Origin of the sequence: Staphylococcus hsinchuensis (genome assembly GCF_038789205.1) — a bacterium.
GTDB classification, from domain to species: Bacteria; Bacillota; Bacilli; order Staphylococcales; family Staphylococcaceae; genus Staphylococcus; species Staphylococcus hsinchuensis.
The window spans coordinates 2,017,093-2,132,435 of sequence record NZ_CP128355.1 but is presented as its reverse complement, the minus strand read 5'-3'; the positions used below and the strand labels follow the sequence as shown (position 1 = coordinate 2,132,435).

The following is a 115,343-nucleotide window of genomic DNA, read 5'->3' as shown; positions in this document are numbered from 1 at the left end:
AGTTTATGTCTGTACCAAAAGATTATGAAGAAAACACACCGTTAGAAGAACAATCATTAATCAATTTCTTAACTGATTTATCACTTGTAGCAGATATCGATGAAGTTGAAATTGAAGATGGCATTACATTAATGACGATGCATTCTGCGAAAGGTCTAGAATTTCCAGTCGTCTTTATTATGGGTATGGAAGAATCCCTCTTCCCTCATATTCGTGCTATTAAAAGTGATGATGATCATGAAATGGAAGAGGAAAGACGTATTTGTTATGTGGCCATTACACGAGCGGAAGAAACGTTATATATTACACATGCAACTTCACGTATGCTATTCGGTAAACCACAATCCAATATGCCTTCACGATTTTTACGAGAAATACCTGAAGGCTTACTTGATAATGTGAATCAAAGTAATCGTACAAGTCGAAAAATTAATTCTGCAACAAAGCAACCACCAAAACGAGGATATAGTAAGCGTATGACCTCTAATAAAGCATCAACTTCATCACAACAATGGAATGTAGGTGACAAGGTTGTTCATAAATCATGGGGTGAGGGTATGGTAAGTAATGTTACAGACAAAAACGGTTCAGTAGAACTAGATATTATTTTTAAATCCGAAGGCCCTAAACGATTACTAGCACAATTTGCTCCAATTGATAAGAAGGAGGACTAAAGTGTGGCAGATTTACAAGCACGTGTTGATGAATTACATCAATTGTTAAACCAATATAGTTATGAATATTACGTTAAAGATAATCCATCCGTTCCTGATAGTGAATATGACAAGTTATTGCATGAACTAATTGAGATAGAACAGGAACATCCAGAATATCAAACAGCAGATTCTCCAACTGTCCGAGTAGGAGGATCTGCACAATCAACATTTGAAAAGGTTGCACATGATACACCGATGTTAAGTCTAGGCAATGCGTTTAATGAAGAGGATTTACGTAAATTCGATCAACGCATCCGTGAACGTGTCGGTGATGTGGAGTATATGTGCGAGTTGAAGATTGATGGTTTAGCCGTTTCGTTAAAATATGAAAATGGACAATTCGTTCAAGGTTTAACTCGAGGAGATGGGACAGTCGGCGAAGATATTACGGAGAATTTAAAGACGATCCATGCAATTCCTTTAAAAATCAATGATTCTCGTACATTCGAAGTTCGTGGGGAAGCATATATGCCACGTCAATCATTTATTAAACTAAATGAAGCTAAAGAACAAAATGATGAACAACCATTTGCTAACCCACGAAATGCTGCAGCAGGATCACTAAGACAATTAGATTCTAAATTGGCAGCTAAGAGAAAGCTAAGTGTATTTTTATATAGCGTGAATGATTTGACTCAGTTTAATGCAAATACGCAAAGTGAAGCATTAGATGAGTTAGACCAACTCGGCTTTAAAACAAACCAACAAAGACAACGCGTTCAGTCGATTGATGATGTATTGAAATATATAGAAAAATGGACTGAACAACGTGAAGATCTGCCGTACGATATTGATGGTATCGTTATAAAGGTAAATGCATTAGAACAACAAGATGATTTAGGTTTTACTCAGAAATCTCCACGTTGGGCTATCGCTTATAAATTTCCAGCAGAAGAAGTCATTACTGAGTTATTAGATATTGAGTTAAGTATTGGTCGTACAGGTGTAGTAACGCCAACAGCAGTATTATCGCCGGTTAAAGTAGCAGGTACCACTGTTTCGCGTGCCTCTCTACATAATGAGGATTTGATCCATGAACGAGATATACGTATTGGTGATAGTGTTGTAATTAAAAAAGCAGGGGACATTATCCCTGAAGTCATCAAAGCAGTCATTGATCGCAGACCTAATGATGCTCAAGTTTATCATATGCCAACACATTGTCCGAGTTGTAAACATGAATTAGTTAGAATAGAAGGTGAAGTGGCTTTACGCTGCATCAATCCAAAATGCCAGGCTCAACTTGTAGAAGGCATGATTCATTTCGTTTCACGACAAGCTATGAATATCGATGGCTTAGGTACCAAAATAATTCAACAGCTCTATGAAAATGAAAAGATCAAAGATATTGCGGACATTTTCTATTTAACGGAAGAAGACCTACTACCTTTAGAACGGATGGGTACAAAGAAAGTTGAAAATTTATTAAATGCAATTGAAACTTCTAAATCTAATTCATTAGAACAATTATTATTCGGTCTTGGTATTAGACATTTGGGTGTCAAAGCGAGCCGTGTATTAGCAGAAAAATATGGTTCAATGGATACATTGTTTGAAGTATCAGAGGAAGAATTAATGGGTATACACGATATAGGTCATAAATTAGCTCAATCTGTAGTGACTTATCTTGAAAATGAAGATATTCGTGCTTTAATCCAAAAATTAGAAGCGAAAAATGTTAACATGACATATAAAGGCGTTAAGACAACAGAAGTAGAAGGGCATCCAGAGCTTCAAGATAAAACCATTGTGTTAACAGGTAAACTACAACAAATGACTAGAAATGAAGCGGGCGAGTGGTTAGAATTACAAGGGGCAAAAGTTACAAATAGTGTTACGAAAAAAACAGACATCGTCATCGCCGGTGAAGACGCAGGATCTAAGTTAACGAAAGCAGAGAAATATGGTACAACGGTTTGGTCTGAAGACGACTTTATAGAGCTAAAAAACAATATTGAGTAATAGAGGAGATATTGAATGAAAAGAACGATAATGTTAGCCATCGCAGCAATGTTTGTATTATCAGCATGTGGCAATAATAATGATCAAAACCAAGAATCAGAGGCCAATTCGCAAGGTGAGAACGCTAGTAAATCCAAGAATATCGCAACTGATGATAGCGTCAATGGTAACAACTATAGAACGATTTTACCATTTAAAGAAAGCCAAGCACGTGGTTTGCTACAAGAAAAAATGGCGAATAGCTATAATGGTGAAGATTTCGAAGATGGCTTGTTAGAATCAAGTAAGCAAGTATTTCCAACAGATGATTATCTCTATCAAGATGGTCAATTTTTAGATAAAGATACGATCGAAGCATACTTACAACCTAAGTTTACGAAAAAAGAAATAGATAAGATGGATAAGGATGAGCGTAAAGAGAAAAAAGCAAATGAAAATTTAGGGCTCAATCCGTCACATAAAGGTGAAAAAGATGAAGAAAAAATTGCTGAACAATCACCAGCCTATCTATCTAATATCTTAGAACAAGATTTCTATGGTAAAGATGATAGTAAAGGTAAGAACATTAAAGGTATGACGATTGGTTTAGCTATGAATGGTACATATTATTATCAAAAGAAAAAAGATGGAGAAACGTTTGATAAAAAATTAAATGATAAAGAGATTAAAAAGCAAGGCCAACAAATGGCTGAAGAAATTTTATCTAGATTACGTGAAAACAAGAAGCTTAAAGATATACCTATTCACTTTGCAATCTATAAACAATCAGGTGAAAACTCTATTACTCCAGGTGAATTTATAAGTGAATCTACAGCCAAAGAAAGTAAGACTCGAATTAATCATTGGTCAGATACACATCAAAGAACAGCGATGCTACCATCAAAAGAAGCAGCTAATGTTGATAAAGATTTAAATTCAAATTTCAAACAGTTCAATGATAATTTACAAAAATACTTCAATAACTTTACACAAGCTATCGGAACTGTAAAATTCGATAAAAAACATGTTCATCAACTTACAGTAGATGTTCCAATTGACTATTACGGTAAAGCTGAAACGATTGGTATTACACAATACGTTACGGAACAAGCTAAAGAAAACTTTGATGGTGTTGATGAATATGAAATTCATATCAAAGATGGTAACAAACCAAAAGCATTAATCAGCAAAACTAAAGATGACAAAGAACCAGACGTTCATATTTATAAAAATAATAACTAAAGTTTTTAAAGCCTTTCTAATAATTCTACTGTTGTAGATGTTAGAGAGGTTTTTTATAAATTTTAGTAGATTTTTAATTTATCAGTAATATTATTGATTTTTAATCCTTTTAAAAAGAATAATTACGTACAATTATGATGTTGAGTTACATTAATGCACAGAAACACGTCATAATAGTAAAAAACTTAGATTTTTAGTTGGAATTTTGATACAATTTTATAATGAATGAGTAAACAAGGAGGCTTTTATTTCATGGCTAAAGTTACACGTGAAGAAGTAGAACACATTGCTAATTTATCACGACTTCAAATTAGTGATGATGAAACAGAAAAAATGCAGGGAACGTTAGAAAGCATTTTAAATTTTGCCAATCAAATTGAAGAAGCAGATACTGAAGATATTGAACCAACATATCACGTATTAGATTTACAAAATGTATTGCGCGAAGATAAAGCAAGCGAGGGAATTCCTCAAGAAGAAGCATTAAAAAATGCTAAAGAAACAGAAGATGGCCAATTCAAAGTACCATCTATTATGAATGAGGAGGACGCGTAAGATGACGATCCGTTACGAATCTGTAGAAAATTTAACTAAATTAATTAAAAATAAAGAAATTAAACCATCACAGATTGTTAGTGATATTTATGATGCAATTGAAGAAACAGATCCGACTATTAAATCATTTCTTGCTTTAGATAAAGAAAATGCCATTAAAAAAGCACAAGAGTTAGATGAATTACAAGAAAAAGACCAAATGGAAGGTAAATTGTTCGGTATTCCTATGGGTATCAAAGATAATATCATCACAAAAGGTCTAGAAACTACTTGTGCAAGTAAGATGTTAGAAGACTTTGTTCCAATTTATGAATCAACAGTAATGCAAAAACTTCATGATGCTCAAGCAGTATTAATCGGAAAGTTAAACTTAGATGAATTTGCTATGGGTGGTTCAACTGAAACATCTTATTTCAAGAAGACAGTTAACCCATTCGATCATAAAGCTGTACCAGGTGGTTCTTCAGGTGGTTCTGCAGCAGCCGTTGCGGCAGGATTAGTTCCTTTCAGTTTAGGTACAGATACAGGTGGTTCAATACGTCAACCTGCTGCATATTGTGGGATTGTAGGTATGAAACCAACTTACGGACGAGTTTCACGTTTTGGTTTAGTAGCATTCGCATCTTCATTAGACCAAATTGGTCCATTAACACGTAATGTTAAAGATAACGCACTCGTACTTGAAACAATTACTGGTGTTGACGAAAATGATATGACAAGTGCACCAGTTGAAGAAAATGACTTTACCGCTGATATTGGCAAAGACATTGACGGCTTAAAAGTTGCACTTCCAAAAGAATATTTAGGTGAAGGTGTTTCTGAAGAAGTCAAAGCTTCAGTGAAAGAAGCCGTTGAAACATTAAAATCTTTAGGTGCTACCGTTGAAGAAGTATCATTACCAAATACTAAATTTGGTATTCCATCTTATTACGTAATCGCATCATCAGAAGCGTCATCAAACCTTTCACGTTTTGATGGTATTAGATATGGTTACCATTCACCACAAGCTAAGACACTAGAAGAACTTTACAAAATGTCTCGTAGTGAAGGCTTCGGTGAAGAGGTTAAACGTCGTATCTTCTTAGGTACTTTCGCATTAAGTTCAGGTTACTACGATGCCTTTTATAAAAAATCACAAAAAGTAAGAACACTTATTAAAAACGATTTTGATCGCGTATTTGAAAATTACGATGTCGTTGTCGGACCTACAACACCAACAACAGCATTTAACCTTGGTGAAGAAATCGATGATCCATTGACGATGTATGCGAACGATCTATTAACAACACCGGTTAATTTAGCTGGTTTACCAGGTATTTCTGTTCCTTGTGGCCAATCAAACGGTCGCCCAATCGGTCTACAATTTATTGGAAAACCATTTGATGAGAAAACTTTATATCGTGTTGCTTACCAATATGAAACTAAATTTAATTTTCATGATAAATACGAAAACTTATAAGGAGTGGAAACCATGCATTTTGAAACAGTAATTGGACTTGAAGTCCATGTTGAGTTAAAAACAGATTCTAAAATATTCTCTCCATCACCTGCACATTTCGGAGCAGAGCCTAACTCAAACACAAACGTAATCGACTTAGGTTATCCTGGTGTGTTACCAGTATTAAATAGACGTGCTGTGGACTGGTCTATGAGAGCTGCGATGGCTTTAAATATGGATATTGCAACAGAATCTAAATTTGATCGTAAAAACTATTTCTATCCAGATAATCCAAAGGCATATCAAATCTCACAATTTGATCAACCTATCGGAGAAAACGGATATATTGATATCGAAGTTGATGGAGAAACGAAACGTATCGGTATTACGCGTTTACACATGGAAGAAGATGCCGGTAAATCAACACATAAAGAAGGTTATTCTTTAGTTGATTTGAATAGACAAGGCACGCCTTTAATTGAGATTGTATCAGAGCCAGACATCCGCTCACCACAAGAAGCTTACGCCTATTTAGAGAAATTACGTTCAATCATCCAATATACAGGTGTTTCTGACTGTAAAATGGAAGAAGGTTCATTACGTTGTGATGCGAATATTTCTTTACGTCCATATGGTCAAGAAGAGTTTGGTACAAAAGCAGAACTTAAAAACTTAAACTCATTTACATTTGTGCGTAAAGGGTTAGAATACGAAGAGAAACGCCAAGAAGAAGAATTGCTTAATGGTGGAGAAATCTTACAAGAAACACGTCGTTTTGATGAGTCTACAGGTAAAACCACACTAATGCGTGTTAAGGAAGGCTCAGACGATTATAGATACTTCCCAGAACCTGATATCGTTCCACTTCATGTAGACGAAGATTGGAAAGCGCGCGTGCGTGAAACGATTCCTGAATTACCAGACCAAAGAAAAGAAAAATATGTTAATGATTACGGATTACCAGCATATGATGCACACGTTCTTACGTTAACTAAAGAAATGTCTGATTTCTTTGAAGGTGCAGTAGCTGAAGGTGCTGACATTAAATTAACATCTAACTGGTTAATGGGCGGAGTAAATGAATATCTTAATAAACATCAAGTAGAATTATTAGATACTCAGTTAACACCTGAAAACCTTGCTGGTATGATTAAATTAATCGAAGACGGTACAATGAGTAGTAAGATCGCTAAAAAAGTCTTCCCTGAATTAGCAGAAAATGGCGGAGATGCAAAACAAATTATGGAAGATAAAGGTTTAGTCCAAATTTCGGATGAAGATACTTTATTAAAATTCGTAAACGAAGCTTTAGATAATAACCCACAATCTGTAGAAGATTATCAAAATGGTAAAGATAAAGCGATGGGTTATTTAGTAGGACAAATTATGAAAGCTTCTAAAGGGCAAGCGAATCCTCAATTAGTTAATAAACTATTGAAACAAGAGTTAGATAAACGCTAATTATTTCATTGATATAAATAGGCCATGCATAGAATAGTCATTAATAAATATGACTTTGTCTTATGTATAAACGTCAATTTCTATTTTAACTTACATAGAAATTGACGTTTTTTTGTTATCAATGAATAATACTGTTATAAATGGTAAGCTGAATTGAAAATAAAACTTATCCTGATTAACATCGTTTCTATTTACAAAAATTGTATCCATTAAGATCAATACACATCTGTGAAGAAATCATGTAGAATAAATGAGCAGACAAAGTTTAACCGAAATGCTTTTAACAATACGCTAAATCATTTAATATAGATAATGAGTAAATAAAGTCGAGGGATAAAATATGAGAAAACGTGTTAGAATCATTTATAACCCGACATCAGGTAAAGAGTTATTTAAAAGGACGTTACCAGATGTGTTAATAAGGTTAGAAAAAGCTGGGTTTGAAACGAGTGCATATGCAACTGAAAGAGAAGGCGATGCGACCATCGAAGCGCAACGTTGTTTAGAACATAATTATGACGTTTTAATTGCAGCTGGTGGCGATGGAACTTTAAATGAGGTTATTAATGGTATAGCCGAACATCCAGAGCGACCATCTATAGGTATCATCCCTATGGGTACAGTGAATGACTTTGGTCGTGCCCTACATTTACCTACAGATATCATGAGTGCAATAGATGTGATTATTGAAGGACATACAACGCGTGTAGATATCGGGAAGATGAATAGTAGATATTTCATAAATCTTGCAGCTGGTGGACAACTTACACAAGTATCTTATGAGACACCAAGTAAATTAAAGTCAATCGTCGGACCATTAGCATATTACATCAAAGGTTTTGAAATGCTACCACAAATGAAAGCAATCGATATTCGCATCGAATTCGATGATGATGTATTCCAAGGAGAAGCTTTATTATTCCTACTTGGTTTAACGAATTCAATGGGAGGCTTTGAGAAGTTAGTACCGGATGCCAAATTGGATGATGGTTACTTCACTTTAATTATAGTAGAAAAAGCCAATCTAGCAGAGTTAGGACATATTATGTCTCTTGCTTCCCGTGGAGAACATACGAAGCATCCTAAAGTACATTACCATAAAGCACAATCTATTAATATTTCTTCATTTGACGATATGCAATTGAATGTCGATGGTGAATATGGAGGAAAATTACCTGGTAATTTCTTAAATTTAAAGCAACATATCGAAATTTTTACGCCGGATGATATTAACAATGAAGAACTCATTGAACAGTAAATCAAAGTTAATAGATAGTAAAAATGGCTATGGATACATTTAAACGACGTACATTTTATAAAGTAGAGGTTAGGTAAAGCATGATTTGAAACCTAACCTCTTTTAATGTGGAGGGATAAAGATGAGTACACTACAAAAAAATGATATACACCGAGGTCGTGTCATCGACCTTACTCACGAAGGACATGGAGTAATAAAAATTGACCGTTATCCTATTTTCATCCCACAAGCTTTAATAGGTGAAGAGATAGAGTACAAAGTGATTAAAGTTAAGAAAAATTTTGCCATAGGTAAACTATTAAATGTCCTTAAAGAAAGTGAGGACCGAGTTGAACCACCTTGTGTTTATTATTATAAATGCGGTGGATGTCAGCTGCAGCATATGACATACGAAGCACAATTAGCTATGAAAAAAGAACAAGTGGTAAATTTATTTCATAGAAAGGGTGGTTTCGAAGATGTCATTATTCACGATACAATTGGCATGGAAAATCCTTGGCGATACAGAAACAAATCTCAAATTCCAGTAGGTACAAATAAAGACCAACAAGCCATCATGGGTTTTTATCGTCAACGTAGTCATCAGATTATTGATATGGATGAATGTTTAATACAAGCGCCAATACATCAAGAAATTATGAATAAAGTCAAACAATGGTTCAATGAATTAAATGTCAGTATTTATGATGAACAAAAGAAACAGGGGCTTATGAGACATGTTGTAATTCGTACAGGACATTACTCTGGCGAGGTCATGGTAATTTTTGTTACTAATGGTAAGAAATTCAAAGAAAGTAATATTTTTGTAGAGAGATTACAAGAGGCGTTTCCACAAATTGTTAGCATCAAACAGAATATTAACACGTCCCATTCAAATGTGATTATGGGCCCACAATCAGTAACGTTGATTGGAAAGGATACGCTACAAGATACGTTATCTGAAGTCGAATTTAAAATGAGTGATCAGTCATTTTATCAAATTAATACAGAACAAACTGAACATCTATACCAACGTGCTTTAGACTATGCGAATTTACAAGGTGAAGAGATTGTACTAGATACTTATTGTGGAATTGGTACGATTGGTCTTTATATGGCACAACAAGCGAAACACGTTTACGGTGTTGAAGTAGTGCAAGATGCAATCGATAACGCACAAGATAATGCGACTAAAAATCGATTCAACAATACGACTTTTGTCTGTGGTAAAGCAGAAGAAGTTATTTTAAAATGGAAAGCTCAAGGAATCAAGCCTGATGTAGTGATGATTGATCCGCCACGTAAGGGATGCGATGAAACATTCTTAAACACAGTTTTAGAACTCAACCCTAAAAGAATCGTTTATATTTCATGTAATCCATCCACTCAACAAAGAGATGCAAAAATTTTAGATCAACAATACAAACTTAAACAGATTACACCCGTCGACATGTTTCCACAAACGACACATGTTGAAACCGTAGCTCAATTTGATAGAAAATAATTTTAATACAACTACATGTTATTAACATTGTATAGTAATAAATTGAGTTTTAAAGTTGTGGGTTTATATTATTTTATATTGCAAAAAGCGTTGGTTTATTAAATTTCAATTACAAAACAATTAATTTAGATAAAGTCACTTTAAACGTGGTTCTAATCGCAGTATACTGAAGTTAACTTAGTGATGTAAGGAGCTGGCTGTATGTTCAAAGTTAATTTACTTTCAAATAAAAAGGCATTTGAAAGATTTGTTCTTTTACAATTTACAATTGTTATGATGTGCATTCTAATTTTTTATAAAGTTGCTTATACATATACACATATTATAGAACAAAATATTTTGTTAAATGTAGTTTATGGTATTGTAGGATTTAGCATTTTATATTTCATACATGAATTTATTCATAACATGATGTTCCGTTTATTATCAAAAGGACAAAAGCCAGCCTATCAATTACAATACGGTCTCCTTACTACGCACATGCCAAATGTTTATTTTAAAAAATGGCAATACCTCACGATTATGTTAGCACCACTTGTAATTATCACTTTAATTTTATTTATTGTGTTTTCTAACTTTGCTTTTTCATCTATTATTTTTATGATGAGCTTTCACGTAGGATACTGCGTATTCGATCTTTACTTCTTAAAAGGCGTATTCAATAGTGAAGTTAAATATATTGAAGATACGACTGAGGGAATTGTGTATTATACGCAGGCTCCGATGCAAGTACAAACCGATTTTAAATAAAAAAATGATAACTTTGTAGTAAGTTAGCTATCAACTTCTATAATTGTTGACTTGATGATTCAACAATTTATTTATTGAAGCGGTAGCTAACTTTTTCATTTCTAATATACAATGAAATATGAGCAATTTTTACGAAATATCACTTTAAATTCGTTAAGATTTATTAATAAATAAACTTTGTTGCGAGATGATGGGGGTGAATAATATGTCTGAACGTAGAATTATACATATAGATATGGATTATTTTTTTGCTCAAGTAGAAATGAGAGATAATCCAGAATTAAAAGGGAAACCAGTCATCGTGGGAGGTAAAGCAAGTAACCGTGGCGTAGTGTCTACGGCCTCATATGAAGCAAGAAAATATGGTGTGCACTCTGCTATGCCTATGGTACAAGCACATAAATTATGTCCAGACGGTTATTATGTCACGCCTCATTTTGAAAGATATCGTGAAGCATCTCAACAAATAATGGATATCTTTAAAAGTTATACAGATATCGTTGAACCATTATCTTTAGATGAAGCTTACTTAGATATCACGCATCTAGTTAGACCAGATTTACCAGCATCTCACATCGCTCAATTTATCAGACGAGATATATTAGAAGCTACACAATTAACTGCCTCAGCAGGTGTCTCATATAATAAGTTTCTTGCAAAGTTAGCCAGTGGAATGAATAAACCCAATGGTCTTACAGTTATAGATTATAACAATGTACACGAAATATTAATGGGACTTGATATAGGTGGGTTTCCAGGGGTGGGGAAAGCATCTAAAGCAAAGATGCATGAAAATAACATCTATACAGGTCAAGATTTATATGATACGAGCGAACGTGAGTTAATAAGATTATTCGGTAAGAGAGGTCATGGTTTATACAATAAAGCGAGAGGGATAGATTATAATCCTGTTAAATCGACTAGAATTAGAAAATCTGTAGGGACAGAACGTACATTTGCTACAGATATGAACGATGACGATACAATTTTACAAAAAATATGGGAATTAAGTTGTAAAACGTCAGAGAGGTTAGCCAAAATTCAAAAATCAGGTAAGACTGTCACGGTTAAAATTAAAACATTTCAATATGAAACACTATCCAAACAACGGAGTCTCAGAGACCCGGTAAAAAGTGAAACTGATATCTATAATATTGCATATGAATTGTATACTGATTTAAAAAATCCTGATGTACCTATTAGATTAGTTGGGGTTACAGTAGGCAATCTAGAAGAAGTTTCTTTTGTGAATATGACTATTTATGATTATTTGTAACATCATAAGAGATAATATAAAATCAAGTGTGGTTATGGTTATATTATATATGAAAGCCATGTAATATTTTTGTAAGTTTATCTATTTGGCAAAAAATAATACGAGTCACTAAAATGATTCGTATTATTCTAAAGTTTTTAACAAAAATGTTATACATTTTGTTATACTGATGTTGAATTCATTTTTGAATTGTATATGATAATACATAAAAATAAATGTTGTGTTAGTTAAATTCACACCTCTATTGCATTTATTTCAATGCATCTTTGTCCTGTAGATTTTTACCGTAAATATTGAGCATAGTAGATAAATCGTTATAGTGCTTTAATAAACGGTATGTAATCATTGCACATGCTTTTGCATCATTGAGTGCATCATGATGTCCTTTGAAGTCTAAATTGTAATATTCCATCATGTAATTTAACCCATAACGATGATTTGTAATTGTTTTTCTAGAAAGTTGAAGAGAACAAAAATAAACTAGATTGGGCGTTTTATGACCGATAGCTCTAATACTTTCATGCAATACATTCATATCAAATGCAGCATTATGTGCTACAACAGGCAAACCGTCGATAAAGTTCATCATATGTGGAAACACGATATCAAACGTCGGAGCATGTATCACATCATCGGGATGAATGCCGTGGACGTTGATATTTTGTTGTGAAAAATAATCTTTTGGGTTAACTAACGTATAAAATGTTTCGGTAATTTGATGATTAATGACTTTAACCATACCGACTGAACAAATACTTGTGCGTTTGCCATTCGCTGTTTCAAAATCTAGGGCAATGTAGGCATTATCACTCATCGAATGTAGTTCCTTTCTCATTGAGTTTGAATGGTAGGGTGTTGATGGTTGCTAAAATGAATTAATGACCATGTTATTTTTTATAAAATGTGACAACACGTTATCTGAGTCACTATAAAGGCAATAAGGGAGTGGGACAGAAATCGAATACTTTTAATAGAGATTTCGTAGTCCCACCCCGGCAAGGATGACTAGTATTAAAAAAGCTTGATATAAGCACATTTTCAATTCAGACATTTATTGCTTAGTTGACAAAAAGTCTGAGACATTTATTTTTGTCTCAGACTCTAATGCATTGTATATATTATTGGATGGCTTTATTATTCTTCATCGAAAGAACGACTAGCAAGCTCTTTTTCATAAAGATAAAGCGTGTTACTATCGTCACCGATACGTTTTAAATAATCGATGTGTGTTTCAAACATTGATTCTTCTTCTACTTGTTCATCTAAGAACCAATTTAAGAATGAAATTGTAGCGTAGTCTTTTGCGTTATTAGCTAACTCTGATAAGTTATAAAAACGTTTAGTTACATCTTGTTCCTGGGCTAAACCATCTTCAAATGTTTCTAAGATGCTATTGAAGTCAGATTTAGGAGTTGAAATAGATGAAAAGATTGCGTGTTCGCCACGATCATTAATATAGTCATATATTTTTTGACCATGGAATCTTTCTTCTTTAGCTTGTTCAATGTAGAAGTTTGCAAATCCATCATATGATTCTTTGTCGCAATATGCCGCCATCGCCATATAAGCGTGTGCAGCGTAAAATTCATGGTTCATTTGTTCATTTAAAGCATTTAATAAATCTTTGTTTAACATAATCAAGCCAACCTCCATTCGTTATTGACTACATTATAGCAAATTTATAAAGTTCAGTAAATTATAATTATTATAATCTGGATGTCGCTTTTTCAACCAACTTATTTAGTGTAATTCATAAATTAAAAATGATATAATTTTCCAGTGGAAAAGGGAGGAAACTGATGAAACGTTGGAGCGCAATTCAATTAGCAAAATTGACCAGGAGAACGAGTAAAGCTTTAGGGAAAAATGGTACAAATTTACCAGGAAAAGTTGCTAGAACTATAGATAAAAATATATTAAAAAAATTAGCTACACAAGTTGATGAAATTGTATTTATTAGTGGAACCAATGGTAAAACAACAACTTCAAATTTAATCGGCCACACATTAAAAAAGAATGGAATTAAAATTATACATAATAACGAAGGCGCAAATATGGCGCCGGGCATTACCTCTTCATTTATTCTACAAGGTACACAAGAAACAAAAGTCGCGATTATTGAAATTGATGAAGGGTCTATTCCGCGCGTATTAAATGAAATTACACCAACGATGATGGTTGTTACTAACTTCTTTAGAGATCAAATGGATCGATTTGGTGAAATAGATATCATGGTAGATAATATCGCGAAAGCAATTCAAAACAAGGGCATTAAATTACTCTTAAATGCTGATGACCCCTTTGTTAGTAGATTAAAGATTGCGAGTAAACACGTTATTTATTATGGCTTAAAAGCACACGCACATGAGTTTGAACAAAGTACAATGAATGAAAGTAAATACTGTCCAAATTGTGGGAAGCTCTTATATTATGATTATATTCATTATAACCAATTAGGACATTATTATTGTTCATGTGGCTTTAAACGTGAAGCTACCAAGTATGAAATATCGAAATTTACAGTAAATCCATTTATACAGTTTTCTCTCGAAAATCAAATTTATAATATGAAATTAGCAGGAGATTTCAATGCGTTTAACGCAATTGCGGCTTATTCAGTGTTGAGAGAGCTCGGTTTAAATGATGATTCTATTAAAAAAGGATTTGAAACATATACCTCTGATAATGGTCGCATGCAATACTTCAGTAATGAATCGAAAGAGGCAATGATTAATCTAGCTAAAAATCCAGCAGGTATGAATGCTAGTTTATCTGTGGGAGAACAAATACGTGATAATAAAGTTTATGTTATTAGCTTAAATGACTATCCTGCTGATGGTAGAGATACTTCATGGATTTATGATGCAGATTTTGAAAAGTTAAATGACCAACAACTCGAGGCTATCATCGTAACAGGAACAAGAGCAGAAGAATTACAGTTACGCTTGAAACTTGCAGAAATTAAAGCGCCGGTCATTTTGGAAAGAGATATTCATAAAGCTACGGCTAAAACGATGGATTTTAAGGATTGTTATACCGTTGCTATACCTAATTACACATCTTTAGAACCAATGTTAGAGCAACTAAACTACTCTTTTAGGGGGAAACATAAGTAATGCGCCAACTAACCGTCTATCATTTTTTGCCGGATAAGTTAAATTTATATAGTGATATTGGCAATATCCTAGCCTTGAAACAACGAGCTAAATTACGCAATATTGAGTTGAAGGTGAAAGATATCAACGTAACAGATGGTATTACCTTTGACGCTTGTGATATATTCTTTATCGGCGGAGGTAGTGACAGAGAGCAATCATTAGCCACGAAAGAATTAAGTAAAATCAAAGTGAAATTGAAAGATGCTATAGAAGATGGCATGCCAGGCTTAACCGTTTGTGGTGGCTATCAATTTCTCGGTAGCAAATATATAACTTTAGATGGGACAGAGTTAGAAGGTTTAAATATTTTAGATTTCTATACAGAATCTCAACAAGATCGATTGATTGGTGATGTCGTCATTAACAGTGAAACATTCGGAACAATTGTAGGTTTTGAAAATCATGGCGGCCGTACGTATCATCAATTTGGTTCATTAGGTAAAGTTGTAAACGGCCATGGTAATAATGGACAAGATGCGAAAGAGGGCATCCATTATAAAAATTTACTCGGGACATATTTACATGGGCCTATTTTACCTAAGAATCATGAAATCACTGATTACTTGTTAGAGAAAGCATGTGAACGAAAAGGGATTTCGTTTGAGCCACAACAGGTTAATAACGATGAGGAAGAAGCGGCGAAAAAAGTAATTATCGATCGTGTGAAAAATAAATAAATGAATAAACTAAAGGTCAGGGCATAGTACAGTGGTTGCGGTAATTTCCGTAAGTGCAACCTAAATGTAAACATGATGTCCTGACCTTTCTTTATGCAAATCGATGATCGAGAATGCGATATATTAATAAAATTTCATAAATAACGTGACTCTTAAGTTGATGTTTATCAAATTCATCAAGTTGTTTAACAGAACTCTTTAATACTGAGACAGAATTTTTTTGACGTTCGAAGTGGCCTGTAGCCTGGATATCACTAATACTTTCAGCAATATAGAGAATAGCTAAACGTTCTTCTTGCGTAAATTTAATATTCGTATCTTTGGGTAAATAAACAATATTTGATAAATGTGTAATAAATAAGCGATTTGTATGCGCTCGGGTTGTTAACGATTTGATTTGGATCCATTCATCATCACGATGCTTATGGTAACCTAATTCATCTTTTTGATAAGTGAGTAATGTTTCTATTTTTTGCGTAAGGCGCATTAATGCAGAAAGTCTTTTATAAGCATTATTTGCTGAATACTTACCCATTAAAAGTTGTTTCACACGTTCGTTGAATAACTGATACATTTCTGTTTCCGTCTTATTAATACTGTCGTTTACTTGGTCGTAGTATTTAGGTGGTAAAATGATAAAATTCACTAAAGCTGCTGTAACAAGACCAATCATCGCTGTGAGCAATCTTGAAAAGAAATTGTAGAGGTATGCTTCATGTATACCAGGAATCATAGCCATAGCTGTTAACGTAGCAACAGTAGTTCCAACGTGTAAATTGAGCTTTGTACACAACACAATTGTGAAAGTGGCACTTAAAGCATAAGTTAATGCATTTCCATCACCGAGTAAAAAAGTAAATAACACAGAAAATAGTGCTCCAATTATCGTCGCTGGTAATCTTTTATAACCTTTTTTAATTGAAGCTTTAGCTGTAGGTTCAATCGTTACGATAGCTGTTAAAATGGCGAATATAGGATTTAGATTTAGCAACAAGCAAAATAAAGCCGTTAGAAAGGTAGCTAAACCTGTCTTCAAAGTTCTGGCGCCTATAATATTTTTATACCAATGTTCATTCATATAAAAACTCCTAGTAATATGATTCAAACACTTCTTGATTATGAAGTTATGTAATTCATCTAAGTAAAGTGTTAAACTGGTTATGTTCGTATAATATAATTTATTATATCAAATGAAGTTTGCTATAATAAGGAAGAAATTAATTTTTAAAAAGGAACGGGATAATATGATAGTAAAAACTCAAGAAGAATTAGATGCATTAAAAGATATTGGCTATATTTGTGCACTAGTTAGAGACAAAATGCAGGCCGCAACAAAGCCTGGAGTGACAACAAAAGAATTAGATAATATCGCTAAAGATTTATTTGAAGAACATGGCGCTATTTCAGCTCCTATTCATGATGAAAACTTTCCGGGACAAACATGTATCAGTGTTAATGAAGAGGTTGCGCATGGCATCCCAAGCATTCGTAAGATTAAAGAAGGCGACTTAGTAAATATTGATGTATCTGCCTTAAAGAATGGTTATTATGCTGATACAGGTATTTCTTTTGTTGTAGGTGAAACTGATGAGCCTATTAAACAAAAGGTTTGCGATGTTGCATTAGAAGCATTTGATGCAGCAATGCTCAAAGTCAAACCAGGCTCTAAATTAAGTCAGATTGGTAAGGCAGTTCATGCAACAGCACGTAAAAATGACTTAACAGTTATAAAGAATTTAACAGGTCACGGCGTAGGACAGTCACTTCACGAAGCACCAAGTCATGTAATGAACTATTATGAACCGAAAGATAAAACGTTACTAAAAGAAGGTACTGTTATCGCAGTCGAACCATTTATCTCATCAAATGCAACATTTGTTTCTGAAGGTAAGAATGAATGGGCTTTTGAGACGAAAGATAAAAGCTATGTAGCGCAAATTGAACATACTGTTATTGTTACGAAAGAAGGACCTTTATTAACTACTAAAATTGATTAGAAAGTGTTTCGGTCTAAAGTACTAATTCAAGATGGTTCCGGAGCCTATATGCATGGTTCCGGATATTTTTTATAATAGAATCTAATCGATTAAGAGGTGATTCTATGAATTATATAACAACATATTTAGAAAAAATGACTAAAAATTCAATAAACACAAGCTTAGTAGAATATCAAAAATATTTGGATAAAAAGCTAAGAAGTGTGGAGATGTATATCAAATACTTAATCGAACGTAAAGATTATTTAGGTGAATTAATCCATCAATTAACAGTGACATTAGAAAATAGATATATGGATGTTTTAGATGAAATTCATGTGAGCCGTGCACAAGCAATCAATGATGAAGAAATAGAACAAATTAAGCAGGAATTAAATGAAATGGAAGCGGACTATGCACGAATCGAATCCGATTTATCGTATAATGCAGAAGAGAAAGTAAATATTGAAACAGAGTGTGATTTAATCGAACGATTAAGTTTAGTCGCTTAAGAAGAAAGGTGGCGAAACATGACAAATAAATATTTATCAACAGAAATGTTGATTATTTTTACGACATTAATGATTATTGCCAATTTTTATTATATATTTTTTGAAAAAATTGGATTCTTGCTCGTTTTACTACTTGGGCTCATACTAGTTTATGTAGGGTATCTTTATTTTCATAAAATTAGAGGGTTATTATCATTTTGGATTGGTGTATTATTAATAGCTTTCACGCTCTTATCTAATAAATACACGATTATTATACTATTTTTATTCTTAATCGTATTTATTATTCGTTATGTCATCTATCGTTTTAAACCGTTGAAAGTAATAGCGACAGATGAACCTGTTGAGTCACCTGAATTTATTAAACAAAAATGGTTCGGTGAACAAAGGACACCTACATATGTCTATAAATGGGAAGACCTCCAAATTCAACATGGTATAGGGCATGTGCATATTGATATGACGAAAGCAGCGAATATTAAAGAAGATAATACTGTAGTATTGAGACACATGTTAGGTAAAATTCAAATTATTGTACCATTGAATTATAATATTAAATTACATTTTTCCACGATATATGGGACGGCATATGTGAATGAAAAAGCCTATAAAGTAGAAAATAATAATATTAAAGTTGAAGAAGAAAATAAAGCTGAAAACTATGCAGTTAACATATATGTTTCATCATTACTCGGTGATGTTGAGGTGATTTATAAATGAATCACTATATAAGAGCAATTGGATCAATGCTAATATTAGTTTATAGCACGTTTTTTGCTATCTTTTTTATCGATAAAGTTTTTGTTAACATAATGTACTTCCAAGGTATGTTTTATACTCAAATTTTTGGAATACCCGTATTATTATTTGTTAACTTATTAGTTATATTATTATGTATTATTGTAGGGTCAGTATTAGCTTACAAAATTAATCAACAAAATCATTGGTTACAAACGCAAATAGAACGTTCCATTGAAGGACAGACAGTCGGTATAAACGATAAAAACATCGAACTGTACAATGAAACGATTGAGTTATATCAGACATTAGTACCGTTAAATCAAGAAGTCCACAAACTGAGAATGAAGACCCAAAATTTAACAAACGAATCTTATAATATTAATGACGTTAAAGTAAAGAAAATTATAGAAGATGAACGACAAAGACTTGCACGTGAATTACATGATTCAGTGAGTCAACAATTATTTGCAGCAAGCATGATGTTATCAGCTATTAAAGAGACGAAACTTGAGCCACCATTAAGCCAACAAATCCCTACACTTGAAAAGATGATTCAAGATTCGCAACTAGAAATGAGAGCATTACTATTGCATTTAAGACCAATTGGCTTAAAAGATAAGTCACTTGGAGAAGGAATAAAGGATTTAGTAATTGATTTAAAGAAAAAAGTGCCAATGAAAGTGGTACACGATATAGAAGAATTTGAAGTTCCTAAAGGGATAGAGGATCACTTATTCAGAATTACGCAAGAGGCGATATCTAATACTTTGAGACACTCTCAAGGTACAAAAGTGACCGTTGAACTATTTAATAAAGATAAGTATTTATTGCTACGTATTCAAGATGATGGGAAAGGCTTTAATGTTGATGACAAAGTTGAACAAAGTTACGGTCTTAAAAACATGAGAGAAAGAGCGATAGAAATTGGTGCAAACTTTCATATCGTATCGTTACCTGATTCAGGTACGAGAGTTGAAGTTAAAGCACCTTTAAATAAGGAGGATTCAGATGCCGATTAAAGTATTATTTGTTGATGATCATGAGATGGTTCGCATTGGTATTTCAAGTTATTTATCTACGCAACCAGATATTGAAGTAGTTGGGGAAGGGAAATCTGGTAAAGAAGCAATTGAAAAAGCCCATGAACTTCATCCGGATTTAATTTTAATGGATTTGCTCATGGATGACATGGATGGGGTAGAAGCGACAGAACAAGTTAAAAAAGATTTACCTCATACGAAAGTATTGATGTTAACAAGTTATATCGAGGATAACGAAGTGTACCGTGCTCTAGATTCTGGCGTTGATAGTTATATCTTAAAGACAACGAGTGCGAGTGATATTGCAGAAGCGATTCGTAAAACTCATGAAGGTGAATCAGTCTTTGAAGCAGAAGTGCTCGTGAAAATGCGTAATAGAATGAAAAAACGTGCTGAGTTATATGAAATGTTAACTGAACGTGAAATGGAGATACTACTATTAATTGCTAAAGGTTATTCTAATCAAGAAATTGCAAGCGCCTCACATATTACGATCAAAACGGTTAAAACCCATGTAAGTAATATCTTAAGTAAACTAGAAGTCCAAGATCGAACACAAGCTGTTATTTATGCTTTCCAACACAACTTAATACAGTAATATGAAAAGAGATAGACTATATTTTGGGGATTTTCATATTATGAAAAAAGAGTGATTTCTAAATCGATAAATGATAGAAATCACTCTTTATTTATTAACTTAAATATTATTTAGTTGGGTTTAGTCACGGTGTTGTGTTGTTGATTTATCTTCATGGCTGTGATCATGATGTACATAGTCGTTTACGTCATGGTCATCAGTCATGTAAGTACTATTTTTACCTTGTTGATTTTGTTTTTTTAATCGTTGAAATTCTTCAAGCTTTGCAAAAGATTGTTCTTCAGGTGTCTTACCAGATACAATCTTGCGTTGGTGCATAATAGCATTTATTTCTGCACCGATAATAATGATAAAGCCTGTGATATATAACCAGAACATTAAAATAATTACACCGGCAAGGCTACCGTACGTTTTTGAATAATTTGAGAAGTTCGAAATATAAAAACTAAATAATAACGTTCCTACTAAAAACGCTATCGTAGAGAAAATCGCACCCGGTATTACTGACTTAAGTTTAATCTTTACATTTGGTGCCAATGTATATAATACGGTAAAGGCAACAAATATAACGATAAGTGGTAACACAGTTTGGATGATGCTAAATACTGGTTTTATCGCTCCATCTAAACCAAGTGGCCCAAATAATAGGTCACTAATTTGTTTACCAAATGCTGGTAAAATTAATGCGATAGGTAATATCAGCACCATTGCTAAAGTAAATAATACACTTAATAGTTTAGAAACAACGAAGTTTCTATTATCTTCAACATCGTAAGCTACATTAAATGAATTCATTAGTGCTGTCATTCCGTTTGAGGCAGACCACAATGCTAAGATTAAACCGATTACTAAGCCGAGACCACTACCTTGGTTTAATATATCATGTAACACACTACCGATATTTTGTTTATAATCTGCTGGTGCGTGTGCCTGAGCTTGTTTGATAAGTTTGTCTACTTGAGATTTACTAATTGTAATTGATACGACAGATAGTAAGAAGATTAACATCGGGAATAGTGACAACATAAAGTAGTATGATAATTGTGCTGCAAGGCCCGAAGCATCATCTTTACCTATCTTATAAATTAATTGTGAGAAAAAGTTTGAGTTTTTCGTATATTTCGCTGGTTTATTGATACGAGAAACGAAAAATGTTTGATTATCTTTCTTAGGTATCTGTGATTTAAATTTAGCAGGTAATATGTACGTACGATCACGTTTAGAACTTGATTTTTCTTTTTCTTGCGCGTTTGTATCTTCTTTATCTTTAATACTATTCAGATAATCAGAAGTAGATTGCTTTCTTTTCGACATATTAGATCTCCTTATGTATTAATAATGTATCTTTTAATATACTGTATAAAGTTATAAAGGTAAACAAGATAATTGATAATATTTCCATAAATTTTATACAGTACATTTAAATATAGAGTAAATGTTAGTTTAAATTAATTGTTTTTAAGAAGTTTTCTACTAATCGTAAAATGAAATTTATAAAGTAATGATCGTAATAAAGTTTTAATCATAAAATTAAACAGAACATATATTAAATAAAGACTCCTAGAACTATTTGTATAAATTCTAGGAGCCTTCATTTTATTTATGAACAAATCATATTATTGAATCTTAAGCTGGAATTAACCGTTTAAACGTTGGTTTTTACGTTGTTGGAAAGTTTCCTTAGCGTCTTTCAATGAACGTTCAAGTTCAGGATTGTTACGTCTGATTTCTTGTACAACGTCTTTCCAATACATAACTTCTTCTTTAAGGTCGCTGATTTTAGAAGAACCTTGAGATTTGTTACCTTCTTTAGCATCTTTAATTGAACGTTGCAATGATTGGCGTGTAGATTTGTCAGCTAACGTTAATGAGCCTCCAATTACAGCACCTAGTAAAATTCCTGGAATTAATTTATTTCTCATATTAATTTACCCCTCTCTTAAATTAGCATCTTTTATTATAAAATCAATGAGATTATCACAAGATGATTGTACCATTTTATACACACCTGTGAAATTATTTGTATAATATGGATCAGGTACATCTGTTTCTTTCATATCGCTGAATTCCAATAGCTTAAAGAGTTTACCTTTAATATTGGGATTGATTGACTTGATATTATCCACATTACTCTGATCCATCGCAATAATATAATCAAAATCATCATCCGATTGGAACAGTTCACTTATCATACCATCATATGGGATGCCATGTGAATCTAGAATTTCTTTTGTACCTTCATGTGGTGTTTCTCCTAAGTTCCATTGACCAGTTCCTCGAGAAACAACTTGAATATCAGTTATATTTTTGTCTTTGAGTCTTTGTCTCATAATCGCTTCAGCCATTGGCGAACGACAAATATTTCCTAGACAAACAAATGCTACTGTTTTCATTATTATGTACCTCCCAATTATATTCTTTTAATTCCCAGTTTAAAGCATTTTTAATCATGTTACATCATAAAAATTATGGCTCATATCTTATGTAACAGATTTTTAAAATTTAACATTGATTAATAACAATTATACCAATGTTTTTTGACGGAAGCACAATTATAATCCAATCAAATATTAATCATTTAATAAAGCAAAGTTATTCCTATAATGAGAACAAAATCAATGAAATCAAGCTTTTGTTGGTCTGCAAGTAAGACATTATTAACAATATAATTGTCTCGTGTTTTTGCATAGGATTTCAATTTTTTGCTGACAAAAATATATACATATTTAAACATCGAGTAGATTACGCAAGTAACAATAAATATTAAAATAAGGTGTAACATCATTAAACTCCTTTTATAAAAATAGGGGACAAGACAATTTATATAACGAATTATTTAATAACGTATATTCATCTATTCAATCATTATTTTATACCTTTGCCTGTTTAATTTAAAGAGCATTTGTTGTTACAGTTTTACAACGATAGCATATTTGATAGAATACATAAAAAAGAGGTGAAAATCGTGTCAAATCAAAATGAACAAATGATAGAAGAAATTAGAGAAAGATTAAACATCGTAAATCAAGGTTTGATTGATCCAGAAAACTTTAAATCAGCAGATGAAAAAGAAGTGCGTGAAATACATGATTACGTAACTAACAAAGCATCGCTTACACCAAGCGAAGTATCTGCTATAGCAGATGCCTTAGGGCAAATTCGTAAATAAAGGAGCATGCAGTATGAGCCAATTACAAGATAAATTACAACAATATGCTCAATTGTTAGTAAATGTTGGTATGAATGTACAAAAAGATCAACCAGTATTTATCAGATCCACAGTGGATGCGGTTGAGTTAACACATTATATAGTAGAAGCGGCTTATGAACGAGGTGCTTCAGATGTGAAAGTTGAATATAGTGACGATCGACTGGCACGTTTAAAGTTTGAAAACGAACCATTATCACATTTTGAAAATAATGAAGTGAAATCATATGAAGTTGAAAAACGCATGGATTATGTTAAACGTGGTGCTGCTAATTTAGCTATTATTACGCAAGATCCTGACCTATTAAGTGGGATTGATGCAGATAAATTAGCCACATTCCAAAGAGAATACTCACTTGCTTATAAAGATTACATGGAAGCAAGTCAAAAAAATCAATTCCCTTGGTGTGTAGCAGCATTCCCATCAAAAGCATGGGCTGCAAGAGTGTATCCTGACTTACCTGAAGATGAAGCTTATTCACAATTCATCGAAGAAGTCTTAGATATTGTACGTGTAGACGGCAATGATCCAACAGAAAACTGGAAAAAACATGTGGATAATTTAAGTCAACATGCACAAAAATTACAACAAAAAAATTATAAATCACTTGAATATATTTCAGAAGGTACACACCTGGAAATAGGTTTACCTGAAGGACATATTTGGGAAGACGCGACGAGCTATACGAGTGAAGGACAAGCTTTCGTTGCAAATATTCCTACTGAAGAAGTGTTTACAGCACCACATCGCCTTCAAGTGAATGGTTATGTTACAAATAAACTACCATTAAGTCATAATGGTACCATCATTGACGGATTTACTTTAACTTTTGAAGAAGGTAAAGTCGTAGATTTCAAAGCTGACAAAGGTGAAAATGTATTACGTGATTTACTTAATACAGATGAAGGTGCGAAACATCTAGGAGAAGTTGCATTAGTACCTGATGATTCACCAATTTCTAATCGTAACACTATATTTTATAATACATTATTCGATGAGAATGCAGCATGCCATATTGCCTTAGGTTCCGCTTATGGATTTAACATCGAAGGTGGAACAGAAATGACTACCGAACAAAAGGTGGAACATGGCTTAAATGATTCGTTAGTTCATGTAGACTTTATGATTGGTAGCTCAGATTTAACAATCTATGGTATAACTCAAGATGGTAATAAAGAACTTGTATTTGAAAATGGTAATTGGGCTAAATAATAGATAAGATGATATAAAAAAGGGAGTTTATAAAATGACCGTACAAGAAAAAGCCATGTCAGAGTCTAAGAGTATCAAGACACGCCAAGTATTCCCACAAGATACAAATCATCACCACACAATGTTTGGTGGCACACTAATGTCAAATGTTGATGAAATTTCAGCTATTACAGCGATGAAACATAGTAATTCTCAAGTTGTGACAGCTTCAACAGACTCTATTGATTTCTTAATGCCAATAAAGACAGGAGATATCGTAGCCTTTGAAGCAATTATCTCTTATGCAGGTTCATCTTCAATGGAAGTATGTGTTCAAATATTTATTGAAGATGTATTTAAAAATGAAAGACATCTGGCAGCTTTAAGTTTCTTGACGTTTGTAGCGTTAGACGACGAAGGTAAACCGCATAAAGTACCTAAAGTTTATCCTGAAACTGAAACGGAAAAGTGGTTCCATGAAACAGCAGTCGCACGCGTAAAAAGAAGAAAAGAACGAAGAGAAGAAAGTAAGAAAACGATAGAATTCTTGTCTGAAGTCCAAAAGGAAAATGAAAATTTAAAATAAAATACTAGTATGCTTATTTAAAAAGACCGACCACTTCAAAATTAGAAGCGTCGGTCTTTATATTATTTCATATTATATATTTGATGCATCATTCGCTCTTTTTCTCTGAAATCTGTTTGCGGATAATACATATTTTTCACAAGGACGTTAGGCCCTAAGCAATGAAACTCCGAACAGTGACAATTTAAAGATTGAGCAAGTGGGGTATTTAGCCATTGATCAAATACATCAGGTAGTTTGTCGTTTTTAATATTTGATATTGTGCCCGTCTCATCACCGAAATCTGTCACAATTACATTACCTGTGAAGACATTTACATTGAGTCGATTTCTGCCATCTGGATCGTTACGCATCGTTACATTCGTTGAATTTCTTAATTGGTTTAACAAGGCTTGATCATTTTCATCGTTGATACATGGATAAATAGGTAAAGTACCAAATAACATCCATGTGTCAGGATCGCGTATTTCAAGTAAGTATCTAATTGCATCTTTCATTTCTTTCAGAGGTAATACTTCTAGTTGACTTGCAAAGTCTGCTGGGTACATAGGATGAATTTCATGACGCTGGCATTTCATATCATGAACAATTTCATTATGAATCTTTTTAAGGTATGGTCTTGTGCTTTGGTTTAACATCGTTTCGGCGGAAATAAACATACCTTGTTCAGAAAGTGTACGCGAATTATTTATCATTTGATCATATAATTTTAATTTCGCTTTTAAAGATGGTTGTTTCTCCATTGCGCCAAAACCAACATCTGTAAATTCTTCTATCGTGCCCCAATTATGTGAAATATGCATGACGTCAATATATTCTGCGATATCTAAATAACGATCGAGCGGTAATGTTAAGTTTGAGTTCATCTGCACATAAATACCGCGTTCGTGAGCGTATTTAATTAGTGGCTTAACAACGTTTTTAATGGATTTTTTAGAAAACATTGGTTCTCCACCAGTAATCGACATTGTTTTTAAATGGGGGATTTCGTCTAAACGACGATAAATTAAATCCATAGGTAATGGATCAGGGTCTTTCGTTTGTAGCGTATATCCAACCGCACAATGGCTACAACGCATATTACATAAATTCGTCGTTGTAAATTCTACGTTACTCAATGTCAGTTGATTATGTTCTCGAATATCATTGTAGGCTTCCCATGGGTCATTGTTGATTGAGATAGGTGCTTTGATATTTGTAGTATATGTATTTATCATTTATTAAACTTCCTTTAAATTCAATTCATATTTAAAAAGTATGTATATATCGTACTTAATTATAATATCTTCTCTTATGAGTATTGTATTAATGACTATTCTTTATTATTGAGACTATATCAATTTTTGTCAAATTCATGTTAATATAATATTATCTTATTTCAAAGGAGTTACTTTTATAATGGATGAAAATCAAACAATTGATCAGATTAAATCTAGATTAGAAAAATTTATCGACGATATTGATCACGTTAATCCAGATCAAGTGAAAGTAGAAGACATTGATGAATGGATTGGGTTACTAGATCAACTCGAAGAAAAGGTTAAAACAGTTTCAAAAACGTCAGAGTAATAGTGGTTAAGCCTTTTCATGAGCACATTTATGTTTAAGCATCCCTTTTAACGTTTATAATAAATATATAACTTACAATGGAAAGGTGATTTATAATGGCTAAAAAAGTAGCAATTATCGTAACAGACGAATTCGAAGATGTAGAATTAACAAGCCCTAAAGAAGCAATTGAAGAGGCAGGCCATGAAACTGTTATAATTGGTAACGAAGCAAATAGTGAAGTTACTGGTAAACACGGAGAAAAAGCAACTGTAGACGTAAGTATTGCAGATGCTAAAGCAGAAGATTATGACGGTTTATTAATCCCTGGCGGATTTTCACCAGACCATTTACGTGGCGATTCAGAAGGTAGATTCGGTGCATTTGCGAAATACTTCACAGCAAATGATGTACCAACATTTGCAATTTGCCACGGACCTCAAATCTTAATCGATACAGATGACTTAAATGGTCGTACATTAACAGCAGTATTAAATGTACGTAAAGATTTATCAAATGCAGGTGCACAAGTTGTAGATGAATCAGTAGTAGTTGATAAAAACATCGTTACAAGTCGTACACCAGACGATTTAGATGACTTTAATAGAGAAATTGTTAACCAATTAAATGAAAAATAAGTAACGATTTTTAAAAGCTTAATGCAAACGCATGATGTTTGAGCTCATATAAATAGAATCCCGTCAATTAAGAATCACGTATTCTTAATTGACGGGATATTTTTATATAGAAAGAACTGAAACTTACTGAGGACTTGATTATACACCCTTGGACTGATTTTTACTTTTTACTATAGCTTAATTTTTAAGCACCTGTTAAACTCACTTATAACGATATGTGAGCAATATAAAGGAGCTATCGAATGAAGAGAAGCGATCGAATAAAAAAAGAAGAGCAACAGTACATGGAACAGCGTTACAACCAACCACAACATAATACTTACTATCAACCTTTGAACAAACCACCTAAGAAGAAAAAAGGCAAAGGGTGTCTACTATTATTACTTATACCTATTGTAATTGTTATCGCAGCCTTTTTAATTTTGATGTATGTATTGTCGTTACAATCAAATGTAGATGATTTGAAAAAAATTGAGAATAAATCGTCATTTGTTCCAGCCTCAAATATGCCTAAATATACTAAAGGGGCATTTATTGCAATGGAAGATGAGCGATTTTATAAACATCACGGACTTGATTTTAAAGGTACTTCACGAGCATTATTCTCTACTTTGAGTGACAAAGATGTTCAAGGTGGTAGTACCATTACGCAACAAGTAGTAAAAAATTACTATTATGATAATGAACGCTCATTTTTGAGAAAAGTAAAGGAATTATTTGTTGCAAGACGTGTTGAAAAGAAATATGATAAAGACGAAATTTTAAGTTTCTATGTTAACAATATATACTTTGGAGATAACCAATATACTGTTGAATCGGCCGCAAACCATTATTTCGGTGCCACAACGAACGAAAATAATAGTAGCCTACCAAAAATTACCGTATTACAAAGTGCAATGTTAGCTAGTAAAGTGAATGCACCAAGTGTTTATAATGTAAATGAACGCTCTGAAAGATTCGTAAATCGAGTAAAGGTTAACTTAGAAAAAATGAAACAACAAAATTACATTACAGAATCACAATATAAAGAAGCGATACAACAATTAGGCGTATAGCCTACCGAAACAGAAGGTCTTTCCGTATTTTAGGAAGGCCTTTTTTTGGGTGTGGGACAGAAATCGAATTTTCTAAGAGATATTTCGTGGTCCCACCCCTGTAAGGATGACTAGGATTGGAGAAAGCTTGATATAAGCGCTTTTAAAATTCTGTCATCTACTGCCTTATTGAAAAAAAGCTGAGACAAAATAGTTGTCTCAGCTTCTATAATTAATTATATAGTGTAAGGTTTAACATGAGTGAACTCAAATTAAAAATATTTGTGAAATGAATTTATAAATAATGTGTTTACATTTTGTAGTCACTATAATTCCATTCACTTAAAATATGAGTTATTCTATAAATTGGAGTGAATATGATGCCGAAGATAACTAAAATTGAAGTACAAAAAAAGAATAAAGAACGCTTTAATCTATATTTAGATGACGAGTTTGAAATGGGTATTGATGTAAATACCTTTGTTCATTTTAATTTAAAAAAAGGACAAATTGTTGATGCTAAAGATATGCAGCAAATTCAAGATTTCGAACAATATAGACAGGCGATTAATGATGCAATACAGTACATATCATATCGAAAGAGAACGGATTATGAAGTGCAACAACATTTAGCACAAAAAGACTTTTCAGATACAGTTATCGCACAAGTGATTGATTACTGTTATGAGCAAAGATTACTTGATAATAGAGATTATGCAAATAGCTTAAAAAATACGATGTTACTAACTACTGATAAAGGGCCTACTGTTTTTAAGCAAAAGTTAGTGAAAGCAGGCGTTTCGCCTTCAATTATAGAAGATTATGTAAGACGCTATGAAGAAGAACAGCCATTGGATGATATTGTTAAAGTAGCTGCTAAGATTTCCAAACAGAAGAAGGGCCCCGAAATAAAAGTAAAAGAGAAAGTCACGCAATCATTAATGCAAAAAGGCTATACATTTGAACGCATCAATGATGTTTTTGAAGAATTAGATATTTCTCAATCCGAAGATGAATTAAATCATTTATTGCAACGAGATTTGGAAAAATCTTATAATAAATATGCACGAAAATATGAAGGCCAAAAACGTGTAAATAAAACGATAGAAGCCCTTATGAGGAAAGGCTATAAATATGATAAAATTAAAGACAAATTAGAAGAGAGTGGAATTATAGATGGAACAGAAGAAATTGAGTGAAATGAGCGAAATTGAATTAAGACATGAGATACAAGGGTATAAGGAAAAGATGCGTAAAGCAGAGATGAATGGAATATATAATGAATATGACGTTTATCAAAGTAAATTAATAGTAGCAGAAAGTTATTTGATAGACCGTAACAAAGTTGAAATAGGTAAAATTTATAAACTTAATGATGGTTCAGACAATTATTTTAAAGTGGAACGTCTGAAAGGTATTTTTGCTTGGGGTTTTAGAATTAATAGCTCCAAACCTGAAGAAGGTTTACCGCTCGCATTATTAAAAATTTAGAAGGATGAAGATAGGATGGGAAGTTCAATTATATTAAAGTTACTTAATGTAACTACTTATTATAGAGATAAAAAAGCACCTAAATGGTATTTACCCTATGGATATGGTGCCAACGATATAGAATTGAATAATATCAGCCTACATATTTACAAAGGTGAAGCGTTAGCAATTATAGGTGAAGCAGAATCATCTAAAGCACTCATTGGTAGATTGTTGAGTGGTGAAATTAAACCTGACAAAGGTAAAGTTGTGCGTAAAAGAGATGTCTTTTTTGCAGATATTTCTGATAAGAAACAACAAGATGACACGGTTCATAATTACGTGTCTGAAGCTGTTTCACTTTTCTCTGATAATGGAAAAACTAACAAAACTGAAGAACTAATTAAAGAAGCACAACTGAATGAACAGACGTCTCAACAAATTAATCAACTTTCTGATATTTCTTATGCTAATTTATTATTTGTACTAGCAAAGCATTCAAAAGCAAGTGTGATTATTTTTAATCATATAATTGAACATTTAGATGATACATTTGTTGAACAAGCAATAGCTTTAAGCGAATCATACATAGAAGACAATTTAACGATTATTTCAATTGATGATAATCTTGAACGCGTTGAACAAACTTCAAATTACGCGACATGGATATCACATGGTCAATTGAGGATGACAGGTTCTGTGAGCGAAGTATTTTCACAATATAGAGAACATGAATCTGATTGGCAATCATTAGAAACGGAAGATGAAAGATCCAACTTTGATTTGGATTGGAAGAAAAAAAGAACGCGTGTACCTGAATTATCATATAATTTCAGACGTACAGAGAGATATGAGCATATTAATACGCCTCACGCGATTACAAGATTTTGGACTATATTATTATCTTGTTTAGCTGCACTTCTTTTTGTCGCAGTGTTGTTATTTAATAATGTAGGCGTAATGAATATGGGGAATGATGTTAACCATGCTTCAATTCAAACAAAACATAAAGATACTTATGAAGAGAAACTCGCATATGGAATTAATTTAAAGAATAAGGTAAAACTTAAAGGCTTGAATCACAATAAAAATATATCTGCAAAACGTTATGCATTTTTAACGATCACTGGTGAGAACAGTAAAAACTATCGAATTATCCTTGATAATAAACAATATACAATTCCTAAAAATCAAATACGTTACTTTGACCCAGCAGGTTTATTTGAAAAACACAGTTTAAAAGCTTTATCACCATATATTCATTCAAAATATAGTAAATTCAATGAATTCTACAACGGCAATTTGCATAAATCACATAAAAAAGTGACTGATTCATTAAAACCAAAAGATGATAAAGATAATCGCTTAGTAACACCAATTTTACAACAACCAATGTCTATGATCTTTAACGATCGAAATGACTTAACAGGATTTGTAGTTCCAATTAAAGATAAAGCAAAATTAAAGAAAAAGTTTAATATAGATAGTGATTTTTGGATAGTAAAATCAGGAGATGGTTATTTCATGGCAGATGTGAAAAATAATAAATGGATATATATTGAATTGTAGGTGTAATGAATGTCAGAGATAAAAAATAATGTTTTCAAAAGAATGCCATCTTTCTTTAAAATTGCGATAAATCAATTCAAAGCACAATGGCTTTGGTTCATTATCCCATTCGCTGTAAGTTTAATTATGCTTGGAATAATGATGTTAGTATTTAACCTTAATCAAACTGACGAAGTTAAACAAGCCAATGGTTATTTTAGGTTAGCTGGTATATTCAGTTTTGCAATGATCATCATCACAATTTATAAAAATTATACGTCATTTAAAAAGCACTATTATGTCAACAAATTATTTAACATAAATCCTATTTATTATTTCGTTGTTGTTTCTGCTATTACAAGCATATTAATGTTGATTGCTGTAACGGCAATTGCTTTAGTCATGCCAGTAAATTTAGAACATTCATTTTTATCATTATTATATTATGTAATTATGTCATTTATATTTATGGTAGTGGCATCAACCATTTTCGGATTGTTAACCGTTATTAGAAAAAATGTAAAGTTTCTGTTTATTATAATTACTGTTATTTCTTTTTTAATGGTACCTATCATTTTTATACCAAATAATAGTAATTCTATATTGATACATTTGTTTATGTTAAATCCATTTTTCTATTTAATACAAGGTATTGCGCAATCAGTAGTACTAGGTAGAGAAAGTTTGAAAAACTTACCTTATCATTTATATTTCTATATATGGATTGGATTTGGCATATTTATTATTTTCACTTTAAATAGAATAGTGGCACATAAAAAACATCATCAAAAACTATTAGATCAAGAAAAGATGGCAACTACTAATAAAGATTATCAAGAAAAAAATGATACAGAAGACAATGATACAAGTGAAACTACTTCATCAGAAAATATAACTACAAAGTAAACTCATAAATCAAAAAGGGAGCAAGACGGAAATCTAAAAGTTGTAATTAGATTTCAACGTCTTGCTCCTTTTGTTTTAATTAGCAAACAATTTCTTTTGTAATTTATCTTCACTAAATACCCAACCGATATAAGAATGATCAATTTGATTGTGTTGGTTTAAATGGACAATAGCTACGAAAGAGTAGTGATCTTTCCTTAAATAACGCAAATCAATCAAACGAACTTCTGTCGTATTATCATCTAATGTTGTAGTTTGCCAACGATAAATGGAAGAGAAATTAAGAAATGTCTTAACGTTTTTATCATCTTTAACGTAGTTTAATAGTTCTTCACTGAGTGATGGTTGGCGTTTTGTTTTGTCGCTAAAGACAACATTTTTGCCAAAGCTTCTTCCAACATAATCATGAGCTTCAGTTTGAATTGCAACACGCCACTCCATAAAACGGATTGTAGGTGCCACAAAGATTTTGACTGGTTTATGCTCATTTTGAATTTGTCTTAAAGCTTGTTCTTTGATAAGGGCTTGCATTCTAAATCTAATAATGTAATATACAACAAGTAATGCTACTATTGGAAAGAAAACTGCATAGGGATGTACACCCATAACCCAAATCATAATTCCAATACATCAAATGGCAAAGATTATTGGATCAAAGGTATTGATTACACTGAGTTGTATCCATTTTGTAGAAATTGGTCTGAGCGCTTGCGTCCCATATGAGTTAAAAATATCTACAAAAACATGTAAGAATACAGCCAATTGTGCCCATAACCATATATGTGTAACATCTATGTTTTTGAAAAATATATAAACCAATAGTGCGATTAATAATGGCCAAAATAGTGTAAAAGGAATTGAATGTGTAATGCCTCTATGATGTGTAATATAAGTGGCGTTATTTTTTAACTTTAAAACGGTGTCACTATCAGGTATTAAAGAACCACCAACTAAAGTGGTTGCGGTGGCAGCAAAGGGGCCAGCCATAGCTGGATCTTGGGTAGCTAAAGCAGATAGGGCGACACCCATTGCAATGTGAGTAGCTGTGTCCATATATTTTCACTCATTTCATGTCGAATTTATATTTATTATAAGCGATGTGCTTTTATATTAAAAATAACAGAGTTATATACACAACCAATAATTTTAAATAATAAGAGAAAGAGATGTTTTTTATGTATTCCGAAGCTAATTTTAAATCAAAATTAATACATTGGTTTGATGAAAACCAACGTCAAATGCCTTGGAGAGAAACGACGAATCCGTATTATATCTGGCTCAGTGAAGTCATGTTACAACAAACACAAGTAAATACTGTAAGAGAATATTACTTAAAATTCATTAATCGTTTTCCTACAATAAGTGATTTAAGCAAAGCTGAAGAAGATGAAGTTTTAAAATATTGGGAAGGGTTAGGCTATTATAGTCGTGCTCGAAATTTCCATACAGCAGTTAAAGATGTAGATGAAAATCATGCCGCTACTGTTCCAAGAGATCCAGAAATATTTAAGAAACTAAAAGGTGTGGGACCTTATACGCAAGCTGCTGTCATGAGTATTGCATTCGATCAACCTTTGGCTACTGTTGATGGTAATGTATTTAGAGTTTGGTCTAGATTAAATAACGACAACAGAGATACGAAATTGCAATCAACACGTAAGGCATATGAGATAGAATTATCGCCTTATGTACAAAGTCAATCTGGCACGTTTAATCAAGCGATGATGGAACTAGGTGCATTGGTTTGCACACCAAAAAATCCTCTTTGTCTATTTTGTCCGGTACAACAACATTGCGAAGCATTTGAACAAGGAACGGTATCAGAATTACCTGTGAAATCAAAAAAGATTAAAAAGAAAAACGTAAAACAACATGTGTATATTATTAAAAATCTTAATGACGAAGTGCTCATTGAAAAGCGTAAGGCAAAATTACTGAACAATATGTGGGAGTTCCCAATGTATGAAGCCACTGCATCTGAGGGTATAAATCAAGCTTTAAATATTGATATTCCAATTTCAACAACACCGATAAAACATTTGAAACATCAATTTACTCATTTAACGTGGGATATAGATGTGTTCGAAGCCAAGACAGCCGTGGATCATACAAAAACAGAACTACCTGAAGAAATGACATGGATGAAAATGACAGATAAAGAAATGTATAATTTTCCAGTAAGTATGACGAAAATTTATGAATTTATTAAGAAACAATTTTAGATTCGTGGTTAAACTCAGACTTATGTTATAATGCTCTATGTAAAAAATAAAAGGTGGTGTGGAGCATGGTAAAAGAGTCCATACCTAAAGAAGGTCAGACAATTAAAATACAAAGTTATAAACATGATGGTAATATCCACCGTGTTTGGTCTGAAACTACAATTTTAAAAGGTACGGATCATGTTGTTATAGGTGGTAATGACCACACACTCGTTACTGAGAGTGATAGTCGCACTTGGATTACCAGGGAACCTGCAATCGTATATTTCCATTCAGAATACTGGTTTAATGTGATATGCATGTTCAGAGAAGATGGTGTTTACTATTATTGTAATTTATCTTCTCCATTCGTATGTGATGAGGAAGCGTTAAAATACATCGATTACGATTTAGATATCAAGGTTTATCCAAATGGAAAATACCATCTATTAGACGAGGATGAATATGAACAGCATATGAAACAAATGAATTATTCATCAGATATTGATAAGATTTTAAGAAGAAATGTAGATATCCTTCAACAATGGATAGAACAGAAGAAAGGTCCCTTTGCTCCAGATTTTATTAAAGTGTGGCGCGAAAGATATAAAAAAGTAAGAAATTATTAAGCACATTTGATGTATAAAAGTTAATTATCGTTTATAGTGAAGTGCGTGAGACAGAAATTGTAAGGTTGAGACAAATGATTTAGTATACTGAAGGCCATATACAGCGTACTAATTTGTCCCATCCTCTATAAATGTAATCGCTATATAAACATAATTAACTCTCAGTCATTGTGCGTTTACAACAGCCTAGTTGAATGATCAACATAGGCTGTTTCATTTGTTTAATAATAAGGAGGTAAATCAGATTATGATTCGCAGATATTTGCAATTTGTTAAGCCTTATAAATGGCGAATCATTGCCACGATAATAATCGGTATAATTAAATTTGGTATACCTATGTTGATACCTCTTTTAATAAAGTTTGTAATTGATGACGTCATTAATAACAGCGGAATTACAACAAACGAGAAGTTTATGAGACTTGGTATTGCATTAGGTATTGCCTTGTTTATTTTTGTCATTGTGCGTCCACCAATTGAGTTCTTACGTCAATATTTAGCGCAATGGACAAGTAACAAAATATTATATGATATTCGTAAGAAATTATATACGCATTTACAAGCACTAAGTGCACGATTTTATGCAAATAATCAAACTGGGCAAGTCATTTCACGTGTTATCAATGATGTGGAACAAACGAAAGACTTTATTTTAACTGGTTTGATGAACATCTGGTTAGATTGTGTGACTATCGTCATCGCATTATCTATTATGATCTTTTTAGATTTCAAATTGACACTGGCAGCAGTACTTATTTTCCCAGTTTATATATTAACCGTTTATTTCTTCTTTGGACGTTTAAGAAAATTAACACGTAAAAGATCACAAGCTTTAGCGGAAGTACAAGGCTTTTTACATGAACGTGTTCAAGGTATGTCTATTATTAAAAGTTTTGCCATCGAAGATAACGAGGCAAGAAACTTTGATAAACATAATAAACATTTCTTAGAGAGAGCATTTAACCATACACGATGGAATGCCTATTCATTCTCTGCAATCAATACAGTGACAGATATTGGTCCGCTCATTGTCATTGGTGTTGGTGCATACTTTGCTATTACCGGATCAATTACTGTAGGTACGTTAGCAGCATTCGTCGGTTATTTAGAGCAACTCTTTGGTCCGTTGAGACGTCTTGTTTCTTCATTTACGACATTGACGCAAAGCTTTGCATCAATGGATCGTGTATTCCAATTAATGGATGAAGATTACGATATAAAAAATAAAAAAGGTGCCCAACCGATTGAAATTAAAAAAGGGAATATTGAATTAAATGATGTAAGCTTTAAATATAACTATAACGAAGCAAAAGTATTAAAAAATATCAATCTAAATGTTAACCAAGGTGAAACTGTTGCCTTTGTAGGTATGAGTGGTGGCGGTAAATCAACTTTAATTAATTTAATCCCTCGTTTTTATGACGTATCAGAAGGTGAAATTAAGATTGATGATACAAATATTAAGTCATACTTAACAGGAAGCTTGAGAAACCAAATCGGTTTAGTTCAACAAGACAATATTCTGTTCTCAGATACGATTAAAGAGAATATATTATTAGGTCGACCTGATGCTACAGAGGACGAAGTGATTGAAGCGGCTAAGATGGCTAACGCACATGATTTTATTATGAACTTACCTGAAGGTTACGATACAGAAGTAGGGGAAAGAGGCGTAAAACTATCAGGTGGTCAAAAGCAACGTGTTTCAATTGCTCGAATCTTCCTAAATAATCCACCAATTATTATTCTTGATGAAGCGACAAGTGCACTTGATTTAGAAAGTGAATCAATTATTCAAGAAACACTTAACATATTGAGTGAGAACCGTACGACGTTGATCGTAGCTCACAGACTTTCTACAATTACACATGCAGATAAGATTGTAGTATTAGAAAATGGTCAAATTGTAGAAACAGGTACGCATCAAGAACTCATAGATAAAAAAGGTGCTTACGAACATCTTTATAGCATTCAAAACTTATAGAAGAATATTTATTGATATATTAAAAGTAAGATATATATCTTTGAAAGAGCCCATCCAAAAGATTATTAATTTAACCTTTTGGATGGGTTATTTTTATAAAAAATGCTATTAATCGCTTACGTAAAAATCTCAGTACCTAAAACATTCCGTATCTATATCATTGATACATTATATTTTATAATGAGTACATTTAGATAGGTGCCTTGCAATTAATAAAAAAGGCAATTTCTATATTGTTTTAATAGAAATCGCCTTTTCCACGTGTGAAAATATTTCATGTAATAGTTATTTTTAGATTATAAATCAAAATCTTCTTCGTAAATATCAATTTCATTATCATTTCTATGATAGGAGAAAAAGCTCATACGCAAACGATCAAGATGTTCTAAGATATGGTGATATTCCTCGATAGCAGAAATAATTTGCATCACATTTGAATAAGTATAGCCATCTTGATATGGGTCTTTAATGATTTCTTTAATATATGCATCAATTAAATCTTTCTTTTGAGGGTTTTGTATTTGTGTATCAAGTTGACACACATCATAACGTGCTTTTTTAGATAGACTTATGAAAATCTGTTCATGATACGCAATCAAATCATCGATTTCTAGTTTGATTTGCAATAATAATTCTTGATTTAAGTTATGCAAATCGTTTTGATAACGGTTCATTTTCTTTAAGACTTCATAAGCTTGACGTGTACTACGCACGACCTCTTTGAAAAGTATCTTTTTTCTATTTTGTGAATAAGTTTTCTTTTTCGACCATGGCTTTTCTTCTGCATAATAAGCATAAGTTTGTTCAAGTTTGTTAATCCTTTTGCTAATAAGCCCTCTGTCTTCTTTAATATTATGGTAATCGGAAGTATCATTGAGTACTAATTTAAACCACACGAAAATATCAGAGCATATATTTAATGCATTATAGTAAATCTTAGATTCAAATTTTGGTGGTAAAAATAAAAGATTGACGAGGGAAGAACTGGTTACACCTATCATTACAAGTATAAAACGGTAAAATGCAGAAACATAGAAATTTCCGGTGTGCTGTCCCATTATAATTAAAGCTGTCACACTTGCTAACGTAGCAACATGAGCTAAATTAAATTGGAATAAAAGTGCAATGAGTAAAATAACAGTTACACCCATAATTACAACATTATCGCCAAATATTGTAACCATTGCAACAGCGAGTAAGGCACCAACAAAGTTACCAAGTGCTTGTTCGGATACGGTCTTAAGTGAACGATAGACACTTGGTTGCATTGCTACCACAGCACTGACCCCAGCTATTGCTTTTAAACCAGCTTCATTCGGTAATAGAGAAGCGATAAACAAAGCAAGTATAATGGCTATACCTGTCTTAAGAATACGAGCTCCTAATTTCAAACGTACCGCTCCTTCATTATATTTATTTGTAGTTAATACTTGTTATACAATGATAATGAATAAAATTCAAGTTTATTTCATTTGACTGAATGCGTAATCTGCTGCATCTAATGTTTCGTCTATATCTTTTTCTGTATGTTCTGTTGTTAAGAACCATGCTTCAAACTTAGACGGTGCAAGGTTAATACCTTGATGTAACATGAGTTTAAAGAATTGAGCAAAGGCTTCACCGTCTGTATTTTCTGCTTGATCATAATTGCTTACTTTTTCATCAGTAAAATAGAGTGTTAAAGCACCATAAACTCTGTTGACAGTTGCTTTAATTTGATGTTTTTGAATAAGTTTGTTTAAACCTTCTTCTAAACGTTGGCCAAGTTGGTCTAGCTTGTCGTAAACGCCATCTTGTTCTAACACTTCAAGTAAGGCAATTCCTGCTTTCATTGAAAGTGGATTACCAGCCATTGTACCAGCTTGATAAGCAGGACCTAATGGGGCTACTTGTTCCATAATGTCTTGATTACCACCATATCCACCAATCGGTAGTCCGCCGCCAACGATTTTACCAAATGCAGTTAAATGTGGGTACACTTTATATAAATCTTGTGCAGCCCCATAATGGAAACGAAACGCAGAAATAACTTCATCATAAATCACTAAACTCCCATTATCGTGTGTGAGCTGATTTACTTCTTCTAAAAAGCCAGGCTTCGGTTCTACCATACCGAAATTTCCAACTATAGGTTCTACTAATACGGCAGCAATTTCATCTCCCCAATGTTCTAAAGCTTCCTTATAAGCTTCAATATCGTTATAAGGGACGGTAATAACTTCTTTGGCAACGCTTTGTGGCACACCAGCTGAATCTGGAGAGCCTAATTGAGAAGGGCCACTGCCGGCTGAGACTAACACTAAATCAAAATGTCCATGATATTGACCTGCAAATTTAATAATCTTATTTCGATTCGTATAAGCACGGGCGATACGAATTGTTGTCATTACTGCTTCAGTTCCAGAATTTACAAAACGAATCTTTTCCAATGAGGGAACGGCTTCTCTTAATTTTTTAGCAAAGTCAATTTCAATTTCAGTAGGTGTACCATACAACACGCCTTGTGCAGCTTGTTCTTGAATTGCTTTTGTAATGTGTGGGTGAGCATGGCCAGTAATAATTGGTCCATAAGCTTGTAAATAATCGATGTATTTATTTCCATCAACATCATATAAATATGCACCTTCACCAGAGCGCATCATTACAGGAGCGCCTCCACCTACAGCTTTGTATGAGCGAGAAGGAGAATTTACGCCACCTAATATATATTCGTCAGAGAATTTTTGAAGTCTTTCACTTTCGTTAAAATTCATGTGTATCAACCTCTTGTAATTTAATATTTTCGACTATTATCGTATCATAAAATAAAGTATAAACAGAAATAGGTGAGACATATGTTACAAAAAGGAGATCAGTTTCCACAATTTAATTTAGAAAATCAAAATGGTGAAATCATTTCAAAAGACGCATTAAAAGGAAGTAAAGTGATTCTATACTTTTATCCAAGAGATAATACGCCTACATGTACGACAGAAGCTTGTGATTTTCGTGATAATATTGCCTTATTTAATGAAGCAAATGTGAAAGTTTATGGTATAAGTGGAGATTCAAAGCGAAAACATCAAAATTTTATTAATAAACTAGATTTGAATTTTGATTTACTCGTAGATGAAGATTATAAATTATCTGAAGAACTTGGCGTTTATCGAGAGAAGAAAGCATTCGGTAAAACTTCGATGGGAATTGTAAGAACAACTTTTGTTCTTGATGAAGATGGAACAGTTCTTGACCTTATAGAAAACGTTAAAGTTAAAACACAAATGCAACAATTAAAAGATATATTGGGGTGATAGAATGAAAGTGGTTGGATTAAGAAGATTAGGAGATATGGAAGATAAGCTACAACAACAATTTAAAGATGTTGATTTCATTTTTACCGATGGCGTATCCGAAGTAAAAAAGGAAGATCAAGATGATTTAGATATTATATTTGGTTATGATGGCAACATATCTCAATCCTTTCTAGAACAATGCCCTCAATTAAAATGGATTGCTTGGTACTCAACTGGTGTAAATAATTTACCACTTAAATATATAGATGAAAATAACATTTTATTAACGAATGGTAGAGGGATCCATGCGAAACAAATGGCAGAATTTATAATCGGCTTTATTTTAGACGACTATAAAATGATGAGAACGTCTTATGATAATCAAAATAATAGAAAGTACGATTCAAAGATTACTGCACCTATGGTTAAAGGAGAACGTATACTATTTTTAGGAACTGGCAATATCGCTCAACGTACCACTACTATTGCAAAAGCACTCGGTCTTCATATTACTGGTGTAAACACATCTGGTAGATCAGTTAAAGATTTTGAAAAAACGTATGCAATTGATGACCTAAATGAAGCGCTAGAACAAGCGGATATTGTAGTAAATACTTTGCCTGAAACTGAGAAAACAGTTCACCTACTTAACAAAGCACATTTTGAACGTATGAAAGATACTGCTCTGTTTATTAATGTAGGTAGAGGTACAATTGTTAAAGAAGAGATAATTATCAATGCATTAAAAGAACGACTAATAAGATATGCATATTTAGATGTATTTGAAAATGAACCCCTGAAATCCAATAATCCATTATATGACCTTGAAAACGTAACGATAACTGCACATATAACAGGAAATGGAGCAGATCACAGTAAAGAAGCGACACTATTATTCATGGATAATTTATCCCATTTTCTCAATTACGGTAAGTTAATTGAGAATGAAGTCGAACCACAAAATGGTTATTAAGTTGATTCTGACATTGTTTATTGACATTCCACACTTTTAACAGTTATATTAATATTAAGTAATAATCATTATTAAATAGAAAGATGGTGAGGGAAATGAGTGCAGAAATGGATACAATTGAACACGAATTAGAAGATTCGATTGCTACATTAAGACAAGCCGGGATTAGAATTACTCCCCAGAGACAAGCAATTTTAAAATTTATGATTGCTTCGCATACACATCCAACTGCAGATGAAATTTATCAAGCACTTTCACCAGATTTTCCTAATATAAGTGTTGCTACAATATACAATAATTTACGTGTTTTTAAAGAAACAGGTATAGTCAAAGAATTACCATATGGTGATTCTTCTAGTCGTTTCGATTTTAATACACATAACCATTATCATGTTATATGTGAACAGTGTGGTAAGATTGTTGATTTCCATTATCCACAATTGGATGAAGTTGAGCAATTAGCCCAACACGTAACTGACTTTAATGTAACGCATCACCGTATGGAAATTTATGGTCTGTGTAAAGAATGCCAAGATAAAAAATCTAACAGTTAATTGAAATCTTAAGCTGTGGTTTCTAAAGTGATTGCTAAGATATAACAGCTTTATGAAACCATGATTGTTATGTTAAGGATAAGACATTGAATTGTCTTATCTTTTTTTATTTTCACAAAGTTTATATACGCTGAGAAACAAGTGCTTAGTAGTGGTTGTATGCAAATAAGGCTTTTTTAATAGAAGAAATGAGAAATGGCTAGTTATTTATATCTAATCTCGTCAATGTAAAGTAATAAAAGAGGCGTTATTAATATAAAGATTTACATAGTCATTTACACTATATTTACATTTAATACAATTAAACAATAATAAAACGTTTGAAAGGTAAAATTAAACTAAAAATATCCTTGAATATGATTGACTATGCTATTTAAAGTTGATATTATAAAAAAGTCGTCAAAACAAGAGCGACAAAAACAGTATTAGCCTTTCCTTATCAATTCAAAAAAGTGTAAAATTGATACTTGTTAATTGGTTGAGAAGGTAATACAATAGAAAACGTTGAGTTCAAAAAAACACAACAAACTTAATAAATAAAAAAGAATTTTATTATTGACTTAATATTTACTTAATGTTAGAATAAATTCTTGTAACGTGAAAAAATGAACATTGAAAACTGAATGACAATATGTCAACGTTAATTCCAAACACAACAACTTAAAGTTGTTAAAAAGTGTTGAAGAAACACATTTAGTATTATGAGCTAATCAAACATCATAAATTTTTATGGAGAGTTTGATCCTGGCTCAGGATGAACGCTGGCGGCGTGCCTAATACATGCAAGTCGAGCGAACAGATAAGGAGCTTGCTCCTTTGACGTTAGCGGCGGACGGGTGAGTATCACGTGGGTAACCTACCCATAAGACTGGAATAACTCCGGGAAACCGGGGCTAATGCCGGATAATATTTAGAACCGCATGGTTCTAAAGTGAAAGATGGCCTTGCTATCACTTATGGATGGACCCGCGCCGTATTAGCTAGTTGGTAAGGTAACGGCTTACCAAGGCAACGATACGTAGCCGACCTGAGAGGGTGATCGGCCACACTGGAACTGAGACACGGTCCAGACTCCTACGGGAGGCAGCAGTAGGGAATCTTCCGCAATGGGCGAAAGCCTGACGGAGCAACGCCGCGTGAGTGATGAAGGTCTTCGGATCGTAAAGCTCTGTTATTAGGGAAGAACAAATGCGTAAGTAACTGTGCGCGTCTTGACGGTACCTAATCAGAAAGCCACGGCTAACTACGTGCCAGCAGCCGCGGTAATACGTAGGTGGCAAGCGTTATCCGGAATTATTGGGCGTAAAGCGCGCGTAGGCGGTTTTTTAAGTCTGATGTGAAAGCCCACGGCTCAACCGTGGATGGTCATTGGAAACTGGAAAACTTGAGTGCAGAAGAAGAAAGTGGAATTCCATGTGTAGCGGTGAAATGCGCAGAGATATGGAGGAACACCAGTGGCGAAGGCGACTTTCTGGTCTGCAACTGACGCTGATGTGCGAAAGCGTGGGGATCAAACAGGATTAGATACCCTGGTAGTCCACGCTGTAAACGATGAGTGCTAAGTGTTAGGGGGTTTCCGCCCCTTAGTGCTGCAGCTAACGCATTAAGCACTCCGCCTGGGGAGTACGACCGCAAGGTTGAAACTCAAAGGAATTGACGGGGACCCGCACAAGCGGTGGAGCATGTGGTTTAATTCGAAGCAACGCGAAGAACCTTACCAAATCTTGACATCCTTTGATCGCTCTAGAGATAGAGTTTTCCCCTTCGGGGGACAAAGTGACAGGTGGTGCATGGTTGTCGTCAGCTCGTGTCGTGAGATGTTGGGTTAAGTCCCGCAACGAGCGCAACCCTTAAGCTTAGTTGCCATCATTAAGTTGGGCACTCTAGGCTGACTGCCGGTGACAAACCGGAGGAAGGTGGGGATGACGTCAAATCATCATGCCCCTTATGATTTGGGCTACACACGTGCTACAATGGACAATACAAAGGGCAGCTAAACCGCGAGGTCAAGCAAATCCCATAAAGTTGTTCTCAGTTCGGATTGTAGTCTGCAACTCGACTACATGAAGCTGGAATCGCTAGTAATCGTAGATCAGCATGCTACGGTGAATACGTTCCCGGGTCTTGTACACACCGCCCGTCACACCACGAGAGTTTGTAACACCCGAAGCCGGTGGAGTAACCTTTGGAGCTAGCCGTCGAAGGTGGGACAAATGATTGGGGTGAAGTCGTAACAAGGTAGCCGTATCGGAAGGTGCGGCTGGATCACCTCCTTTCTAAGGATATATTCGGAACATCTTCTACGAAGATGAAACGGAATAACAACGACATATTGTATTCAGTTTTGAATGCTCATTTTGAGCGTTTAAATACGAAATGGGCCTATAGCTCAGCTGGTTAGAGCGCACGCCTGATAAGCGTGAGGTCGGTGGTTCGAGTCCACTTAGGCCCACCATTTCATATAAACTTTATATAACGGGGGCTTAGCTCAGCTGGGAGAGCGCCTGCTTTGCACGCAGGAGGTCAGCGGTTCGATCCCGCTAGTCTCCACCATTATAATTATTGTACATTGAAAACTAGATAAATAAGTAAAATAATGATTTTACCAAGCAAAACCGAGTGAATAGCGTGTATACGCTTGAATTCAAAAAATAATCGCTAGTGTTCGAAAGAACACTCACAGATTAATAACGTTTGCTTTTTAGTCTTTTGACTAAAAACATAGATTAAGTTATTAAGGGCGCACGGTGAATGCCTTGGCACTAGAAGCCGATGAAGGACGTTACTAACGACGATATGCTTTGGGGAGCTGTAAGTAAGCTGTGATCCAGAGATTTCCGAATGGGGAAACCCAACACGAGTTATGTCGTGTTATCGATATGTGAATACATAGCATATCCGAAGGTAGACGCGGAGAACTGAAACATCTTAGTACCCGCAGGAAGAGAAAGAAAAATCGATTCCCTGAGTAGCGGCGAGCGAAACGGGAAGAGCCCAAACCAATGAGCTTGCTTATTGGGGTTGTAGGACACTCTCTACGGAGTTAGAAAAGAATAGATTAGACGAAGTAACTGGAAAGTTACATCAGAGAAGGTAATAATCCTGTAGTCGAAAATCTGTTCACTCTTGAGTGGATCCTGAGTACGACGGAGCACGTGTAATTCCGTCGGAATCCGGGAGGACCATCTCCTAAGGCTAAATACTCTCTAGTGACCGATAGTGAACCAGTACCGTGAGGGAAAGGTGAAAAGTACCCCGGAAGGGGAGTGAAATAGAACTTGAAACCGTGTGCTTACAAGTAGTCAGAGCCCGTTAATGGGTGATGGCGTGCCTTTTGTAGAATGAACCGGCGAGTTACGATCTGATGCAAGGTTAAGCAGCAAATGTGGAGCCGTAGCGAAAGCGAGTCTGAATAGGGCGTTGAGTATTTGGTCGTAGACCCGAAACCAGGTGATCTACCCATGACCAGGCTGAAGTTCAGGTAACACTGAATGGAGGGCCGAACCGACTTACGTTGAAAAGTGAGCGGATGAGTTGTGGGTAGCGGAGAAATTCCAATCGAACCTGGAGATAGCTGGTTCTCTCCGAAATAGCTTTAGGGCTAGCCTCAAGTGATGATTATTGGAGGTAGAGCACTGTTTGGACGAGGGGCCCTTCTCGGGTTACCGAATTCAGACAAACTCCGAATGCCAATCAATTTAACTTGGGAGTCAGAACGCGAGTGATAAGATCCGTGTTCGAAAGGGAAACAGCCCAGACCACCAGCTAAGGTCCCAAAATATATGTTAAGTGGAAAAGGATGTGGCGTTGCCCAGACAACTAGGATGTTGGCTTAGAAGCAGCCATCATTTAAAGAGTGCGTAATAGCTCACTAGTCGAGTGACACTGCGCCGAAAATGTACCGGGGCTAAACATATTACCGAAGCTGTGGATTGTCCGTAGGACAATGGTAGGAGAGCGTTCTAAGGGCGTTGAAGCATGATCGCAAGGACATGTGGAGCGCTTAGAAGTGAGAATGCCGGTGTGAGTAGCGAAAGACGGGTGAGAATCCCGTCCACCGATTGACTAAGGTTTCCAGAGGAAGGCTCGTCCGCTCTGGGTTAGTCGGGTCCTAAGCTGAGGCCGACAGGCGTAGGCGATGGATAACAGGTTGATATTCCTGTACCACCATGATTCGTTTTAAGCGATGGGAGGACGCAGTAGGATAGGCGAAGCGTGCTGTTGGAGTGCACGTCCAAGCAATAAGACTGAGTGTTAGGCAAATCCGACACTCATAAGGTCAAGTTGTGATGGGGAGAGGAAATTGTTTCCTCGAGTCGCTGATTTCACACTGCCAAGAAAAGTCTCTAGCTAGAATACTGGTGCCCGTACCGCAAACCGACACAGGTAGTCAAGATGAGAATTCTAAGGTGAGCGAGCGAACTCTCGTTAAGGAACTCGGCAAAATGACCCCGTAACTTCGGGAGAAGGGGTGCTCTTTAGGGTGCAAGCCCAGGAGAGCCGCAGTGAATAGGCCCAAGCGACTGTTTATCAAAAACACAGGTCTCTGCTAAACCGTAAGGTGATGTATAGGGGCTGACGCCTGCCCGGTGCTGGAAGGTTAAGAGGAGTGGTTAGCTTCTGCGAAGCCACGAATCGAAGCCCCAGTAAACGGCGGCCGTAACTATAACGGTCCTAAGGTAGCGAAATTCCTTGTCGGGTAAGTTCCGACCCGCACGAAAGGCGTAACGATTTGGGCACTGTCTCAACGAGAGACTCGGTGAAATCATAGTACCTGTGAAGATGCAGGTTACCCGCGACAGGACGGAAAGACCCCGTGGAGCTTTACTGTAGTCTGATATTGAAATTCGGCACAGCTTGTACAGGATAGGTAGGAGCCTTAGAAACGTGAGCGCTAGCTTACGTGGAGGCGTTGGTGGGATACTACCCTTGCTGTGTTGGATTTCTAACCCGCACCATTAATCATGGTGGGAGACAGTGTCAGATGGGCAGTTTGACTGGGGCGGTCGCCTCCTAAAGAGTAACGGAGGCGCTCAAAGGTTTCCTCAGAATGGTTGGAAATCATTCATAGAGTGTAAAGGCATAAGGAAGCTTGACTGCGAGACCTACAAGTCGAGCAGGGTCGAAAGACGGACTTAGTGATCCGGTGGTTCCGCATGGAAGGGCCATCGCTCAACGGATAAAAGCTACCCCGGGGATAACAGGCTTATCTCCCCCAAGAGTTCACATCGACGGGGAGGTTTGGCACCTCGATGTCGGCTCATCGCATCCTGGGGCTGTAGTCGGTCCCAAGGGTTGGGCTGTTCGCCCATTAAAGCGGTACGCGAGCTGGGTTCAGAACGTCGTGAGACAGTTCGGTCCCTATCCGTCGTGGGCGTAGGAAATTTGAGAGGAGCTGTCCTTAGTACGAGAGGACCGGGATGGACATACCTCTGGTGTACCAGTTGTCGTGCCAACGGCATCGCTGGGTAGCTATGTATGGACGGGATAAGTGCTGAAAGCATCTAAGCATGAAGCCCCCCTCAAGATGAGATTTCCCAACTTCGGTTATAAGATCCCTCAAAGATGATGAGGTTAATAGGTTCGAGGTGGAAGCGTAGCGATACGTGGAGCTGACGAATACTAATCGATCGAAGACTTAATCAATTTTTAAACGTTTTGTTTGGTTTCATTCATTTTACTTATTATCTAGTTTTGATTGTATAATTTCATACATTGCATTGTCTGGTGACAATGGCAAGGAGGTCACACCTGTTCCCATGCCGAACACAGAAGTTAAGCTCCTTAGCGCCGATGGTAGTCGGACTTACGTTCCGCAAGAGTAGGACGTTGCCAGGCAATTATTCGGAGGATTAGCTCAGCTGGGAGAGCATCTGCCTTACAAGCAGGGGGTCGGCGGTTCGAACCCGTCATCCTCCACCATTTAAATACATTAGCCGGCCTAGCTCAACTGGTAGAGCAACTGACTTGTAATCAGTAGGTTGGGGGTTCAAGTCCTCTGGCCGGCACCATGTTTTGAGCCATTAGCTCAGTTGGTAGAGCATCTGACTTTTAATCAGAGGGTCAGAGGTTCGAATCCTCTATGGCTCACCATTTGAATTTACATGCGGGTGTGGCGGAATTGGCAGACGCACTAGACTTAGGATCTAGCGCCTTACGGCGTGGGGGTTCGACTCCCTTCACCCGCATATGCAGAAGTAGTTCAGCGGTAGAATACGACCTTGCCAAGGTCGGGGTCGCGGGTTCGAATCCCGTCTTCTGCTCCATTATAGTGCCGGGGTGGCGGAACTGGCAGACGCACAGGACTTAAAATCCTGCGGTGAGAGATCACCGTACCGGTTCGATTCCGGTCCTCGGCACCATTTAAATTTTTGCGCCCGTAGCTCAACTGGATAGAGCGCTTGACTACGGATCAAGAGGTTATGGGTTCGACTCCTATCGGGCGCGTTAGTTTACGGGAAGTAGCTCAGCTTGGTAGAGCACTTGGTTTGGGACCAAGGGGTCGTAGGTTCGAATCCTGTCTTCCCGATAACCAAATAAAATATTGGGGGCTTAGCTCAGCTGGGAGAGCGCCTGCTTTGCACGCAGGAGGTCAGCGGTTCGATCCCGCTAGTCTCCACCATGTTTTTAATATAAATTAAATACTGATAAATTCAATATCGGCGGTGTAGCTCAGCTGGCTAGAGCGTACGGTTCATACCCGTGAGGTCGGGGGTTCGATCCCCTCCACCGCCATCATATTTTATTTATAAATTATATTTTAGGACCTTTAGCTCAGTTGGTCAGAGCTAACGGCTCATAACCGTTCGGTCGCAGGTTCGAATCCTGCAAGGTCCATATAATTTTTTGGAGGAATACCCAAGTCCGGCTGAAGGGATCGGTCTTGAAAACCGACAGGGGCTTAACGGCCCGCGGGGGTTCGAATCCCTCTTCCTCCGCCATTTTTACAATTTAATACTTTTTATTTTAATGGAGGAATACCCAAGTCTGGCTGAAGGGATCGGTCTTGAAAACCGACAGGGGCTTAACGGCCCGCGGGGGTTCGAATCCCTCTTCCTCCGCCATTAAATAACATTATCGCGGGATGGAGCAGTTCGGTAGCTCGTCGGGCTCATAACCCGAAGGTCGGTGGTTCAAATCCGCCTCCCGCAATTATATTTAGGTCCCGTAGTGTAGCGGTTAACACGCCTGCCTGTCACGCAGGAGATCGCGGGTTCGATTCCCGTCGGGACCGCCATTATGGTTCAGTAGCTCAGTTGGTAGAGCAATGGATTGAAGCTCCATGTGTCGGCAGTTCGACTCTGTCCTGAACCATTCATATGCCGGCCTAGCTCAACTGGTAGAGCAACTGACTTGTAATCAGTAGGTTGGGGGTTCAAGTCCTCTGGCCGGCACCATCTCATGGAGGGGTAGCGAAGTGGCTAAACGCGGCGGACTGTAAATCCGCTCCTTCGGGTTCGGCAGTTCGAATCTGCCCCCCTCCACCATTAGTTAAAATAGGGGCATATTTCAACGGTAGAATAGAGGTCTCCAAAACCTTTGATGTGGGTTCGATTCCTACTGCCCCTGCCATGGCGGTTGTGGCGAAGTGGTTAACGCATCGGATTGTGGTTCCGACACTCGTGGGTTCGATTCCCATCAACCGCCCTTAATAACATTAATGGGCTATAGCCAAGCGGTAAGGCAACGGACTTTGACTCCGTCACGCGCTGGTTCGAATCCAGCTAGCCCAGTTATTGGCGGCATAGCCAAGTGGTAAGGCAGAGGTCTGCAAAACCTTTATCACCGGTTCAAATCCGGTTGCCGCCTCCATGAAATATGCGGGAGTAGTTCAACTTTTAGAACACGTTCCTTCCCGGAACGAGGTATAGGTGCAAGTCCTATCTTCCGCTCCATTTTAATATGCGGGAGTAGTTTAACTCTTAGAACACGTTCCTTCCCGGAACGAGGTATAGGTGCAAGTCCTATCTTCCGCTCCATTTTAATATGCGGGAGTAGTTTAACTTTTAGAACACATTCCTTCCCGGAATGAAGTATAGGTGTAAGTCCTATCTTCCGCTCCATTTGATTGCTTCCGTTATGGAAGTTTTTTGTTTATCTAAAGCCGGTGTGGCGGAATTGGCAGACGCGCGGGACTCAAAATCCCGTTCCATTTATGGAGTGTCGGTTCGAACCCGACCACCGGTATTCATTTAACATCATAAAGCATCATTTTATTTTAGGAATCCCACAACCACGGGGTTCCGTTTTTTTATATAATCCATTAAGTATCAATATTTTGGACAACGAGTGGACAACAAGGCTATTTTTAAGTGGCCATTGTCCAAAAACACTTGAGACCGGTGGGACTCTAAGGATTGAGAGGTACAAAAAAATATTTTTATAGACATTGCCATAATTCAACTGTTTTTATTGTGGACGTTGTTCAGAATAGCTATTTTCTGTAAGATACAAAAGGTTAAAAGTCATAAAAGTAAAACCCCACCTTAAAAGGTGGGGTTTTTTATTTAAATTTATTTGGATATTTTTCTAATATTTCTTTTGGTATTTTATCTTTAGAAACTTTTTTGTATCTACGATAACTCCTTTACCATCTGTCGTATGTACACGTATGATGTCACCATGTTGATACTTTTGGTTTGAGGTTAAATCATATACTTTCATAGTATTGTCTTTAGCTACTAAGTTATAAGCTGTTTTATTATCAGAGGATATAACACCATAATAATATTCATCTTCGTTTAAGTATTGAAAACCACCTATAATCAAACCAATAAATAAGGCCGGGATAAGCAAAAGTATTATTATAAATAGTTTTTTCATGTTGTTCTCCTTTTCCTAGATTGAAAACTTATTATATATTTAATTGATAAAACAAACATCATACTTAAGCCTTATTTTGATTAATCCAATTTAAATGTCATATTTATATAAATTGGATTTATTTTTAATTTTTTTAAGCCTACACCTAATTCTAAAATTAAACAATTATTCTACTGATTTACGATAGCAATACGATTATTTTCAAGTTGTGAAGATTATCTCAAATTTATTTGAGAATGATAAGTCGTACGATGTTTATTTTTCTGAAACTATTTCTATATTTAATCAAAATTTATATTGTAGTTTTTGTTAATTTATAATATTATTAGTCTAATGTTTTAATACGGAGGTCAAAAGCATGTCGACAAGTAAAAATGCCTCAATGACAGGCAAACAATTTTTCAGTAATATTTTACAAGCGGTTGGAGCAGGGGTAGTTATTGCTTTGTTACCTAATGCGCTACTTGGGGAATTATTAAAGTTCTTTAAAACTGGTAACCTTTTATTGGAAAATATTTATCAATTTGTAGTACTCATTCAATCATTTATGGCTTTTATTATTGGAGTTTTAGCGGCACATCAATTTAAATTTAATGGCCCAGGTGCTGCTATGACTGGAGTTTCTGCCATGTTAGGCAGTGGTGCTGTTGTTATTTCTGAAGGTGGCTTTATGTTGAAAGGTATAGGAGATATAATTAATACGATTATTGTTGTTATTATTGCTTGTTTCTTCTATATGTTATTACAAAATAAGCTCAGTTCATTAGAAATGATTATTTTACCTGTTTTAATACCAGTACTAAGTGGAATCATAGGTATTTTTACTTTGAAATATGTTTCTCACATAACAAAAGCTTTAGGTAATATGGTAAATACATTCACAGAGCTCAATCCGTTGTTAATGTCTGTATTAATATGCGTAACCTATGCATTATTGATGGTTACACCTATATCAGTAGTGGCTATTGCAACTGCAATTAGTTTGTCTGGTTTAGGAAGTGGCGCGGCAAATATGGGTATTGTAGCTGCTTGTGTAACGTTCTTATTTGGTTCACTTCGCATTAATGGTGCTGGCGTGAATATCGTGTTATTGATAGGTGCAGCTAAAATGATGATTCCAGTTTACTTTAAGCATTTGATTATCGCTGTACCGCTAGCTATTAATGGTATTATATGTGGACTCGTTGCTTACTTTATCGATATTAAAGGCACGCCAATGTCTGCAGGATTTGGTTATACAGGTCTCGTTGGTCCTATTAATGCATTTAACCGTATGGATGGAGACCCAACAATGAATATTATACTTTTAGTTATAGGCTACTTAGTTATTCCATTTACTTCAGGATATCTTGTGCATCAATTATGTAAAAAGATATTACCTCGATATTCAGATGAAATATACAAATTTGAAATTACAAATCAATAAATTTATTTAATTAAGATCCAGTTTGCAAGTAATCTTGTAAACTGGTTTTTTAATAATATAAGCAACTTTTACGTTTACGAGTTTTCACATTTCCTTTAAAAATCATTAACAATATAGGAGTAATTTTAGAATAGAAATAGATAGTGAGAGTGAGGTACAAGTTTAAAATAGTAAATTCTCAATGCTTTTATTTAAAATAATGTGTTAAAATGTCACGTGTATGTTTTTTAATATGGGGTGTAAATTAGTGAATATTAAACAATTAAAGCAAGATGTAATTAACTATGCTCACTCAATTGGTATAGATAGTATTGGTTTTACAACGGCAGACCCTTTTGATGAGATGAAACAAAAGCTCGTTGATTATCATGAAAAAGGTTATGCTTCTGGTTTTGAAGAGTCAGACATAAATTTGCGTACAGAGCCTAAATTATCATTGCCAACTGCTCGGTCGATTATTGCAATTGCAGTCGGTTATCCAAATAAATTAAAGGGTGCCCCACGAAGTAAACGAGGAGACCGTAGAGGTATGTTTGCACGTGCTTCATGGGGTCAAGATTATCATACGATTATGCGAAAAAGATTGGATAAATTAGCAGAGTATCTCCAATCACGAGTGCCTGATGTAGAGATACAGTCGATGGTAGATACTGGCGTACTGTCAGATAGAGCAGTTGCAGAAAGAGCTGGGCTCGGATATGTAGGTAGAAATGGATTTGTCATAAATCCAGATTTAGGTACATGGACCTACCTCGGAGAACTGTTAGTTAGCATCCCGTTCGAGCCAGATGACCCACTACTTGATAGTTGTGGTGATTGTACGATTTGTGTTGATCGTTGTCCAACAGGCGCACTTGTAGGTGATGGTCAATTAAATAGTCAAAAGTGTATCAGTTTCTTAACCCAGACAAAAGGCTATTTGCAAGATGAATACCGTTATAAAATTGGTAATAGACTTTACGGCTGCGACACGTGCCAACAAGTTTGTCCTAGAAATAAAGGCATCAATACACAACATGATGATATCGTATTAGAACCTGAGATCTTGAAACCAAGACTTGTCCCATTATTGAAAATGAGTAACAAAGAGTTTAAAAATACGTATGGACATCTAGCAGGTGCATGGCGTGGAAAGAAACCTATACAGCGTAATGCTATAATCGCATTAGCACACTTTAATGAAGAATCAGCAATCCCGGATTTACAAGATGTGGCAATCAATGACCCACGCCCGATGATTAGAGGCACAGCATATTGGGCGATTGGGCAAATACAAGGAGAAACAGCCAGACCTTTTATTAATCAACATTATGATAAAGAGTTAGAAGAAGTCCAACAAGAAATGATTAAAGGGCTTGAAATGAGGAGCGAATAACAAAAATGACAAATCATATTGTATTATTTCAACCAGAAATCCCTGGTAACACCGGAACAATTGCGCGTACTTGTGCAGGTACTGATACAAACCTACATCTAATTAAACCATTAGGCTTTAGCACAGATGATAAGATGTTAAAACGTGCAGGATTAGACTATTGGGATACTGTAAATATCACTTATCATGAAAGTATAGAAGCGTTCTTTGAAGATACTGAAGGAGCTTATTATTTGATCACAAAATTTGGCGATCATATTTATTCAGATTTTGACTTTTCTGATGTGGAACAAGATCATTATTTTATTTTTGGAAGAGAAACGACAGGGTTACCTGATTGGGTTAAAGACGCATATAATAATACTGCGTTACGTATTCCAATGAATGATAATATTAGATCTCTGAACTTATCAAATACTGCATCTTTAATTATATATGAAGTTTTAAGACAGCAAGATTTTCCAAGTTTGAAATAAAAGTTAATAAATAAATGAAATATTTAGTTTAAATTTGTATAATGAAAGTAAGTAGTTTAAATGGCTAATTCGTAGACTTGAGTAATTGACTCTAATTAGTTTACTTATACAATGATACGGGTATGTATAAAAATAATACTATAACGTGTCTTAAAAGAATAAGAGGAGTGTAAATCGATATGGCAATGAATTTTAAAGTTTTAGAAAATGAACATGACGTAGCTGTATATACTGCAGACATTTTAAGAAAACAATTTAATAACAATCCAACAACAATCGCAGGTTTCCACCTTGCAAAAGAAAGTGCACCTGTATTAGATAAATTAAAGAAAAATGTTGATAGACATGCAGTTGATTTCAGTCAAGTAAACATTTTAGATTATGATGATAAAAAATCATATTTTTCTGCATTAGGCGTACCTGAAAGCCAAGTTTATAACGTTTCATTCGGTGAAGATACTGAATCATTTATCAAAGACAAAATGAAAACAAAAGAAAATAAAGGTAAATTAATTACACAAGTACTTTCAATGGATTCACATGGTAAATTAGATATTAGTGTTAAGCAAGGTTTATTCTCAGCTCGTGAAGTAATCTTAGTCGTTACTGGTCATGACAAAAAAGAAGTTGTGCATAAATTATATGAAGAAAACGGTCAATCAAGCTTTGAACCATCAGATTTAAAAGCACACCGTATGGTTAACGTAGTGCTTGATAAAGCAGCTGCAGAAGGCTTACCTGAAGACGTTAAACAATATTTCACAGCACGCTTTGCATAAGTAAAAATTGTGAGGTGTTAATATGACTACTGACAAGCACAATGAACATCAACATACTGATACTGAAAATGAAATGGTAGACGGTTACGATGATGTTGTAGAACTTGGCAAAGAAATGGAACAAATTTCTGAAGAAAATGATGAAGACAAATTAAATAAAACGCATGATTCAGAAGTACGTTCGGATTTATGATTTCTTAAATGAGGCTTCATGATGAGTTAGTAATTCATCATGAGGTCTTTTTTATGCTTGTAACAATAAAACATATCATCAAGAAATTTGAATATGTTATGATGATAATATTATTTATATTAAGGAGATTTATTATAAATGCTTAAAAATTATTGGAAGTATACGATGATAGCAGCATTTATTGTTAATTTAATTTCTATAAAAGGATTTCCAATGGCAATAGGTGCAATCTATCTCCCGATACTATTTAAAGTCATACAAATGCAGATTAATTTATCACAAGGTCTCGTTGATCAAGTGAACGCCTCTACATTTGTAAAAAGTAATCGCACAGGTGTCATTATAAGTGTATTATGTTGTATGTTTGTGACAGTGTTACTATTTAAACCATTAAATGGTTTCTATGAAAGTTTAACGGGTATATTAGGTTTCTTAATTACGATTAGTCCCGTTCTAATGGTGATTGGTGCAATCTTATTAATTTTAACCGCTATTGGCATCATTCAAGCTGCAAAAGCCCAATTTGATGGGGTGACGATAACAAAAGATAGAAAATAATTAGGAGAAATTGAACGTTCTAATAGGGCTTTCGAATTCCTACCTAATTGATAAAGAGTCTGAGACATCTATTTTTGCCTCAGACTCAATTTTTTTATAGTAAAAATTAAATTACGATGATTATGAAAACGCTACATATTACAATTGCCCCTTTAAAATAGTTAATGATATACTAAGTGTAAACTTAAGTTAATGAAGGGGAGAATTATATATGTCAGTAAGAATTGAACATGATACTTTTGGTGAAATTGAAGTACCTGCAGATAAATATTGGGGTGCTCAAACTGAAAGAAGTAAAAGAAATTTCCCAGTAGGTAAAGAACAAATGCCATTAGAAGTAGTATATGGCTTTGCTCAATTAAAAAGAGGTGCAGCTTTAGCTAACCATGAGCTCGGTAAATTATCAGATGCTAAAAAAGATGCAATTGTTTATGCATGTGATAAAGTTTTAAATGGTGAATTAGATGAACATTTCCCATTAGTTGTTTGGCAAACTGGTAGTGGTACACAAAGTAATATGAATGTTAACGAAGTTGTAAGTTACGTTGCAAATGAATATTTAGAGAGTAAAGGTAGCGACGAATCTATTCACCCGAATGATGACGTGAATAAATCACAAAGCTCTAATGATACTTTCCCAACAGCGATGCACGTAGCTTTATATAACGAAGTGGAATCTAAATTAGAACCAGCATTAAAGTCATTACGTGACACTTTTGAAGAAAAAGAAAAGAAATTCCACGAAATCATTAAAATTGGACGTACGCACTTACAAGATGCAACACCAATCCGTTTAGGACAAGAAATCAGTGGTTGGCGTTATATGTTAGATAAATGTGAAACATTATTAAAAGAATCTAAAGCGCATATCTTAAACTTAGCTATTGGTGGTACTGCAGTAGGTACTGGAATCAATGCACATCCTGAGTTTGGTGACAAAGTTGCTAAATTTATTGCTGAGAATACAGGATATCCTTTCGTATCATCTGAAAATAAATTCCACGCACTTACTGCGCATGACGAAGTTGTTCAATTACATGGTACATTAAAGGCATTAGCTGGAGACTTAATGAAGATTGCTAACGATGTAAGATGGTTAGCTTCAGGACCAAGAGCGGGTCTTGCGGAAATTTCAATCCCTGAAAATGAACCAGGTTCATCTATCATGCCTGGTAAAGTTAATCCAACGCAATGTGAAATGCTTACAATGGTAGCTGTTCAAGTTATGGGTAACGATTCAGCAGTTGGTATCGCAAGTTCACAAGGTAACTTTGAATTAAACGTTTATAAACCAGTTATTTTGCACAATACGTTACAGTCTATCTACTTATTAGCTGACGGTATGCAAACATTTAACGATAATTGTGCTGTTGGTATTGAACCAATTGATGAAAATATTGATAACTACTTAAATCAATCATTAATGTTAGTAACTGCTTTAAACCCTCACATCGGTTACGAAAAAGCAGCAAGTATTGCGAAAAAAGCACATCGCGAAGGTTTAACATTAAAAGAATCAGCTATTCAATCAGGTTATTTAACTGAAGAACAATTCGATGAGTGGATTAAACCTGAAAATATGGTAGAACCAAAATAATAGTTTCTTTATTTTATTCGTTATATAAATTAAAAAACACTTTCGACTACTACATCGTATTTGATGTGTAGTTCGAAAGTGTTTTGTTATTTTTCATCATCTAAACTGACGGAAATTTCTTGTTTTGTTAAAGGATGAATAAATTCTATTTTATAACTATTTAGTTGTAGCTTTCTTAAAGTTGAATCACCATAAAGTGGGTCACCGATGACCGGATGTCCAATTTCAGCTAAATGTACACGGATTTGATGCGTTCTACCTGTATCAAGTTTTAAATCTAATTCGCATACGCCTTCTTTAATCATCTTGGAATCTAGAATATGCGTGATGGCTGTTTGGCCAGTTTCAGAAACTCTTCGACGGTTGGAATGAAATTTATCTTTACCAATTGGTTTATCAATAGTTTGAGCCTTGATAGGTAAAAGGCTATGTACATGCGCTTTATAGATACGGGCGATTTGATTATTTTCTAACATTCTATCTAATATTTTCTTCATTAATGGATTTTTTGCAACGATCAGTAATCCAACAGTTTCTTGGTCTAATCGATGAATCGGTTCTACATATTTACTATCCATTGTATAGATGAGATGATTCATTAAAGTATTGCTTTCTTTTAAATCATTTGGATGTGTTTTTACACCTTTAGGTTTTAAGACAATCGCTAAATGCTCATCTTCATAATATATCTTTGCATAACGATAACTTGGCACGTAATTACTTTCTTCCTCAGGTGTTGGTATATAAACTGAATCACCAGTGTTTACTGAAGACATTAGCTTTGCTGGCGCATCGTTAATTGTAATTTCTTTAGACATATTCAACTGATGTAAATCTTTTTTAGGTAATTGAAGTTGTTGGAAAATTTTTCTCAACGTAAGTTGATTATATTGTTCTGGGATTTCAAATTTCATAGTATCCTCCTTGAATTTTACATTCATATCATACCATATATACGATTTTAAAAATATCTTCAATTCCAATTCAAATATTAATGAATATAGAATTAGAGTGTTTTTAAAATAAAGGATTAGATTGTATAATTATAATGAATTTACTAGACAGATTGGACTGGTTAAATGCAAAAACCAACACGCTTAGCATTATTAAAAGATATTGCTGAATTTTTAAATGAAGAAACCGAAACGTATAGCATGTTACAAGGTGCCTTGGAGTCATTAATAAAGGGGAGTGATTTTACCACAGGTTGGATCTTTTTTATCGATGAAGCGGGCGAACATGAAGTCGTTTCAGACGTTTCCTTACCAGGTGCCTTAACAAAGCAAAATAGCAAATACATGTGTGAAGGTTCATGTTGGTGTGTACAAGCATATCAAAATAAAAAGTTAACGAAAGCCTCTAATATTATAAACTGTTCGCGCATCAATCTGGCTAATCAAGCATATCATGAAGAAACAGATGGCGTAACACATCATGCGACAGTGCCTTTAAAATCCGGAGACGAACAATATGGTTTACTGAATGTCGCGGCGCCACATACTACACATTATAGTGAGGAAAATCTAGAATTATTAGAATCGGTAGCATTTCAAATCGGTTCAGCGATTAAACGTATCTTGCTCACAGATCAGGAAAAAGAAGCTGCACGTATTAGTGAGCGTAATCGATTAGCGAGAGATTTACATGATTCTGTTAACCAAATGTTATTTTCAGTTAAATTGACAGCACATGCAGCATTAGGAATGACACAAGAAGATGTTTCTAAAAAAGCATTTCATGTTATAGAAGAAACAAGTCAACAAGCTGTCAGTGAAATGCGTGCTTTAATTTGGCAATTGAAACCAGTTGGTTTAGAACATGGTTTAGTGCAAGCTGTAAACAAATATAGTGCGTTACTCAATTTAGAAATAAATGTTCAAGTGGAAGGGCTTATAGATTTACCTAACATTATCGAAGAAAACATTTATCGCATTATTCAAGAAGCGATGAATAATACAAAAAAACATAGTCACACATCGACTATACTGCTAAAACTTAATCAACAACAACATCGTTTACTCGTGGATATTGAAGATGAGGGGACAGGTTTTAAAGAAGATCAAGTTGACTTACAATCGCACGGCTTAAATAATATGAAACAACGTGTGAAAGTCATTCATGGGAAAATAACTATTGATACAGCGCCTGATCAAGGTACCCACATTCATCTAGATATACCATTAAAGTAATAGGAAGGAAGTTAAACATGTATCGGATTTTATTAGTAGATGATCACCATATCGTAAGACAAGGTTTAGAATTTTTGCTTTCTACTGTGGATGATTTAGAAGTGATTGATGGATTTTCAGATGGTGAATCATTTTTAAAATATTTAGAAACGCAGCCACATCCTGATATCGTACTTTTAGATTTAGTTATGCCTGGAATGAATGGTATTGAGGTCACTGAAATTTTGAAAAAAAAGTACCCCGACATAAAAATTCTCGTACTGACGAGTTATGTCGATGATGAACATGTGATTTCAGCGATTGATAAAGGAGCAGATGGCTACGAAATGAAAGATGTGCAACCTGAACAGTTAATACAGACCATCAAAGAAGTGGTGTCAGGCAACAAAATCATACATCCACAAGCACAAAGTGTAATTGATTCAGTAAGTAAGAAACCACATGTTACAAATAAATTATCTAAACGTGAAACGGAAGTACTTGCAGAAATGGTTAAAGGGAAAACTAACAAAGAAATCGCTTCAGCTTTATTTGTTTCAGAAAAAACGGTAAAAACGCATGTCAGCCATATATTTGCAAAACTTCAAGTAACAGATCGTACACAAGCAGCGATTTACGCAATGGAAAATAAATTAATATAATTCACAGCTATGTATCTAATAAATACATAGCTGTTTTTTAAATTTTCTGAAAATTATAGTGTAAAATAACAAATTGTGTTATATAATTATATTTAATAAAACATAGGGGGGTGTTGTTATGAAAACAAAGCATCTTTCGTTAAGAATAGTTATCGCACTTATATTAGGGATAGTTGTGGGATCTATTTGTAACTTGTTTATCCAAAATGGTTTTATTGGGGGCTTGGATAAATATGTGTTTAATGTGATAGGTCAAATATTTTTGAATTTGATCTTTATGTTAGTGGTGCCTATTGTTTTTGTATCAATTGTATTAGGTGTAATAGGAGTTGGTGATCCTAAATTATTGGGAGGTATAGGATTAAAAACAATTACATTCTTTTTAACTACAACAGCGCTTGCGATTACTATCGGTTTACTATTAGCGATGTTATTTCAACCTGGACAAGGGAAATCAGATTTATTTAAGAGTAAAGATGTCGATAAGTATGAACAAACATTGAAAAAAGATAGTGGAGGAGAAGCTACAAACCAAACTTTTGACCAAACATTAATAGATTTATTCCCTAAAAACCCTGTAAAAGCTATGACGGATGAAAATATGCTGCAAATTATTACTTTCGCTATTTTCATAGGGATTGGAATTATTATGGTTGGGTCTAAAGCACAAATCGTTCATAAATTTTTCGAACAAACAAATGAGGTCCTGATGTACATCATTACAATGATTATGAATGTGTTTGCACCAATAGGAACATTTGGTTTAGTCGCACATGCTTTTACAGGTGCCGGATTCGGAGCTATACAGCAATTAGGAATGTATTTCTTTGTTGTGTTACTTGCGTTATTTGTACATTTCTTTGTGGTATATGGTACAGCAGTCAAATTGTTAGGCCATTATAGTCCAATGAAGTTCTTTAAAGCATTTATACCTGCTATTACAGTAGGGTTCAGTGCTTCAAGTTCAAATGCTGCGTTACCTGTGTCGATGGAATGCACCAAAAAGATGGGGGTTCGACCTGAAATTGCCTCATTTGTTCAACCTTTAGGTGCCACGATAAACATGGATGGTACAGCGATTATGCAAGGTGTAGCAACCATATTTATTGCCCAAATTTCTGGAGTTCAGCTATCATTGGGACAATTAATTACTGTTGTAATCGTAGCTGTTGTCGCTTCAATAGGAACAGCAGGTGTGCCTGGTGTTGGGTTAATCATGTTGGCGATGGTACTTAATGCTGTAGGTTTAAATCCAGCTGCTATAGGTATCATATTGGGCATAGATAGACTGCTAGATATGACCCGAACTTCAGTAAATATTACTGGTGACGCAGCTTGCGCACTCATTGTATCAAATAGTGAAGAGAAGAAACTTGCAACTAAAAATAGCGCATAAGTATAAAAATAATTATTAAGTGATAAATAGTAGAGTTAAATATATCGATGTTTTCTATGGACCTCTTTATAGAAATCATCGGTATATTTTATATTTAACAATTATTTTATATGCAATATTAATTATTGAATTTGTCATTTTTATATTGCTTTTCTAACTGATTAAAATATTCTAGTTTCACTTCAACTTTATTAAATGCTCTGTTCAAATTTTCTTGTTGAATTTTTAATTTTTCTCTATGTTCAAGCAAAATTTTTCTTCTTGAATCAAAATCCTCACTTTCATTATACGTTAACAAAATTATTTTACGTAAATCTTCTAAAGACATACCTGTAATTTTTAAACATGAAATAAACTCTAACCAACCTAAGTCACTATCGTCAAAAATTCTATAGCCATTTTCATCACGTTTCAAAAAAGGGAGTAAACCTTCATTTTCGTAATATCTAATTGTGTGTGCGGGGAGATTCATTTTTTCTGAAACTTCTTTTATTGTATATTGCATAAAAAAACCATCCTCGTATTCAAAATTCACAAAAGTTAAAAATCTTATAATAAGATTACCAATATTCGCTTTTGTTGACTAGAATTTTAACAGAAGGTGATTAAAATTATAGATAAGTGTAAATATATGATATTCATTTATTTTCATATTCTGTAACTAAGTATTATTACTAATTTGATAATTTTGGTATTATATTTAATACTACTTTACTTGATAATTCGATGATGATTATATTTTTCATAAAATAGTTAGGAAATGATATGGAACGTGAAATAATAAATAATTATGTTTTGAGTGTGGTGCCATCCGTATGTTTATGGGTTGATAGTTAATAGAAATGTAAACGAATATTTTGTAGTAAAATTACACTTTGGAATAGTTTGTCTTCAAGTATAAATTAAATATTTTTATCAACATAAAACCAACCTTTAAAGGACAAGCTCTATCAAGAAAGAACATTTCAAATATAAATAAATAAAATCCTTGCTATAAAGTAGACTTTAAGCTGTATATTAATAATACAAATTTCAGAAAGGATGTATATGATGATAAATAAAAAATTAGTGTTAATAACGGGTTCAAGTTCAGGTTTAGGTTTTGAATTGGCTAAACTATTTGCAGAAGATAATTATGATATAGCAATGTCAGGTTCGAGTGAAAGAATTTATCATTCTGCTAAAGAAATAGAAAAACTTGGTGTGAAAACATATCCATATAAGGCTGATGCTTCTACTTATGAAGGGGTGGAAAATTTTTGGAAATTTGTTGAATCGAAAGGTAGAAAAGTCGATGCGGCTGTACTCAATGTTGGTATCAGTTTAGGAGGCGCCTTCTTGGAAAATAAGTTGGAAGATGAACTACGTTTAATTGATATCAACATTTCGGGCACAGTTCATATGGCTAAGCGTGTAGCTAAGCATATGGTAGAAAATAAATCAGGAGATATTTTAATCGTTTCATCATTATCTGCTACTCTACCCACACCTTATGAAACAGTATATGGACCATCTAAAGCATTCGGTTTTATGTTTTCTGAAGCATTACGAGTAGAGTTAAAAGAGAAAAACGTAAATGTAACTGCCATGCTTCCAGGTGCGACTAACACAGATTTCCATCACAATGCAGGAATGGATAACACATTTTTTGGTGACGAGAAAAATAAAAATGATAAAGTTCAAGTAGCCAAACAGGGTTACGATGCACTAAAAAATAAACTAGATTATGTAGTTTGTGGAGATGAAGAAACAAAAAAAGAGGCAATTCAAAATAGAACAACTCCTGAGGAAGTTAAAGCAATGAGACATGCTCAAAAGGCGAAACCTGAATAGAAAAGAAAAAAGAACCTATTTTATTTAAAAGTAGGTTCTTTTATATATATTTTAAATAAAAATATTAATTGTTTTTGAAATATTGACAAATTGGTGAACAATGTTTATAATCCTAACTACAAAATTATTGTGATTGATTGATTTGTAGGAAATGCTATAAGTAAAAATATGTTTCCTGCAAATTAAATTTATCTTTATGAGTGAAAGCGTTTACATAAAAGGAGGAAGTAAGATGAAAGAACTATTCGGTAAATTTTTCGAGTTATTACCCCGCTTAATTTTAAATTTATTTGTATAAAGGAATTTTTACTACAATTAAAAATGAATATTAGAGGTGTTTTTTATGAAAAAAAGGCAAAACAAATACAGTATACGTAAATATAGTATGGGCGCAGCGTCAATATTAATTGGTACTTTATTCTTTAGTGTGGGTCATGCAGATGCTGCTGAAACTAATGATGCAAACCCAACTGGCGAAACGCAACAGATACATAAAAAAGCCAAGTCAGTTACGAGTAACGAAACTGCAGAAAATGAAAACACTCAACAAAATTCAACGAAAACAAATCAATTAGAAGACACTCCCACTTCTAATACCGCGACAAATTCTAATAATGAAGCAACACAATCAGAACAAAAGCAAAATGTAAATTCAGAAGAAACTAGCACAACACAAGAAGAAGCGAAATCATCTGAACAAAGCACAGAAGAAAATAACACAACGCAAGTAGAACCAAAATCATCTGAACAAAGCACAGTAGAAAATGCCGCAACACAAGAAGAGCCGAAATCATCTGAACAAAGTGCAGAAGAAGATAACACAACACAAGAAGAACCAAAATCATCTGAGCAAAACGCAGAAGAAGATAACGCAACACAAGAAGAGCCAAAGACATCTGAACAAAGCATAGAAGAAGATGACGCAACAGAAGAAGATGACGCAACAGAAGAAGAACCAAAATCAACTGAACAAAGCACAGAAAAAGATGACGTAACACAAGAAGAGCCAAAATCATCTGAACAAAGCACAGAAAAAGATGACGCAACAAAAGAAGAGCCAAAGACATCTGAACAAAGTACAGAAGAAGACAGCACAACACAAGAGGTTCTAACCTCTGAAGAAGTCCAACCATCTAAAGAGGACCAAAATACAAATTCTGTTAAAGACAATAACTTAACAGAATCGAACACAAATTTAAGTGAAAATGCTTCGAACGACAGTAATCCTATCTCTCTAAATCAATTAGAAAATCAACAACCAAGTACGACTTCACCTGTTAACAATGATAAGAAAGAACAAGATCAAGCGCTAAGCACATTAAAAGAAAATGCAGTAGCTACAACGCGTGATCAATCATCGAACACAACTGCAGAAGCAACTGACGTTCAGCCTGGCAAAACTGCAAAACAAGGTGAATATAAAAATGAAGACCCAATCATTTTAGTGCATGGCTTTAACGGCTATACAGATGACAATAACCCAATCGGCATGACTCACTATTGGGGTGGAGATAAATTAAATATCCGTGAAGATTTAGAAAGTAATGGATATGAAACACATGAAGCAAGTATAAGTGCGTTTGGTAGTAACTATGATCGTGCGATTGAATTATATTACTACATTAAAGGTGGAACGGTTGATTACGGTGCTGCACATGCTGCGAAATATGGACACGATCGTTATGGTAAAACATATGAAGGTGTATACAAAGATTGGCAACCAGGTCAAAAAGTACACTTAGTAGCGCATAGTATGGGCGGACAAACTGTACGTCAATTAGAAGAATTATTAAGAAATGGTAGTCAAGAAGAAATCGAATATCAGAAGGAACATGGCGGCGAAATTTCACCATTACTCGCTGGTGGTCACGATAATATGGTTTCTAGTATTACGACTTTAGCGACACCACATAGTGGTACACTTGCTGCAGATGAATTAGGAAATGAAGCATTCATCAGACAAGTCCTTTATGATTATATTAAATTAGGAAGTACCTCAGCTTCTAATGTAGACTTCGGTCTTAGTCAATGGGGCCTTAAACAACGCGAAGGTGAATCATTTATTGAATATATGCAACGAGCTGAGCAAAGTGGAATCTGGAAAACAACAGATAATGCGTTACACGACCTAACACGTGAAGGTGCGAATGAACTTAATCAACGTACTTCATTAAATCCAAATATCGTTTATAAAACGTATACTGGTGAATCAACACATAAATCTTTATTCGATCGTCAAAAAGCTGATCTCAACTTATTTTTCCAACATGCGTTAACAGCTAATGTTATTGGTAAAGCAGATGATCCTGAATGGCGTGTTAATGATGGACTTGTTTCTACTATTTCTGGACAACATCCATTTAATCAAGCATATACAGATGCTACAGATGATATCCAAAAAGGTATCTGGCAAGTTACTCCAATCAAACATAATTGGGACCACGTAGACTTTGTAGGACAAGATTCTACGGATACAGCGAGAACTACTGCTGAATTAAGAGATTTTTGGCATGGAATTGCTGAAGATTTAGTTAAAAGTGAACAAGTTAACTAAATTGAGTTATAAATAATTAAAAATCACCATTTAGAAAGGAGGGCGACAATTATGACAGCGAGCTTACCAGAATTAATCGAATCATTCTTCAGAGTTTTAGGTGTATTATTCAAATAAGCTAAAAATGACAAAACCCACTAATGTATTTACATTAGTGGGTTTTTTATCTATTTAAGTATGCTAAAGTTATTTCTTTTTCGTACTAATTGTTTTACCTTTATTTCTTGTGCCTTTGTTTTTCTTCTTTTTGTTATCAATTTTGGCACGTAATTTTTCAGCTTCTTCTGTAGCAACTTTTGAATAAATTTTATTAGCAATATACGTTTGTGTTACAAGGAATGCCGCATTGACAGCCCAATATAATGCTAAGGCTGAAGGTGATTGAAGAGATACAAAAATAATGAAAATTGGTGAAATCACCATCATCATATAACCCATAGATTTTTGTTCTTTCGGCATTTGTTCTAAATTTACAAGTGGTTGAACAATATAGAGTAGACCTGCGATTATTGTCATTAATATATCTGTTTGTGTTAAATCAAACCATAAGAAATGTGAATGTGATTTTAAATCTCCTGATGGCCACTTTAAAATTGAATAGAGTGCAAATAAAATAGGCATTTGTACAAGTAATGGTAAACACCCAAGCATAGTTTTCATTGGGTTCATATCAAATTCTTTATATTTTTCCATCATTTCTTGGTTTGCTGCCATTTTTTCATCTTGTGTTCTTGCACGTTTTACTTTTTCCTGAACTTCATCCATTTCAGGTTTAACAATATCCATTTTTTTACGCATCATTTGACCATTTTTAGCTTGTGCCAACATAAATGGTAGCATAATAAAACGGACAATAAGTACAATTGCGATGATGGCTAATCCAAAGTTATTGTTAAATATACTTGCAAACCAATGTAATAAACCTTCCATTGGTTTTATAAAAGTTTGTCCGAAAAAGCCATTCTTACTTTCTTCTGATGAATAGTTACAACCTGCTAGAAAAATAGGGGATAGTAAAAGAAAATATAAATATTTATTTTTCATGGAAACAACCTTTCATAATGTTCGTCAGTAGTAAATTATAACAGTGATCTATCAATTATAAAAGAAAACCTATAAAATGGAGATACATCATTTTTAAAGATAAATTATATGTTGTTTAATATTAAATATAACGGTTGAAGTCAATTGAATGGGGTAGCGGAACTATGAGGTGATATAATGTTTGAAAATATTTTAAGCGCTTTTGGAGTTAACGACGTTAGCGTTAAGACTAAAGTAAAGCAAAAAGACATACAAGTAGGGGAACGATTAGATGGAATAATTCTCATTGAAGGTTGTGAAACGGAAGAAACGATACATAAAATTAAAATTGAATTAGTTGAAAAGATAGAAAATACTGATGAAACAAGTGACTTTAATCAATTAGATAACATCATTTCTACGTATGAAATTGAAGATGTTTATGACATTCCGCCCAATGAATCTTTGGAAAAAGATTTTTCAGTACAATTTGACTCTGACTCATTAAAGAATAAACCGAACAAGATTACTTTGAGAACCCATCTATATTTATCTAACGCATTAGATAATTACGATGAAGTAGAATTAGATGTACATTATTAATTCGTTCATTCAAGTTTCAAAAGATTAAATAAATACGAGGTTAAGACGAAGTAGATTTGAGTTTTTATACATAATTCGATAAGACTCAAAATCCATTTTTAACGTCTTGACCTCGCTTATTTTGTATAAACAAAATATCTATTTTAATTGATGATTAAAAGACAATTGTTTTATTACCTTCTGTGACAATAACTTTATGTTGAACATGTAGTTCTACTGCATTTGCGAGCACTCTTGATTCAACATGTCGTCCTTTTTTACGTAATGCTTTTACATTGTAACGATGGTTAATTCTAGTTACATCTTGATCGATAATTGGTCCTTCATCTAAATCTGAAGTTACGTAATGACCTGTAGCACCAACGATTTTAACGCCTCGATCCCATGCTTGTTTATACGGATTTGCGCCGATAAACGATGGTAAAAATGAATGATGAATATTTATGATTTGGTTTGGATAGTGACTGACGAAGTCATCTGACAGAATTTGCATATATTTAGCTAATACAATTAAATCCACATTGTGTTCTTTACAAATTTCTATCATTTTAGATTCGGCAGCAGATTTTGAATCTTTATTGACTGGTATATGATAAAAAGGGATATTAAATGCATCTGCAAAATGTTTGTTATTTGTATGGTTACTTACAACACAAACAATTTCTGCTGGAAATTCTCCACGTTGTACTCTTAACAATACCTCATTAAATGCATGATCTTCTTTTGAAACAAATAATGCTATTTTAGTTTTTTCATTACCATCAAATATACTGTATTCAATTTGATTATCTGATAAAGCTGATGACAATGCTTCTTTAAGACCTGGAGCCTTTTCAAATTCAAAACGTAAATAGAGTTTTCCATTTGAATCTTCATTATTATCATATTCTGTAAAATGATCTAAATGTAAAATATTAGATTGATATTCAGCCATAAGTTCTGTGATAAGAGAAGTGATACCAACTCTATCAGAGCAACTTGCTAATAATATGTATTTATCTTTCATAAAAATTTAACAACCTTCATCTAAAGTAGTTAAAATTATAAGGAAGTTTCAGAATAATGTAAAATAAAATAATATTTTTTGACGAATTCACGTCAATTTTCAATTTATGTGTAGTTTTGAGTGATTTTGCGTTATAATTATAAGAGTTTGTGATTTGAGAAGTTATTGGTCTACGTACTTTTTATAATAATTAATTTATGAATACGATTGTACAAACTTCTTAATTCGTGCACGTAAACAATTGTTTTAAAATTCGGCTATAAGATTGATTATTTAGACAATTATGTGATTGATTGAAAATCAACAAAAATTGCATTTCACTCTTTTATTTTAATTCAATATGTATTAAGATGTAATTTGTGTTTCAAGAAACGTGTATTATTGCAATTTCTTGTGTCCGGATAAAATATTCTTTATACGAAAGGTAGATTACAGAAATGGATAGACAGAGTTTTACAGATTTAATTCAAACAAAATTTAAAATGGTCCGTATCGAAGCGGGGTATACGCAAGATACAATGGCCCAAACAATTGGACTATCTAAAAAGACGTTAGTTCAAATTGAAAAAGAAAGAGTATTACCTAACTGGACAACATGCGTGTCAATTTGTGCTTTATTTAGAGATTCTGATGTATTAAATAGTACATTTGGTTGTGATCCTTTAGAAATGGTTCAAACGATTTCTCGTAACCATTGTGCATACCCAAACCACTCAACTACGAGTGATATTTACTGGAATACTGAAGAGAAACGAAATGGCTATATTTTGCAAAGTAACAAAGTAAGTAATATCTTCAGAGTACTTAACCAAGAAACACAACCAATCTTCGGTACTTCAAAATTAAGAGAAGCAGAAACTTATTTCAACAGAATTTCTAAAGAAGAATTAATGCATGTGTAATTCTAGAAATCTTGTGATAGAAGAATCATTATTTATGTAAATACTTCATATAGTAAGGCAACTTTATTTGAATGATTTAATCACATTTTAAAAACGTAATGAAATCATTATTTTATTAACGTTTAATTTGGCTAGAATTAGAATAGTTAGTTTATAAAGCTTTTTTAGCTAGAAGGTTACTGAAAGATTAAATCTTTTTATAATTAAGGGAATTCCAAGGTGATGTTACGTTATCATCTTGGATTTTTTTATTTGAAAATGCTTTTACATGTAATTAAGTTTAGGTATACTGAACAGCTATTTAAAGTTGTATAGTTTTATGTATAAATAAGACGAATACAATGCCAAATTTTATACATTGAACTGTTGAATGTTATACAATGTAACAATGGAAATGCACTAAAATATTTACATTCAATTAAAAAATAAAAAGGGGTTACCATTTTATGACCGCGATATTACTTGTTGTATTTATGATGATCATAGGTGCAATTATTGGTGGCGTTACTAACGTCATTGCCATTAGAATGTTGTTTCATCCTTACAAAGCATATTATATTTTCAACAAACGTCTCCCTTTTACACCGGGTTTGATTCCTAAGCGTCGAGACGAAGTTGCGAGTAAAATTGGGCAAGTTGTAGAGGAACATTTACTTACAGAATCATTGATAAAGTCAAAATTAAATGCACCATCTTCAAGAGAAGCTATTGAAGATTTATTATTAAAGCAAATTTCGAAATTGAAACAAGATCATGTGACGATTAGTTATTTAACGGAAGAACTGAATATTGATTTAGATCAAGTTTCATCTCAACATCTACACCCGTTTATCTCAAGTAAGTTAAGTTCATTTTATGAAAACCATAGATCCGCAACTATTGCATCTATCATACCTAATGAAATAGAAAAGGTGTTAGACAGTAAATCAGAACAGGTGCCTGATTTATTATTTGATCGTGCCCGTGTGTATTTAAAATCAGAAAAAGGTGCACATGATATTTCTTCCATGCTAGATACTTTTTTTCAGGAAAAGGGTCGTATTGTAGGTTTATTACAAATGTTTATGACGAAAGAAAGTATTGCAGAGCGTATCCAACATGAATTAATTCGTTTAACGAGTCACCCTAAAGCTAAAAAAATTGCAAAGCAAATTATAGATAATGAATATCAAACATTAAAATCGAAAAAACTAGAAGAAGTGGTAAGTGAAACTCAATTTGAATCATTTAAAGCATCTTCAACTGATTTAATCATGGGGTATTTAGAACTTGATAAGACAACACAACAACCTCTAAATAAATTGATGCTAGGGTTTATTAATTTTCTAGAACAACGCGTCGTTTCGAAAGCTACAAATATCATTATCGATCGCGCATCTGAACATTTAACACCGATAATGAAGAAAATCAACTTAAGACAAATGATAGAGGAACAAATCAATACTTTTGAACTTGATTATATTGAAAGATTAATTATTGGTATCGCCAATAAAGAGCTAAAATTGATAACGTTTTTAGGTTTCTTATTAGGTGGAATTATTGGTTTATTACAAGGCGTAATTGCTATTTTTGTATAACTAAATAATTTATGTTATTGTAATGACGATGTGGTTTTAAACACATATACACAAAAGGAGTGAAGCAGAATGGCAGTAAATTTATACGATCATGCAAATCAACTAGAACAAGCTTTAAGAGAAAGCGACGAATACAAAGCAATTCAAGAAGCTTATTCAAAAGTAAAAGAAAACGAAGAATCAAAAGCTTTATTTGAAGAATTCCGTGAAACTCAATTGAATTTCCAACAAAAACAAATGCAAGGTGAAGAAATCGGCGAAGAAGAGCTACAAAAAGCACAAGAACAAGCTCAAAAAATCGAAGAAGATTCTAACATCTCTGAATTAATGAATGCTGAACAAAAAATGAGTCAAGTATTCCAAGAGATTAACCAAATCATTGTTAAACCATTAGATGAAATTTACGCTGACTAATTTTTAATATTAGCCAGAAAAATTTAATTATTCATTAATAAGGTCTATTCGAAAAATTGTTTTCGAATAGACCTTTATCTGTCTTATGAGATGAATATGACTTATATTATTATAATGGTTACTTCAAATATTTGGTCAATTATACTTGGGACACGTAAATATTAAAATATGATCTGTATCATTTAAAAATTTTAACCAAAATATTTATAACTAACCATAAAAGTTGAATAATAAATGGAAATATAAATAAACCTATGAGTAAACAAAAGAATTTAAAAAAATCTGATTGATTATTAATTGTAAGGCCGTTTAACAATGAATAAATAGTTAAACTTAAAATAACCACTATCCAAAACACACTTATAATCCACCATAGAATCCAAGATATTTTCATATACTTCCTCCTCTTTTATATAACAATACCATTATCTTTTAAGAAATATAAATAGTGTTATTTTAAACATATTATTTGTATTTTGTATTTTTACTTAGATCAAGTTTATCAAATCGTACCACTTTCAAATTTAACCAGTTCAAAGTGAATGAATCGCTCATATCACTTTAAGTTTTATCGACTGGATGATCTAGATTATGGTAAAATGAATAGAAACAATAAGGGTGGGGTAAGTAGGTTTAGAATCCCAACAATTCAAAGATAATTCACTTGATCCCCTAAAGTTTTATGCCCTTATCATCATAATTAACATCTAGTTATTACTCTCAAGATTTGTAATTGATATGATATCAACCTTAAAAAGGAGATCTGTACTGTATGGTTAAATTTATACATTGTGCTGATTTACATCTGGATAGCCCTTTTAAGTCCAGAAGTTATCTAAGCCAGTCTATTTTCGAAGATATTCAAAATAGTACATATGAAAGTTTTAAGTTAATTGTAGATACTGCGTTAAATGAAGAAGTTGATTTTCTAATAATATCAGGAGATTTGTTTGATCAAGAAAATCGCACTTTAAGAGCCGAAGTATTCTTAAAGTCTCAGTTTGAGCGTTTAGCTAAGGAGCAAATATTCGTCTATGTTTGTCACGGTAATCATGATCCATTATCGACAGGCGTAGCAACTCAGTGGCCTAATAATGTCTCAGTATTTTCGGAAAATGTGGAAACTTACCAAACCATAACGAAAAATGGCGAAGAAATATACTTACATGGTTTCAGTTATCAAAATGATGCGAGCTATGAAAATAAAGTAGATGCATATCCTTCAAGTCAAGGAGAGAAAGGTATTCATATCGGTCTGTTACATGGTACATATAGTAAATCCAATACGCATGAACGTTATACTGAGTTCAGGTTAGAAGATTTGAAAGAAAAGCTATATCATTATTGGGCTTTAGGGCATATACATGAACGTCAACAACTAAGTGAAATGCCTCAAATACATTATCCGGGTAACATTCAAGGTCGTCATTTCAAAGAATTAGGAGAAAAAGGCTGCTTACTCGTTGAAGGTGATGATTTAAAATTACGTACGCAATTTATACCGACACAATTTATTCGTTTTGAAGAAGCAACAATTCAAACTACTCAAACTACGAAACAAGGGTTATTTGAAGAAATTCAAAACTTTAAAGATAAAGTACGTAAATATGGAAAATCTATATATAAACTTAAAGTTGTTTTAAAAGTGGATAATGAAATACCACCACAAGATTTAATGCAAGTTGAACAAATGATTAGTGAGTATGAGGAAAATGAACACAACTTTGTATTTATAGAAGATTTAACATTTAAATACAAAGATGAAGAGTCTAAGTCACTTGCAAGTGAATTTTCTTCAGAATTGTTAGATGATCAACAAGTGTTTGAACAAGCGATGAGTGATCTCTATTTAAATCCAAAGGCATCTAAGTACTTAGATAATTTCAATGATTTTGATCGTCGTTCCTTAATTGAACAAGCAGAAACATTGTTAAAATCTGATATGAGGGGTGAATAACGTGAAGATTAAATCAATAGAAATATATGGATATGGACGTTTTATCCAAAGGAAGATTGATTTTAATGATCAGTTCACTGAAATTTATGGTGAAAATGAGACAGGGAAATCTACAATCCAAGCCTTTATACATTCAATTCTATTCGGATTTCCAACGAAAAAAGAAAATGAGCCCCGCTTAGAGCCTAGATTAGGGAACCAATACGGGGGCAAATTAACTTTAATTCAAGATGATGGTTCTCTTGTAGAAGTTGAACGCATTAAAGGCAGTGCAGCTGGTGATGTAAAAGTTTACCTTCCAAACGGTGTGATTAAAGATGAAACATGGTTGAAAAAAGAGCTCAATTACATTTCAAAACGTACATATCAGGGAATCTTTTCATTTGATGTGTTAGGTTTGCAAGACATTCACAAACGACTAGATGAAACCCAATTACAAAACTATTTACTCCAAGCCGGTGCTTTAGGTTCTACAGAATTTACTAGCATGAGAGAGTTGTTGAACGAAAAGAAAGAAACATTATATAAGAAAAATGGTCGCCATCCAGTTATCAATCAACAAATCGAGCAACTTAAAGATTTGGAGTCCCAAATTCGTAATGAAGAAGCAAAGTTAACAACTTATAAACGTTTAACTGATGATAAAGATAAAGCAGAGCGCAGATTGAATCATCTCAAACAAAACTTATCTCAATTATCAAAAATGCATGAATCAAAACAAAAAGAATTAGCATTACATGAACAAACGCAAGAATGGAAAACGTTGGAAGGTAATTTAAATATTGCTCCAATACATTTTCCAGAACAAGGCATTGACCGTTACGAAACGGCTAAATCACAGACACATAACTTAAAAAAAGACTTAGGACTTCGTCAAGAAAAGTTAGCAATGCTTAAATCGGAAAATGAGAGAATCAACGAACCTCATCAAATGGATATTGATGCATTTAAACATTTGCAACAACAAGAAAATGAGGTCAAACAAAAAGAATTTGAATTAAAGAATATTAAAAAAGAAATTAATGATAAAGAACGTGAAAAATCAGGGTTACAATTTAATATTGGTTGGGATACTGTACATCATGATGTTGATAGTTCTGAAGCGATGAAGAGTCACGTAAGTGATCAAATCAAGACGAAACAAGAACAAGCTGCAGCAATTCAACAAATTGAGCGAAGCATAGAAGATAATAAGATAGAAAAAGACAGTAATGAAGACGAACTCAATGCTTTAGAAGCGGATATCGTTCCAGAAGAGACATTCGAAAAGAAAAAGCAATACAATAAACGCGTATTTGAATTAAGAGAAAAAAATAATTTATTCCAAAAAATGAAAGAATCATTTGATATTGAACAACGTGAAAATGAGAAAAAGCAAAATATGTTACGCATATCAATGATTATCTTAGCGATTGTAAGTATTGGCTTAGCTGTATTTTCATTCATGTCTACAACTATTTTATTTGGTGTTATATTCTCAATTTTAGCGATCGTGTTTATCGTAGGAACATTTTTCGTTAAATCCAAAGAAGTGGGCCATAGCGAAACATTTTCAAATGAAATAGAAGATTTACAGCATCAAGTTGATCATCTAGAAAAAAATTACGATTTAGACTTTGACTTAGATGACCAATATAGAATACGAGAACAGCTACAAAATGCTATTAAAAATAAAGAAACATTAGAACGTAAAACCGATTACTTAGCTAAAAATTTAAAATACGCACAACAACAACATCAAAAAGCAGATCAACATATTCAAGATGTTAAGTCAGAACTACATTTATCTGATAAAATGTCAGATGAATTACTTGTTGATGGTATCGCTACAATGCACAAAATTAAAGGGCATGATAAACATGTTGAGGAATTATCGCAACATGCGAACGAGTTAGAAAGAGCATTAAAATCATTCTACGAACATGCTTATGAAGTAACGAAAAATCAATTTACTTACTTCAATGAATCATCGTTATTCCATGATGTTCAACAATGGTTGAAGACAGAAATTGATAACTTAGATAAACGTCAACGTAACAATGAACAAATCGCTTTATTAGAAAATGAAATAAGTCAACTAAACGACCGTTTAACTGAAAATAATAATGTAATATCAAAGCTATTTGAATTTGTTCAAGTTTCTGATGAAGAAAGTTATTATCGTCATTATGATAAATATCAAACATATCACAAACAGTTAAATAGATTCAGTGATTTATCTAACTATCTAGAAAATCAAAGCTATGATTATGAATTAAGCTCAAAACTAAGTGAAAAAACTACGGCACAATTAGAAAATGAAAATGCAGTACTTTCTAAGCAAGTGGATGAATATAATGATCAATATTTAACGCTACAATCTGAAGTAAGTGACTTAAAAGCTCAAATTACTGATATGGAAACTGATAAGACGTTAGCGCATTTAAGACATAGATTCCATACACTTAAGAATAAAGTCAATGATGAAGCGAAAGAATGGGCAAGTTTAAGTTATCTGCAAAATTTAGTAGATGGTCATATTAGACAAATTAAAGACCAACGTTTGCCATATGTTATAGATGAAGCAACACATATCTTTTCACATTTAACAAATAACCAATATGTACAAGTTACTTATGCAAACGAAGTTTTAATGGTGAAACATCTTAATGGCCAAATGTATGAACCAGTCGAACTGAGTCAATCTACTAAAGAAATATTATATATTGCTTTACGCTTAAGCTTAATCAAAACGTTAAAACCTTACTATCCATTCCCAATCATTGTAGACGATGCATTTGTTCATTTTGATAAACATCGTAAAGAATTGATGATGAATTATTTAAGAAGTATGCCAAATGATTATCAAATCTTATACTTTACATGTGCTAAAGATACTAGCGTGCCTTCAAAACAAATAATCACGTTAAATAAATACAAGGAAGGCGGTAAATAATGCGAAATATAGAAAAACTTAATCCTGGTGATTCGGTAGATCATTACTTTCTAATACACAAGGCAACACAAGGTGTAACTGCGCAAGGTAAGGATTACATGACGCTTTATTTACAAGATAAAAGTGGAGACATGGAAGCGAAACTATGGAGAGTTACGAAAGAAGAAATGAAAGTACTTGTGCCAGAAAAGGTTGTTCACGTTATTGGTGATGTAATTAATTATCGTGGTAGAAAGCAAATGAAAATTAATAAAATTAGGTTAACAACAGCTGAAGATAATTTAAACATTCACGATTTTGTTGATGGTGCGCCTTTAACACCAGATGAAATACAAGAGGAAATTTCACATTTCATGTTAGAAATTGAAAATGCCAATTTACAGCGTATTACACGTCATTTAATACGCAAACATCAAGAAGCATTTTTTACGTTTCCAGCAGCAAGTACACATCATCATAACTTTTCAAGTGGGTTAAGTTACCATGTTTTAACGATGTTACGTGTAGCTAAATCAATTTGCGATATTTATCCATTGTTGAATCGTAGTTTATTATACAGTGCAATTATTTTACATGACATGGGTAAAGTGAAAGAGTTAAGTGGTCCAGTGGCTACTTCTTATACGGTCGAAGGAAATTTATTAGGCCATATTTCTATTGCAAGTGATGAAGTGGCTGCAGCAGCGAGAGATTTGAGCATAGATGGCGAAGAAATTATGTTATTACGTCATATGATCTTAGCTCACCACGGTAAAATGGAATTCGGTTCACCAAAAATGCCACATTTAAAAGAAGCTGAGATACTCTTCTTCATAGATAATATTGATGCTAAAATGAATATGTTTGAAAAAGCATTCAAGAAAACAGATGAAGGACAATTTACAGAACGTATTTTTGGTTTAGAAGGACGTCAATTCTATAATCCGAAAACAATGGATTAAGTACTAAATATGCAAGAGGTTTATACACAGAGAAATGTGTATAAACCTCTTTTTATATAATGGGACCATTTTTATAAAATTAGCGATATAAATAAGCTAGTGAATTGCTTAAAATTAAATTGACTTACTATCAAAATACACATAAAATCAAATTACAATAACTGAATTTGATATTTGAAGGGGATCATAAGTATTAATGAATGTCATTTCAAAACACTTAAGGGGATAAATAATGTACAAATACATACAAATCTTTTTAGTAGCGCTTAAGCTCGGATGTATTTCTTTTGGCGGACCTACAGCACATTTAGGATATTTTTATGATGAATATGTAAAAAAGAGGAAATGGTTAAACGAAAAAGAATATTCAGACCTGGTGGCTTTATGTCAATTTTTACCGGGGCCCGCGAGTAGTCAAGTTGGTATAGGTATCGGTACTATAAGGGGAGGTTTAGTAGGTGGGATATTATCATTTCTTGCTTTTACGATGCCCTCGGTAGTCATACTTATTATTTTTGCAGTGGTAATGAATGGTACTGATATGAGTACATCTTGGATACAAGGTTTGAAGTTAGTTGCGGTTGCTGTTGTGGCTCAAGCAATTTTAGGTATGAGTAAAAAATTAACAAATACAAAATCAAAAATTTTACTCGCTTTGTTTGTATTAGCAATTACTTTATTAGTGCATCACATACTTATACAAATTGTAGCGTTAACTTTAACAGGATTATATGGATTAATCTTTTTAAGAAAAAGTGATCATCCAGCGACATATTCTAAACAAATTCGCATTCCAAAATTGTTCGGTGTTATATCAATAAGTTTGTATTTTGCTTTATTAATTATTCTACCTATTTTTCGCACAATATTCCAAAACGTGTGGATCATCATGTTCGATAGTTTTTATCGTGCAGGCGCACTCGTTTTTGGGGGAGGGCATGTTGTTTTACCTTTATTAGAAAAGGAATTTGTGCCGGCTGGGTTAATTTCTAAAGATGATTTTATAGCTGGTTATGCTGCGGCCCAAGGTGTTCCAGGACCATTATTTACTTTTGCATCATATATCGGTACTAATATAGAAGGTATTGTCGGTGGTGTCGTAGCAACTATTGCGATTTTCTTACCCGCATTTCTATTGCTATTTGGCATTCTACCTTTTTGGGAAGATATCAAGTCCAATAAATATATTGATGGTTTCTTAACTGGTATCAGTGCTGGTGTGGTAGGGATTTTAATAGCTGCGTTCTATTCACCAATATGGATTTCAACAATAAAAGGGGAACTGGATTTTGTTTTAGCTAGTGTAATGTTTGTTTTGTTGATGCATTTTAAATGGCCATCTTGGTCAATTGTACTCATTGGTATAGCAATAGGGGTTATTTTATATTAATAATGAATAAAAAACTGAGACATTGAGTAATGTCTCAGTTTTTTTCGTGTTATTGACTTGCTGATAGGCCTGAAGCTCCTCCTGAAGCGGCGCCTCCACCTTGTTGTTGCATTGCTTGTTGTTGTTGCTGCTGTTGCTGTTGTTGTTTGATTTTGTCAGGGTCAAGAATAGAATTTTCAATAGCTTTTTTAATATCTCTATCTTTATAATCTACTTTATATTCTTTAAGTAAATCTTTGTATGCATCTGTTAACAGTTTAGGATCTTTTTGTACTTTTTGTTGTAAGATTTGAGATTTTAGCTTGCTCTTTTCATCTTTAAAGTCATTTTCTTTATCGGCTTTAATAATATGGTAACCGTAATCTGTCTTAATGACTTTAGAAACTTCACCTTGCTTAAGCTTGAATAAAGCTTTTTCAAATTTGTCATCCATTTGACCTTTAATGACATAACCTAAACTACCATTTTTCTTAGCTGATGATGTATCTTTAGATTCTTCTTTGGCAATTTCACCAAATTTGTCTGGGTCTTTAGAAACTTTCTTTTGAATTTCTTCAGCTTTGGCTTTAGCCTTTTTATCTGATAAACCTTCTTTATCATCTTTGTTTTCTTTTACTTTAATTAAGATATGTGATGCTTTTTTAGTGTCATCTTTGATTTCTTTGTCTGAAACTTTAACTTTGTCGTTAAGTAATTCTTTTTGATACGCTTGTAATTTCTTTTGTTCCTTATAATCATCTAATGACATTTTTTGTTGTTTTAACATGCTTTCAAATTGATCTTTGCCACCATATTGCTTTTGTTCTTTCTTAATTTCTTTATCAATATCTTTTGTATCAACCTTATCTTTATATTTATCAGCTAATAATTTGTTTAATAAGATTGAGAAAGAACTATTTGCAACTTGTTCGTCACCCATTTTATTCATGACATCTTCAACTTTAACATTACCAGCTTTAGATGAAATGAGTGTGTTATCTTTCGAATCTGTAGCATTATTACCACACGCGCCTAATAATAATGCACTAGCAGTTAATGGAAGTACGACTTTTTTAAATGATTTCATAGTTGGAAACTCCTTTTGTAAGAATAACAAGGTAAATATAACATATTAATTGCGATACACCAATTAGAAACATAGTATCTCAGACTATTGTAGTAGAAAATTATGATTTTTTTGACATTTTAATAATGATTATATTTAAAACGAAATACCTCAACTTTAAAGATAAAAAAGCAGAACTTGTAATCATCAAATTAATGATTACAAGTTCTGCTTTAGTAAACGGTATTTTTATTTGTGTAATGCGTGTTGCTTGGAATTCACTTTACTTAAAATATTGATGCCTGTTTGATGTTCTTCAATATGTGTACCTTCATTAGAAAGGATGATAACCTTTATATATAGTAAATCCATTATTGAATAACCTAAATTTAATGCGATTAAAAACATAAAATAGTGACCGTAAGCCGTGAATAAAAAAGTTGCATAGATACATAAAGCAGTGATTACGAATAATGGTGTTAGTAATGCAAAACAAAAATAGTATTTATTCACTGGTGTATTCACGTAAACATTATAAAAGGGCACATTGGAATTTTTCGATAATTTGTATGATTTGAAATGTTTATAATATGGACTTAGAAATACTAAATGTATAAATTTATGAAATGGATATAACAAAAATACTGCAATTAAAAATAATATGAAATGTTGATCCGTTGATTTCGTATCTGAAAAGAAGTATAGAATTTCATATGCGATTAAAAATGAAATTATAGTAGTAGCAAAACTGAGAAATGCAATTCTAGGCAACCCGAATCGTGCGTTAATATCGACCTGACGAGAACAAAGATACATGATCTCCATACTCCTTTCCTAACCATTATTAATTGTACTCAAGTATTATCTATCTTAATGTATCAAACGTCAAGACTAAAATGATCACTGATGTCAAATCATTCAATTTTCCCATTAAAAATACTGAATATCGCTCTAGCTCATTAGCGATATCCAGTAATTTTTAATTATATTTAAAGGAGTAAATCAATTACTTATCTTTTTGGAAAGTATTACTAATTTCTTCACCACGGTTTTGAAGATTTTCAACATGAGATTGTAGACGGTTAATATTTGGATCGATATCCGATTTGAAATCACCAATCATTGTCTTAACTTCGTCACCGATAGAGTTACCGAACTCAGTACCTTCAGTTTTTATTTGATTTACGTAATTCATAATATCGTTGATATTTTGTTTAATCGTATCAATTTCTCTTGTGAATTCTGATTCAGCGCCAGCAGGACGTTTTACTTTTAATTGGCGATCAGCATCTTGTTTATTGTCACGGTTCATCATTGCAACGCCAAGACCAGTTGCTAAACCTGCAGTCACACCTAATATAATTTGAGCTGTTCTCATTACAATTCTCCTCATTTCTTAATTAATCTCATATTTGTTTAATATTTTTTATATACCCATTTTCGTTGGATAATAAGCATTTTAGTTGAATTGGTTAGCAATTTCTTTTGCAAGTTGAGCTTTCATATCATCATCGATCGTATCTTCATGTGTTTCCCAATGATAGCCAAAACCGTCTGTGTCGTTCTCATATCTTGGTAATAAATGGAAATGAAGATGGAAGACAGATTGATCGGCGAACTCGCCATTATTTTGTATAATATTTAAACCATCAGGATTAAATGCTTTTTTAATCGCATTTGCAACTTTTGGAAGTGCAGCACCAATATGTTGCATCGTTGCTTCATCGGTTTCAAATATATTCGCAGATGGTTTCTTCGGAACAAGTAATGTATGTCCTTTAGTAACTTGTGAGATATCTAGAAATGCATATACGTATTCATCTTCATATACTTTATGACTTGGAATTTCACCGTCAATAATTTTGCTAAAGATAGTTTCTGACATAATATCTTCACTCCTTTTATCATAGTTACAAATATTATAGCATTCCTACAATATTTTCGTCAGTGCTTTACATATAAATTTATGAATAAACATTGATTTTTGGTACAATACAAATTATGGAGGTGCCCATATGACAGTGAAAGTTGAGCAACTAACAGGTGGTTATGGTAAAAAACCTATTATTAAAAATATCAATTTTGAACTCAAAAAAGGAGAAATCGTAGGACTCATTGGATTAAATGGAGCCGGTAAAAGTACAACAATAAAACATATGCTCGGTTTACTCACGCCAATGGAAGGTGAGTTGACGATTTCCGATGTTAATATAAAACAAGATGTTGAAACGTATAGAAGAAAGTTATCATATATTCCAGAATCGCCAGTGATTTATGAAGAATTAACTTTGAAAGAACATATTTACATGACAGCAATGGCTTATGATATAAACAGAGAGGAAGCTATGAAACGTGCTGAACCATTACTTAAAACCTTCCGTTTAGAAAATGAATTGAACATTTTCCCAAGTCATTTTTCTAAAGGTATGAAACAAAAGGTAATGATCATTTGTGCATTTATCGTAGATCCTGAACTATACATTATTGATGAGCCTTTCTTAGGCTTAGATCCACTAGGTATTCAATCGATGTTAAATTTAATGGTAGAAAAGAAAAAAGAAGATAGAACTGTATTAATGAGTACGCATATACTTGCAACAGCTGAACGATATTGTGATCGATTTATTATTATGGATAAAGGTGAGATAGTGGCGTTCGGTGATTTAGATGAGTTGCGCACACAAACAGGATTACATGACAAAACATTAGATGAAATTTATATTCATGTTACGCAAGGTGGCCAAGCATAATGAGTAGTCTGGATGCAAAGCAGTTATTTAACGAACGTCGTCAGGCCATCAATAAAGAAAAACGCTACTATAATAAGTTTATATTTAATGGTCATTTTTCTGTTTTTATCGTTATTATGCTAGGTGCTTTTATAATGGGATACGGTGGCTGGTTAAAGCATATCCCGAAAGGTATTAATTATGCGTTAATTGCGAGTTTAGTGTTAGCAATTACTTCAATGTTTCCATTACGTACATTACTTAAAGATGCAGACCGTCTATTCTTATTACCATTTGAAAAACATATGTCAGATTATATGAAATCTAGTTTGATTTATAGTTATTTTTTAAGGCTGCCTATCCAAATCATAATGATTATCGTATTGTTTCCATTGTTTTATGTAATCAATGGTAAATCGTATGGTTTCTATATCATGTTTGCGATATTAGCATTAATCTTGCCATATTTAGGTTTATTACTTAAATGGCAATGGTATCGTTATAGACTTGAAACTTGGTCTTTATATTTATTATTATTCATTATCTTTACATCAGGGTATTTTGTAGTGTTGGGACCTAAAAATATTTCAGGTTTAAGTACGATTTTACTACTGATAGGATTAATTTTAATATTGAAAAAGATTAATATAAAACAGTTATTCCCATGGGAACGTATGATTAAATCTGAACAACAGCACCATATGAATTACTACAAATTTGTAAATATGTTCACTGATGTTAAACATTTAAAAGAAACAGCAGTCCGCAGAAGTTATTTGGATCCTATATTACGCACACCAAGTACGAAGAAATTTAATGAGAATCACATGTACTTATATTTATTTACAAGAAGTTTTGCAAGAGGTAAGGATGCCTTTCACATTATATTAAGGCTCGTTGTGATTGCATTGATCTTAATGATATGGTTACAACAACCTATTGTTACATTAGTGATTGGCGGATTGTTTATGTATATTATCTTATTACAGATGGCACAATTTTATACGCAACAAGCTTACGGTTTATGGCCTCAAGTTTGGCCTGTTAGCGATACGAAAGTGATTAAAGGTTACCACCAATTTTTATTACGATTAATGGTAATTTTAGGTATATTATTCACTATTGTTTATGCGATTGTAAATCCTATCTATGCATATGGAGGTATAGTGTTCTTTATCGTAGGATGGTTAACTATAAGAAGCGTGATTAAAAAGTTACAGTACCAAGAAACGTTATTGAGAGACTAAATTATATTTCCATCTATAAATAATGTTTCAATTATATAAAATAAAAGCAGTGAAGTTATCTATTAATGTAGAAAGCTTCACTGCTTTTTAATATTGTATTTATATTGAATATAATATTTTAAAAGATGGTCAACAAAGATTAATGTTCGATTGGATATAAATATCTTTCGAAATAACTTGAATGTTGCCCGCTTGCACCGAAAAATTGACTTAATGCCGTCTTAGCAAAATTGTCATTAAATACTGTTGATGATTTAAAGTCTTCATAGTCGGCTCTTTTGTTAAAACCAAAGTAAACCTTATATGTTAAACCTTGGTTAGGTTTTAATAAACGATAACTACGATAACCCGCAAATTGTTGGAAATCAGCTGTTACATTCATTAATTTCTTCTCTAATTGATATGCATGGTCATCAGTAGTAGGGACGAAGATGACAGAATAGAAATGGTCTTCGTTTAATTCACCTTCTGATTGTAAGATGTCATATTCAATAGGTTGTTTTAAAGCTGTTGTAGTATCAGTTTCTTCAATAATTACTGAAGAATCTGAAGCTGAAAATTGTAGTAATTCATGGTCTGGGTTATTGATTCTTATCTGATTCAAATAACCAAAGGTACCATAAGAAACATATAGTTTCATATCGTTATCCCCCTTGTTATTCTCCATTATTTGTATGTAACAATTATACTTTACTATATTTAGTTTAATTTTCCCAATATATACATATATTTGCTAGCTTATATTATAATAGATTCTTGATAGAAGGTAAAAGATTTTTAAATAGTGTGACATTATTTATTGAGTATGAATTTTTTATGACATTTAAGCATGACGAAATACGAACATAATAACATATGATATTATAAATAAGAATGATTATAATGTAGGAGGATCTTAAGGTGCATAGCAAAAACAATACAATTTTAAAGATGATTCAGGGAGAGGAAGTTTCACATACGCCTGTATGGTTTATGCGACAAGCAGGACGCTCTCAACCTGAATATAGAAAGTTAAAAGAAAAATATTCATTATTTGAAATTACGCATCAACCAGAGTTATGTGCATATGTGACACATCTTCCTGTAGATAATTACAATACAGATGCTGCAGTATTATATAAAGATATCATGACACCACTAAAACCTATTGGTGTAGACGTAGATATTAAATCAGGTATTGGCCCCGTTATTCAAAATCCTATTAAAAATATTCAAGATGTAGAGAAATTAGGGAAAATTGATCCTCAAAGAGATGTTCCTTATGTACTAGATACAATTAAGTTACTTACAGAAGAAAAATTAAACGTACCATTAATAGGATTTACAGGCGCACCATTTACTCTAGCGAGTTATATGATAGAAGGTGGCCCATCAAAAAATTACAATCATACAAAGGCTATGATGTACAGCGATGAAGCAACTTGGTTTGCATTGATGGATCATTTAGTTGAAATGTCTATCACATACGTTAACGCACAAATCAAAGCAGGTGCAGAGTTAATCCAAATCTTCGACTCATGGGTAGGGGCACTTAATGTTGAAGACTACAGATATTATATTAAGCCGTCTATGAATAAACTGATCAATGGAATTAAAGCGCAACATGATGTACCTGTTATCTTGTTTGGTGTGGGTGCAAGCCATTTAATCAATGAATGGAACGATTTACCTATCGATGTATTAGGTTTGGATTGGAGATATACAATTCAAGATGCACACGATTTAGACATCACTAAAACATTACAAGGTAATTTAGATCCGTCATTACTACTCGCACCATGGAATGTTATTGAAGAAAGATTAAAACCTATCTTAGATGAAGGTGTAGCTCATGGGAAACACATTTTCAATTTAGGCCATGGTGTATTCCCAGAAGTTAAACCTGAGACGTTAAGAAAGATTACTGAGTTTGTGCATAACTATACACAAAGATAACGAGAATACATTAAATTTATTTGAAGGATGATTTGAAAATGAAAAAGCGCATAGGCTTATTAGTTATGGCATACGGTACGCCGTATAAAGAAAGTGATATAGAAGCATATTACACAGATATTAGACATGGTAAGAAACCATCAACTGAAGAAATTGAAGATTTGAAAGCACGTTATGAATTTATAGGGGGACTTTCTCCTTTAGCTCGAATTACTAATAATCAAGCAAATGCATTATGTGAAGCCTTAAATGAAACATATTCAGATGTTGAATTTAAACTTTACATTGGTCTAAAACATATCCATCCATTTATCGAAGATGCCGTACAATCTATGCATGAAGATGGTATTACAGAAGCGGTAACAGTAGTACTCGCTCCACATTATTCTAGCTTTTCAGTAGGATCTTATGATACGCGTGCCGAACAAGAAGCTGACAAATATGGTATAACATTAACGCACGTTCAACATTATTATCACCAACCTCAATTTATACAATACTGGTCAGAGAAAATTAATGAAACGTTAAGTCAAATACCTCAAGAAGAGCATGATGATACTGTATTAGTGGTTTCTGCGCATAGCTTACCAAAAGGGCTAATTGAAAGAAATAACGACCCATACCCAACAGAATTACATGAAACTGCCCAACTCCTTGAACAGAATACGCATATTAAACATGTTGCAGAAGGTTGGCAGTCTGAAGGTAATACAGGCACACCTTGGTTAGGACCTGATGTTCAATATTTAACGAAATCACTCTATGAGCAACACGGTTATAAACATTTTATATATACACCGGTTGGATTTGTGTGTGAACATTTAGAAGTATTATATGATAATGACTACGAATGTAAAGTAGTGTGTGATGAAATAGGTGCGAACTATTATCGTCCTGTAATGCCTAACACAGATCCTTTATTTATAGGCGCCATCGTTGAAGAAATTAAATCTGTCTATTAAGAAAGGAGCTTGTTGATGACGGAAATTGCAATTATAGGTGCAGGGATCACTGGGTTAACAAGTGCATACTACATTAAACGACAACGACCTGACATTGACGTAACAATTTACGAAGCGACAAATAGAACAGGTGGTAAGATTCAAACATATAGAAAAGACGGCTACACGATTGAACTGGGACCTGAATCGTATCTTGGAAGAAAGCATATTATGACAGATGTCGCAAAAGACATTGGTTTAGAGTCAGATCTCGTTACAAATCAAACAGGTCAATCTTATATCTATGCTAAAAATAAACTTTATCCTATCCCAGGTGGATCCATTTTGGGAATACCGACAAGTCTGAAACCATTTTTACAAACGAAACTCATTTCACCGATAGGTAAACTGAGAGCCGGTTTAGATTATTTAAAGCGTCCAACACAGATGGAAAATGATATTTCAGTAGGACACTTTTTCCGAGCAAGATTAGGTGATGAAGTACTTGAAAATCTCATAGAACCATTAATGGGTGGTATTTACGGCACAAATATAGATGACTTAAGTTTAATGAGTACCTTCCCTGAATTTAAGCAGAGAGAAGAGCAATTCGGTAGCTTAATTAAAGGGATGAAATATGAGAAGATACAGCGCCAACAGCAAAGACAGCTTTATCCTGGTGCCCCGAAAGGTCAATTTAGACAATTTAAAAATGGATTAAGTTCATTTATTGAAAGTTTAACTAAATATGTAGAACACCAAGGAGTAAAGATTGTATATAATACTAGAGTAAATGATATTACTCAATCTCAGAAACATTATCATTTACACTTTACTAATCAAAAGATTGCTTTCGATGGGGTATTAGTTACAACACCACACCAAACTTTTATAAAATGGTTCGAGAATGATCCAGCGTTTGATTACTTTAAAGAAATGCAATCTACGTCAGTTGCTACAGTTGTATTGGCATTTGATGAAAAAGACATTGAAAACACGTACGACGGCACAGGGTTTGTTATTGCACGTACGAGCAATACGACAATTACAGCTTGTACTTGGACAAGTAAAAAATGGCCATTCACAACACCAGAAGGTAAAGTATTGTTGCGTGCTTACGTAGGTAAACCAGGTGACACTACATTAGATGCTCATAACGACGATGAAATCGTGTCGATAGTAAGAAACGATTTAAATAAAATGATGAATATTAATGGCGATCCTGAATTCAGTATTGTAAACCGATTACCACAGAGTATGCCACAATATAGAGTGGGTCATATCGATAAAGTTAAAGATATTCAGTCACACATTATTAAAAATTATCCAAAATTAAGAATAACAGGTGCTTCATTTGAAGCGGTAGGTTTACCGGATTGTATACAACAAGGTAAAGATGCGGTTGAATCTCTATTAAATGAAATAGAATAATAGATTAAAAAACATTACTCGATTTAATTTAATTATTAAAAAGGGTGATGTTTTTTTATTATGAGATTTTAAAACTCATTAAATTTATGAGATACTAAAAATTAAATGCTAAGGATTTTAAGAGTTATGAAATAAGATGTGACTTTGCCTAAAGAACGAATTGAGTATACAAAAAGTTAGCATTGAGTATCAATAAGGAAAGGTAACTCTTTTACTCCGTGGGGGAATTAATAATGACAGATATAATTATAGTACATTCTAAATATGGAGATTCAACAAACCACTGGTATGAGTGGTTAGCAAATAATTTAACGATTGAAGGTTATCGCGTAAATATTTTTAATATTGCAGTTGACACAAATGATAATCTTCAACAATGGGTAGACGAAATGGAACAACAAATACATATTCGAAAATATGAAACATACTTTGTTACGCATGGATTTGGCACATTAGCTGCTTTAAAATACCTAGAATGTAAAGATATTCAAAGTATAGAAGGGCTTTTTAGTATTTCGGGATTTAAAGATGATGCTAAAGATATCGATGAAAATATAAAACTGAAAGATGAATCGATAGATTATGAAAAAGTAAAATCTAAAGTGGATCATTTTTATGGTTTATGTTCAAAAGATGATCAATATGTTTCCTATAAAGAAACAAAGAGACTCATGGACACGCTAGGTGGGACATGTAGGATAACAGATCACGGCGGACATTTTATGGATAGTGATGGATTTGGTACGTTTACCAAATTACAAAGTAAAATGCAGAAGTTAATGACAACGTAAATAATCATAAAGAAAAGGTCATTTACGTTGCTTGAATGTATTATTTAGGAATTTAAAGTCGTGCGTTTTTAATGAAGTGAATAAGAGCACGCTACTTTGAAATAGAATCAGATAAGGAATAGGGGACGCGTAAAATTAATAATGTAAAGAAAACAAAGAAAAAATATAAATAAAGCACAAAAATTAAAAAAATATGGTATATATTGCGTTTTTACACAAATTTCTTTCAATAAGTTATTGACGTTAGTGCTAAAAATTTATATACTGTAAAAGTCTTACAAGTTAGCCGAGTTCAAATAGCAAGTATTACATATCTTCTTTAAGCAATAATTAAATAAATGTAAATAAATTATAAAAATATATTGACTTGATATTAAGATATATGCTATATTAATGAGGTAGGCGTTATTAAATAATATTAACGCGGGATGGAGCAGTTCGGTAGCTCGTCGGGCTCATAACCCGAAGGTCGGTGGTTCAAATCCGCCTCCCGCAATTACATAATAGGTCCCGTAGTGTAGCGGTTAACACGCCTGCCTGTCACGCAGGAGATCGCGGGTTCGATTCCCGTCGGGACCGCCATTATGGTTCAGTAGCTCAGTTGGTAGAGCAATGGATTGAAGCTCCATGTGTCGGCAGTTCGACTCTGTCCTGAACCATTTCTGATTTGCCCTTGGCGGATGTGGCGAAGTGGTTAACGCATCGGATTGTGGTTCCGACACGCGTGGGTTCGATTCCCATCATCCGCCCCTTTAATCATTATCATATGCGGGTGTAGTTTAATGGCAAAACCTCAGCCTTCCAAGCTGATGTTGTGGGTTCGATTCCCATCACCCGCTCCATTATATTAATCCACAGTAGCTCAGTGGTAGAGCTATCGGCTGTTAACCGATCGGTCGTAGGTTCGAGTCCTACCTGTGGAGCCATGGCCCCGTGGTCAAGCGGTTAAGACACCGCCCTTTCACGGCGGTAACACGGGTTCGAGTCCCGTCGGGGTCATACAAACAGAAGTGAAATATCGCTTCTGTTTTTTTAATATGGAAAGTTGTCCGAGTTGGCCGAAGGAGCACGCCTGGAAAGCGTGTAGGCGCCACAAGCGTCTCGAGGGTTCGAATCCCTCACTTTCCGTTATTTGCTTATTCCTCGTTATTCATCGTTTATAAAAACGTTAATATGACGGGGGTTTGTTATATCTCGTTTAACTTCGTTTTTCATCGTTTTTATAATTCTACGCCAACGGAACGCCAATATTCGCATGATAAAATAGGTGTTACGCCAATATTTTTAAGTCGACGCCAACGCAGTTATCGCCTTGTTTTCTGAAATGTTTGCCATTATAACCAAAATAAAACCCCCATTTATCGTTACTATTCATTTTGACTTACATTTTATAAATTTTTAGAGAACTTAAGTTCTAGTAGAGGATAAAAAATAATAAGGGTACCGAAGTACCCTTATTATTTTTAACTTATTTCCAATCTCAATGATTCTTTATATTGTATTGCTTTGGGTTCATCAATAAAATTCACTGTATTATTATGTTCTTTTAATACTTGATTTTTAATTTCTTCTATATTTAATTTAAAGAACTCTTTACGTCCATTCACTTTATTAACTTTGTAATTTTTAAAATGTTGATGTAAATTCTTCTCTAACTCAAATGCATTTTCTGAAAAAATTAAAGCATGAACATCAAATTCAAATGGTACAGAAGCACTGCTCAATTCATTTATTCTATCCATAGGATCTAAACGACGAGTTACGCCAATTTTATAAATATTTTCTCCGAATGATCCAATGTTAGAAATGATATAAACATATCCAGATTGAGCTTTTTGTTGTCGTTCACTTACATTTTCTTTTTCAGTATTTAGGTTCTGTAAAGATTGTTCAAGTTCTTTTATTTTTTCAATAAATAGTTCTTTTTCAGCTTGTAATTCTGTATTATTTAGATATTTTGTTAGCTTATTGATTTCATTATTATGATGTTTAATATCTTTATTTAATTCGTTGAGTCTTTTTTCCATTTCTTTTTTAGCTTTTTCTTCTTCTTTAATTCTTTCACGTTCTTCTCTTCTAATTATTTTTTCATCTTCAAGTTTAATTTGATATTTATGTACTAATTCAAGCATCTCGAGTTTTATATCTAATAGTTGAGTAGGAATTTGTACATTATCAGTTTCAAATATTTTATTTATACCTTCAAAACTCTTAAAAATTCTATTTTGCATACTTTCAATATTTTTACTTGTAACGCTGTTAATTAAAATTGCAGTTTCAGCGTTAAATAATCTTATAATTTGTTTTACTTGATTATTATAGTGACGTTTATTAGACGTAGGAATATCAAGTAATAAATTCTCTTTATTTATTAACTCTTTTTCTTTTAATTCTAATTTCTTTATATAATTATTAATATCCGTTGAAGCTACATCAGTCATTTTAAATGGATAAATTAACTTTAATTCATATTTAGATCTTTTTTCTTTAATTAAATTATTTAAATATGATAATTCATCAGTACCTTTTTGAATATTTCGATGTAATTCATGTGAGATATTTTCCAATTCTTTAGTTTTAATTTTTAATAGTTGATAATTTTTTACATCAATTTCGGTTATTTTATCAATGAGAACTAATTTAATTACTGCATAAATCGAAAGGCCAAAGGGTATAATTGCTATTCCTGGCGTAGCGATTGCAAATAACGAAGTTACTAATATTGTCCACATTACCCAATTCTTTTTAAAATTTTTGTTTTCCATGATTTCCTCCCCAATTAATTTTTATATTCAAACGTACATAATTGTTCTAACATTTTTTAATTTACATAGTACGAGATGCGGTATGAATAAATAGTGTGTTTTACATATTCAATAAATTGTTAAATTCTCTCAATTATTTCTCTATGAAATAAAAATTAAGTTAACTTGATTTATACAATATAATACTATACTTATTTACTAGAGTTTGGCAATAGATATTTTGAATATTTTGTATTATATTTTTGATTAATTTATAAAGTTTCAAAATTTTGATAGTTTAATAATTTTATCGGTGGGGTAGAATACTTTTACCTACTGTTGTCTCCTAGAATATATCCGTCTAGGAGGAGCTATGATAAGTTTAATTTCCGCAATTGGGTCCATCGGGACTTTCATTATGGCACTATTTTATATTGTTTCTATTTCCATTCAGTTTTACCAAATGAAAATTGAATTTATTCCAGCGCTAGGCTTTAACCAAACCTTATTGAGTAGAGACAACAAAAATCAATTATATTTGTTGAACACGTCTGCTAGAGAATCTAAACATGAAGATTTTTTAAGGTTATATAATTTAGGTGGCGGTGCAGCGAAAGAAATTAAGATAGAGATATATTTAGATGGAGGTAAGACGATTCAAACTAAATATGTTAATATCTTACCGAGTAAAGAAGGTTATTTATTACCTATCAATAGATGGGTGTTTGATGAATTGAATAAATCAATCGACAGTCGCACTGAACAGTCTAATATAAAAATAAAAATCTCATATAACCATTACGTAAGTAGAAAAACTAATGTAATCACTTATAGAGCTTATATAGATGATTTTAATGAATACAATGATAGAGATATATATGAATTACAATTTGTATAATTGTGTAGTGTCTGAACTCACCTTAAATAGGTGAGTTTTTATTTTTAATAAGACAAAGTTATTAGTATTTCTAAAATTTTCTTTACTTTTAAGTTGTTTGATGTAAATATAGTGCTATATATAAATTTCGTTATAAGTATTTTTAGATTTCAATGTATTTTAATAAAAGGAGTTGAGAAGTGAGAAAGTGGAAGTTATTTTTCACAATTATCAATGCTCACATCGTGATATGAAAGTTACTGTAAATGTTCGAAAAACAACAAAAGAAGAAAAAAGAGAAGCTATGATTGCTTTGGGTTTACTCGTAATTACAATTATAATAGTAAAAAAGGTATTGTTTTAGTATAAATTTTTAAAGGTGATTTTATGGTGACACGTGAAGAAATTTTTAAATTTGTACAAAATAAATATGGTGTAGAACCTGACTATCCTTGGGAAAAATATTCAAATTATGCAGCGCTTCGTCATGATAATAATGGTAAATGGTTTGGGTTAATTATGGACATAACTGGAGATAAATTAAACCTTAATCATAACGATGACATCGATGTAATAAATTTAAAAGTTCATCAAGAATTTATTGGTAGTTTACGCAAGAAAAAGGGGATATATACTGCATATTATATGGATAAATCGAATTGGGTATCGATTAATCTGGACGAAATTCAGTCTTTAGAAGTTATTTCAGATTTAATAGAAGAAAGTTATGAGCTCACCACTAAATGATTGAGACTAATTTGTAATTAAAGTGAAGAAATAATAAAAAACGTACACAGCATTTGTGTACGTTTTTTTATATGGAAGTGATTGATAATAGAGATTTATTTAAATTACACATAGACATCGTACTTTGCAACTAGGGATTGTAATTCAAACTTTAGAAAGTAAACATAATTCCAATAATTGAAATAACCATGATGCTACATACAATAACTAATTCTTTGATATCGTCCAATGTGATCCTCCGTTCTCTATATTTTTGTTAATAAAAATTACTCCAAATATAAAATCATACTAGTGAACTAAGCGAATGGAGTAGCTAAAATTTATGTATAATGAGAATTCTTAGGATGTATTTTTAGAGGTAATTATAAATCGTTATATTTGTGTGCAACAGTTTAGCAATAGACTTATAGAACTTGCACGATAAATACAATAATATTGTACATGATTTGGTTGGTGAAGTTAAGAAGCTGGCGCGCAGAAAATTCTAATAATTAAGTAAAGCAAATGTAAAGGTTATGTATATAATTTCTGAAAATTCACCCTCAAAGGTAATCTTTATCAATTTGGCAGTAGATGTCTGAATTGAAAATGCGCTTATTTCAAGCTTTTTTCAATCCTAGTCACCCTTACCGGGGTGAGACTACGAAATCTTTATTAAAAATTCGATTTCTGTCCCACTCCCATTTATCTTCGAAAATAATATATAAATTTAGTTTAATAATTTTATATTCTGAAATATACGAGCATACAAGTTATAATATATAAGAATGGAGGTATGATGTAGTGGAGTTTTGGTTGAAAACACAAGCACGAGAAAATAATGAAAAGATTTTTTTAGATGATGGAAGTACACAATTAACATTTGGTGAAGCATATGATTATACAACGCGATTAGCGCATACGCTAACTCAACTTAAACGAACTAGGTTAGGCTTGTATATTGATAATTCAATTGAATCTGTATTGTTGATTAATAGTTGTTGGTTAGCAGGTATTGAAACGGCGATGATTAATACACGCTTAACTGATCGAGAAATTCAATCTCAAATGGCGTCAGTTAATGTGGAAACTATTATAACTATGGAACAATTTGAATTGGCTGGTCTAACTATCATTCCTTATAAGACTTTACAAAGCCAGATGTCATCTCAACAATTCGAATTTGACTTTTCATTTGAACGAATTGCATCGATTATGTTTACTTCAGGTACCACTGGTCCACAGAAAGCAGTACCTCAAACTTTTGCAAATCATTATGCAAGTGCGCTTGGATGTAAAGAAAGTTTAGGTTTTAATGCAGAGACGAAATGGTTGTCAGTATTGCCGATTTATCATATTTCTGGATTAAGTGTGATTTTAAGAGCCCTTATTGGTGGTTTTACGGTACGCCTCGAATCAAAATTTGTAGCTGAGCGTATGTTACAAATTATTCAAGAAGAACAACCGACGCATGTATCATTAGTACCTCAGACATTAAAGTGGTTAATGAATGAAGGGCTAACACAACCTCACAGTATTGAAAAGATTCTACTAGGTGGTGCAAAGCTTTCGAGTAGCTTAATTGAACGTGCATTACAATATCATTTACCAATTTATAATTCTTTCGGTATGACAGAAACTTGTTCTCAATTTTTAACGGCGAGTTCGGAAATGTTAGCCACACGTCATGACACAGTAGGGCAAACGAGTGAAAATGTAGATGTGAAAATTAAAAATCCCAATCATCAAGGTCATGGGGAATTACTAGTGAAAGGTAACAATGTAATGGATGGTTATTTATATCCAGAAAATAGTAATAATGCTTTTGAGGATGGTTATTTTAATACAGGTGATATAGCCGAAATTACAGAAGAAGGTTATGTGATGGTTTATGACCGTCGTAAGGATTTAATTATTAGTGGTGGTGAAAATATTTACCCATATCAAATAGAAACGATAGCAAAATCACATCATCTTATAGAAGATGCTGTTTGTGTCGGGGTTAAAGATGAAACGTGGGGCGAAGTGCCGAGTTTATATTATGTAGCAGAAGTTGCTATTTCTGATGATACGTTAAAGGACTATTTTAAAGAAAATTTAGCGAAATATAAAATCCCGAAATTTTTCCATCGAATTTCATCGCTACCCTATACATCAACTGGTAAATTACAAAGAAATCAGTTGAAAAACTAACTGCGAGGTATCCTTAATTATGAAAATCATCGATATGAAAATGTATACGTTTGAGGCACCTTTTAAACAACCAATTATCACACCAAAAGTGAAATTATATTCTCGCAAAGCACTAGTTGTAGAGCTGATTACTGACGAGGGGATCAGTTACTTTGGAGAATGCAACGCATTTGCGACGTATTGGTATAGCAATGAAACAATAGATATTGTGAAACACAATGCGCACGCGTGGTTTAAAGAATACCAAGGCTATGCCTTTGAGACATATCAACAGCTTCAAGCAACTTTAAGTAAATTAGAATCATTTCCCGCAACACGAAGTATGATTGTGATGGCGTTATATCAAATATTTTATAAATTACCTTCATTTAGTGTGCCATATGGTGCTACAGTTAGTGGAATTTCAAAAGAAAATATTGAACAATTGAAAAAAACACGTCCATCGCGTGTTAAAATAAAATGGAGTTCGCAAATAATGGATGATATTCAAACAATCCAGAATTTGTCATTTAAACCTACAATAGCAATTGATGCCAATGAGTCCATAAAATCATCGGAAACCGACTTATTGTTAAAGTTAGCACAATATGAAATATTATATGTTGAAGAACCATTTAAACAGTTAGCGACTATAGATAATTTTGAAAAGGATCAACTACCAGCTTTAGCGATTGATGAAAAAGCTACTTCGTCTGAAGAAATAAAAAGAATCGTAACACAATTTAATGTGAAAGTGGTTGTATTAAAACCGTTCAGATTAGGTGGAATTGATAGGGTTTTAGAGATTATTAAACAACTTGAAAGGGCAAATATTGATTATGTCATAGGTGGTATGTATGAGTATGGTTTGAGTCGATATTTTACAGCAATGCTTGCTCGACATGCTTCATATCCATCAGATATTACACCTGCTGGATATTATTTTGAGACTGACTATGCACCAGACTCTGGCATATTAAAAGGAGGCTCTATCGAATTTGAGCCTCCAAAGATCGACGTTAATAAGTTAACGCGAATCGATTAATTTTTATCTGAATGATCTTTCTTTAATGGAACGGGATCAAAGCCGCCTTTATGCAATGGGTGACATTTAGAAATTCTTTTTATACCTAACCATGTACCTTTGAATGCACCATGTACTTCGATTGCTTCTTTCGTATATGCAGAACAAGTAGGATAGAAGCGACATGTTGGTGGTGTAATAGGTGATATAAAACGTTGGTAAATATATATAAGTTTAAGAAGAATGGTCTTCATGGTTATGCCTCCATCGTGAAATTAATTATGATTATCTTAACATACAAATAGGAAGAGTGATGCACTTGAAGTTTATTGATCAAGAGAATGATGATGTATATTTAAATTTTAAAAATGAGCATGATAACGCAGATGGACAACACGTATTAGTTATTCCTATTTATCATAATAAACTCTTATTTACGAAGCATAAACAACGGGGTATAGAGTTTCCAGGAGGTAAAGTTGAACCAGGTGAGTTAAGTTTAGAAGCTGCCAAAAGAGAACTCTTAGAGGAAACGGGCGCTCGTGCAAAAACGATAAATTATCTCGCTCAATATTATGTGGATCGAACGAATGGCAAAGGGTTTAGTAAAGATGTGTACGTAGTTCATGTGGCGGCAATTGAACAACAAGATGACTATTTAGAAACCCTAGGACCGATTTTATACCGACACCCAGATGAAGTACCAGGCTCTGATAAAAGTTATCTACTTAAAGACCCAGCTATTTTATATTGTCTAGAAAGAGTGATTGAACTTGGATTTTATCAATAAAAAGCGCATGCCTGTAGAGTTAGCACACCATAAAGTTGAAGAAGTGACTTACCTTGTAGATCAATTAAAGGTGAGAGGGCTAATGATGACACCACACAAAGAAGTCAAACGCATTGTAATATACTTACGTGGTGGTAAAGGACAAGTGGGGCGTGTACGTGCAGGAAGATTATTACAATTTGCAGATATCAATACGTTAGTCATAGGGCCTTATTATCGTGGTAATAACGGAAGTGAAGGTAAGGATGAGTTTTACGGAAATGATTTACACGATGTTACAGAAGCCATTCGTTTATTAAATCGTTCATATCCTAATGCATTTATACATATGGTTGGATTCTCTCGTGGTGGTTTACAAGGGTTATTAACGTTTCAAGATTTACCTATTACAAGTTATATCATTTGGGGTGGCGTATCTAATATTCACTTAATGTATGAAGAACGCGTGGATTTAAGAGGAATGTTGCGACGAATGATTGGGCATCCGCGTAAGCATTCTGAGCGTTATGAAAAACGATATGCTATTAATCAAATTTCTGCCACTAGTCCACCAATTTTAATCGTTCATGGCGGACAAGATCACCAGGTAGGGATTCATCAAGCTTATTATTTGGCGAATCAATTAGAACAAAGAGGTGCCGTATTCCGTACATATTATCAAATGAAAGAAGGCCATGTGCCAAAACCCTTTGCGTTGAAACATACGCTGCACACTGTCTTTCAATGGATGAGCGATGTTGAACAAGGTCATATTAAAGATGATTATGATGAAGACTAATATTATAGTATTTAGAAAATAATCAAAAGAAGCTGAAACATACACATGTTTCAGCTTCTTTTTTAAATGTAATTAATCTAAATGATTTACTGCGTATTGTGCTTCTTCATCCGTGAATTTTTCCCCATATGAAGATGTCAGTTGGTCATACACTGCATCGTTAGACATATTTTGTTCTTCTGCATAATCTTTGGCTTTTTCTAATGCATTCTTTTTATAATTTGCTTTAAGGTGTTTAATCGCATAATCAGCTTCTTTTTCTTTGAATTTTTCTCCATATTCAGAAGTCAGTTGATCATAAATACCTTGTTTAGACATATGCATTGTGTCAGAGTATGTTTTAGCTTTATTTAATGCTGCCTTTTCTTGACGTGTTGCATTAGAACTATTCGTTGAATTATCACCTGATGATGTTGAATTTGAGTCACTAAAACTTGCTGTTAGCGCTGATATACCGATAATAAATAAAATAATTAAAACAAGACATCCGCCACAACCACTGCAGCCCCATATCCATGCTTTTTTCTTTTTATCCTTACTTTGTTGATTTTGATACGCTTGAAATTGTTCCCATTGTCTTTGTTCGTGTGTGCTATTGTGATGGGTGTCAGAGTTTGTGCTGTGTTGATGATTCTGTTGGAAGTCATTACTGTTGTTCGACATAAAAAGCCTCCTAATTATTTTGTTTTTATTAAACAATTTATGTTGTAAATAATGCAGATATTCAGAAACATAAATTGTTAAAAGCTAAGGAATAAATTTTAAGTTTTGTTAAATGTAAAATGAGATGACAAAATAAAATGGTTAAACTTAAATTTATGAAATCTACTAAGATGAAAGTATATGTATGTAAAAGGGTGTTAAAAATTTAAAGCGGTCTCAATAACTTTAATGTTTGGAAGCAATCTTTAAATTAAAATATTTGTAAAACCAATTAAAAATTTTATTGAGAATAAACTTATTATATAATTTTGCGTGGTAAAATTTAATACCTTTTCGTAAAAATTTTGTATTATTTTTTGGGATTTTGTAATAATGAAAAATTTACGATTTTAATAAAATAAAAACCACCCTTAGACTGCTACTAACAATCTATAGGGTGGTTTAATTAACCGATTTATTGTCGTTTATTTAGAAAATGATTCCATAAAATGTGCGTAGTTAAAACTAAACCCATACCAAAAAATATAATAATAATTACATTTAACAATATACACCACGTGTTATAGGTAGGTAAGTAAGAAAATAACAGAAACATTGGAATTAAAAATATAATGTCCCACCAAGTGATTTGTAAAATTGTCTTTTCAATATTTTTCATCATGCACCAACCTTACTGTATTAAGAGTACTTGCATTACAAAAAGAAAAGCACTACTTACGGTTTGTGGACTGTAAGTAGTGCTATGATGATGTCAGTAATTAAAAGTTTACTTGTAAAACGTTTTATTTGAAACCGCCTTTTTCAGCTAAATCTGAAACTTCGTCTCCGAACTTTTCGAAGTTTTGTTTAAAGCGTTCAATTAAATCTTGAGCTTGTGCTCTATATTCTTCTGGTTTGCTCCAAGCATTGATTGGGTTCAATAATGTTTGTGGTACATCTTCAACTTGAACTGGAATGTTTAAACCGAACATATCATCTTTAATGTATTCAGCGTCTTTAAGTGAACCTGTAATTGCTTCGTTAACCATTTGGCGTGTATAACCTAAGTTAATACGGCGACCTGTTCCGTATTTACCACCAGTCCATCCTGTATTAACTAAATAAACGTCAACTTCGTGTTCATCGATAAGTTCACCAAGTAAATCAGCATATTCTCTTGCGTGTAATGGTAGGAAAGGTGAACCGAAGCATGTTGAGAATGATGGTTCTGGTTCAGTAATACCACGTTCTGTTCCTGCAAGTTTAGCTGTAAATCCACTTAAGAAATGATACATCGCTTGATCTTTCGTTAATTTAGAGATTGGTGGTAATACACCAAACGCATCGGCTGTTAAGAAAATAATCGTATTTGGGTGTGCTGCTTTTGAAGGTGTAACGATATTTTCAATATGGTGAATAGGGTAAGCTGCTCTTGTATTTTCAGTATAACGGTTATCATCGAAATCTACATCGCCTTCTTCGTCTACAACGACGTTCTCTAAAATTGTACCGTATTGAATTGCATCATAAATTTGTGGTTCTTTCTTATATGAAAGGTTAATTGCTTTTGCGTAGCAACCGCCTTCGATATTAAAGATACCGTTATCGTTCCAACCGTGCTCATCATCACCGATAAGTTTACGGGATGCATCAGCTGATAATGTTGTTTTACCTGTACCAGAAAGACCGAAGAATAGGGCAACGTCACCTTTCTCCCCAACATTTGCAGAACAGTGCATACTCATAATGTCATCTTTAGGTAATAAGTAATTCATTACTGAGAAGATACCTTTCTTCATTTCACCAGCATATTCAGTACCACCGATTAAAATCACTTTATGTTTAAATGAAGTGATGATAAACGTTTCTGATTTAGTGCCGTCAATTTCAGGATCAGCTTTAAAGTTTGGTGCTGAAACGATTGTGAAGTTAGGTTTAATATCTTCTGCTTCTTCTTTAGAATTTGGACGAATGAACATGTTTTGAGCAAATAAATTGTGCCATGCTAATTCATTGATGACAGTTAATTTAAGTTGAGAATCTTCATCACTGCCAGCATAACCATTAAATACATAAAGTTCGTCTTTAGCATCAAGGTGGGTGATGACTTTGTCATACAGTTTTAAAAATGTATCTTCGTCGATAGGTTGGTTGATATTACCCCAATCGATATCATCTCTATATGAAGGTTCGTTGACGATGAATTTATCCTTTGGTGAGCGTCCAGTATATTTTCCGGTTTTAGCATTAATCGCACCCAATTCTGTTAATTCGCCTTCATCGTTTTCTAAAATTTTCTTGTACAGTTGAGTTGTAGATAATTGGAAAAGTGAAGTTGGTTTCTCTAATAAGCTCTTAATCTTATTCGTATATGTGTATGTATCTACAGCCATATTCGATCCCTCCTAGATTTTTGAAAATGTAAGCCTTTACAATTGAAAAGTATAACACATATGTATGATTAGTCCATATCATTTTGTGATGAATAATAATAATTTATAACTAAATGTTAAATTGACAATATGATCTAAATTCTGTATTATAGTTACTAACGGATTCTCTTATCCTGAGAGGCGGAGGGACATGGACCCAATGAAGCCCAGCAACCTCTTCTATTTTATAGAAGAAAGGTGCCAAACCGTTTGCAGACAAATAGGTCTGAACGATAAGAGCGAATGGACGTATAAAAGCCTTCTCTCTATTAATAAATAGTGATGAAGGCCTTTTTTAATGAGCTCACTATGAAAGAGAATTTTCGTAATAAATATTTAAAGGAGCAAATTATGTATAATAAAAGATTATTCACTTCAGAATCTGTAACAGAAGGTCACCCAGATAAGATTGCAGATCAAGTTTCAGATGCAATTTTAGATGAAATACTAAAGGATGACCCTAATGCTCGTGTAGCTTGTGAAACGACTGTGACTACAGGTATGGCATTAATTTCTGGTGAAATATCTACTTCGACTTATGTAGATATTCCTAAAGTAGTTCGTGAAACAATTAAAGATATCGGTTATACACGTGCGAAATATGGTTACGATAGTCAAACGATGGCCGTGTTAACCGCGATAGATGAACAATCTGCAGATATCGCACAAGGTGTAGATAAGGCTTTAGAATACCGCGATGAAACAACTGAAGCGGATATCGCAGCTACTGGTGCCGGAGATCAAGGGTTAATGTTTGGTTATGCAACAAACGAAACGGATACTTATATGCCGTTACCGATATTTTTATCTCACCAGTTAGCGAAACGTTTATCAGACGTACGTAAAGATGAAATTATTAATTACTTGAGACCCGATGGTAAAGTCCAAGTTACTGTGGAGTACGATGAACATGATGAGCCTAGCAGAATTGACACAATTGTTGTATCAACGCAACATGCAGAAGATGTAGAATTGGAGCAAATTCAAGAAGACATTAAGTCCCATGTTATTTATCCAACAGTACCAGAAAATTTACTCGATGATGAAACTAAGTTCTTTATTAATCCAACAGGACGCTTCGTCATTGGTGGACCACAAGGTGATGCAGGACTTACAGGTCGTAAGATTATTGTAGATACTTATGGTGGTTATGCACGTCATGGTGGCGGTTGTTTCAGTGGTAAAGATCCAACCAAAGTGGATCGTTCAGCAGCTTATGCCGCACGATATGTTGCTAAAAACATCGTCGCTGCTGAATTAGCTGATAAATGTGAAGTTCAATTAGCATATGCAATCGGTGTTGCAGAACCAGTTTCAATTTCAATCGATACATTTGGTACAAGTCATGTTAGCGAAGAACAACTTGTTGAAGCGGTCAGATCTCATTTTGATTTAAGACCAGCAGGTATCATTAAAATGTTAGACTTAAAACACCCGATTTATAAACAAACAGCAGCCTATGGTCACTTCGGTCGTACTGATGTGTTACTACCATGGGAAAAATTAGATAAAGTGAACTTATTGAAAGATGCTGTTAAAGCATAAAAAGACCAACTTATTGTAAACTTATCTCTCGAACAGAAAGCGAAAGTTGTTTATAATTAAGTTATGTAACACATAAAGGAGCGTTTACGTTATGAGTGGAGTACCATTATTAATTGGTCTAGCTGTCGCAATCATTGTAGCAGTTGTATTGCTCATTCTTTTCATTGCTGCACTAAGTAGTAAGAAGAAGGCACAAAAAAAGGTTGAAGAGAAATATCAATCTAGAGAAAAGAAATTAAAAGACGAGCATAAAGAAGAGTTAGAGAAAGAACGTATTGAAAATAAAAAGACAGTGACAAAGCAAAAGGAAGATTACGATAATACTGTAAATAACAAAGATCGAGAAATCGATGCTTTAAAGTTGTTCTCTAAAAATGAAAGTGAATATGTAACGGATATGCGATTAATCGGTATTCGTGAACGTTTAGTGAATGAGAAACGCATTCGACCAGAGGATATGCACATCATGGCGAATATATTCTTGCCAGAGAATGAATTCAGTAATGTACAAAGATTAAGTCATTTAGTACTAACACGTACTGGTCTTTATATCATTGACTCACAGTTATTAAAGGGACATGTATATAACGGCATTAACTCAAGACAATTCAAAGAACAACCTACGATGGAACAAGTATTTGAAACGCTAGATCTTGATAAACAATCACCACAAACGTTAGTTTTAGATCAAAATGATGATAAACATTCGTTATCATTTGTGAACTATTCAAAATACTTAAGTGATTTAGAACATTTAGCAGGTGATTTACAAACAAAATTAAACTTGAAATTCACACCGACAACAATTCTTTACTTTAATCCGAAGAATGAAGGCGCGGTTACAATTTCAAACTATGCACAAAGTTCTAGTTCGAAAGTATTGGTTGGGCCTGAACAATTAGACGAATTCTTTAATAAATTCGTATTCCATGGTCGAATTCAATATAACGTTGAAGATTTACAACGTATTATGGATGAGATTGAAACATTCAATTAATATAACATTACATCAAACTGTCAATTAAGTTAACGACTTAGTTGGCAGTTTTTTTAGAGTTAATAAATTGAAAATAGAATGCTTTTTGCAAGATTATTTACTTTATTACTGAAGTTATTTTAATTATTATAGATTTTGTAATAGCGAATAGGAGGTCTTTAAATGTAAAGTGTTCAGTTTTACAATGGCAATGAAATGCCAATGGTTGGTTTAGGTACATTTCGTGTCGAAAATTCAGACGAATGTAAATTAGCAGTTAAACATGCAATTGAAAGTGGTTATAGACATATTGATACTGCAATGATCTATGAAAATGAAGTTAAAGTAGGGGAAGGAATAGCTGAAGCTTTAGAAACTACTGGTTTAAAACGAAGTGATTTATTTATTACTTCAAAACTGTGGCTCGCAGATTATGGACGCAATAATGTGGCAGATGCTTATAATAAATCTTTAGAACGTTTAGGTTTAGATTATTTAGACCTTTATTTAATGCATTGGCCAGGTACTGATGAAGCATTAATGATTGATACATGGCAAGGAATGGAAGACTTATATAAGCAAGACAAAGTGAAAAATATCGGTGTGAGTAACTTTAATGTAGAACACTTTGAAGCACTGTTAGCACAAGTATCTATCAAACCAGTTATTAACCAAGTTGAGTTTCATCCTTATTTAACGCAAGAACCTTTAAGACGCTATATGGAAGTTCAAAATATCCATGTAGAATCATGGTCCCCATTAATGAATGCACAAATATTAGATGATGAAACAGTTCAAGCGATAGCTACAGAAATTGGAAAGTCGCCTGCACAAGTCATTATTAGATGGAATATAGAACACGGTGTAGTCGTAATTCCTAAATCTGTAACACCAAGTCGTATTGAAGAAAATTTAGATGTGTTTAATTTTGAATTAAGCGAGGAGCAAGTATCTAAGTTAGATCAAATAAACGAAGATAAACGTATCGGGCCAGATCCAAGCGAATTTACTGGTAAAGATAAGTAATATTAAGCGTGTACATATAATGCTTACTAAAAAACGTGAGACAAATAATTGTCTCACGTTTTTCTATGCATTTGATTAAATGAGATAATAACCACAAATACAAGCGATAAATGCACCGACATATTGTATTGTTGAATAGATGAAGAACAAGCCATATTGTTTGTTAGGTGTTAAGAATTTAACTAATTCTGAAGAAAGCGTTGAGAATGTTGTGAAACCGCCAAGTACACCAACTACGAAAAAAGGGTGTATCCACGTATTGTGAATTGTTAAAGCCATTACCATTCCAATTATGAAACTACCCAATATATTGACAAGGCTTGTCGCAATAGGTATCTGACTATTAAAATATCGTTGACATAGATGCGTGATCGTACCTCTGATAACAGCACCAATGCCACCGCCACACATAAGAAGTAGGATTTTTATCATGCTAACCTACCTCCTAACTTCATACCTGCAAAGCAAGCAAGTAAACCGACAACATAACTAACGCATGCATAAACGATTAGCCATATAATTATACCTTGTTGTAATAGTTGTACAAGTTCAAATTGAAAGGTTGAAAATGTAGTCAATGTACCTAACAATCCTACTGAGAGCCCTTGTTGTAAGTTTGGTTTATTCACTAATAGACGAAACGTATAGACACCTACAATACCTAAAATAAAAGAGCCAAGTATATTCGCTATAAAGTTTCCAAGAGGGAACATCATTGAAAAATTCAGAAAGGAGACAATATATCTCAGTAGTGCACCTATAGCACCACCCAAAAAAATATATAAATATTTCATGCCTGGACCTCCGTTTTCAATATTTAAAATAGCACATCGAATGTAGATAATGAACTTAATATGTGTAGGATGATAACAATAAGTAAAATGAACGGTAGGAACTTACTTGCTTTTCTAATCCAGTCTTCTTTGTCTCTTGTATGTTTAATAGATTTATCTGCAAAAATAACAGAAATTATTAATATAATCGCATTAATTATACTACATACAATGATTAATTTTATAATCGAATGAAAATGTATATTCAGTAATGGATTTTTAGTATTAAAATAAAAGCTAATTAGTATAAATAATAATGTTAAATAAAAATAAAGTTTTGATCGTGCCATAATAACCTCCTCTAACAAGCCATTTAATTATAATACCATATTTTAAATTGAAGTGAACGTAATTTATTTAATGACTCAGTTAATCATTTGTTTAAAGACAAGTTATGAGCTACGTAAATGTCACCTTAAGCAAAAAATTAGAATAAACTAAATGATGGTGGTATAAAGGGTGTAAGAGTTTTAAGAACTGTAATAATAAACGAGTATCGTTTAATCTTTTTTTGGAGGCGTATGTTATGTCAAATTTAAATGTACAAGTATTTGCGGATGGTGCAGATATCGAGGAAATGAAAGCTGACTATGTTAATAAACAAGTGGATGGTTTTACGACAAATCCTAGTTTAATGGCTAAAGCAGGCGTTAAAGACTATAAAGCTTTTGCTGAAGAAGCGGTACGAGAAATTCCAGACGCTTCTATTTCATTTGAAGTTTTTGCAGATGATTTAGAAACGATGGAAAAAGAAGCAGAAATTTTAAAACAATATGGCGATAATGTATTTGTTAAAATTCCTATTGTAAATACTAAAGGTGAGTCTACTCTTCCATTAATTAAAAAGCTATCAGCAGATAACGTAAGATTAAATGTGACAGCTGTATATACGATGGATCAAGTTAAAGCAATCACAGAAGCAGTTACAGAAGGTGTACCAACTTATGTTTCTGTATTTGCTGGCCGCATTGCAGATACTGGTGTTGACCCACTACCTTTAATGAAAGAAGCTGTAGAAGTAACTCATAGTAAAAAAGGCGTACAATTACTATGGGCTAGTTGTCGTGAAGTACTTAATGTCATTCAAGCTGACGAAATTGGTGCTGATATCATTACTTGTCCACCAGATGTAGTAAAGAAAGTAAATAACAATATTGGTCGCGATGTAAATGAATTATCAGTAGATACGGTAAAAGGATTTGCAAAGGATATCCAAAGTTCAGGGTTATCTATACTTTAATTCAAAAGATTATTGTAAATGTAGTTTAAATAGTGTCTTGGTTACACGAAAGTGTAGATATTTAAGACTATGCGTTAAGTTATATAAATTAAGAATGCCAGTAAATGAATTTAAAAACTCATTTACTGGCTTTTTATTGTATTTATAAGCAAGTACTTTATTAATGTTGTAATCAAAAATAAATATAAATAGGTAGGTAAATAAAGAATTCTTTGTCTGATATAATATGATTAAATAGTTGGATTTCGCTATTTTTAGAAAGGTGTTTGAAATATGAAATTAAATGTTTTTAAAGAAAAGGTTCGAAAACAATTATGGTTTCTTAATAGAAATGAACGACAACAATTAGATGATGTACTTTCTACAATTAATGATCAAGATAATGAAATAGTAAACAAACCTATTGCGTTCTCTAACCAGTTTTTGCGTAAATATATATTCAAAAGACAAAAGATGACACCTACACAGTTATTTTTATTATTGATATTAATACTCATAACATACATTGTATTAATTGGCCTATTTTTATTTGGCTTTTTATTAAGCTTAGCAGTGGTTCAATCATTAATGAGCTCTGGTGGTAACGTATCGATGATTATTGTAGCGTTGTCATTTATAGGTTCCATACTTCTCATTGTTCTAAGTTTATACTTTATTAAACAAGTTACTGCATATTTTACTAAAAAGTTGTTAGCTTATAAGTTTAATAAATAATTAAGTTAAAAGGTGAGAAAGTGTTAGGCTTTCTTGCCATTTTTTATAAACGAGCGTATAGGGGACATCTAAAATAATATATGTTGTATTTTCAAAAAATATATAAGTTTGATTGCCTTTTGAAGTTATACCTGTAATTGCTGCGGCATTAATATAATATTGTAGAGGGGCACGTTGCGTTTTAACAGGAAATAAAATAATGTCTTTTGATACGACTAAAGGGACTAACTTACGAATTTTTAATAACTGTTTAGCTTTTTTACATTGAAGATCGAATGATAATTGATATGTTTCAAGAAAATATTTGAGTGTGCGTGTAATCGTTGTAGGATAGGTAAATTGATGTGTCGTAAACTGACATAACGTCAATGGTTCGTAACTCAGTACAGTCTTGAAATATAAGATTTTTGTTAATTGAGACATATAAAAATCACCTTTTCATTTCAAAATAGTTATTTATAAATTTCTGGCGTACGCGTTTTTGATAATTTTTAAGAGTAGAGGTCGAACAATTAAGTTGATGTGCCATTTCCTGTTGTGTAAAGCCTGCAAGCTTTAACTCTAGCCATTGTTGTTCTTGGTTAGTGAGAATAGTGCGGAATTGCTCGAGTGATAGGGTAAATTCAGAATCATCATAACTAAGTAAATCATTAGTGTGATCTTCTAAGTTTAGGTTGGTGAGCGATGCACCTTGTTGACGAAATAAATCGATGAGATAGTATTTGAGGCGTATAAATAGATGGTTTTTAATTGAGGATGATTTACTGCAATTATAATCAAGAAATAGTTGCCACATCTTGATTAATAATTGCTGGTAATATTCATCATATTGATATTTAACTTGATATTGCTTCAACACACAGTGAATAATATATTGGTGCTTATCGTGAAATTGCTCAAAAGTCATAGTAGCTCCAATGTTGTACATACACGAGAATTTCCGGATAATCAAAGCTTAATGGGATTTTTATAAATTTTCATTTGCTAAATCTACTAAAAGGGTGTTAAATAGTAGGCGTAGAACTAAAAATTTGCACTTTTAAGTAATTAACACGTTTTTTAAATTAAGATATAACACTTTATTGATATTTTGTTATCTTTTTAATATTTTTAGGAGGTACATATGGATTACGCACTTTTAAACTTGGAACATTTTTTCGCAAAACATAATGATTTAGACGTTATAAAAGACAAATCTGATTTTGTAATGATAAATAATGTAACGAAAGAAATGAAATATCGCGAAGGTGAAGTAGAGGGAGCGGTCGATTTAAACCGTTATTATTATAAAAATAGATCACAAGCCGTTAGTTTTATTATAATGGAGTACGATAAAAGTCAAGAGTAATGAAATTAAACTTTCATTACTTTTTTTATGAATATGTAACAACCAAGGTATTAAATTGTACGTTCGTTTATTTAGTGTTAGAATTTGGTACCAGATAGAAAAAAGGAAAGTTAACTTATAAGAAAGTCATATAAATTTTAAGTTAACGTCAATCATTTTATATTTAATTATTCCTCATGAGGTGTGAAAATGACGAAACAGAAAAAACGCTCGCTTTTAACAATTGGTGGATTGTTAATTGTTTTGGGCATAACTGTAGTCATTGTTTTCTCAATGATTTCAGATCAAATATTCTTTAAGCACGTTAAAGAACAAGAAAAAGTAGAAAATTTGAATGTGTCTTTACATAAAGCTGCTAACAAACAAATTGATAACCACACGAGTCAACAAACTTCAGATAAAAAGAAAGAGAATTGGAGAGACGCTTCATCAACTGAGATTAAATCGGCTATGAACAGTGAAGCTCTCATTGATGATGATACACAAAAATATCAATTTTTAGAGTTAGATAAATATCAAGGCATCGATGACAATAGAATTAAGCGTATGCTTTTAGACAATCCGACATTACTTAAACATTCAGATGATTTCATTCAAGCTGCAAAGCGTCATCATGTAAATGAAGTTTATTTAATATCTCATGCATTACTTGAAACAGGTTCAGCTAAGAGTGAACTTTCAAGTGGTGTTAAAATAGATGGAAAAAAATACTATAATTTCTTTGGAGTTGGTGCATTAGATGAAGACCCAGTGAAAACGGGTGGCGAATATGCTAAGAAACATGGTTGGGATACGCCTGAGAAAGCCATTGACGGCGGGGCGCAATTTATCCACAAACATTTCTTATCACACAAAGATCAAAATACGCTATATAGTATGAGATGGAATCCTAAAAATCCTGGTGAACATCAATACGCTACGGATATTAAATGGGCAAAAAGTAATGCGAAGATTATGGCTGATTTCTATGACAACATGAAGACAGAAGGTAAATATTACAAATACTTCGTATACAAAGACGATGCTAAACATAAAAAGTAAATATATTAATTAAAAGAGCAGAAAAGGCGACACTTGAAATTGTTGTTGTTTCTGCTCTTTTATATTAAAGAAAATGTGTGCAAGTTTCTTGAAAAATTAAAATGTAGTAATTGAAAAAGAGTCTGAGACAAAAATAGATGTCTCAGACTCTTAGTTTTTATTGCAAACTGAATCATTAAGTGATTCAGTACTTATTCAATTAATAAGCTTTATTTTTTCCACTAAAGATAAACATCAATAATATTAATGTTGCAATCAGTTTTAGAACGAATTTCATAATACTCACTTCCTTAAAAATAGAGTAACACTACAGTGCTTTATACGTACATCAATGTACGATACATATTTAGACTGAGAATATTATTTGTTATCGAAATAATGATGTTTCTTTAAGAATTCTTCAGCGATAATTGCAGGTTCTTTGCCTTCGCCATCAGCTTGATAATTTAATTTTTGCATTTGTTTTGTATCGATTGTACCTTTTAATTTCTCAATCGATTGTTTAATTTCTGGATGTTTTTTAAGTAATTTATTTGGCGCGACTGCACTCGCATCGTACGGCGGGAAGAAATTTTTATCGTCTTTTAATACGACTAAATCATATGCTGCAATTCTACCATCAGTGGTATAACCTAATGCAACGTCTAATTTTTTATTTTTGAGGGCATCATACACTAATCCGATTTGCATAGGTTTTAAATTGCTAAAACCAAATCCGTAATGTTTTTTAAATGGACCATAACCGTCGCCACCGCGTTTAATCCAAGTGGTATCTGTACCAACTTTAACTTTGTCCTTTATTTTTTTTAAGTCGGAAACTGTATGCAGATTATATTTTTTAGCAGTTTCTTTCGTTACTACAAAGGCAAACGTATTTTCAAAACCGTAAGAATCAAAAAATGTTTGATCGAATTTCTTGTTAAATTGTTTTTGGGTGATTTCGGTTGCTTTTTTGGAATCAGAAATGGGTTTATGCTTGAGCACACCTGTTAAATCTGTTCCAGTGTAGCGTGTACTGTTAATATCGGCGTCACCTTTTAATAGTGCATTATGTTGGATCGTAGCTGAGCCTAAATTGTTAATAATTGAGCCTTCAATTTTATGGTGGGTATCGTGTTCAATTTGCTCTTTAATTAAATATGCCATAATTTGAGATTCACTCGTAGCTAAAGCTGAAATTTTCACTTGTTTTTTAGCATTGCCTCCGCCTAATCCTGGTAAATCACATGAAGCTAGCACCAAAGTACTTAAAATAATAACTAAAGTTAAATATTTATATTTTCGCATGATTTTGCCCCTTAATTAGTTTAATAATTAATTCTTATAATGTATAAATGTTAACATAGTTTTTAGAATTTTATAACTTAGTACTCATTTTAAGCAAAGTTACGTAATTTTGTTTATTATTATGTTAAATTGGTATACTGAAATGTACAGAAATTGAGATAGGATGTGTATTATGAGAATAGCCATTATAGGAACGGGGACCGCTGGAGTCAGCATTCTCAGAGAGTTAGTTAAAAATAAAAATTTTTCAAAAATGCACATTGATGCGTATGATAGTACGAAAAATATAGGACAGGGCATTCCATTTCAAAATGATAGTGAGCAATTATTAATCAATTTGCCTGCCGAACAAATGTCGTTAAATTTAGACAATAAAAGAGAGTTTTTCAATTGGTATGAACACCAGTCGACATTTAAATATAAGCATCCTGAATATTTACCGAGATTTCTCTTTGGTCATTACATGAAGAGTTTTATACAAAAGTACAATGAACAATTTGAGAATATCCACTTGATCGAACAACAAGTTCAAGAAGTATTTATAGAAGCAGGTATAGGGCAAACAAACGTTATATATAATGTCTGCACCTCTGAAGAAATAGGTAAATGTAAAAAATACGATGTTGTATTCTTAACTATTGGGACAATGTCATACCATGATCCATATCAATTGAAAGGAAAGAAAGGGTATATACATACACCATATCCAACTTATAATACACTAGACGAAGTTGACGAAACAGAACGCATTGCAGTAGTAGGTACAGGTTTAGCTAGTTTAGATGTTATAAGATACGTCGTGTCGCATCATCCTAACTTACCTATAACGATGACAAGTAGGAAGGGACAATTGCCAAGTGTGCGTGGGGAAATGCCTGAAGTTCACTTTGAACATTTAACTCCTGTGCAATTAAACCAATTGAAAAAGGAACATTTCGGCAATGCGCCATTAGAAAAAGTCATAAAGTTATTTTTAAAAGATTGTGCACGTTATGACTTACCAATTAAACAGTTAATAGAACGTAGAGTAGGCAATCCTATCGATGACTTAACATATGATTTAAATCATCCAATCGAATTAGGTAAATTACAAAGCTTACTAGAAAATGCTAAAGAAAATTTAAATTGGATTTGGAATAGTCTGAGTCGTAAAGACCAAAAGCGTTTTTTATCTGAATATAGTTGGGTGCTTAAAGATAATAGTAATCCTATGCCTCCAGAAACAGCTCGATTACTCGTAGATTATATTCAATCAGGTCAAATTGAAATTAAATCAGGACTAGAAAACATTGAATATGATGACAAACAATTTCACTTTGAATTTAAAGATCAACAAGAGACGAAACAACAATTTGATGTCGTTATTAATGCTACGGGTTCTAAGACACAACTCGCAGATTTGGATGAAGATGATCAACTCATTATAAATATGGAAAATAGACAAGTGATACAAGCACATCCACTAGGTGGAATTCAAATATTAGCTGAAACAAATCAAGTCATTAGTCCGAGATATGGTACTTTAGATAACATGTATGCGATAGGTCAATTAACAAATGGAATCAATCAATCTCGTAATGGTGTAACAATGATTGTTAAACAAGCAGTGAATGTAGTAAAGCATTTGACAAAAAATAATTAAATAAATATATTAATTAACAGAGGTTCAATGCCGATATAATCACTAAGAATTGTTTTTTAATTAAAAATGTAGTACGATATTATCGTAACTTGAGGAAAGGTTACTTGACTCAAACATCATTTCACAATTTCATATGAATTCTTTCGGGGCAGGGTGAAATTCCCAACCGGCAGTAAACTAAAGCCTGCGACCTGCGTTTGCATTAGTGCGAATGTGGCTGATCTAGTGAGAATCTAGAGCCGACAGTAAAGTCTGGATGGTAGAAAGAATGAAGTATAGCAAACTGTTATTAACACAGTGTTTCTTAAAGATGCACTTTTTTAATAAACGAGTATTTTATATGAGGGACGAGTATGTATTTATTTCATGATTTTTTCATCGGATATACGTACATCTTCAAACTAGTATAAATGTTATACCGATTTTACCTACACCTGAAATTTTATATTTTAGGTGTATTTTTTTAGAGGTGATAAAGTGAGTCATTATTTAAATTATGCAATTCAATTAGCTAAAATGGTTGACGGTCAAACTGGGGTAAATCCACCCGTTGGCTCTGTTGTAGTAAATGCAGGACGTATCGTAGGCATTGGTGCGCATTTAAGACAAGGTGATAAACATGCTGAGGTACAAGCGTTGGATATGGCTCAAGATCAAGCAAGAGGCGGAACGATTTATATCTCGTTAGAACCATGTACACATTACGGTTCTACACCTCCTTGTGTAAATAAAATAATTGAACATGGGCTGAAGAAAGTCATCTACGCTGTTAAAGATACAACGTTAGAATCTGAAGGTGACGCAATATTACAAAATGCTGGTATTGAAGTTGAATATCGACCTATAGAAGAAGCGGAAGCTTTATATCACGACTTCTTTATTTCGAAACAACAGGGTTTGCCTGAAGTAACAGTCAAAGTTTCTTGTAGTTTAGATGGCAAACAAGCAACGGACGAAGCTCAAAGCAAATGGATTACAAATCCACAGGTCAAACAAGATGTCTTTGCGTTGCGTCATAATCACGATGCAGTATTGACCGGTCGTGGCACACTAGATGCTGATAACCCACAATATACGACACGTATTGAAAATGGTAAAAATCCACTAAGAGTGGTGTTATCTAAATCAGGCCAAATAAATTTTGATTTAGACATTTTTAAAGAACCGCCACAACCAATTTGGATTTATACAGAAAATAAACAACTAGAAAGTCCACATAGTCAAATCAATATCAAATATTTAACTCAATGTTCTATTGAAAATATATTAAAAGATTTATATCAACAAGGTATAGGTCGCGTGCTTGTAGAATCAGGACCGACAGTGACTTCTGAATTTCTCCAATCAGATTTTATCAATGAACTTATTATATATTATGCCCCGAAAATCATTGGTGGTTCAGGAAAGTATCAATTTTTCCAAACTACTGAAGTGACAGATTTAGCAAATGTATCACAATTCGAAATTGTAAATACACGTATGCTTGAGCAAAATATTAAATTAGAATTGCGAAAGAAGTGAATTAAATGTTTACCGGTATCGTTGAAGAATTAGGAACGATTAATAAAATTACGAATCAAAATTCGGTCGTTAATTTAACCATAAATTGTGAAACTATTTTATCAGGTATGCATATCGGAGACTCAATTAACGTCAACGGTGCATGTTTAACAGTAACCGAATTTAACCATCAATCATTTTCAGTTCAAGTCATTAAAGGAACTGAAAATAAAACTTATCTTAATAAATTGAGACAAGGTGATGAAGTCAATTTAGAAAGAGCGATGAGTGGCAATGGACGTTTTGGCGGACATTTCGTTCTTGGACACGTCGATGCGGTGGCGAAAGTTACGCGTATTCAAGATTCTGCAAATTCAAAAATTGTCACAATCAAACCACCCCAATCGTCATTAAAACAAATGGTGCAACAAGGTTCGATTACTGTAGATGGTGTAAGTTTAACTATTTTTCAATTAAAAGATACTGAATTTGATATTCATCTTATCCCGGAAACGCGTCGTGCTACGATTTTAAATCAAAAGCGTGTAGGAGATTCGGTGCACATTGAAACAGATATGCTTTTCAAATACGTTGAAAAATTAATGACGAATAAAGATTCAGGACTTACAGCTGAAAAGTTAAGCATGTTTGGATTTTAGGAGGCATATGTATGCAATTAGATAGTATAGACAAAGCGTTAGAAGCTTTAAAACAAGGAGAAAGTATCATTGTAG

The 115,343-nt window shown here is 33.4% G+C and carries 106 protein-coding genes, 36 tRNA genes, 3 rRNA genes, 1 pseudogene and 2 riboswitches (2 of these 148 only partly in view); of the genes and pseudogenes, 115 read left to right on the top strand and 31 right to left on the bottom strand.

From position 1 onward, the window contains the following. The 10 genes from pcrA to dinB form a co-directional block, all read left to right on the top strand. Positions 1–674 carry the 3' portion of a DNA helicase PcrA gene (gene pcrA, locus QQM35_RS10690; protein ID WP_251518434.1) on the top strand. Its footprint begins 1,525 nt before the window's first position, so the window shows 674 of its 2,199 coding nt (coding positions 1,526–2,199); the start codon falls outside the window, past its left edge; it ends in the stop codon at positions 672–674. A 3-nt stretch (positions 675–677) separates the two neighbouring features. Continuing rightward, on the top strand, positions 678–2,678 hold the full coding sequence (gene ligA / locus QQM35_RS10685; protein ID WP_251518436.1) for an NAD-dependent DNA ligase LigA: 2,001 nt from the start codon (positions 678–680) through the stop codon (positions 2,676–2,678). 15 nt (positions 2,679–2,693) lie between these two features. Continuing rightward, positions 2,694–3,899: a CamS family sex pheromone protein gene (locus tag QQM35_RS10680; RefSeq protein WP_251518438.1), complete on the top strand. Its 1,206-nt coding sequence runs from the start codon at positions 2,694–2,696 to the stop codon at positions 3,897–3,899. A gap of 252 nt (positions 3,900–4,151) precedes the next feature. Next, the gene (gatC, locus tag QQM35_RS10675) at positions 4,152–4,454 is read left to right on the top strand and encodes an Asp-tRNA(Asn)/Glu-tRNA(Gln) amidotransferase subunit GatC (RefSeq protein WP_251518440.1); all 303 of its coding nucleotides are present in this window, start codon (positions 4,152–4,154) and stop codon (positions 4,452–4,454) included. A 1-nt stretch (position 4,455) separates the two neighbouring features. After that, the gene (gatA, locus tag QQM35_RS10670) at positions 4,456–5,913 is read left to right on the top strand and encodes an Asp-tRNA(Asn)/Glu-tRNA(Gln) amidotransferase subunit GatA (protein ID WP_251518442.1); all 1,458 of its coding nucleotides are present in this window, start codon (positions 4,456–4,458) and stop codon (positions 5,911–5,913) included. Positions 5,914–5,925: 12 nt separating this feature from the next. Continuing rightward, entirely contained in the window at positions 5,926–7,353 is a 1,428-nt protein-coding gene (gene gatB / locus QQM35_RS10665; RefSeq protein ID WP_251518444.1) for an Asp-tRNA(Asn)/Glu-tRNA(Gln) amidotransferase subunit GatB, read from the top strand. A gap of 340 nt (positions 7,354–7,693) precedes the next feature. Continuing rightward, positions 7,694–8,611 (top strand): diacylglycerol kinase, encoded by a 918-nt coding sequence (locus QQM35_RS10660; protein WP_251518446.1) that lies wholly within the window; start codon positions 7,694–7,696, stop codon positions 8,609–8,611. 121 nt (positions 8,612–8,732) lie between these two features. Next, positions 8,733–10,094: a 23S rRNA (uracil(1939)-C(5))-methyltransferase RlmD gene (gene rlmD, locus QQM35_RS10655; RefSeq protein ID WP_251518448.1), complete on the top strand. Its 1,362-nt coding sequence runs from the start codon at positions 8,733–8,735 to the stop codon at positions 10,092–10,094. A gap of 201 nt (positions 10,095–10,295) precedes the next feature. Beyond that, on the top strand, positions 10,296–10,844 hold the full coding sequence (locus tag QQM35_RS10650; protein WP_251518450.1) for a DUF3267 domain-containing protein: 549 nt from the start codon (positions 10,296–10,298) through the stop codon (positions 10,842–10,844). A 205-nt stretch (positions 10,845–11,049) separates the two neighbouring features. Further along, entirely contained in the window at positions 11,050–12,120 is a 1,071-nt protein-coding gene (gene dinB, locus QQM35_RS10645) for a DNA polymerase IV (protein ID WP_251942697.1), read from the top strand. Between the two features lie 250 nt (positions 12,121–12,370). Here dinB and QQM35_RS10640 read toward each other — a convergent pair whose 3' ends face one another. Together QQM35_RS10640 and ftnA are read right to left on the bottom strand one after the other, a co-directional pair. Next, the gene (locus QQM35_RS10640; RefSeq protein ID WP_285813487.1) at positions 12,371–12,955 is read right to left on the bottom strand and encodes a 3'-5' exonuclease; all 585 of its coding nucleotides are present in this window, start codon (positions 12,953–12,955) and stop codon (positions 12,371–12,373) included. 299 nt (positions 12,956–13,254) lie between these two features. Next, positions 13,255–13,755 carry an H-type ferritin FtnA gene (gene ftnA / locus QQM35_RS10635; RefSeq protein ID WP_251518472.1) on the bottom strand — a complete coding sequence of 167 codons (501 nt, stop codon included), beginning with the start codon at positions 13,753–13,755 and terminating at the stop codon, positions 13,255–13,257. Positions 13,756–13,919: 164 nt separating this feature from the next. On the opposite strand from ftnA, the gene QQM35_RS10630 reads away from it, so the two are divergent. Next, on the top strand, positions 13,920–15,236 hold the full coding sequence (locus tag QQM35_RS10630) for a Mur ligase family protein (protein WP_251518474.1): 1,317 nt from the start codon (positions 13,920–13,922) through the stop codon (positions 15,234–15,236). Beyond that, the gene (locus tag QQM35_RS10625) at positions 15,236–15,955 is read left to right on the top strand and encodes a type 1 glutamine amidotransferase (protein WP_251518476.1); all 720 of its coding nucleotides are present in this window, start codon (positions 15,236–15,238) and stop codon (positions 15,953–15,955) included. The genes QQM35_RS10630 and QQM35_RS10625 overlap by 1 nt, the downstream gene beginning before the upstream one ends. 91 nt (positions 15,956–16,046) lie before the next feature. Here the strand turns inward: QQM35_RS10625 and QQM35_RS10620 are convergent, their stop codons facing one another. After that, complete coding sequence (locus QQM35_RS10620) at positions 16,047–17,033, bottom strand: FUSC family protein (RefSeq protein ID WP_251518478.1); 987 nt, start codon at positions 17,031–17,033, stop codon at positions 16,047–16,049. Positions 17,034–17,199: 166 nt separating this feature from the next. On the opposite strand from QQM35_RS10620, the gene map reads away from it, so the two are divergent. From map to QQM35_RS10595, 5 genes are all read left to right on the top strand, one after another. Continuing rightward, positions 17,200–17,952, top strand: a complete 753-nt coding sequence (gene map, locus QQM35_RS10615; RefSeq protein WP_251518480.1) for a type I methionyl aminopeptidase — start codon at positions 17,200–17,202, stop codon at positions 17,950–17,952. A 104-nt stretch (positions 17,953–18,056) separates the two neighbouring features. Continuing rightward, a complete protein-coding gene (locus QQM35_RS10610; RefSeq protein WP_251518482.1) occupies positions 18,057–18,443 on the top strand; it encodes a hypothetical protein in 387 nt (128 codons plus the stop codon). Between the two features lie 18 nt (positions 18,444–18,461). Continuing rightward, on the top strand, positions 18,462–19,163 hold the full coding sequence (gene liaF / locus QQM35_RS10605) for a cell wall-active antibiotics response protein VraT (protein WP_251518484.1): 702 nt from the start codon (positions 18,462–18,464) through the stop codon (positions 19,161–19,163). Further along, the gene (locus QQM35_RS10600; RefSeq protein WP_251518486.1) at positions 19,160–20,203 is read left to right on the top strand and encodes a sensor histidine kinase VraS; all 1,044 of its coding nucleotides are present in this window, start codon (positions 19,160–19,162) and stop codon (positions 20,201–20,203) included. Before liaF ends, QQM35_RS10600 begins: the two co-directional genes overlap by 4 nt. Continuing rightward, the gene (locus tag QQM35_RS10595; protein WP_251518488.1) at positions 20,193–20,822 is read left to right on the top strand and encodes a response regulator transcription factor VraR; all 630 of its coding nucleotides are present in this window, start codon (positions 20,193–20,195) and stop codon (positions 20,820–20,822) included. The genes QQM35_RS10600 and QQM35_RS10595 overlap by 11 nt, the downstream gene beginning before the upstream one ends. Before the next feature lie 120 nt (positions 20,823–20,942). On the opposite strand, the gene QQM35_RS10590 is transcribed toward QQM35_RS10595, so the two are convergent. The 3 genes from QQM35_RS10590 to QQM35_RS10580 form a co-directional block, all read right to left on the bottom strand. Next, complete coding sequence (locus QQM35_RS10590; protein ID WP_251518490.1) at positions 20,943–22,136, bottom strand: YihY/virulence factor BrkB family protein; 1,194 nt, start codon at positions 22,134–22,136, stop codon at positions 20,943–20,945. 323 nt (positions 22,137–22,459) lie between these two features. Beyond that, on the bottom strand, positions 22,460–22,744 hold the full coding sequence (locus QQM35_RS10585; RefSeq protein ID WP_251518492.1) for a YtxH domain-containing protein: 285 nt from the start codon (positions 22,742–22,744) through the stop codon (positions 22,460–22,462). Positions 22,745–22,750: 6 nt separating this feature from the next. Continuing rightward, positions 22,751–23,215: a low molecular weight protein-tyrosine-phosphatase gene (locus QQM35_RS10580; protein ID WP_251942705.1), complete on the bottom strand. Its 465-nt coding sequence runs from the start codon at positions 23,213–23,215 to the stop codon at positions 22,751–22,753. Between the two features lie 593 nt (positions 23,216–23,808). Between QQM35_RS10580 and QQM35_RS10575 the strand changes: the two genes are divergently transcribed. The 3 genes from QQM35_RS10575 to QQM35_RS10565 are packed head-to-tail and all read left to right on the top strand — an operon-like array spanning position 23,809 to position 25,808. Then, positions 23,809–23,991, top strand: coding sequence for a DUF1128 family protein (locus QQM35_RS10575; protein WP_418129309.1), 183 nt, complete (start codon positions 23,809–23,811; stop codon positions 23,989–23,991). A gap of 13 nt (positions 23,992–24,004) precedes the next feature. Next, entirely contained in the window at positions 24,005–25,243 is a 1,239-nt protein-coding gene (locus QQM35_RS10570) for an aminopeptidase (RefSeq protein ID WP_251518502.1), read from the top strand. Positions 25,244–25,277: 34 nt separating this feature from the next. Further along, entirely contained in the window at positions 25,278–25,808 is a 531-nt protein-coding gene (locus QQM35_RS10565; RefSeq protein ID WP_251518504.1) for an acyl-CoA thioesterase, read from the top strand. Between the two features lie 62 nt (positions 25,809–25,870). Here QQM35_RS10565 and yfkAB read toward each other — a convergent pair whose 3' ends face one another. Further along, complete coding sequence (gene yfkAB, locus QQM35_RS10560) at positions 25,871–27,025, bottom strand: radical SAM/CxCxxxxC motif protein YfkAB (protein ID WP_251518506.1); 1,155 nt, start codon at positions 27,023–27,025, stop codon at positions 25,871–25,873. A 181-nt stretch (positions 27,026–27,206) separates the two neighbouring features. Here yfkAB and QQM35_RS10555 point away from each other — a divergent pair, with 181 nt between their 5' ends. The 7 genes from QQM35_RS10555 (at position 27,207) to QQM35_RS10525 (ending at position 32,952) form a co-directional block, all read left to right on the top strand. Further along, a complete protein-coding gene (locus QQM35_RS10555) occupies positions 27,207–27,377 on the top strand; it encodes an SE1561 family protein (protein WP_251518508.1) in 171 nt (56 codons plus the stop codon). A 95-nt stretch (positions 27,378–27,472) separates the two neighbouring features. Beyond that, positions 27,473–27,994, top strand: a complete 522-nt coding sequence (locus QQM35_RS10550; protein WP_251518510.1) for a type 1 glutamine amidotransferase domain-containing protein — start codon at positions 27,473–27,475, stop codon at positions 27,992–27,994. A gap of 242 nt (positions 27,995–28,236) precedes the next feature. Continuing rightward, positions 28,237–29,049 (top strand): monofunctional peptidoglycan glycosyltransferase SgtB, encoded by an 813-nt coding sequence (gene sgtB / locus QQM35_RS10545; RefSeq protein WP_251518511.1) that lies wholly within the window; start codon positions 28,237–28,239, stop codon positions 29,047–29,049. A gap of 359 nt (positions 29,050–29,408) precedes the next feature. Then, positions 29,409–30,227 (top strand): recombination regulator RecX, encoded by an 819-nt coding sequence (recX, locus tag QQM35_RS10540; protein ID WP_251942707.1) that lies wholly within the window; start codon positions 29,409–29,411, stop codon positions 30,225–30,227. After that, positions 30,205–30,519 (top strand): YfhH family protein, encoded by a 315-nt coding sequence (locus QQM35_RS10535; RefSeq protein ID WP_251518515.1) that lies wholly within the window; start codon positions 30,205–30,207, stop codon positions 30,517–30,519. The genes recX and QQM35_RS10535 overlap by 23 nt, the downstream gene beginning before the upstream one ends. Positions 30,520–30,534: 15 nt before the next feature. Next, complete coding sequence (locus tag QQM35_RS10530; RefSeq protein ID WP_251518517.1) at positions 30,535–32,067, top strand: ATP-binding cassette domain-containing protein; 1,533 nt, start codon at positions 30,535–30,537, stop codon at positions 32,065–32,067. 9 nt (positions 32,068–32,076) lie between these two features. Next, a complete protein-coding gene (locus QQM35_RS10525; protein WP_251518519.1) occupies positions 32,077–32,952 on the top strand; it encodes a sugar ABC transporter permease in 876 nt (291 codons plus the stop codon). A gap of 75 nt (positions 32,953–33,027) precedes the next feature. Here the strand turns inward: QQM35_RS10525 and QQM35_RS10520 are convergent. After that, a pseudogene (locus QQM35_RS10520) lies at positions 33,028–34,005 on the bottom strand (metal-dependent hydrolase). A 122-nt stretch (positions 34,006–34,127) separates the two neighbouring features. On the opposite strand from QQM35_RS10520, the gene mutY reads away from it, so the two are divergent. The 3 genes from mutY to QQM35_RS10505 all read left to right on the top strand — a co-directional run bounded on the left by mutY (position 34,128) and on the right by QQM35_RS10505 (position 37,766). Then, complete coding sequence (gene mutY, locus QQM35_RS10515) at positions 34,128–35,174, top strand: A/G-specific adenine glycosylase (RefSeq protein WP_251519070.1); 1,047 nt, start codon at positions 34,128–34,130, stop codon at positions 35,172–35,174. A 65-nt stretch (positions 35,175–35,239) separates the two neighbouring features. Next, on the top strand, positions 35,240–35,782 hold the full coding sequence (ntdP, locus tag QQM35_RS10510) for a nucleoside tri-diphosphate phosphatase (protein WP_232163077.1): 543 nt from the start codon (positions 35,240–35,242) through the stop codon (positions 35,780–35,782). Between the two features lie 247 nt (positions 35,783–36,029). Further along, entirely contained in the window at positions 36,030–37,766 is a 1,737-nt protein-coding gene (locus tag QQM35_RS10505; RefSeq protein ID WP_251518521.1) for an ABC transporter ATP-binding protein, read from the top strand. A 296-nt stretch (positions 37,767–38,062) separates the two neighbouring features. Here the strand turns inward: QQM35_RS10505 and QQM35_RS10500 are convergent, their stop codons facing one another. Further along, positions 38,063–39,157 carry an FUSC family protein gene (locus QQM35_RS10500; protein WP_251518523.1) on the bottom strand — a complete coding sequence of 365 codons (1,095 nt, stop codon included), beginning with the start codon at positions 39,155–39,157 and terminating at the stop codon, positions 38,063–38,065. Positions 39,158–39,229: 72 nt separating this feature from the next. Further along, complete coding sequence (locus QQM35_RS10495; RefSeq protein ID WP_251518525.1) at positions 39,230–40,519, bottom strand: glutamate-1-semialdehyde 2,1-aminomutase; 1,290 nt, start codon at positions 40,517–40,519, stop codon at positions 39,230–39,232. An 81-nt stretch (positions 40,520–40,600) separates the two neighbouring features. Between QQM35_RS10495 and bcp the strand changes: the two genes are divergently transcribed. From bcp to QQM35_RS10325, 34 genes are all read left to right on the top strand, one after another. Next, positions 40,601–41,056, top strand: a complete 456-nt coding sequence (bcp, locus tag QQM35_RS10490; protein WP_251518527.1) for a thioredoxin-dependent thiol peroxidase — start codon at positions 40,601–40,603, stop codon at positions 41,054–41,056. Positions 41,057–41,060: 4 nt separating this feature from the next. After that, positions 41,061–42,011, top strand: coding sequence for a phosphoglycerate dehydrogenase (locus QQM35_RS10485; RefSeq protein WP_251942714.1), 951 nt, complete (start codon positions 41,061–41,063; stop codon positions 42,009–42,011). Between the two features lie 95 nt (positions 42,012–42,106). After that, positions 42,107–42,565, top strand: a complete 459-nt coding sequence (gene perR, locus QQM35_RS10480) for a peroxide-responsive transcriptional repressor PerR (protein ID WP_251518538.1) — start codon at positions 42,107–42,109, stop codon at positions 42,563–42,565. A 726-nt stretch (positions 42,566–43,291) separates the two neighbouring features. Next, positions 43,292–44,841, top strand: a 16S ribosomal RNA gene (locus QQM35_RS10475). 102 nt (positions 44,842–44,943) lie between these two features. Further along, positions 44,944–45,020: transfer RNA gene (locus QQM35_RS10470), tRNA-Ile, on the top strand. Positions 45,021–45,042: 22 nt separating this feature from the next. Next, positions 45,043–45,118 (top strand) — tRNA-Ala (locus QQM35_RS10465). 171 nt (positions 45,119–45,289) lie between these two features. Further along, positions 45,290–48,211, top strand: a 23S ribosomal RNA gene (locus tag QQM35_RS10460). Between the two features lie 77 nt (positions 48,212–48,288). Further along, a 5S ribosomal RNA gene (rrf, locus tag QQM35_RS10455) occupies positions 48,289–48,403 on the top strand. The 16S, 23S and 5S rRNA genes sit together here with 28 tRNA genes alongside, the layout of an rRNA operon. 8 nt (positions 48,404–48,411) lie before the next feature. Beyond that, positions 48,412–48,487, top strand: a tRNA-Val gene (locus QQM35_RS10450). 13 nt (positions 48,488–48,500) lie between these two features. Then, positions 48,501–48,576, top strand: a tRNA-Thr gene (locus QQM35_RS10445). A 6-nt stretch (positions 48,577–48,582) separates the two neighbouring features. After that, positions 48,583–48,658 (top strand) — tRNA-Lys (locus QQM35_RS10440). A 13-nt stretch (positions 48,659–48,671) separates the two neighbouring features. After that, a tRNA-Leu gene (locus QQM35_RS10435) sits at positions 48,672–48,753 on the top strand. Between the two features lie 3 nt (positions 48,754–48,756). Next, positions 48,757–48,831: transfer RNA gene (locus QQM35_RS10430), tRNA-Gly, on the top strand. A 7-nt stretch (positions 48,832–48,838) separates the two neighbouring features. Then, positions 48,839–48,927: transfer RNA gene (locus QQM35_RS10425), tRNA-Leu, on the top strand. Between the two features lie 11 nt (positions 48,928–48,938). Then, positions 48,939–49,012, top strand: a tRNA-Arg gene (locus QQM35_RS10420). A gap of 8 nt (positions 49,013–49,020) precedes the next feature. Continuing rightward, positions 49,021–49,094 (top strand) — tRNA-Pro (locus QQM35_RS10415). A gap of 17 nt (positions 49,095–49,111) precedes the next feature. Further along, positions 49,112–49,187, top strand: a tRNA-Ala gene (locus QQM35_RS10410). Between the two features lie 39 nt (positions 49,188–49,226). After that, positions 49,227–49,300 (top strand) — tRNA-Met (locus QQM35_RS10405). Between the two features lie 28 nt (positions 49,301–49,328). Beyond that, positions 49,329–49,402: transfer RNA gene (locus QQM35_RS10400), tRNA-Ile, on the top strand. Positions 49,403–49,413: 11 nt separating this feature from the next. Beyond that, positions 49,414–49,506 (top strand) — tRNA-Ser (locus tag QQM35_RS10395). A gap of 30 nt (positions 49,507–49,536) precedes the next feature. Beyond that, positions 49,537–49,629, top strand: a tRNA-Ser gene (locus QQM35_RS10390). Between the two features lie 14 nt (positions 49,630–49,643). After that, a tRNA-Met gene (locus QQM35_RS10385) sits at positions 49,644–49,717 on the top strand. Positions 49,718–49,726: 9 nt separating this feature from the next. Further along, positions 49,727–49,802 (top strand) — tRNA-Asp (locus tag QQM35_RS10380). Positions 49,803–49,806: 4 nt separating this feature from the next. Then, positions 49,807–49,879: transfer RNA gene (locus QQM35_RS10375), tRNA-Phe, on the top strand. A gap of 7 nt (positions 49,880–49,886) precedes the next feature. Continuing rightward, a tRNA-Thr gene (locus QQM35_RS10370) sits at positions 49,887–49,962 on the top strand. Positions 49,963–49,968: 6 nt separating this feature from the next. Continuing rightward, positions 49,969–50,052: transfer RNA gene (locus QQM35_RS10365), tRNA-Tyr, on the top strand. An 11-nt stretch (positions 50,053–50,063) separates the two neighbouring features. Beyond that, positions 50,064–50,137 (top strand) — tRNA-Trp (locus QQM35_RS10360). Between the two features lie 2 nt (positions 50,138–50,139). After that, a tRNA-His gene (locus tag QQM35_RS10355) sits at positions 50,140–50,212 on the top strand. 14 nt (positions 50,213–50,226) lie between these two features. Further along, positions 50,227–50,298: transfer RNA gene (locus tag QQM35_RS10350), tRNA-Gln, on the top strand. A gap of 5 nt (positions 50,299–50,303) precedes the next feature. Next, positions 50,304–50,377, top strand: a tRNA-Cys gene (locus tag QQM35_RS10345). Between the two features lie 8 nt (positions 50,378–50,385). Beyond that, positions 50,386–50,460, top strand: a tRNA-Gly gene (locus QQM35_RS10340). Positions 50,461–50,469: 9 nt separating this feature from the next. Further along, positions 50,470–50,544 (top strand) — tRNA-Gly (locus tag QQM35_RS10335). A 9-nt stretch (positions 50,545–50,553) separates the two neighbouring features. Further along, positions 50,554–50,628, top strand: a tRNA-Gly gene (locus QQM35_RS10330). A gap of 40 nt (positions 50,629–50,668) precedes the next feature. Continuing rightward, positions 50,669–50,752: transfer RNA gene (locus tag QQM35_RS10325), tRNA-Leu, on the top strand. A gap of 342 nt (positions 50,753–51,094) precedes the next feature. Here the strand turns inward: QQM35_RS10325 and QQM35_RS10320 are convergent. Further along, positions 51,095–51,388: a hypothetical protein gene (locus tag QQM35_RS10320; protein ID WP_342610387.1), complete on the bottom strand. Its 294-nt coding sequence runs from the start codon at positions 51,386–51,388 to the stop codon at positions 51,095–51,097. A gap of 358 nt (positions 51,389–51,746) precedes the next feature. Here QQM35_RS10320 and QQM35_RS10315 point away from each other — a divergent pair, with 358 nt between their 5' ends. The 7 genes from QQM35_RS10315 (at position 51,747) to fumC (ending at position 57,792) form a co-directional block, all read left to right on the top strand. Beyond that, positions 51,747–52,814 (top strand): PTS transporter subunit IIC, encoded by a 1,068-nt coding sequence (locus QQM35_RS10315; RefSeq protein WP_251519539.1) that lies wholly within the window; start codon positions 51,747–51,749, stop codon positions 52,812–52,814. A 247-nt stretch (positions 52,815–53,061) separates the two neighbouring features. Beyond that, positions 53,062–54,189 (top strand): tRNA epoxyqueuosine(34) reductase QueG, encoded by a 1,128-nt coding sequence (gene queG / locus QQM35_RS10310; RefSeq protein WP_342610386.1) that lies wholly within the window; start codon positions 53,062–53,064, stop codon positions 54,187–54,189. A gap of 5 nt (positions 54,190–54,194) precedes the next feature. Next, positions 54,195–54,665 carry a tRNA (uridine(34)/cytosine(34)/5-carboxymethylaminomethyluridine(34)-2'-O)-methyltransferase TrmL gene (gene trmL, locus QQM35_RS10305; RefSeq protein ID WP_251519545.1) on the top strand — a complete coding sequence of 157 codons (471 nt, stop codon included), beginning with the start codon at positions 54,195–54,197 and terminating at the stop codon, positions 54,663–54,665. A gap of 179 nt (positions 54,666–54,844) precedes the next feature. Continuing rightward, a complete protein-coding gene (locus QQM35_RS10300; protein WP_251519547.1) occupies positions 54,845–55,444 on the top strand; it encodes a 6-phosphogluconolactonase in 600 nt (199 codons plus the stop codon). 22 nt (positions 55,445–55,466) lie between these two features. Continuing rightward, positions 55,467–55,637: an SAS053 family DNA gyrase inhibitor gene (locus tag QQM35_RS10295; RefSeq protein WP_251519555.1), complete on the top strand. Its 171-nt coding sequence runs from the start codon at positions 55,467–55,469 to the stop codon at positions 55,635–55,637. A 138-nt stretch (positions 55,638–55,775) separates the two neighbouring features. Continuing rightward, complete coding sequence (locus QQM35_RS10290) at positions 55,776–56,195, top strand: hypothetical protein (protein ID WP_251519557.1); 420 nt, start codon at positions 55,776–55,778, stop codon at positions 56,193–56,195. 211 nt (positions 56,196–56,406) lie between these two features. After that, a complete protein-coding gene (gene fumC / locus QQM35_RS10285; protein ID WP_251519559.1) occupies positions 56,407–57,792 on the top strand; it encodes a class II fumarate hydratase in 1,386 nt (461 codons plus the stop codon). A gap of 86 nt (positions 57,793–57,878) precedes the next feature. On the opposite strand, the gene QQM35_RS10280 is transcribed toward fumC, so the two are convergent. Beyond that, positions 57,879–58,706, bottom strand: a complete 828-nt coding sequence (locus QQM35_RS10280) for an RluA family pseudouridine synthase (RefSeq protein ID WP_251519561.1) — start codon at positions 58,704–58,706, stop codon at positions 57,879–57,881. Between the two features lie 165 nt (positions 58,707–58,871). Between QQM35_RS10280 and QQM35_RS10275 the strand changes: the two genes are divergently transcribed. The 3 genes from QQM35_RS10275 to QQM35_RS10265 all read left to right on the top strand — a co-directional run bounded on the left by QQM35_RS10275 (position 58,872) and on the right by QQM35_RS10265 (position 62,018). Continuing rightward, a complete protein-coding gene (locus QQM35_RS10275; protein WP_251519563.1) occupies positions 58,872–59,981 on the top strand; it encodes a GAF domain-containing sensor histidine kinase in 1,110 nt (369 codons plus the stop codon). A 17-nt stretch (positions 59,982–59,998) separates the two neighbouring features. Continuing rightward, positions 59,999–60,622: a response regulator gene (locus tag QQM35_RS10270; RefSeq protein ID WP_251519565.1), complete on the top strand. Its 624-nt coding sequence runs from the start codon at positions 59,999–60,001 to the stop codon at positions 60,620–60,622. A 118-nt stretch (positions 60,623–60,740) separates the two neighbouring features. Then, positions 60,741–62,018 carry a dicarboxylate/amino acid:cation symporter gene (locus tag QQM35_RS10265; protein WP_342610385.1) on the top strand — a complete coding sequence of 426 codons (1,278 nt, stop codon included), beginning with the start codon at positions 60,741–60,743 and terminating at the stop codon, positions 62,016–62,018. Between the two features lie 118 nt (positions 62,019–62,136). Here the strand turns inward: QQM35_RS10265 and QQM35_RS10260 are convergent, their stop codons facing one another. Then, positions 62,137–62,523, bottom strand: coding sequence for a MerR family transcriptional regulator (locus QQM35_RS10260; RefSeq protein ID WP_251519569.1), 387 nt, complete (start codon positions 62,521–62,523; stop codon positions 62,137–62,139). Between the two features lie 545 nt (positions 62,524–63,068). Here QQM35_RS10260 and QQM35_RS10255 point away from each other — a divergent pair. Both QQM35_RS10255 and lip read left to right on the top strand, forming a co-directional pair. Then, positions 63,069–63,851, top strand: a complete 783-nt coding sequence (locus QQM35_RS10255; RefSeq protein ID WP_251519572.1) for an SDR family NAD(P)-dependent oxidoreductase — start codon at positions 63,069–63,071, stop codon at positions 63,849–63,851. A gap of 343 nt (positions 63,852–64,194) precedes the next feature. After that, positions 64,195–66,405, top strand: a complete 2,211-nt coding sequence (gene lip / locus QQM35_RS10250; RefSeq protein WP_342610384.1) for a YSIRK-targeted triacylglycerol lipase — start codon at positions 64,195–64,197, stop codon at positions 66,403–66,405. 186 nt (positions 66,406–66,591) lie between these two features. Here the strand turns inward: lip and yidC are convergent, their stop codons facing one another. Then, positions 66,592–67,449: a membrane protein insertase YidC gene (gene yidC / locus QQM35_RS10245; RefSeq protein ID WP_251519589.1), complete on the bottom strand. Its 858-nt coding sequence runs from the start codon at positions 67,447–67,449 to the stop codon at positions 66,592–66,594. Positions 67,450–67,626: 177 nt separating this feature from the next. Between yidC and QQM35_RS10240 the strand changes: the two genes are divergently transcribed. Beyond that, positions 67,627–68,031: a sporulation protein gene (locus QQM35_RS10240; RefSeq protein ID WP_251519590.1), complete on the top strand. Its 405-nt coding sequence runs from the start codon at positions 67,627–67,629 to the stop codon at positions 68,029–68,031. Between the two features lie 154 nt (positions 68,032–68,185). Here the strand turns inward: QQM35_RS10240 and purU are convergent, their stop codons facing one another. Continuing rightward, positions 68,186–69,037, bottom strand: a complete 852-nt coding sequence (purU, locus tag QQM35_RS10235; protein WP_342610383.1) for a formyltetrahydrofolate deformylase — start codon at positions 69,035–69,037, stop codon at positions 68,186–68,188. Between the two features lie 437 nt (positions 69,038–69,474). On the opposite strand from purU, the gene xdrA reads away from it, so the two are divergent. The 7 genes from xdrA (at position 69,475) to chrA (ending at position 79,153) form a co-directional block, all read left to right on the top strand. Next, positions 69,475–69,939, top strand: coding sequence for an XRE family transcriptional regulator XdrA (gene xdrA, locus QQM35_RS10230; RefSeq protein WP_251519601.1), 465 nt, complete (start codon positions 69,475–69,477; stop codon positions 69,937–69,939). 446 nt (positions 69,940–70,385) lie between these two features. After that, positions 70,386–71,516: a DUF445 domain-containing protein gene (locus QQM35_RS10225; protein ID WP_251519603.1), complete on the top strand. Its 1,131-nt coding sequence runs from the start codon at positions 70,386–70,388 to the stop codon at positions 71,514–71,516. Between the two features lie 69 nt (positions 71,517–71,585). Further along, entirely contained in the window at positions 71,586–71,930 is a 345-nt protein-coding gene (locus tag QQM35_RS10220; protein ID WP_251519605.1) for a YlbF/YmcA family competence regulator, read from the top strand. Positions 71,931–72,702: 772 nt separating this feature from the next. After that, entirely contained in the window at positions 72,703–73,887 is a 1,185-nt protein-coding gene (locus tag QQM35_RS10215; RefSeq protein WP_342610382.1) for a metallophosphoesterase family protein, read from the top strand. 1 nt (position 73,888) lies between these two features. Continuing rightward, positions 73,889–76,822, top strand: coding sequence for an ATP-binding protein (locus QQM35_RS10210; protein WP_251519609.1), 2,934 nt, complete (start codon positions 73,889–73,891; stop codon positions 76,820–76,822). Next, on the top strand, positions 76,822–77,763 hold the full coding sequence (gene yhaM / locus QQM35_RS10205) for a 3'-5' exoribonuclease YhaM (protein WP_342610381.1): 942 nt from the start codon (positions 76,822–76,824) through the stop codon (positions 77,761–77,763). Before QQM35_RS10210 ends, yhaM begins: the two co-directional genes overlap by 1 nt. A 232-nt stretch (positions 77,764–77,995) precedes the next feature. After that, the gene (gene chrA / locus QQM35_RS10200; RefSeq protein WP_251519613.1) at positions 77,996–79,153 is read left to right on the top strand and encodes a chromate efflux transporter; all 1,158 of its coding nucleotides are present in this window, start codon (positions 77,996–77,998) and stop codon (positions 79,151–79,153) included. 49 nt (positions 79,154–79,202) lie between these two features. Here the strand turns inward: chrA and QQM35_RS10195 are convergent, their stop codons facing one another. The 4 genes from QQM35_RS10195 to QQM35_RS10180 all read right to left on the bottom strand — a co-directional run bounded on the left by QQM35_RS10195 (position 79,203) and on the right by QQM35_RS10180 (position 82,083). Beyond that, a complete protein-coding gene (locus tag QQM35_RS10195; RefSeq protein ID WP_251519615.1) occupies positions 79,203–80,219 on the bottom strand; it encodes a peptidylprolyl isomerase PrsA in 1,017 nt (338 codons plus the stop codon). Between the two features lie 228 nt (positions 80,220–80,447). Continuing rightward, positions 80,448–81,014, bottom strand: coding sequence for a DUF3267 domain-containing protein (locus tag QQM35_RS10190; RefSeq protein ID WP_251520952.1), 567 nt, complete (start codon positions 81,012–81,014; stop codon positions 80,448–80,450). A 190-nt stretch (positions 81,015–81,204) separates the two neighbouring features. Beyond that, positions 81,205–81,576 (bottom strand): YtxH domain-containing protein, encoded by a 372-nt coding sequence (locus tag QQM35_RS10185; protein ID WP_342610380.1) that lies wholly within the window; start codon positions 81,574–81,576, stop codon positions 81,205–81,207. A gap of 81 nt (positions 81,577–81,657) precedes the next feature. Then, positions 81,658–82,083: an HIT family protein gene (locus tag QQM35_RS10180; RefSeq protein ID WP_251942734.1), complete on the bottom strand. Its 426-nt coding sequence runs from the start codon at positions 82,081–82,083 to the stop codon at positions 81,658–81,660. 130 nt (positions 82,084–82,213) lie between these two features. Here QQM35_RS10180 and ecsA point away from each other — a divergent pair, with 130 nt between their 5' ends. After that, positions 82,214–82,948, top strand: coding sequence for an ABC transporter ATP-binding protein EcsA (gene ecsA, locus QQM35_RS10175; protein ID WP_251519621.1), 735 nt, complete (start codon positions 82,214–82,216; stop codon positions 82,946–82,948). Beyond that, entirely contained in the window at positions 82,948–84,174 is a 1,227-nt protein-coding gene (gene ecsB / locus QQM35_RS10170) for an ABC transporter permease EcsB (protein ID WP_251519623.1), read from the top strand. Before ecsA ends, ecsB begins: the two co-directional genes overlap by 1 nt. A gap of 139 nt (positions 84,175–84,313) precedes the next feature. Here ecsB and QQM35_RS10165 read toward each other — a convergent pair whose 3' ends face one another. Then, positions 84,314–84,814 (bottom strand): signal transduction protein TRAP, encoded by a 501-nt coding sequence (locus QQM35_RS10165; RefSeq protein ID WP_251519625.1) that lies wholly within the window; start codon positions 84,812–84,814, stop codon positions 84,314–84,316. A 260-nt stretch (positions 84,815–85,074) separates the two neighbouring features. On the opposite strand from QQM35_RS10165, the gene hemE reads away from it, so the two are divergent. The 12 genes from hemE (at position 85,075) to QQM35_RS10105 (ending at position 90,400) form a co-directional block, all read left to right on the top strand. Further along, positions 85,075–86,109, top strand: coding sequence for a uroporphyrinogen decarboxylase (hemE, locus tag QQM35_RS10160; protein WP_285813496.1), 1,035 nt, complete (start codon positions 85,075–85,077; stop codon positions 86,107–86,109). 38 nt (positions 86,110–86,147) lie between these two features. Then, complete coding sequence (gene hemH / locus QQM35_RS10155) at positions 86,148–87,071, top strand: ferrochelatase (protein ID WP_251942736.1); 924 nt, start codon at positions 86,148–86,150, stop codon at positions 87,069–87,071. Positions 87,072–87,083: 12 nt separating this feature from the next. Continuing rightward, positions 87,084–88,481: a protoporphyrinogen oxidase gene (gene hemY / locus QQM35_RS10150; RefSeq protein WP_251519658.1), complete on the top strand. Its 1,398-nt coding sequence runs from the start codon at positions 87,084–87,086 to the stop codon at positions 88,479–88,481. A gap of 233 nt (positions 88,482–88,714) precedes the next feature. Continuing rightward, entirely contained in the window at positions 88,715–89,272 is a 558-nt protein-coding gene (locus tag QQM35_RS10145; protein WP_251519678.1) for an RBBP9/YdeN family alpha/beta hydrolase, read from the top strand. Positions 89,273–89,694: 422 nt separating this feature from the next. Then, a tRNA-Met gene (locus QQM35_RS10140) sits at positions 89,695–89,768 on the top strand. 10 nt (positions 89,769–89,778) lie between these two features. Further along, positions 89,779–89,854: transfer RNA gene (locus QQM35_RS10135), tRNA-Asp, on the top strand. A gap of 4 nt (positions 89,855–89,858) precedes the next feature. Further along, a tRNA-Phe gene (locus QQM35_RS10130) sits at positions 89,859–89,931 on the top strand. Between the two features lie 17 nt (positions 89,932–89,948). Beyond that, positions 89,949–90,021 (top strand) — tRNA-His (locus QQM35_RS10125). A gap of 19 nt (positions 90,022–90,040) precedes the next feature. Continuing rightward, positions 90,041–90,114, top strand: a tRNA-Gly gene (locus QQM35_RS10120). Between the two features lie 9 nt (positions 90,115–90,123). Then, positions 90,124–90,198, top strand: a tRNA-Asn gene (locus QQM35_RS10115). 1 nt (position 90,199) lies between these two features. Beyond that, positions 90,200–90,271 (top strand) — tRNA-Glu (locus QQM35_RS10110). A 40-nt stretch (positions 90,272–90,311) separates the two neighbouring features. Next, positions 90,312–90,400 (top strand) — tRNA-Ser (locus QQM35_RS10105). A gap of 335 nt (positions 90,401–90,735) precedes the next feature. Here the strand turns inward: QQM35_RS10105 and QQM35_RS10100 are convergent. Beyond that, complete coding sequence (locus tag QQM35_RS10100) at positions 90,736–92,037, bottom strand: DUF4041 domain-containing protein (RefSeq protein WP_342610379.1); 1,302 nt, start codon at positions 92,035–92,037, stop codon at positions 90,736–90,738. Positions 92,038–92,389: 352 nt separating this feature from the next. Between QQM35_RS10100 and QQM35_RS10095 the strand changes: the two genes are divergently transcribed. The 4 genes from QQM35_RS10095 (at position 92,390) to menC (ending at position 96,836) form a co-directional block, all read left to right on the top strand. Next, the gene (locus QQM35_RS10095) at positions 92,390–92,914 is read left to right on the top strand and encodes a hypothetical protein (RefSeq protein ID WP_251519685.1); all 525 of its coding nucleotides are present in this window, start codon (positions 92,390–92,392) and stop codon (positions 92,912–92,914) included. Between the two features lie 366 nt (positions 92,915–93,280). Further along, positions 93,281–93,640, top strand: a complete 360-nt coding sequence (locus QQM35_RS10090) for an MmcQ/YjbR family DNA-binding protein (RefSeq protein ID WP_251519688.1) — start codon at positions 93,281–93,283, stop codon at positions 93,638–93,640. A gap of 783 nt (positions 93,641–94,423) precedes the next feature. Continuing rightward, the gene (gene menE / locus QQM35_RS10085) at positions 94,424–95,812 is read left to right on the top strand and encodes an o-succinylbenzoate--CoA ligase (protein WP_251519689.1); all 1,389 of its coding nucleotides are present in this window, start codon (positions 94,424–94,426) and stop codon (positions 95,810–95,812) included. Between the two features lie 19 nt (positions 95,813–95,831). After that, positions 95,832–96,836 carry an o-succinylbenzoate synthase gene (gene menC, locus QQM35_RS10080; RefSeq protein WP_342610378.1) on the top strand — a complete coding sequence of 335 codons (1,005 nt, stop codon included), beginning with the start codon at positions 95,832–95,834 and terminating at the stop codon, positions 96,834–96,836. Here menC and yidD read toward each other — a convergent pair. Next, on the bottom strand, positions 96,833–97,069 hold the full coding sequence (yidD, locus tag QQM35_RS10075; RefSeq protein ID WP_251519693.1) for a membrane protein insertion efficiency factor YidD: 237 nt from the start codon (positions 97,067–97,069) through the stop codon (positions 96,833–96,835). The two genes, menC and yidD, sit on opposite strands and share 4 nt — an antisense overlap. 59 nt (positions 97,070–97,128) lie before the next feature. On the opposite strand from yidD, the gene ytkD reads away from it, so the two are divergent. Continuing rightward, positions 97,129–97,605 (top strand): RNA deprotection pyrophosphohydrolase, encoded by a 477-nt coding sequence (gene ytkD / locus QQM35_RS10070; RefSeq protein ID WP_251519695.1) that lies wholly within the window; start codon positions 97,129–97,131, stop codon positions 97,603–97,605. Then, complete coding sequence (locus QQM35_RS10065) at positions 97,589–98,383, top strand: alpha/beta hydrolase family protein (RefSeq protein ID WP_251519697.1); 795 nt, start codon at positions 97,589–97,591, stop codon at positions 98,381–98,383. Before ytkD ends, QQM35_RS10065 begins: the two co-directional genes overlap by 17 nt. A gap of 72 nt (positions 98,384–98,455) precedes the next feature. Here the strand turns inward: QQM35_RS10065 and QQM35_RS10060 are convergent, their stop codons facing one another. The 3 genes from QQM35_RS10060 to pckA form a co-directional block, all read right to left on the bottom strand. Beyond that, on the bottom strand, positions 98,456–99,046 hold the full coding sequence (locus QQM35_RS10060) for an Ltp family lipoprotein (RefSeq protein WP_251519699.1): 591 nt from the start codon (positions 99,044–99,046) through the stop codon (positions 98,456–98,458). 454 nt (positions 99,047–99,500) lie between these two features. Continuing rightward, complete coding sequence (locus QQM35_RS10055; protein WP_251519701.1) at positions 99,501–99,704, bottom strand: DUF6007 family protein; 204 nt, start codon at positions 99,702–99,704, stop codon at positions 99,501–99,503. A gap of 124 nt (positions 99,705–99,828) precedes the next feature. Beyond that, the gene (gene pckA, locus QQM35_RS10050; protein ID WP_251519703.1) at positions 99,829–101,418 is read right to left on the bottom strand and encodes a phosphoenolpyruvate carboxykinase (ATP); all 1,590 of its coding nucleotides are present in this window, start codon (positions 101,416–101,418) and stop codon (positions 99,829–99,831) included. 165 nt (positions 101,419–101,583) lie between these two features. Next, positions 101,584–101,697: riboswitch (SAM riboswitch) on the top strand. A gap of 108 nt (positions 101,698–101,805) precedes the next feature. Here pckA and metK point away from each other — a divergent pair. The 3 genes from metK to QQM35_RS10035 all read left to right on the top strand — a co-directional run bounded on the left by metK (position 101,806) and on the right by QQM35_RS10035 (position 105,004). Continuing rightward, on the top strand, positions 101,806–103,002 hold the full coding sequence (metK, locus tag QQM35_RS10045; protein ID WP_251520958.1) for a methionine adenosyltransferase: 1,197 nt from the start codon (positions 101,806–101,808) through the stop codon (positions 103,000–103,002). Positions 103,003–103,093: 91 nt separating this feature from the next. Next, positions 103,094–103,999, top strand: coding sequence for an NERD domain-containing protein (locus tag QQM35_RS10040; RefSeq protein ID WP_251519705.1), 906 nt, complete (start codon positions 103,094–103,096; stop codon positions 103,997–103,999). Positions 104,000–104,194: 195 nt separating this feature from the next. Beyond that, positions 104,195–105,004, top strand: coding sequence for an aldo/keto reductase (locus tag QQM35_RS10035; protein ID WP_251519707.1), 810 nt, complete (start codon positions 104,195–104,197; stop codon positions 105,002–105,004). A 75-nt stretch (positions 105,005–105,079) separates the two neighbouring features. Here the strand turns inward: QQM35_RS10035 and QQM35_RS10030 are convergent, their stop codons facing one another. The 3 genes from QQM35_RS10030 to QQM35_RS10020 are packed head-to-tail and all read right to left on the bottom strand — an operon-like array spanning position 105,080 to position 106,127. Further along, entirely contained in the window at positions 105,080–105,436 is a 357-nt protein-coding gene (locus QQM35_RS10030; protein WP_251519709.1) for a fluoride efflux transporter FluC, read from the bottom strand. Beyond that, the gene (crcB, locus tag QQM35_RS10025; protein ID WP_251519711.1) at positions 105,433–105,798 is read right to left on the bottom strand and encodes a fluoride efflux transporter CrcB; all 366 of its coding nucleotides are present in this window, start codon (positions 105,796–105,798) and stop codon (positions 105,433–105,435) included. Before crcB ends, QQM35_RS10030 begins: the two co-directional genes overlap by 4 nt. A gap of 23 nt (positions 105,799–105,821) precedes the next feature. Continuing rightward, complete coding sequence (locus QQM35_RS10020; RefSeq protein ID WP_342610376.1) at positions 105,822–106,127, bottom strand: hypothetical protein; 306 nt, start codon at positions 106,125–106,127, stop codon at positions 105,822–105,824. A 236-nt stretch (positions 106,128–106,363) separates the two neighbouring features. Between QQM35_RS10020 and QQM35_RS10015 the strand changes: the two genes are divergently transcribed. Together QQM35_RS10015 and QQM35_RS10010 are read left to right on the top strand one after the other, a co-directional pair. Continuing rightward, entirely contained in the window at positions 106,364–107,077 is a 714-nt protein-coding gene (locus QQM35_RS10015) for a transaldolase (protein WP_342610375.1), read from the top strand. A 273-nt stretch (positions 107,078–107,350) separates the two neighbouring features. Next, positions 107,351–107,791: a hypothetical protein gene (locus QQM35_RS10010; RefSeq protein ID WP_251519717.1), complete on the top strand. Its 441-nt coding sequence runs from the start codon at positions 107,351–107,353 to the stop codon at positions 107,789–107,791. On the opposite strand, the gene QQM35_RS10005 is transcribed toward QQM35_RS10010, so the two are convergent. Together QQM35_RS10005 and QQM35_RS10000 are read right to left on the bottom strand one after the other, a co-directional pair. Then, entirely contained in the window at positions 107,792–108,214 is a 423-nt protein-coding gene (locus tag QQM35_RS10005; RefSeq protein WP_251519718.1) for a competence protein ComK, read from the bottom strand. It lies immediately after the preceding gene. 7 nt (positions 108,215–108,221) lie between these two features. Then, positions 108,222–108,698 carry a sigma-70 family RNA polymerase sigma factor gene (locus QQM35_RS10000; RefSeq protein ID WP_251519721.1) on the bottom strand — a complete coding sequence of 159 codons (477 nt, stop codon included), beginning with the start codon at positions 108,696–108,698 and terminating at the stop codon, positions 108,222–108,224. 216 nt (positions 108,699–108,914) lie between these two features. On the opposite strand from QQM35_RS10000, the gene QQM35_RS09995 reads away from it, so the two are divergent. Further along, positions 108,915–109,139 carry a hypothetical protein gene (locus QQM35_RS09995; RefSeq protein ID WP_251519723.1) on the top strand — a complete coding sequence of 75 codons (225 nt, stop codon included), beginning with the start codon at positions 108,915–108,917 and terminating at the stop codon, positions 109,137–109,139. Between the two features lie 189 nt (positions 109,140–109,328). Then, a complete protein-coding gene (locus QQM35_RS09990; protein WP_251519725.1) occupies positions 109,329–110,180 on the top strand; it encodes a glucosaminidase domain-containing protein in 852 nt (283 codons plus the stop codon). A 360-nt stretch (positions 110,181–110,540) separates the two neighbouring features. Here the strand turns inward: QQM35_RS09990 and QQM35_RS09985 are convergent, their stop codons facing one another. Beyond that, complete coding sequence (locus QQM35_RS09985; protein WP_251519727.1) at positions 110,541–111,467, bottom strand: osmoprotectant ABC transporter substrate-binding protein; 927 nt, start codon at positions 111,465–111,467, stop codon at positions 110,541–110,543. A gap of 172 nt (positions 111,468–111,639) precedes the next feature. Between QQM35_RS09985 and QQM35_RS09980 the strand changes: the two genes are divergently transcribed. The 4 genes from QQM35_RS09980 to ribB form a co-directional block, all read left to right on the top strand. Then, a complete protein-coding gene (locus QQM35_RS09980) occupies positions 111,640–113,109 on the top strand; it encodes an FAD/NAD(P)-binding protein (protein ID WP_251519729.1) in 1,470 nt (489 codons plus the stop codon). A gap of 135 nt (positions 113,110–113,244) precedes the next feature. Beyond that, a riboswitch (FMN riboswitch) is annotated at positions 113,245–113,381 on the top strand. A 205-nt stretch (positions 113,382–113,586) separates the two neighbouring features. Then, the gene (ribD, locus tag QQM35_RS09975; protein ID WP_251519731.1) at positions 113,587–114,630 is read left to right on the top strand and encodes a bifunctional diaminohydroxyphosphoribosylaminopyrimidine deaminase/5-amino-6-(5-phosphoribosylamino)uracil reductase RibD; all 1,044 of its coding nucleotides are present in this window, start codon (positions 113,587–113,589) and stop codon (positions 114,628–114,630) included. Between the two features lie 5 nt (positions 114,631–114,635). Further along, on the top strand, positions 114,636–115,268 hold the full coding sequence (gene ribE, locus QQM35_RS09970) for a riboflavin synthase (protein WP_251519732.1): 633 nt from the start codon (positions 114,636–114,638) through the stop codon (positions 115,266–115,268). Positions 115,269–115,279: 11 nt separating this feature from the next. Continuing rightward, positions 115,280–115,343, top strand: the 5' portion of a protein-coding gene (gene ribB / locus QQM35_RS09965) for a 3,4-dihydroxy-2-butanone-4-phosphate synthase (protein WP_251519733.1). 1,118 nt of this gene lie beyond the right edge of the window; the window shows 64 of its 1,182 coding nt (coding positions 1–64); the start codon lies at positions 115,280–115,282; its stop codon lies off the right edge, out of view.

Coding starts and splice junctions, on each gene's coding strand:
- QQM35_RS10240 (WP_251519590.1), top strand. CDS start 67,627: ATGTTTGAAAATATTTTAAGCGCTTTTGGAGTTAACGACGTTAGCGTT.
- gatC (WP_251518440.1), top strand. CDS start 4,152: ATGGCTAAAGTTACACGTGAAGAAGTAGAACACATTGCTAATTTATCA.
- QQM35_RS10280 (WP_251519561.1), bottom strand. CDS start 58,706: ATGAAATTTGAAATCCCAGAACAATATAATCAACTTACGTTGAGAAAA.
- QQM35_RS10570 (WP_251518502.1), top strand. CDS start 24,005: ATGAGCCAATTACAAGATAAATTACAACAATATGCTCAATTGTTAGTA.
- menC (WP_342610378.1), top strand. CDS start 95,832: ATGAAAATCATCGATATGAAAATGTATACGTTTGAGGCACCTTTTAAA.
- QQM35_RS10185 (WP_342610380.1), bottom strand. CDS start 81,576: ATGAGAACAGCTCAAATTATATTAGGTGTGACTGCAGGTTTAGCAACT.
- chrA (WP_251519613.1), top strand. CDS start 77,996: ATGTACAAATACATACAAATCTTTTTAGTAGCGCTTAAGCTCGGATGT.
- QQM35_RS09980 (WP_251519729.1), top strand. CDS start 111,640: ATGAGAATAGCCATTATAGGAACGGGGACCGCTGGAGTCAGCATTCTC.
- mutY (WP_251519070.1), top strand. CDS start 34,128: ATGTATTCCGAAGCTAATTTTAAATCAAAATTAATACATTGGTTTGAT.
- QQM35_RS09990 (WP_251519725.1), top strand. CDS start 109,329: ATGACGAAACAGAAAAAACGCTCGCTTTTAACAATTGGTGGATTGTTA.
- QQM35_RS10640 (WP_285813487.1), bottom strand. CDS start 12,955: ATGAGAAAGGAACTACATTCGATGAGTGATAATGCCTACATTGCCCTA.
- ribE (WP_251519732.1), top strand. CDS start 114,636: ATGTTTACCGGTATCGTTGAAGAATTAGGAACGATTAATAAAATTACG.
- QQM35_RS10290 (WP_251519557.1), top strand. CDS start 55,776: ATGCTTAAAAATTATTGGAAGTATACGATGATAGCAGCATTTATTGTT.
- crcB (WP_251519711.1), bottom strand. CDS start 105,798: ATGAAATATTTATATATTTTTTTGGGTGGTGCTATAGGTGCACTACTG.
- QQM35_RS10320 (WP_342610387.1), bottom strand. CDS start 51,388: ATGAAAAAACTATTTATAATAATACTTTTGCTTATCCCGGCCTTATTT.
- QQM35_RS10630 (WP_251518474.1), top strand. CDS start 13,920: ATGAAACGTTGGAGCGCAATTCAATTAGCAAAATTGACCAGGAGAACG.
- QQM35_RS10535 (WP_251518515.1), top strand. CDS start 30,205: ATGGAACAGAAGAAATTGAGTGAAATGAGCGAAATTGAATTAAGACAT.
- QQM35_RS10530 (WP_251518517.1), top strand. CDS start 30,535: ATGGGAAGTTCAATTATATTAAAGTTACTTAATGTAACTACTTATTAT.
- QQM35_RS10625 (WP_251518476.1), top strand. CDS start 15,236: ATGCGCCAACTAACCGTCTATCATTTTTTGCCGGATAAGTTAAATTTA.
- QQM35_RS10505 (WP_251518521.1), top strand. CDS start 36,030: ATGATTCGCAGATATTTGCAATTTGTTAAGCCTTATAAATGGCGAATC.
- QQM35_RS10295 (WP_251519555.1), top strand. CDS start 55,467: ATGACTACTGACAAGCACAATGAACATCAACATACTGATACTGAAAAT.
- QQM35_RS10195 (WP_251519615.1), bottom strand. CDS start 80,219: ATGAAATCATTTAAAAAAGTCGTACTTCCATTAACTGCTAGTGCATTA.
- QQM35_RS10060 (WP_251519699.1), bottom strand. CDS start 99,046: ATGTCGAACAACAGTAATGACTTCCAACAGAATCATCAACACAGCACA.
- QQM35_RS10190 (WP_251520952.1), bottom strand. CDS start 81,014: ATGTATCTTTGTTCTCGTCAGGTCGATATTAACGCACGATTCGGGTTG.
- QQM35_RS10100 (WP_342610379.1), bottom strand. CDS start 92,037: ATGGAAAACAAAAATTTTAAAAAGAATTGGGTAATGTGGACAATATTA.
- QQM35_RS10255 (WP_251519572.1), top strand. CDS start 63,069: ATGATAAATAAAAAATTAGTGTTAATAACGGGTTCAAGTTCAGGTTTA.
- dinB (WP_251942697.1), top strand. CDS start 11,050: ATGTCTGAACGTAGAATTATACATATAGATATGGATTATTTTTTTGCT.
- QQM35_RS10620 (WP_251518478.1), bottom strand. CDS start 17,033: ATGAATGAACATTGGTATAAAAATATTATAGGCGCCAGAACTTTGAAG.
- QQM35_RS10055 (WP_251519701.1), bottom strand. CDS start 99,704: ATGAAAAATATTGAAAAGACAATTTTACAAATCACTTGGTGGGACATT.
- QQM35_RS10525 (WP_251518519.1), top strand. CDS start 32,077: ATGTCAGAGATAAAAAATAATGTTTTCAAAAGAATGCCATCTTTCTTT.
- QQM35_RS10575 (WP_418129309.1), top strand. CDS start 23,809: ATGATAGAAGAAATTAGAGAAAGATTAAACATCGTAAATCAAGGTTTG.
- trmL (WP_251519545.1), top strand. CDS start 54,195: ATGACAAATCATATTGTATTATTTCAACCAGAAATCCCTGGTAACACC.
- QQM35_RS10270 (WP_251519565.1), top strand. CDS start 59,999: ATGTATCGGATTTTATTAGTAGATGATCACCATATCGTAAGACAAGGT.
- rlmD (WP_251518448.1), top strand. CDS start 8,733: ATGAGTACACTACAAAAAAATGATATACACCGAGGTCGTGTCATCGAC.
- QQM35_RS10595 (WP_251518488.1), top strand. CDS start 20,193: ATGCCGATTAAAGTATTATTTGTTGATGATCATGAGATGGTTCGCATT.
- yfkAB (WP_251518506.1), bottom strand. CDS start 27,025: ATGATAAATACATATACTACAAATATCAAAGCACCTATCTCAATCAAC.
- liaF (WP_251518484.1), top strand. CDS start 18,462: ATGACAAATAAATATTTATCAACAGAAATGTTGATTATTTTTACGACA.
- QQM35_RS10550 (WP_251518510.1), top strand. CDS start 27,473: ATGGCTAAAAAAGTAGCAATTATCGTAACAGACGAATTCGAAGATGTA.
- QQM35_RS10095 (WP_251519685.1), top strand. CDS start 92,390: ATGATAAGTTTAATTTCCGCAATTGGGTCCATCGGGACTTTCATTATG.
- QQM35_RS10265 (WP_342610385.1), top strand. CDS start 60,741: ATGAAAACAAAGCATCTTTCGTTAAGAATAGTTATCGCACTTATATTA.
- map (WP_251518480.1), top strand. CDS start 17,200: ATGATAGTAAAAACTCAAGAAGAATTAGATGCATTAAAAGATATTGGC.
- QQM35_RS10600 (WP_251518486.1), top strand. CDS start 19,160: ATGAATCACTATATAAGAGCAATTGGATCAATGCTAATATTAGTTTAT.
- fumC (WP_251519559.1), top strand. CDS start 56,407: ATGTCAGTAAGAATTGAACATGATACTTTTGGTGAAATTGAAGTACCT.
- ecsA (WP_251519621.1), top strand. CDS start 82,214: ATGACAGTGAAAGTTGAGCAACTAACAGGTGGTTATGGTAAAAAACCT.
- sgtB (WP_251518511.1), top strand. CDS start 28,237: ATGAAGAGAAGCGATCGAATAAAAAAAGAAGAGCAACAGTACATGGAA.
- QQM35_RS10030 (WP_251519709.1), bottom strand. CDS start 105,436: ATGATAAAAATCCTACTTCTTATGTGTGGCGGTGGCATTGGTGCTGTT.
- QQM35_RS10585 (WP_251518492.1), bottom strand. CDS start 22,744: ATGAGAAATAAATTAATTCCAGGAATTTTACTAGGTGCTGTAATTGGA.
- QQM35_RS10215 (WP_342610382.1), top strand. CDS start 72,703: ATGGTTAAATTTATACATTGTGCTGATTTACATCTGGATAGCCCTTTT.
- ecsB (WP_251519623.1), top strand. CDS start 82,948: ATGAGTAGTCTGGATGCAAAGCAGTTATTTAACGAACGTCGTCAGGCC.
- QQM35_RS10580 (WP_251942705.1), bottom strand. CDS start 23,215: ATGAAAACAGTAGCATTTGTTTGTCTAGGAAATATTTGTCGTTCGCCA.
- xdrA (WP_251519601.1), top strand. CDS start 69,475: ATGGATAGACAGAGTTTTACAGATTTAATTCAAACAAAATTTAAAATG.
- QQM35_RS10275 (WP_251519563.1), top strand. CDS start 58,872: ATGCAAAAACCAACACGCTTAGCATTATTAAAAGATATTGCTGAATTT.
- pckA (WP_251519703.1), bottom strand. CDS start 101,418: ATGGCTGTAGATACATACACATATACGAATAAGATTAAGAGCTTATTA.
- QQM35_RS10040 (WP_251519705.1), top strand. CDS start 103,094: ATGAGTGGAGTACCATTATTAATTGGTCTAGCTGTCGCAATCATTGTA.
- ytkD (WP_251519695.1), top strand. CDS start 97,129: ATGCACTTGAAGTTTATTGATCAAGAGAATGATGATGTATATTTAAAT.
- QQM35_RS10660 (WP_251518446.1), top strand. CDS start 7,694: ATGAGAAAACGTGTTAGAATCATTTATAACCCGACATCAGGTAAAGAG.
- QQM35_RS10145 (WP_251519678.1), top strand. CDS start 88,715: ATGACAGATATAATTATAGTACATTCTAAATATGGAGATTCAACAAAC.
- QQM35_RS10315 (WP_251519539.1), top strand. CDS start 51,747: ATGTCGACAAGTAAAAATGCCTCAATGACAGGCAAACAATTTTTCAGT.
- lip (WP_342610384.1), top strand. CDS start 64,195: ATGAAAAAAAGGCAAAACAAATACAGTATACGTAAATATAGTATGGGC.
- ntdP (WP_232163077.1), top strand. CDS start 35,240: ATGGTAAAAGAGTCCATACCTAAAGAAGGTCAGACAATTAAAATACAA.
- QQM35_RS10180 (WP_251942734.1), bottom strand. CDS start 82,083: ATGTCAGAAACTATCTTTAGCAAAATTATTGACGGTGAAATTCCAAGT.
- QQM35_RS10020 (WP_342610376.1), bottom strand. CDS start 106,127: ATGGCACGATCAAAACTTTATTTTTATTTAACATTATTATTTATACTA.
- hemH (WP_251942736.1), top strand. CDS start 86,148: ATGAAAAAGCGCATAGGCTTATTAGTTATGGCATACGGTACGCCGTAT.
- QQM35_RS09995 (WP_251519723.1), top strand. CDS start 108,915: ATGGATTACGCACTTTTAAACTTGGAACATTTTTTCGCAAAACATAAT.
- recX (WP_251942707.1), top strand. CDS start 29,409: ATGCCGAAGATAACTAAAATTGAAGTACAAAAAAAGAATAAAGAACGC.
- purU (WP_342610383.1), bottom strand. CDS start 69,037: ATGAAAGATAAATACATATTATTAGCAAGTTGCTCTGATAGAGTTGGT.
- yidD (WP_251519693.1), bottom strand. CDS start 97,069: ATGAAGACCATTCTTCTTAAACTTATATATATTTACCAACGTTTTATA.
- QQM35_RS10590 (WP_251518490.1), bottom strand. CDS start 22,136: ATGTCGAAAAGAAAGCAATCTACTTCTGATTATCTGAATAGTATTAAA.
- QQM35_RS10090 (WP_251519688.1), top strand. CDS start 93,281: ATGGTGACACGTGAAGAAATTTTTAAATTTGTACAAAATAAATATGGT.
- QQM35_RS10015 (WP_342610375.1), top strand. CDS start 106,364: ATGTCAAATTTAAATGTACAAGTATTTGCGGATGGTGCAGATATCGAG.
- QQM35_RS10010 (WP_251519717.1), top strand. CDS start 107,351: ATGAAATTAAATGTTTTTAAAGAAAAGGTTCGAAAACAATTATGGTTT.
- QQM35_RS10610 (WP_251518482.1), top strand. CDS start 18,057: ATGAATTATATAACAACATATTTAGAAAAAATGACTAAAAATTCAATA.
- QQM35_RS10035 (WP_251519707.1), top strand. CDS start 104,195: ATGCCAATGGTTGGTTTAGGTACATTTCGTGTCGAAAATTCAGACGAA.
- QQM35_RS10565 (WP_251518504.1), top strand. CDS start 25,278: ATGACCGTACAAGAAAAAGCCATGTCAGAGTCTAAGAGTATCAAGACA.
- QQM35_RS10225 (WP_251519603.1), top strand. CDS start 70,386: ATGACCGCGATATTACTTGTTGTATTTATGATGATCATAGGTGCAATT.
- QQM35_RS10650 (WP_251518450.1), top strand. CDS start 10,296: ATGTTCAAAGTTAATTTACTTTCAAATAAAAAGGCATTTGAAAGATTT.
- QQM35_RS10680 (WP_251518438.1), top strand. CDS start 2,694: ATGAAAAGAACGATAATGTTAGCCATCGCAGCAATGTTTGTATTATCA.
- QQM35_RS10220 (WP_251519605.1), top strand. CDS start 71,586: ATGGCAGTAAATTTATACGATCATGCAAATCAACTAGAACAAGCTTTA.
- QQM35_RS10165 (WP_251519625.1), bottom strand. CDS start 84,814: ATGAAACTATATGTTTCTTATGGTACCTTTGGTTATTTGAATCAGATA.
- QQM35_RS10300 (WP_251519547.1), top strand. CDS start 54,845: ATGGCAATGAATTTTAAAGTTTTAGAAAATGAACATGACGTAGCTGTA.
- QQM35_RS10260 (WP_251519569.1), bottom strand. CDS start 62,523: ATGCAATATACAATAAAAGAAGTTTCAGAAAAAATGAATCTCCCCGCA.
- QQM35_RS10005 (WP_251519718.1), bottom strand. CDS start 108,214: ATGTCTCAATTAACAAAAATCTTATATTTCAAGACTGTACTGAGTTAC.
- QQM35_RS10555 (WP_251518508.1), top strand. CDS start 27,207: ATGGATGAAAATCAAACAATTGATCAGATTAAATCTAGATTAGAAAAA.
- yidC (WP_251519589.1), bottom strand. CDS start 67,449: ATGAAAAATAAATATTTATATTTTCTTTTACTATCCCCTATTTTTCTA.
- bcp (WP_251518527.1), top strand. CDS start 40,601: ATGTTACAAAAAGGAGATCAGTTTCCACAATTTAATTTAGAAAATCAA.
- yhaM (WP_342610381.1), top strand. CDS start 76,822: ATGCGAAATATAGAAAAACTTAATCCTGGTGATTCGGTAGATCATTAC.
- QQM35_RS10495 (WP_251518525.1), bottom strand. CDS start 40,519: ATGAATTTTAACGAAAGTGAAAGACTTCAAAAATTCTCTGACGAATAT.
- QQM35_RS10000 (WP_251519721.1), bottom strand. CDS start 108,698: ATGACTTTTGAGCAATTTCACGATAAGCACCAATATATTATTCACTGT.
- QQM35_RS09985 (WP_251519727.1), bottom strand. CDS start 111,467: ATGCGAAAATATAAATATTTAACTTTAGTTATTATTTTAAGTACTTTG.
- perR (WP_251518538.1), top strand. CDS start 42,107: ATGAGTGCAGAAATGGATACAATTGAACACGAATTAGAAGATTCGATT.
- QQM35_RS10485 (WP_251942714.1), top strand. CDS start 41,061: ATGAAAGTGGTTGGATTAAGAAGATTAGGAGATATGGAAGATAAGCTA.
- gatA (WP_251518442.1), top strand. CDS start 4,456: ATGACGATCCGTTACGAATCTGTAGAAAATTTAACTAAATTAATTAAA.
- gatB (WP_251518444.1), top strand. CDS start 5,926: ATGCATTTTGAAACAGTAATTGGACTTGAAGTCCATGTTGAGTTAAAA.
- ftnA (WP_251518472.1), bottom strand. CDS start 13,755: ATGTTAAACAAAGATTTATTAAATGCTTTAAATGAACAAATGAACCAT.